Annotated in this window: 96 protein-coding genes, 1 tRNA gene, 1 pseudogene and 1 riboswitch (2 of these 99 only partly in view); of the genes and pseudogenes, 37 read left to right on the forward strand and 61 right to left on the reverse strand. The window is 73.8% G+C overall.

Annotation, left to right across the window (positions count from 1 at the left end; translation table 11 throughout):
- On the forward strand, positions 1 to 1939 hold the 3' portion of the coding sequence (locus V1J52_RS15895) for an ATP-binding protein (RefSeq protein WP_330140592.1). 590 nt of this gene lie to the left of the window's left edge; the window shows 1939 of its 2529 coding nt (coding positions 591–2529); the start codon falls outside the window, past its left edge; it ends in the stop codon at positions 1937 to 1939.
- 33 nt (positions 1940 to 1972) lie between these two features.
- On the opposite strand, the gene V1J52_RS15900 is transcribed toward V1J52_RS15895, so the two are convergent.
- On the reverse strand, positions 1973 to 2506 hold the full coding sequence (locus tag V1J52_RS15900) for an NUDIX domain-containing protein (protein WP_330140450.1): 534 nt from the start codon (positions 2504 to 2506) through the stop codon (positions 1973 to 1975).
- 285 nt (positions 2507 to 2791) lie between these two features.
- On the opposite strand from V1J52_RS15900, the gene V1J52_RS15905 reads away from it, so the two are divergent.
- Positions 2792 to 3208 carry an ATP-binding protein gene (locus tag V1J52_RS15905; RefSeq protein ID WP_330140451.1) on the forward strand — a complete coding sequence of 139 codons (417 nt, stop codon included), beginning with the start codon at positions 2792 to 2794 and terminating at the stop codon, positions 3206 to 3208.
- Positions 3209 to 3323: 115 nt separating this feature from the next.
- A complete protein-coding gene (locus tag V1J52_RS15910; protein WP_330140452.1) occupies positions 3324 to 3737 on the forward strand; it encodes an STAS domain-containing protein in 414 nt (137 codons plus the stop codon).
- Positions 3738 to 3799: 62 nt separating this feature from the next.
- On the opposite strand, the gene V1J52_RS15915 is transcribed toward V1J52_RS15910, so the two are convergent.
- Complete coding sequence (locus tag V1J52_RS15915) at positions 3800 to 5308, reverse strand: hypothetical protein (protein WP_330140453.1); 1509 nt, start codon at positions 5306 to 5308, stop codon at positions 3800 to 3802.
- Between the two features lie 167 nt (positions 5309 to 5475).
- Positions 5476 to 6633, reverse strand: a complete 1158-nt coding sequence (locus tag V1J52_RS15920) for an SDR family oxidoreductase (protein WP_330140454.1) — start codon at positions 6631 to 6633, stop codon at positions 5476 to 5478.
- Positions 6634 to 6987: 354 nt separating this feature from the next.
- Between V1J52_RS15920 and V1J52_RS15925 the strand changes: the two genes are divergently transcribed.
- Positions 6988 to 14673 carry an SDR family NAD(P)-dependent oxidoreductase gene (locus V1J52_RS15925; RefSeq protein WP_330140455.1) on the forward strand — a complete coding sequence of 2562 codons (7686 nt, stop codon included), beginning with the start codon at positions 6988 to 6990 and terminating at the stop codon, positions 14671 to 14673.
- Between the two features lie 86 nt (positions 14674 to 14759).
- Here V1J52_RS15925 and V1J52_RS15930 read toward each other — a convergent pair whose 3' ends face one another.
- The 5 genes from V1J52_RS15930 to thrC all read right to left on the reverse strand — a co-directional run bounded on the left by V1J52_RS15930 (position 14760) and on the right by thrC (position 20895).
- Positions 14760 to 16223, reverse strand: coding sequence for an alanine/glycine:cation symporter family protein (locus V1J52_RS15930; protein ID WP_330140456.1), 1464 nt, complete (start codon positions 16221 to 16223; stop codon positions 14760 to 14762).
- 305 nt (positions 16224 to 16528) lie between these two features.
- A complete protein-coding gene (groL, locus tag V1J52_RS15935) occupies positions 16529 to 18157 on the reverse strand; it encodes a chaperonin GroEL (RefSeq protein WP_330140457.1) in 1629 nt (542 codons plus the stop codon).
- Positions 18158 to 18599: 442 nt separating this feature from the next.
- Complete coding sequence (locus V1J52_RS15940; protein ID WP_004929928.1) at positions 18600 to 18803, reverse strand: cold-shock protein; 204 nt, start codon at positions 18801 to 18803, stop codon at positions 18600 to 18602.
- Between the two features lie 490 nt (positions 18804 to 19293).
- A complete protein-coding gene (locus V1J52_RS15945; RefSeq protein ID WP_330140459.1) occupies positions 19294 to 19572 on the reverse strand; it encodes a MoaD/ThiS family protein in 279 nt (92 codons plus the stop codon).
- Positions 19573 to 19605: 33 nt separating this feature from the next.
- Positions 19606 to 20895: a threonine synthase gene (gene thrC, locus V1J52_RS15950; protein ID WP_330140460.1), complete on the reverse strand. Its 1290-nt coding sequence runs from the start codon at positions 20893 to 20895 to the stop codon at positions 19606 to 19608.
- 17 nt (positions 20896 to 20912) lie between these two features.
- Positions 20913 to 21067, reverse strand: a riboswitch (SAM riboswitch).
- A gap of 159 nt (positions 21068 to 21226) precedes the next feature.
- Between thrC and V1J52_RS15955 the strand changes: the two genes are divergently transcribed.
- The gene (locus V1J52_RS15955; protein WP_330140461.1) at positions 21227 to 22186 is read left to right on the forward strand and encodes a glucosyl-3-phosphoglycerate synthase; all 960 of its coding nucleotides are present in this window, start codon (positions 21227 to 21229) and stop codon (positions 22184 to 22186) included.
- A 163-nt stretch (positions 22187 to 22349) separates the two neighbouring features.
- Positions 22350 to 23834: an alpha,alpha-trehalose-phosphate synthase (UDP-forming) gene (locus V1J52_RS15960; RefSeq protein WP_330140462.1), complete on the forward strand. Its 1485-nt coding sequence runs from the start codon at positions 22350 to 22352 to the stop codon at positions 23832 to 23834.
- 61 nt (positions 23835 to 23895) lie between these two features.
- Here the strand turns inward: V1J52_RS15960 and otsB are convergent, their stop codons facing one another.
- The 4 genes from otsB to V1J52_RS15980 all read right to left on the reverse strand — a co-directional run bounded on the left by otsB (position 23896) and on the right by V1J52_RS15980 (position 27265).
- The gene (gene otsB / locus V1J52_RS15965) at positions 23896 to 24804 is read right to left on the reverse strand and encodes a trehalose-phosphatase (protein WP_330140463.1); all 909 of its coding nucleotides are present in this window, start codon (positions 24802 to 24804) and stop codon (positions 23896 to 23898) included.
- Positions 24805 to 24814: 10 nt separating this feature from the next.
- Complete coding sequence (locus V1J52_RS15970) at positions 24815 to 25033, reverse strand: DUF3263 domain-containing protein (RefSeq protein ID WP_330140594.1); 219 nt, start codon at positions 25031 to 25033, stop codon at positions 24815 to 24817.
- 151 nt (positions 25034 to 25184) lie between these two features.
- Positions 25185 to 26435 (reverse strand): extracellular solute-binding protein, encoded by a 1251-nt coding sequence (locus V1J52_RS15975; RefSeq protein WP_330140464.1) that lies wholly within the window; start codon positions 26433 to 26435, stop codon positions 25185 to 25187.
- A 242-nt stretch (positions 26436 to 26677) separates the two neighbouring features.
- Complete coding sequence (locus V1J52_RS15980; RefSeq protein ID WP_330140465.1) at positions 26678 to 27265, reverse strand: flavin reductase family protein; 588 nt, start codon at positions 27263 to 27265, stop codon at positions 26678 to 26680.
- Between the two features lie 293 nt (positions 27266 to 27558).
- Between V1J52_RS15980 and cdgB the strand changes: the two genes are divergently transcribed.
- Positions 27559 to 29439: a diguanylate cyclase CdgB gene (cdgB, locus tag V1J52_RS15985; protein WP_330140595.1), complete on the forward strand. Its 1881-nt coding sequence runs from the start codon at positions 27559 to 27561 to the stop codon at positions 29437 to 29439.
- 91 nt (positions 29440 to 29530) lie between these two features.
- Entirely contained in the window at positions 29531 to 30508 is a 978-nt protein-coding gene (locus tag V1J52_RS15990) for a carbohydrate-binding protein (RefSeq protein WP_330140466.1), read from the forward strand.
- A gap of 81 nt (positions 30509 to 30589) precedes the next feature.
- Here V1J52_RS15990 and nagA read toward each other — a convergent pair whose 3' ends face one another.
- The 3 genes from nagA to arfB form a co-directional block, all read right to left on the reverse strand.
- Positions 30590 to 31846 carry an N-acetylglucosamine-6-phosphate deacetylase gene (nagA, locus tag V1J52_RS15995; RefSeq protein ID WP_330140467.1) on the reverse strand — a complete coding sequence of 419 codons (1257 nt, stop codon included), beginning with the start codon at positions 31844 to 31846 and terminating at the stop codon, positions 30590 to 30592.
- Positions 31843 to 32781, reverse strand: a complete 939-nt coding sequence (locus V1J52_RS16000) for an ROK family protein (RefSeq protein WP_330140468.1) — start codon at positions 32779 to 32781, stop codon at positions 31843 to 31845. Before V1J52_RS16000 ends, nagA begins: the two co-directional genes overlap by 4 nt.
- A 177-nt stretch (positions 32782 to 32958) precedes the next feature.
- Positions 32959 to 33387, reverse strand: coding sequence for an alternative ribosome rescue aminoacyl-tRNA hydrolase ArfB (arfB, locus tag V1J52_RS16005; protein WP_330140469.1), 429 nt, complete (start codon positions 33385 to 33387; stop codon positions 32959 to 32961).
- A gap of 169 nt (positions 33388 to 33556) precedes the next feature.
- Between arfB and V1J52_RS16010 the strand changes: the two genes are divergently transcribed.
- Positions 33557 to 34132: a TerD family protein gene (locus V1J52_RS16010; RefSeq protein WP_330140470.1), complete on the forward strand. Its 576-nt coding sequence runs from the start codon at positions 33557 to 33559 to the stop codon at positions 34130 to 34132.
- 186 nt (positions 34133 to 34318) lie between these two features.
- On the opposite strand, the gene V1J52_RS16015 is transcribed toward V1J52_RS16010, so the two are convergent.
- From V1J52_RS16015 to V1J52_RS16035, 5 genes are all read right to left on the reverse strand, one after another.
- On the reverse strand, positions 34319 to 36352 hold the full coding sequence (locus tag V1J52_RS16015; protein WP_330140471.1) for a sigma-70 family RNA polymerase sigma factor: 2034 nt from the start codon (positions 36350 to 36352) through the stop codon (positions 34319 to 34321).
- Between the two features lie 300 nt (positions 36353 to 36652).
- Positions 36653 to 36889: a hypothetical protein gene (locus tag V1J52_RS16020; protein ID WP_330140472.1), complete on the reverse strand. Its 237-nt coding sequence runs from the start codon at positions 36887 to 36889 to the stop codon at positions 36653 to 36655.
- 86 nt (positions 36890 to 36975) lie between these two features.
- Positions 36976 to 38277, reverse strand: coding sequence for a type III PLP-dependent enzyme domain-containing protein (locus tag V1J52_RS16025; RefSeq protein WP_330140473.1), 1302 nt, complete (start codon positions 38275 to 38277; stop codon positions 36976 to 36978).
- Positions 38278 to 38491: 214 nt separating this feature from the next.
- Positions 38492 to 40138 (reverse strand): helix-turn-helix domain-containing protein, encoded by a 1647-nt coding sequence (locus V1J52_RS16030; RefSeq protein ID WP_330140474.1) that lies wholly within the window; start codon positions 40136 to 40138, stop codon positions 38492 to 38494.
- A gap of 152 nt (positions 40139 to 40290) precedes the next feature.
- Positions 40291 to 42528 (reverse strand): molybdopterin oxidoreductase family protein, encoded by a 2238-nt coding sequence (locus V1J52_RS16035; RefSeq protein WP_330140475.1) that lies wholly within the window; start codon positions 42526 to 42528, stop codon positions 40291 to 40293.
- A 196-nt stretch (positions 42529 to 42724) separates the two neighbouring features.
- On the opposite strand from V1J52_RS16035, the gene V1J52_RS16040 reads away from it, so the two are divergent.
- Positions 42725 to 43108, forward strand: a complete 384-nt coding sequence (locus V1J52_RS16040) for an ArsR/SmtB family transcription factor (protein WP_330140476.1) — start codon at positions 42725 to 42727, stop codon at positions 43106 to 43108.
- Positions 43105 to 43581, forward strand: coding sequence for an SRPBCC family protein (locus V1J52_RS16045; RefSeq protein ID WP_330140477.1), 477 nt, complete (start codon positions 43105 to 43107; stop codon positions 43579 to 43581). The genes V1J52_RS16040 and V1J52_RS16045 overlap by 4 nt, the downstream gene beginning before the upstream one ends.
- Before the next feature lie 129 nt (positions 43582 to 43710).
- Here V1J52_RS16045 and V1J52_RS16050 read toward each other — a convergent pair whose 3' ends face one another.
- The 6 genes from V1J52_RS16050 to V1J52_RS16075 all read right to left on the reverse strand — a co-directional run bounded on the left by V1J52_RS16050 (position 43711) and on the right by V1J52_RS16075 (position 48505).
- Entirely contained in the window at positions 43711 to 44310 is a 600-nt protein-coding gene (locus V1J52_RS16050) for a hypothetical protein (RefSeq protein ID WP_330140478.1), read from the reverse strand.
- Positions 44307 to 45563 (reverse strand): DUF7224 domain-containing protein, encoded by a 1257-nt coding sequence (locus V1J52_RS16055; protein WP_330140479.1) that lies wholly within the window; start codon positions 45561 to 45563, stop codon positions 44307 to 44309. Before V1J52_RS16055 ends, V1J52_RS16050 begins: the two co-directional genes overlap by 4 nt.
- A gap of 6 nt (positions 45564 to 45569) precedes the next feature.
- Complete coding sequence (locus V1J52_RS16060) at positions 45570 to 46322, reverse strand: ATP-binding cassette domain-containing protein (protein ID WP_330140480.1); 753 nt, start codon at positions 46320 to 46322, stop codon at positions 45570 to 45572.
- Positions 46323 to 46454: 132 nt separating this feature from the next.
- Entirely contained in the window at positions 46455 to 47333 is an 879-nt protein-coding gene (locus tag V1J52_RS16065; RefSeq protein ID WP_330140481.1) for a DNA glycosylase family protein, read from the reverse strand.
- Positions 47334 to 47447: 114 nt separating this feature from the next.
- On the reverse strand, positions 47448 to 47894 hold the full coding sequence (locus tag V1J52_RS16070) for a hypothetical protein (protein WP_330140482.1): 447 nt from the start codon (positions 47892 to 47894) through the stop codon (positions 47448 to 47450).
- Complete coding sequence (locus V1J52_RS16075; protein WP_330140483.1) at positions 47891 to 48505, reverse strand: DUF7848 domain-containing protein; 615 nt, start codon at positions 48503 to 48505, stop codon at positions 47891 to 47893. The genes V1J52_RS16070 and V1J52_RS16075 overlap by 4 nt, the downstream gene beginning before the upstream one ends.
- 143 nt (positions 48506 to 48648) lie before the next feature.
- Here V1J52_RS16075 and V1J52_RS16080 point away from each other — a divergent pair, with 143 nt between their 5' ends.
- On the forward strand, positions 48649 to 49467 hold the full coding sequence (locus tag V1J52_RS16080; RefSeq protein WP_330140484.1) for a helix-turn-helix domain-containing protein: 819 nt from the start codon (positions 48649 to 48651) through the stop codon (positions 49465 to 49467).
- Positions 49464 to 49691: a DUF397 domain-containing protein gene (locus V1J52_RS16085; RefSeq protein WP_330140485.1), complete on the forward strand. Its 228-nt coding sequence runs from the start codon at positions 49464 to 49466 to the stop codon at positions 49689 to 49691. The genes V1J52_RS16080 and V1J52_RS16085 overlap by 4 nt, the downstream gene beginning before the upstream one ends.
- Before the next feature lie 9 nt (positions 49692 to 49700).
- Here the strand turns inward: V1J52_RS16085 and V1J52_RS16090 are convergent, their stop codons facing one another.
- Positions 49701 to 50597 (reverse strand): LysR family transcriptional regulator, encoded by an 897-nt coding sequence (locus V1J52_RS16090; protein ID WP_330140486.1) that lies wholly within the window; start codon positions 50595 to 50597, stop codon positions 49701 to 49703.
- A 154-nt stretch (positions 50598 to 50751) separates the two neighbouring features.
- On the opposite strand from V1J52_RS16090, the gene V1J52_RS16095 reads away from it, so the two are divergent.
- Complete coding sequence (locus V1J52_RS16095; protein ID WP_330140487.1) at positions 50752 to 51102, forward strand: DoxX family protein; 351 nt, start codon at positions 50752 to 50754, stop codon at positions 51100 to 51102.
- A 12-nt stretch (positions 51103 to 51114) separates the two neighbouring features.
- Here the strand turns inward: V1J52_RS16095 and V1J52_RS16100 are convergent, their stop codons facing one another.
- On the reverse strand, positions 51115 to 52800 hold the full coding sequence (locus tag V1J52_RS16100) for a flavin-containing monooxygenase (RefSeq protein WP_330140488.1): 1686 nt from the start codon (positions 52798 to 52800) through the stop codon (positions 51115 to 51117).
- Positions 52801 to 52898: 98 nt separating this feature from the next.
- Between V1J52_RS16100 and V1J52_RS16105 the strand changes: the two genes are divergently transcribed.
- Positions 52899 to 53393 (forward strand): hypothetical protein, encoded by a 495-nt coding sequence (locus V1J52_RS16105; protein WP_330140489.1) that lies wholly within the window; start codon positions 52899 to 52901, stop codon positions 53391 to 53393.
- A gap of 22 nt (positions 53394 to 53415) precedes the next feature.
- On the opposite strand, the gene V1J52_RS16110 is transcribed toward V1J52_RS16105, so the two are convergent.
- The 4 genes from V1J52_RS16110 to V1J52_RS16125 all read right to left on the reverse strand — a co-directional run bounded on the left by V1J52_RS16110 (position 53416) and on the right by V1J52_RS16125 (position 56756).
- On the reverse strand, positions 53416 to 54033 hold the full coding sequence (locus V1J52_RS16110) for a LysE family translocator (protein ID WP_330140490.1): 618 nt from the start codon (positions 54031 to 54033) through the stop codon (positions 53416 to 53418).
- Positions 54034 to 54431: 398 nt separating this feature from the next.
- Complete coding sequence (locus V1J52_RS16115) at positions 54432 to 55130, reverse strand: pentapeptide repeat-containing protein (RefSeq protein ID WP_330140491.1); 699 nt, start codon at positions 55128 to 55130, stop codon at positions 54432 to 54434.
- A 182-nt stretch (positions 55131 to 55312) separates the two neighbouring features.
- Positions 55313 to 56041 carry a peptidoglycan recognition protein family protein gene (locus V1J52_RS16120; RefSeq protein ID WP_330140492.1) on the reverse strand — a complete coding sequence of 243 codons (729 nt, stop codon included), beginning with the start codon at positions 56039 to 56041 and terminating at the stop codon, positions 55313 to 55315.
- A 115-nt stretch (positions 56042 to 56156) separates the two neighbouring features.
- A complete protein-coding gene (locus tag V1J52_RS16125) occupies positions 56157 to 56756 on the reverse strand; it encodes a dihydrofolate reductase family protein (RefSeq protein WP_330140493.1) in 600 nt (199 codons plus the stop codon).
- 150 nt (positions 56757 to 56906) lie between these two features.
- Here V1J52_RS16125 and V1J52_RS16130 point away from each other — a divergent pair, with 150 nt between their 5' ends.
- Positions 56907 to 58115 carry a glycoside hydrolase family 6 protein gene (locus tag V1J52_RS16130; RefSeq protein ID WP_330140494.1) on the forward strand — a complete coding sequence of 403 codons (1209 nt, stop codon included), beginning with the start codon at positions 56907 to 56909 and terminating at the stop codon, positions 58113 to 58115.
- A gap of 55 nt (positions 58116 to 58170) precedes the next feature.
- On the opposite strand, the gene V1J52_RS16135 is transcribed toward V1J52_RS16130, so the two are convergent.
- Positions 58171 to 58244, reverse strand: a tRNA-Thr gene (locus tag V1J52_RS16135).
- Between the two features lie 268 nt (positions 58245 to 58512).
- Between V1J52_RS16135 and V1J52_RS16140 the strand changes: the two genes are divergently transcribed.
- From V1J52_RS16140 to V1J52_RS16155, 4 genes are all read left to right on the forward strand, one after another.
- Complete coding sequence (locus V1J52_RS16140; RefSeq protein WP_330140495.1) at positions 58513 to 59631, forward strand: ABC transporter ATP-binding protein; 1119 nt, start codon at positions 58513 to 58515, stop codon at positions 59629 to 59631.
- A gap of 231 nt (positions 59632 to 59862) precedes the next feature.
- Entirely contained in the window at positions 59863 to 60282 is a 420-nt protein-coding gene (locus tag V1J52_RS16145) for a hypothetical protein (RefSeq protein WP_330140496.1), read from the forward strand.
- Positions 60283 to 60312: 30 nt separating this feature from the next.
- Positions 60313 to 61107: a nucleotidyltransferase family protein gene (locus V1J52_RS16150; protein WP_330140497.1), complete on the forward strand. Its 795-nt coding sequence runs from the start codon at positions 60313 to 60315 to the stop codon at positions 61105 to 61107.
- A gap of 23 nt (positions 61108 to 61130) precedes the next feature.
- A complete protein-coding gene (locus V1J52_RS16155) occupies positions 61131 to 61388 on the forward strand; it encodes a hypothetical protein (RefSeq protein ID WP_330140498.1) in 258 nt (85 codons plus the stop codon).
- A gap of 56 nt (positions 61389 to 61444) precedes the next feature.
- Here V1J52_RS16155 and V1J52_RS16160 read toward each other — a convergent pair whose 3' ends face one another.
- The 10 genes from V1J52_RS16160 to V1J52_RS16205 all read right to left on the reverse strand — a co-directional run bounded on the left by V1J52_RS16160 (position 61445) and on the right by V1J52_RS16205 (position 69981).
- Positions 61445 to 61771: a DUF1048 domain-containing protein gene (locus V1J52_RS16160; protein ID WP_330140499.1), complete on the reverse strand. Its 327-nt coding sequence runs from the start codon at positions 61769 to 61771 to the stop codon at positions 61445 to 61447.
- Position 61772: 1 nt separating this feature from the next.
- Positions 61773 to 62129 (reverse strand): DUF1048 domain-containing protein, encoded by a 357-nt coding sequence (locus tag V1J52_RS16165; protein ID WP_330140500.1) that lies wholly within the window; start codon positions 62127 to 62129, stop codon positions 61773 to 61775.
- Positions 62126 to 62452 carry a PadR family transcriptional regulator gene (locus V1J52_RS16170; protein ID WP_330140502.1) on the reverse strand — a complete coding sequence of 109 codons (327 nt, stop codon included), beginning with the start codon at positions 62450 to 62452 and terminating at the stop codon, positions 62126 to 62128. Before V1J52_RS16170 ends, V1J52_RS16165 begins: the two co-directional genes overlap by 4 nt.
- A gap of 379 nt (positions 62453 to 62831) precedes the next feature.
- Positions 62832 to 64532, reverse strand: a complete 1701-nt coding sequence (locus V1J52_RS16175; protein ID WP_330140503.1) for a DoxX family protein — start codon at positions 64530 to 64532, stop codon at positions 62832 to 62834.
- Between the two features lie 103 nt (positions 64533 to 64635).
- The gene (rlmB, locus tag V1J52_RS16180; RefSeq protein ID WP_330140504.1) at positions 64636 to 65589 is read right to left on the reverse strand and encodes a 23S rRNA (guanosine(2251)-2'-O)-methyltransferase RlmB; all 954 of its coding nucleotides are present in this window, start codon (positions 65587 to 65589) and stop codon (positions 64636 to 64638) included.
- Positions 65590 to 65702: 113 nt separating this feature from the next.
- Positions 65703 to 67103, reverse strand: a complete 1401-nt coding sequence (gene cysS, locus V1J52_RS16185; RefSeq protein WP_330140505.1) for a cysteine--tRNA ligase — start codon at positions 67101 to 67103, stop codon at positions 65703 to 65705.
- 69 nt (positions 67104 to 67172) lie between these two features.
- Positions 67173 to 67586, reverse strand: coding sequence for a PPOX class F420-dependent oxidoreductase (locus tag V1J52_RS16190; RefSeq protein ID WP_330140506.1), 414 nt, complete (start codon positions 67584 to 67586; stop codon positions 67173 to 67175).
- 188 nt (positions 67587 to 67774) lie between these two features.
- On the reverse strand, positions 67775 to 68311 hold the full coding sequence (gene ispF / locus V1J52_RS16195; RefSeq protein WP_330140507.1) for a 2-C-methyl-D-erythritol 2,4-cyclodiphosphate synthase: 537 nt from the start codon (positions 68309 to 68311) through the stop codon (positions 67775 to 67777).
- Complete coding sequence (ispD, locus tag V1J52_RS16200) at positions 68301 to 69104, reverse strand: 2-C-methyl-D-erythritol 4-phosphate cytidylyltransferase (RefSeq protein WP_330140508.1); 804 nt, start codon at positions 69102 to 69104, stop codon at positions 68301 to 68303. The genes ispF and ispD overlap by 11 nt, the downstream gene beginning before the upstream one ends.
- A gap of 394 nt (positions 69105 to 69498) precedes the next feature.
- Positions 69499 to 69981 (reverse strand): CarD family transcriptional regulator, encoded by a 483-nt coding sequence (locus tag V1J52_RS16205; protein WP_330140509.1) that lies wholly within the window; start codon positions 69979 to 69981, stop codon positions 69499 to 69501.
- 629 nt (positions 69982 to 70610) lie between these two features.
- Between V1J52_RS16205 and V1J52_RS16210 the strand changes: the two genes are divergently transcribed.
- Positions 70611 to 71327, forward strand: a complete 717-nt coding sequence (locus V1J52_RS16210; RefSeq protein ID WP_330140510.1) for a DUF461 domain-containing protein — start codon at positions 70611 to 70613, stop codon at positions 71325 to 71327.
- 254 nt (positions 71328 to 71581) lie between these two features.
- Here the strand turns inward: V1J52_RS16210 and phoP are convergent, their stop codons facing one another.
- A complete protein-coding gene (gene phoP / locus V1J52_RS16215; protein ID WP_330140511.1) occupies positions 71582 to 72262 on the reverse strand; it encodes a two-component system response regulator PhoP in 681 nt (226 codons plus the stop codon).
- A complete protein-coding gene (locus tag V1J52_RS16220; protein ID WP_330140512.1) occupies positions 72259 to 73719 on the reverse strand; it encodes a sensor histidine kinase in 1461 nt (486 codons plus the stop codon). Before V1J52_RS16220 ends, phoP begins: the two co-directional genes overlap by 4 nt.
- 358 nt (positions 73720 to 74077) lie before the next feature.
- Between V1J52_RS16220 and phoU the strand changes: the two genes are divergently transcribed.
- The 3 genes and pseudogenes from phoU to V1J52_RS16235 form a co-directional block, all read left to right on the forward strand.
- Positions 74078 to 74797: a phosphate signaling complex protein PhoU gene (phoU, locus tag V1J52_RS16225; protein ID WP_330140513.1), complete on the forward strand. Its 720-nt coding sequence runs from the start codon at positions 74078 to 74080 to the stop codon at positions 74795 to 74797.
- Positions 74798 to 75350: 553 nt separating this feature from the next.
- Positions 75351 to 76232 carry a bile acid:sodium symporter family protein gene (locus V1J52_RS16230; RefSeq protein ID WP_330140514.1) on the forward strand — a complete coding sequence of 294 codons (882 nt, stop codon included), beginning with the start codon at positions 75351 to 75353 and terminating at the stop codon, positions 76230 to 76232.
- Positions 76233 to 76397: 165 nt separating this feature from the next.
- Positions 76398 to 76550: pseudogene (locus tag V1J52_RS16235) on the forward strand (transcriptional regulator); the annotation flags it as partial.
- Positions 76551 to 76799: 249 nt separating this feature from the next.
- Here the strand turns inward: V1J52_RS16235 and V1J52_RS16240 are convergent.
- The 3 genes from V1J52_RS16240 to V1J52_RS16250 form a co-directional block, all read right to left on the reverse strand.
- Positions 76800 to 77033: a YozE family protein gene (locus V1J52_RS16240; RefSeq protein ID WP_330140515.1), complete on the reverse strand. Its 234-nt coding sequence runs from the start codon at positions 77031 to 77033 to the stop codon at positions 76800 to 76802.
- A 1150-nt stretch (positions 77034 to 78183) separates the two neighbouring features.
- Positions 78184 to 79434: an NsdA family TPR-like regulatory protein gene (locus V1J52_RS16245; protein ID WP_330140516.1), complete on the reverse strand. Its 1251-nt coding sequence runs from the start codon at positions 79432 to 79434 to the stop codon at positions 78184 to 78186.
- A gap of 159 nt (positions 79435 to 79593) precedes the next feature.
- The gene (locus V1J52_RS16250) at positions 79594 to 79929 is read right to left on the reverse strand and encodes a GntR family transcriptional regulator (protein ID WP_330140517.1); all 336 of its coding nucleotides are present in this window, start codon (positions 79927 to 79929) and stop codon (positions 79594 to 79596) included.
- A gap of 209 nt (positions 79930 to 80138) precedes the next feature.
- Here V1J52_RS16250 and V1J52_RS16255 point away from each other — a divergent pair, with 209 nt between their 5' ends.
- From V1J52_RS16255 to V1J52_RS16275, 5 genes are all read left to right on the forward strand, one after another.
- A complete protein-coding gene (locus V1J52_RS16255; RefSeq protein ID WP_330140519.1) occupies positions 80139 to 80984 on the forward strand; it encodes an RNA polymerase sigma factor in 846 nt (281 codons plus the stop codon).
- Positions 80981 to 81526 (forward strand): HNH endonuclease, encoded by a 546-nt coding sequence (locus V1J52_RS16260; RefSeq protein ID WP_330140520.1) that lies wholly within the window; start codon positions 80981 to 80983, stop codon positions 81524 to 81526. Before V1J52_RS16255 ends, V1J52_RS16260 begins: the two co-directional genes overlap by 4 nt.
- Before the next feature lie 80 nt (positions 81527 to 81606).
- Positions 81607 to 83202 (forward strand): AICE element replication initiation protein, encoded by a 1596-nt coding sequence (locus tag V1J52_RS16265; protein ID WP_330140521.1) that lies wholly within the window; start codon positions 81607 to 81609, stop codon positions 83200 to 83202.
- A 250-nt stretch (positions 83203 to 83452) separates the two neighbouring features.
- A complete protein-coding gene (locus V1J52_RS16270) occupies positions 83453 to 83692 on the forward strand; it encodes a helix-turn-helix transcriptional regulator (RefSeq protein WP_330140522.1) in 240 nt (79 codons plus the stop codon).
- A gap of 594 nt (positions 83693 to 84286) precedes the next feature.
- Positions 84287 to 85522, forward strand: a complete 1236-nt coding sequence (locus V1J52_RS16275; RefSeq protein WP_330140523.1) for a tyrosine-type recombinase/integrase — start codon at positions 84287 to 84289, stop codon at positions 85520 to 85522.
- Positions 85523 to 85600: 78 nt separating this feature from the next.
- On the opposite strand, the gene V1J52_RS16280 is transcribed toward V1J52_RS16275, so the two are convergent.
- Positions 85601 to 86362, reverse strand: coding sequence for a phosphoglyceromutase (locus V1J52_RS16280; RefSeq protein WP_330140524.1), 762 nt, complete (start codon positions 86360 to 86362; stop codon positions 85601 to 85603).
- A gap of 213 nt (positions 86363 to 86575) precedes the next feature.
- Between V1J52_RS16280 and V1J52_RS16285 the strand changes: the two genes are divergently transcribed.
- A complete protein-coding gene (locus V1J52_RS16285) occupies positions 86576 to 87973 on the forward strand; it encodes an MFS transporter (RefSeq protein WP_330140525.1) in 1398 nt (465 codons plus the stop codon).
- Here V1J52_RS16285 and V1J52_RS16290 read toward each other — a convergent pair.
- The 8 genes from V1J52_RS16290 to V1J52_RS16325 all read right to left on the reverse strand — a co-directional run bounded on the left by V1J52_RS16290 (position 87929) and on the right by V1J52_RS16325 (position 96988).
- Complete coding sequence (locus V1J52_RS16290; protein ID WP_330140526.1) at positions 87929 to 89842, reverse strand: helix-turn-helix domain-containing protein; 1914 nt, start codon at positions 89840 to 89842, stop codon at positions 87929 to 87931. The genes V1J52_RS16285 and V1J52_RS16290 overlap by 45 nt on opposite strands.
- A 5-nt stretch (positions 89843 to 89847) precedes the next feature.
- Positions 89848 to 90615 (reverse strand): 3-hydroxybutyrate dehydrogenase, encoded by a 768-nt coding sequence (locus V1J52_RS16295; RefSeq protein WP_330140528.1) that lies wholly within the window; start codon positions 90613 to 90615, stop codon positions 89848 to 89850.
- A gap of 636 nt (positions 90616 to 91251) precedes the next feature.
- On the reverse strand, positions 91252 to 92181 hold the full coding sequence (locus tag V1J52_RS16300) for an alpha/beta fold hydrolase (RefSeq protein WP_330140529.1): 930 nt from the start codon (positions 92179 to 92181) through the stop codon (positions 91252 to 91254).
- The gene (locus V1J52_RS16305; RefSeq protein ID WP_330140530.1) at positions 92178 to 93239 is read right to left on the reverse strand and encodes a branched-chain amino acid ABC transporter permease; all 1062 of its coding nucleotides are present in this window, start codon (positions 93237 to 93239) and stop codon (positions 92178 to 92180) included. The genes V1J52_RS16300 and V1J52_RS16305 overlap by 4 nt, the downstream gene beginning before the upstream one ends.
- Positions 93236 to 94183: a branched-chain amino acid ABC transporter permease gene (locus V1J52_RS16310; RefSeq protein WP_330140531.1), complete on the reverse strand. Its 948-nt coding sequence runs from the start codon at positions 94181 to 94183 to the stop codon at positions 93236 to 93238. The genes V1J52_RS16305 and V1J52_RS16310 overlap by 4 nt, the downstream gene beginning before the upstream one ends.
- A complete protein-coding gene (locus V1J52_RS16315; protein WP_330140596.1) occupies positions 94183 to 94983 on the reverse strand; it encodes an ABC transporter ATP-binding protein in 801 nt (266 codons plus the stop codon). Before V1J52_RS16315 ends, V1J52_RS16310 begins: the two co-directional genes overlap by 1 nt.
- A 71-nt stretch (positions 94984 to 95054) precedes the next feature.
- Positions 95055 to 95792 (reverse strand): ABC transporter ATP-binding protein, encoded by a 738-nt coding sequence (locus V1J52_RS16320; protein ID WP_330140532.1) that lies wholly within the window; start codon positions 95790 to 95792, stop codon positions 95055 to 95057.
- The gene (locus V1J52_RS16325; RefSeq protein ID WP_330140533.1) at positions 95789 to 96988 is read right to left on the reverse strand and encodes a substrate-binding domain-containing protein; all 1200 of its coding nucleotides are present in this window, start codon (positions 96986 to 96988) and stop codon (positions 95789 to 95791) included. The genes V1J52_RS16320 and V1J52_RS16325 overlap by 4 nt, the downstream gene beginning before the upstream one ends.
- 269 nt (positions 96989 to 97257) lie before the next feature.
- On the opposite strand from V1J52_RS16325, the gene V1J52_RS16330 reads away from it, so the two are divergent.
- Complete coding sequence (locus tag V1J52_RS16330; protein WP_330140535.1) at positions 97258 to 98508, forward strand: extracellular catalytic domain type 1 short-chain-length polyhydroxyalkanoate depolymerase; 1251 nt, start codon at positions 97258 to 97260, stop codon at positions 98506 to 98508.
- Between the two features lie 102 nt (positions 98509 to 98610).
- Here V1J52_RS16330 and V1J52_RS16335 read toward each other — a convergent pair whose 3' ends face one another.
- Entirely contained in the window at positions 98611 to 99144 is a 534-nt protein-coding gene (locus tag V1J52_RS16335; RefSeq protein WP_330140536.1) for a GNAT family N-acetyltransferase, read from the reverse strand.
- Between the two features lie 132 nt (positions 99145 to 99276).
- Positions 99277 to 99945 (reverse strand): lytic polysaccharide monooxygenase auxiliary activity family 9 protein, encoded by a 669-nt coding sequence (locus V1J52_RS16340; protein ID WP_330140537.1) that lies wholly within the window; start codon positions 99943 to 99945, stop codon positions 99277 to 99279.
- A gap of 254 nt (positions 99946 to 100199) precedes the next feature.
- Between V1J52_RS16340 and V1J52_RS16345 the strand changes: the two genes are divergently transcribed.
- The 5 genes from V1J52_RS16345 to V1J52_RS16365 all read left to right on the forward strand — a co-directional run bounded on the left by V1J52_RS16345 (position 100200) and on the right by V1J52_RS16365 (position 111643).
- Positions 100200 to 100655, forward strand: a complete 456-nt coding sequence (locus V1J52_RS16345) for a hypothetical protein (protein ID WP_330140538.1) — start codon at positions 100200 to 100202, stop codon at positions 100653 to 100655.
- 287 nt (positions 100656 to 100942) lie between these two features.
- Positions 100943 to 103786 (forward strand): PQQ-dependent sugar dehydrogenase, encoded by a 2844-nt coding sequence (locus V1J52_RS16350; protein ID WP_330140539.1) that lies wholly within the window; start codon positions 100943 to 100945, stop codon positions 103784 to 103786.
- A gap of 222 nt (positions 103787 to 104008) precedes the next feature.
- Entirely contained in the window at positions 104009 to 105823 is a 1815-nt protein-coding gene (locus V1J52_RS16355) for a ThuA domain-containing protein (protein ID WP_330140540.1), read from the forward strand.
- Positions 105824 to 106703: 880 nt separating this feature from the next.
- Positions 106704 to 111158, forward strand: coding sequence for a golvesin C-terminal-like domain-containing protein (locus V1J52_RS16360; protein ID WP_330140541.1), 4455 nt, complete (start codon positions 106704 to 106706; stop codon positions 111156 to 111158).
- Between the two features lie 92 nt (positions 111159 to 111250).
- Positions 111251 to 111643: a hypothetical protein gene (locus V1J52_RS16365; protein WP_330140542.1), complete on the forward strand. Its 393-nt coding sequence runs from the start codon at positions 111251 to 111253 to the stop codon at positions 111641 to 111643.
- A gap of 3 nt (positions 111644 to 111646) precedes the next feature.
- Here V1J52_RS16365 and V1J52_RS16370 read toward each other — a convergent pair whose 3' ends face one another.
- A complete protein-coding gene (locus V1J52_RS16370; RefSeq protein WP_330140543.1) occupies positions 111647 to 112165 on the reverse strand; it encodes a type III secretion system chaperone family protein in 519 nt (172 codons plus the stop codon).
- Complete coding sequence (gene mshA / locus V1J52_RS16375) at positions 112158 to 113477, reverse strand: D-inositol-3-phosphate glycosyltransferase (RefSeq protein ID WP_330140544.1); 1320 nt, start codon at positions 113475 to 113477, stop codon at positions 112158 to 112160. Before mshA ends, V1J52_RS16370 begins: the two co-directional genes overlap by 8 nt.
- A 124-nt stretch (positions 113478 to 113601) precedes the next feature.
- On the opposite strand from mshA, the gene V1J52_RS16380 reads away from it, so the two are divergent.
- Positions 113602 to 114164, forward strand: the 5' portion of a protein-coding gene (locus V1J52_RS16380; RefSeq protein WP_330140545.1) for a class I SAM-dependent methyltransferase. 253 nt of this gene lie beyond the right edge of the window; the window shows 563 of its 816 coding nt (coding positions 1–563); its start codon is at positions 113602 to 113604; the stop codon falls past the right edge of the window.

Below are 114164 nucleotides of genomic sequence, written 5' to 3' on the forward strand. Positions count from 1 at the left end.
GCTGTTCGGCGCGGCCTACCTGTGCGGAGTCCGCCCCGACGGCGTCCCCGAGCCCGCTGGCACGTTCGGCCTGGTCCCGGGCGCGGAGATACCCGCTGACGGGCCGCTGGCCGAGGCCGTCCGCGCGGTGGCGGCCTCCGGCGCGCCCCGGCACGTGCGCGGTCTGGCGGACCGGCTGGCCTCCCTCTACCGTGCCGAGGGCGCGCTCAGCGCGGAGGTGCCGGACGAGGTGATGGTGCTGCCCCTGGCCGTGACCGGGGCCTCCGCCCCGACGGGAGTGCTGGCCCTGGGCATCAGCCCGCACCGGGCGTTCGACGAGGACTACCAGTCGTTCACCACCCTGGTCGCCGCCCAGGCGGGCCTCGCCGTCGGTGACGCCCTCGCCTACCAGGCCGAACGGCAGCGGGCACAGGCGCTGGCCGAGCTGGACGCGGCCAAGACCCGCTTCTTCCAGAACGTCAGCCACGAGTTCCGCACCCCGCTCACGCTCCTCCTCGGTCCGCTCGGGGACCTGCTGCGCGACGCCGACGTGGAGCTGCCGGACCGGCACCGGGAGGGCGTGGCCGTCGCCCGCCGCGCGGCGCTGCGGCTGCAACGGCTGGTGGACAGCCTGGTGGAAGGGTCCCGGGCCGCCGCCGGGGAACTGCACGCCCGGCGCGAGCCGACGGACGTGGCGGCCCTCACCGCCGACACGGTCAGCATGTTCCGGTCCGCCGCCCAGCAGCACGGCGTGGAGCTGGTGACGGCCATCGAGCCGACGCCCCGGGTGGTGCCCGTGGACCGGGAGATGTGGCTGAAGACCGTGTCGAACCTGCTGTCCAACGCGGTGAAGTTCACCCTGCGGGGCCGGATCACCGTCGCTCTGCGCGGGGACGGCGAGCGGACGGTGCTGACCGTGGCCGACACCGGCGTGGGCATCGCGCCCGAACACCACCACCTGGTCTTCGAGCGCTTCCAGCGGGTGCCCGGCCCGGACGCCCGGAGCGCGGAGGGTTCGGGGATCGGGCTGTCCCTCGTCGCCGACCTGCTCCGGCTGCACGGCGGCACGATCGAGCTGGAGAGCACGCCGGGCGAGGGCAGCACGTTCACCGTCACCCTGCCGCACGGCCCGGCGGACACCACCGCCCGCGCCCCCGAGGACGCCGGGGCGGACCGCGCGGCCCGGCCGCAGGCCGCGGGCGGTCCCGCCGGGCCGCAGGACGCGGCCGGACCGGCGGACGCCGACGGACCGGGGGACGCCGACGGCGCGGGGGACGTCGCCCGCGTCACCGAGCCGTTCACCGCGGAGGCCGCGCTGTGGGGCCGCGAGGCCGCCGGGCCGTCCGCGGCGCGGGCGCCCGCGCCGCTGGGCAGCCTGCTCCTCGTCGAGGACAACGCCGACATGCGCCACTACCTCACCCGGCTGCTGGAGCCGGACGGGTGGTCCGTCACCGCCGTGGGCGACGCGGAGGCGGCGCTCGCCCGCCGGACCCCGCCCGACCTCGTCCTCAGCGACGTCATGCTGCCCGGCCGCGACGGGCTGGAACTGGTCCGGGCGCTGCGGGCACGCCCGGACACGGCCCGGCTGCCGATCCTGCTGCTGACGGCGCGGGCCGGCAGCCGCTCGGCCACCGAGGGCCTCGCGGCGGGCGCCGACGACTACATCGTCAAGCCCTTCGAACCGCGGGAGCTGCTGGCCCGCGTCCGGACGCACCACGAGCTGAACCGGCTGCGGGAGTACGCCGTCTCGCAGGCGCAGGACGAGGCCGCCAGCCTCCAGCGGGCGCTGGCCAGCAACCGCCAGATCGGCACCGCCATGGGTGTCCTCATGGCCCTGCGCCGCATCTCGGCGGAGGAGGCGTTCGCCCTGCTGCGCCGCACCAGCCAGGAGCAGAACCGCAAGCTGCGCGACGTGGCCGACGACGTCGTCACCTCCGGCACCCTCCTCGCCCCGCGCTGAGGCCCGCGCTGAGGAGGGTGCCGCCCGCGCCGGTCAGGCGCCCCTGGCCGGTTCCCCGACGAGCACGGACGCCCGGCCCGTGCGGCGGGCCTCCGCCATGGCCGCGATCCGCTGGTAGCCCTCGGGCTCCATGAGCCGCTCCCAGGTCTCCCAGCTCTCCACCGCCCACCGGTCGTGTTCCCGCGGGTCGAGCCGGATCGCGGCGATCTGCTCCTCGCGGAGCACGCCCCCGTCGAAGCAGAACCCGACCTTGGCGAGCGGCGCGTCCTCGTCCGAGCGGAGGTAGTGCACGAGGAGCAGCGGGCACGGCCAGGTCACGCGCAGCCCGGTCTCCTCCCACGTCTCCCGCACGGCGGTGCGCAGCGGGTCCTCCCCCGGGTCCATGTTGCCTCCGGGCAGCTGCCACACCCGGTCGGCGAAGACGGACCGCAGTTGCACCGGGCGGCCGCGCACGTCCGTGAAGTAGAGGCACGCGTACACCGTCGCCTTGGGGAGGGTCGCCAGGTACTGCGCCTGCTCCAGGGGGAACGGCAGCCCGGCGGCGGTTTCGTCACGCATCGTGGTCATGCTCCAGTCCTACAACGAACTCCCGTCCAACACACCGGCGTTTCCCGACCGGGCGATCCCGGCGCCCGAGCCCGCCCGGCGCCGCGGGGCCAAAGCAGCGGTCCGCACGCGGTCCGCGCGCGGTCCGCACGCGCTCCTCGGGCGGTGCGGGAGCGGTCCGGGAGCGGTCCCGGCCTGGCCGGTCCGTGGTTTGTGGGGGGCGGACCGGGGCATCCGCACAGGCAGCCGACTGCCACGGAGGAGCCGGGCGCGCGAACGCCGGACGAGTGGAAAGAGGGCACGGACATGACCGAATCCAGCACGCAGGGCATCACCTGGCGCGTACCGCGGGCACCGGCGGCCTTCGCGTGGGCGCGTGAGGTGACCAGGACGGTCCTCACCCGCTGGGGGTGTGACGCGGAGGGCATCGACAGCGTGGTGCTGCTGGTGTCGGAGCTGGTCACGAACGCGCACCGGCACGGCCGGACGGACGCCGACCTGCGGCTGCGGGCGTCCCGCGACGGTGTGCGGGTGGCCGTGGACGACGAGGACCCCGCGCCGCCGGTGCGGCGCAGCCCGGACCTCGTCTCGGGGACCGGCGGGCTCGGGCTGCACATCCTGGAGCGGCTCTCCAGCCGCTGGGGCGTGGAGCCGCACGGAGGCGGCAAGCGGGTGTGGGCGGACGTGCCCTGCCGCTTCGCGGTGACGGCCGGGAGCCCCTGATGTGTGCCACTGGGTAACGGTTTAACTTGGAGTGACGGGTCCGAGCAGCCGGACGCGCGTACCGCAGACCATGCGCTGTCCGTCGCCGCAGCAGCCGCCTAGCCAGGGAGCCGAATTGCTCAGCGACACAGACGACAGGCTGACGCTGACCGACATCGTGCTCAACGACGAGTGCGCCGTACTGCGGGTCGCCGGAAAGCTGGACGTGCACACCGAGCAGCAGCTGCTGCGCCGGGCGGGCGACCTGGTGGACGCGGGCCGCCACCAGCTCGTCCTGGACCTGACGGCCCTGGTCTTCTGCGATTCGCGCGGCCTGAACTGCCTGCTGTCCCTCAACTGGCTGTGCCGCCGGTTCGACGGGCAGCTCCGGCTCGCGGCCGTCGGCCACCGGGTCATGGAGGTGCTGTCGCTCACCGGCACCCGGCACCTCTTCCACTGCTTCTCGACGCCCGGGGAGGCCGTCGCGGCCGTACCCGCGGCGCAGCGCCCCGTCTGGCCGCCGCCGGACCGGCACTCCGCGTCCGCCTGAGCCGGGGGCCTGAGCCCGGGACCGGGGGCCTGAGCTTGGGGCCGGGCCCGGCGGCGCGAGGGCTACCGCACGGCGGCCGGGGCGAGGTAGGCGGCGTAGGAGGGGGAGCTGGACCAGGACGGCAGCGGGTGGCGCGCCCACCCGCGGGCGTAGGGCGGGGGCTCGCGGTCCCCGGCGACGAGGACGGCCACCGGCTGCCGCCGGGCCGTCGCGCGCAGGCCCGCCGCCGTGATGCTGCCGTCGTGGCCGCCCACCTGGCGTGAGGCGCAGCCCGCGCGGTGGGCGACGCGGATCGCGTCGTGACCGGAGACGGTGCAGGGCGGGCGCACGCCCAGGCGGTTAAGCTCGGCCGCGGCGCGGGAGACGGCCCGCCCGGCCGCGCCGCTGCGCTCCACCGCGCCGTGCAGGACGGCGTACTGGACCGCCAGGTGCCCCAGCAGGCCCACGGCCACGGCGGCCACGGCCGCGCGTCGCAGGTGCGGGCGGGTGTGCGTGGCCAGCCGCAGCAGGCACAGGGCGACGGGGAGCGCGAGCAGGGCGTAGGCGGGCAGCAGGAAGCGGGGCGCCGCGTAGTCGATGAGCAGCAGGTACGGGACGGCGAGCGACAGCCCGGCCGCGGTGGCGAGCAGGACGGGCGCCCGGTGGCGGGTCCGGGCCGCGGCCACCGCCCCGGCGGCGGCCGGCACCGGCAGCAGCAGCCACCACAGCGCCGTCCACGGGTGCGTCCAGCCCACCGTGCAGGGGCGGCAGAGCGAGCGCCCGTTCAGGGAGCGGAGCTGGTCGTCGAAGGCGAGGCTCCAGCCGAGGCCGCCCTGGATCTCCCCGGCGCGCTCCAGGCGCGTCAGGAGGCCGCCGTAGGAGAGGTGGGCCTCCACGATCCACGGGAGCGCGCCCAGCAGCGCGCCCGCCGCGAGGACGGCGAGCAGCAGCGGGCGGCGCCAGGCCCGCACGGCCAGGACAGCCGCCGCCAGGGGCAGCGCCAGCCACACGGCGTCGCCGGGGCGCAGCAGGGCGGCGCAGGCGAGCCCGAGTCCGGCGGCCACCAGCGCCCGCCGGTCCAGCGGGTCGCGGGCGGCTCGCAGGACGCAGCCGGTCGTGAGCAGCGCCGCGAGGGCCACCCACAGGTTGGGCATGACCTGGGGGCCGTAGAAGAGGGTGATCCACAAGGTGCCGAACAGGCCGCCCGCGAGGGCGAGCACGGGCACCGGGAGCAGCCTGCGCCACACCCACAGCGCGAGGAACAGGGCGAGGCCGGAGAGCACGGCGAGGTAGATCCGCAGGAGCGGTTCGGAGGACGACCAGGACACCACGGGGGCGACGAGGTAGCTGATGCCGCGGGCGCGGGGCGCGCTGAGGTAGGCGGCGGGGGCGTCGCGGCCGGACTGGCTGACGTAGACGGTCTCGTCCCAGCCGAGGCCGATGCCGGGGACGACGAGGAGGAGTTGCAGCAGCGTGAACCCGGCCGCGACGCCGCCGAGCCACCGGGCGGGGCGTGCGGTGCCGGGCCGCCGCAGGGTCGCGCGGAAGCTTCTGTACTGGTGGCCTGCCAGGGACGGATGCGATGACGGCATGCGGCGGACCTCGTCGGACGTCGGGTCGGGTGCGGTGCGGCAGCCGTCCGGGCCGGCTGGCGCGCATCCGCCTCTCCGCCACCCTGCGCCGGACGCCCGCCGCCCACCAGGCGGGAGGCGGCACTCGGCGCAACGCCCTGCCCCTCGGTGGCGGCCCCGCGCCCCCGTTACACCGGGGTCAGCGCCGCGGTGTCGGCGACGCCGAACGCCCGCGTCAGGTAGGCGTGGCCGACGGGGTCCGGGTCGGGCAGGTCCCCGACGGCCTGGAGCAGCCGGGTGCGGTCGTAGGTGCGGCGCTGGGTGCTGAACGCCAGCAGCCGGGTGCCGTGCCGGGCGACCAGGCGTTCGAGGGGCGTCGGGTCCGGGACGTGCGGCACGACCGTCAGCCGCAGGCCCCGGTAGCGCTGTTCGAGGGCGGCGACGGCCGCGTCGAACGTCGTGTTGTGCGGGTGGGTGACGTGCAGGGTCCGCAGTCCGGGGGCACCGGCCCGCGCGGCGGCGGCGCGCACCATGGCGCGGGCGGCGTACTCGGCCGGCACCACGTTCATCGAGCCCTCGGGGTCGGCCTCCACCCGGAAGTGCAGGGCCTCGCCCCCGCGGCTGCCGTGCCGCAGGAACGCGGCGACGGCCGCGTCCTGGGCGGCCCGTGCGCGCAGACCGTCGTCGATGATCCGCGTCAGGGTCCCGAAGGGCTGTCCGGGCAGGCCCTTCGGCACGCTCCGGTCGGTGGCCAGCAGGCTCGGCCGCAGGACCGTCGCCGTCCGCCCGGTGCGCGCGGACCAGGCGTGGACGAGGCGTTCGGCGGTGTACTTGCTCTCCTCGTAACAGGTCTGGAAGCCCTCGTCCTCGCGCAGGTCGTCCTCCAGGACGTGCCCGGTGCGCCGTCGCCCGGCGACGTAGGCGGTGCTGACGTACAGGAACTGGACGGTGTCCGGTGCCTCGTCCGCCAGTTCCAGCACGTGCCGCGTGCCCAGGACGTTGGACCGGTGCAGGGCCACGGGTTCGTCGTCCAGGTTCAGCAGGGCGGCGCTGTGCCACAGCTGGGTGAGCCCGTCGGTCACCCGGGCGCGTTCGTCCGCCGTCAGGCCGAGGCTCGGTTCGGTGACGTCGCCGCGGACGTAGCGCACGCGGCCGAGCGCGCCGGGCGGCAGCGCGGGTGCGTCCAGCCACGTCACGGCGGCCTCGACGCGGGTGCGCAGCTCGTCGGGCGTGCCGCGCCCCAGCACGGTGACGGGCTCGTCGCTCCCGCCCGGCCCGCCGGCGAGGAGTTCGCGCAGGACGCGGCAGCCGAGGAAACCGGTGGCTCCGGTGATCAGAACGGACACGGATGACTCCTTGTGCTGGGCCGCCGTGCGCGACGGCCGCGGACGGACGGGCGGCACGGACGCTACGCCGTGGCTGCCCGCCGTACCGCGCACGACGCCGACCGGGCCGCCGTCCACCCGAACGAGCCGGAAAACAAAGGGAGTTGACTCGGCCACCGGTTCGGGTGATTTGCAGAAAAAAGGCCCATTCCCGGGAGTGTGCGCACCACTCCGTGACGTTGCATGGCTACGTTACGTCGCGTCGCCCGCGTGCGGCCCCGCCCGCACCCCCACCCCCGCCACACTCCGCCGGGAAGCCCCGTTCCCCAGGGCACCCCACCCCCACCAGCCCCACCCCCAGGAAGGTCGACGCACATGAACCAGGACCGGGCAGGCGACGGCGAACGCGCCATCGCCGTCGTCGGAGCGTCCTGCCGCCTGCCCGGCGGCATCACCGGCCTCGACGAACTCTGGGACGCCCTGCGTGCGGGGCGCGACCTGGTCAGGGCGGTGCCCGACGACCGCTTCGACACCGACCGGTTCGTGGACACCGAGATGCCGCGCGCCGGGAAGAGCTACACCGGGGCCGGCGGATTCCTCGACGACATCGCGGGCTTCGACGCGGGCTACTTCGGCATCTCGCCGAAGGAGGCCGCCCACATGGACCCGCAGCACCGGCTCCTGCTCGAACTCACCGCCGAGGCCCTGGACGACGCGGCCATCGCCCCCGCCGCCCTGGCCGGTTCCGACACCGCCGTCTACGTCGGCATCTCCGACGCCTCCTACGGCGCGCTCCAGATGCTGGACCCGCGCACGATCAGCCCCTACACGATGTCGGGCGCCGCGTCCTCCATCGCCGCCAACCGGGTGTCGCACGCCTTCGACCTGCACGGCCCCAGCATGGCCGTGGACACGGCCTGCTCCTCCTCCCTCGTCGCGCTCGACCGCGCCTGCCACACCCTGTGGGAGGGCACCAGCCGCACCGTCCTGTGCGGCGGCGCCAACGTCCTGCTCAGCCCGTACCACTACGTCGGCTTCTCCCAGGCGTCCATGCTCTCCCAGCGCGGCAGGTGCGCGTCCTTCTCCGCCGACGCCGACGGCTTCGTGCGGGCCGAGGGCGGCGGCATGGTGCTCCTCAAGCGCCTGGCGGACGCGCTCGCCGACGGCGACCGCGTCCTCGGCGTCATCCTGGGCAGCGCCAGCAACAGCGACGGCAGGACGCTGGGCCTCTCCCTCCCCAACCCCGAGGCCCAGGAAGCCCTGCTGCGCCAGGTGTACGCGGCGTCCGGAGTGCACCCCGACGAACTCGTCTACTTCGAGGCGCACGGCACCGGGACCCCCGTGGGCGACCCGCTGGAGGCGCAGGCCATCGGGCGGGCCCTGGGCGTCCGCCGCATCACCGGCCCGCTGCCGATCGGTTCGGTGAAGACGAACGTCGGCCACCTGGAACCCGCCTCCGGCATGGCCGGGCTGTGCAAGGCGCTGCTGGTCCTGCGGCACCGCACGATCCCCGCCTCCCTGCACGCCCGGCGCCCGCACCCGGACATCGACTTCACCGGACTCGGCCTCGACCTGACCGCCGCACCCCGCGACCTCGCCCCCGGCCCCGCGCCCGGCGACCCTGCGGCACCCGGGCGCCGCCCGGTCGTCGGGGTGAACTCCTTCGGCTTCGGCGGCGCCAACGCGCACACCATCCTGACGGCCGCCCCGCCGCCGCCCGAGCGGGAGGAGTGCCCCCCGCCGCCCGAGGGGCTGCCCGTCCTCGTGAGCGCCCGCACCCCGCAAGCCCTGGCCCAGGCCGCGTCCCGCATGGCCGGCCGGCTCGCCGACGCGGCGCCCGGGGAGTTCTACGACCTCGCCTACACCTCCTGCCTGCGCCGGGGCAGGCACGAACACCGCACCGCCGTCCTGGCCCGCACCGCGCCGGAGGCCGCGGACCGGCTCGCCGCCTTCGCGGAACACGGCACCGGCCCGGCCGTCGAGGGGGTGAGCACGGGTCGGGTGGCCTTCGTCTTCTCCGGCAACGGCTCACAGTGGGCCGGGATGGGCGCCGACCTGTACGCCGGGCACCCGGTGTTCCGCGAGGCGGTCGCGGCCGTGGACGCCGAACTGGCGCCGCTGCTGGGCTGGTCGGTGGCCGAGGAGCTGGCGCTGCCCCCCAGGCGCTGGCGGCTGGCGGCCACCGAGGTGGCGCAGCCACTGCTGTTCGCCGTGCAGTGCGGCGTCGTCGCGGTGCTGCGGGCGCAGGGCGTGGAGCCCGCGATGGTGCTCGGGCACAGCGTCGGCGAGGTCGCCGCCGCCCACGCGTGCGGGGCGCTCACCCTCGCCCAGGCCGCGCGGGTCATCGCGGCGCGCAGCACGGTCCAGGCGGCCACCGCGGGCACCGGGCGGATGGCCGCGCTCGGCCTGGGCCCGGAGCAGGCGGCCGGGGAGCTGGCCCCGTACGCGGGGCGGCTGGAGATCGCGGGCGTCAACAGCGGCAGGGACGTGACCGTCGCCGGGGACGCCGACGCGCTCGCCGCCCTCGGCGAACGGCTGGGCGGACGCGGCGTGTTCTTCCGCGACCTGGGCCTGGACTACGCCTTCCACAGCCGCGCCATGGACGGCCAGCGCGAACCGCTGGCCGCCGCGCTGGGGGGCCTGGCGGGCGGCCCCGCCGCCGTCCCGCTGTACTCCACCGTCACCGGCGTGCGGACCGTGGGAGCCGACCTCGGCGCGGAGTACTGGTGGCGCAACGTCCGCGAACCCGTCCGCTTCGCCGACGCCGTCGAACGGGCCATGGGGGACGGCGCGGACGTGTTCCTGGAGATCGGCCCCCACCCCGTCCTGCGCACCTACCTGGGCCGGATCGTCGCGCAGCGCCCCGGTCAGCAGGTGGCCGTCCTCGCCACGCTGTCCCGGGACGCCGACGGGCCGCAGGCGCTGTCCACCGCCCGCGCCTCCCTCCTCGCCGCCGGGGCCCGCACCGACTGGGACCGGTACTTCCCCCGCCCCGGCCGGGTCGCCGCGCTGCCCGCCTACCCGTGGCAGCACGAGCGGCACTGGAGCGGCGGCAAGGAGCTGTGGAACGGCTCCGGCCCGCTGGAGCACCCGCTGCTGGGCGCCCGCGTCCCCGCGCCCACGCCTCTGTGGGCGGGCCCGGTCGAACCGGCCCTTCTCCCGTGGCTGGCCGACCACCGGGTGGCCGGCTCCGTCGTCCTGCCCGCCACCGGCTACGTGGAGATGGCGCTCGCCGCGGGCCGCGCCACCACCGGCGGCCCGGCGGAGGTGGAGCACCTGGACGTCCAGACCGCCCTGGTCGTGCCGTGGGCCGACGCGTCCTCCGTCCGCGTCCAGGTCGCGCTGAACCCGGACGACGGGGTGCTGCTCGTCTCCAGCACCGACGACCACGCCGCCGAGCCGCGCCCGCACGCCCGCGCCCGGGTGCGGGCGCTGGTGGAACCGCGGCCCGCGCCGCTGGGGCCCGGGGAGCTGGACGCCGCGCGCGAGCGGTGCCCCCGGCGGGTCAGCGCGGAGGAGCACTACGCCGGGTGCGACGCGGCCGGGCTCGGCTATGGTCCGGCCTTCCGGGTGCTCACCGGGCTGCGCGTCGGCGACGGCGAGGTGGTGGCCGAGTACGCGCACGAGACGCCCGGCGCCCCCTACACCGTCCACCCCGCGCTGCTGGACGGTGCCCTCCAGGCGGGCGCCCCGCTGCTGGCCGACAGCCTCGCGGACGGCCACGCCTACCTGCCGGCGGCCATCGGAGCCGTCCGGGTGTGGGGCACCCCGGCACCGTCCGGCACGGTACGGGTGCGGGAGCGGTCGCGCACCGGGCAGGAGGTGTGCTGGGACATCACCGTCGCCGACCCCGACGGCACCGTCACCGTCCGGATCGACGGCTGCCGCCTGCGGCGCTTCGCCACCCTGCGGCGCACCCCCGTCGACACCCTGCACACGGAGCTGCGCGCGGCCCCGCACGCCGACGAGCCGTGCGCGCCCTCGCCCCTGCCTCCGCCCCGCGCCGTCATGGCGGCGTGCGAGGAGCGCGTCACCGCGCTGCGCGCCGCCTGGCGGGACCTGCGCTACGGCCAGGCGATCCCGGTGTACGTCGAGGCGTTCACGCACGAGGTGGGCGAGGTGATCGAGGAGCTGCTGCCCGGCCCCGCCACCCCGTTCGCCCTCCCGGACCTGGTAGAGCTGGGCCTGGACCCCCGGCACCTGCGTCTGGTGGAACTGATGCTGCCCACTCTGCGCGAGCACGGCGTCCTCACCACCGGGGCGGACGGGCGGCACCGGAGGACGGGCCGCCCCCTGGACGCGGCGGGGCTGCTGCGGAAAGCGCTGGAGACCGGACCGGCCTACGTCAACGACCTGGCCGTCGCCGTCCTGCGGGGCGCGCACACGTCGGAAGCGCTGCGCAGCGGGGAGGACGCGCTGGAGGACCTGTTCGCCGACGGTCCGGTCAGGACGCTGGAGCACTTCTACGACATCGCGCCGTTCTGCCGCTTCCACAACCGGCTCGCCCAGGCGCTGCTGCGCGAGATCGTGCGCGGCTGGCCCGCCGGACGGCCGTTGCGGATCCTGGAGATCGGCGCGGGGACGGGCGGCACCACCGCCGCGCTGCTCCCCCTGCTGCCCCGCGACCGCACCCGCTACTGCTTCACCGACGCCTCGGCGTTCTTCTTCCCCCGCGCCCAGAGCCGCTTCAGCGACCACGACTTCGTCGAGTACCGCACCTTCGACCTGGACCGGGACCCGGCCGGGCAGGGCTTCGCCCCGGGCACGTTCGACCTCGTGGTCGCGGGCAACGCGCTGCACACGGCGGGGGATCTGGCCGCCGCCCTGCGCCGGGTCGCCGCTCTCCTCGCGCCCGGCGGCCACCTGCTCGCCATCGAAGTCCACGCCCCGGAGCTGCTCGCCCCCCTGTTCGGCACGCTGGACAGCTTCTACCCGCGCCAGGACCCGGCGCTGCGGCCCCATTCGCTGCTGCTCCCGCGCGAGGAGTGGCCGGGCCTGCTGGAGCGCTGCGGTTACGCGGAGATCGCACGGACCGGCGACGACCGGCCCCCGGCCGGCGAGCACGGCTCCGTCCTGCTCGCCTCCGTCCCCGCCGCACCGGACGTCCCCGCCCCCGCCGCGCGGGCCGCACTGCCCGCACCGGACCCCGCCGTTCCCGCCGGTCCCGCCGCACCGGACGCGCCGCGCACCGGCACGTCCTTCCTCATCGCCGTGGAGAGCCCGCAGGCACGGGACCTCGGCCGGGCCCTCGCGGACGCCGTGCGCGCGGACGGCGCCGCCGTCACCGGCCCGGTCCCGGCCGACCGTCCGCTCCAGGACTGGCGGGCGTCGCTCGCCGAGGCGTCGGACGCGGCCGGCGGCGGACCCGTCGCCGTGGTCCTGCTCCTCGGCGAGGCTGCCGAGGACGCTCCGGCGGACGTGGTCCGACGGGCCACCCGCCGGGCGGAGACGCTGCGGGTGTGCGCCACAGCCTGCGACGAGGTGACCGGCTCCAATCACCCGGAGCTGTGGCTGGTGACCGGCCCCAGCGGAGCCGTCCCGACCGGCACGGGAGAACCGGCCCGGCCCGCCGACGCGGCGGCCTGGGGCTTCGCGCGCGGCCTCGCCAACGAACTCCCGGACCTCACGTGCCGGCGGCTGTCGCTCCAGCGCACGGCGGACCCCGCCGGTGACGCACGGCGACTGGTACGGGAGCTGTTCGCGCCCACCGAGGAGGACGAGATCGTCCTCACCGCGGAAGGCCGCTTCCTGCCCCGCGAACGGCACCGCCCCACCGTCCGGCCCGCCGGGGACGACGTGCCGTTCACGCTGCGCGTCCGCGACCCCGGGCTGTCCTACCGGCTGGTGTGGGAGGAGACGGAGCGCCCGGCGCCGGGCCCCGGCGAGGTGCTGGTCAGGGTGCGCGCCACCGCGCTCAACTACCGCGACGTGATGCAGAGCGTCGGCCTGCTCCCGGCCGAGGCCATCGAGGGCACCGCCTCGGCCGCCGGGTGCGGCCTGGAGTGCGCGGGTGTCGTCGCCGCGTGCGGTCCCGGAGTGACCGGGTTCGCGCCCGGTGACCGCGTCGCCGGGTTCGCACCTGTCGCGCTGTCCTCCCACGTGGTGACCCCGGCGTGGTCGCTGTGGCCGCTGCCGGACGACATCACCGACGCGGAGGCCGCGACGATGCCGGTGGCCTTCGGCACCGTCCACTACAGCCTGGGCACCCTCGCCCGGCTCCGGAAGGGCGAAACGCTGCTCGTCCACGGCGCCGCGGGCGGCGTCGGCCTGGCCGCCGTGCAGTACGCCGCGGCGTGCGGCGCGCACGTCATCGCCACCGCGGGCAGTGAGCTGAAGCGGGAGTTCCTGCGCGGCCTCGGCGTCCCGCACGTCCTGGACTCGCGCTCCCTGGACTTCGCCGCGCGGGTCAGGGAGATCACGAAGGGCCAGGGCGTCGACGTCGTCCTCAACTCCCTCTCCGGTGAGGCGATGGCACGCAGCCTGGAACTGGTACGCCCCGGCGGCCGGTTCCTGGAGCTGGGCAAGCGCGACTTCTACGAGAACAAGCCGCTGCTGCTGCGGCCGTTCGCGGGCAACATCGCGTTCTTCGGTGTGGACCTCACCAAGGTGCTCGCCGACCGGCGGCAGACCGGCGCGCTCCTCGCAGACGTCCGTCAGGCGGCGGTGCGTGACGCGGTGCGCCCGCTGCCGCACAGCGTCTTCCCCGCCGCCCGCGTCGCGGAGGCGTTCGAGCTGATGCAGCACTCGCACCACACCGGCAAGGTGGTCGTGGCCTTCGACCCACTGGACGAGCCACCGCTGGTCGAGCCGCTGCGGCGCAGGCCGTGCCTGGACCCGGCCGGGACGTACCTCGTGACCGGCGGCACCGGCGGTTTCGGCGCGGCGACGGCCGGCTGGCTCGCCGGTCTCGGCGCCCGGCACCTGGCCCTGGTGAGCCGCCGCGGCGCCGAGGCACCCGAGGCCGGTGCCGTGCTGGAGGGGCTGCGCGCCCGCGGCGTGCGGGCCACCGCCCACGCGGCGGACGCGGCGGACCCGGAGGCGATGGCGGCGGTCGTGGCGGAGATCGACTCGAGCGGGCACCCGCTGCGCGGTGTCGTCCACGCCGCCATGCACCTGGACGACGAGCTGCTCCTGGACCTGGACGCCGAGCGGATGGCCGCCGTGCTCGCGCCCAAGATCGGCGGGGCCGTCGTCCTGGACGCCCTCACCCGGGAGCGGGACGTGGACCTGTTCCTGGTCTACTCCTCGGGCACCACCCTGACCGGCAATGTCAAGCAGGCCCCCTACTTGGCGGGGAACCTGTTCCTCGAAGCCCTGGTCCGCGAGCGCCGCGCGGCGGGTCGGCCGGGGCTGGCCGTCGCCTGGGGGGCGCTCAGCGAGACCGGCTACGTCGCCCGCAACGACCTGGGCGCCGCCATGGCGAGCTTCGGCCTGGAACCGGTCGCCCCCAAAGAGGCGTTCGCCGCCGCGGAGGCGCTGCTCGGGACGGGGGCGGACGTCGCCGCCGTCCTGCGCTTCGTCTGGGCCCGCACCCGCCGGCTGCTGCCGCTGGTGGACAGCCCGCGCCTGGCGGGCCTGGTGCCGGCCGGGGCCGGGGAGGACGACCTCAGCCGGGAGGAGCTGCTGAGCACCCTGGGCCGGATGTCCGACGACGAGGCGCTGGCCTACCTGACGGACAACGTCACCGGGGTGCTCGCCGGGGTGCTGCACATGGAACCCGGCCAGATCGACCCGCACCGCCGCGTGGACAGCTACGGGCTGGACTCGCTCATGGCCGCCGAACTCCTGGTCAGCCTCCAGCAGCGCTACGGCATCGAGATCCCGCCCATGGAGCTGCTGCGCAACACGGGAGGAACGCTCGACGACATCGCCCGGACCGTGTACCTGCGCCTCGGCCTCGCCCGTCCGGCACAGACCCCGGCCCTTCCGGCACCCCGCGCGGGAGAGCCCACCGCGCCGGAAGAGGCCGCCGCGCCGGGGAGCGCCGCGGCCCTCCCGCACCAGTTGTCCGCGGCGGACAGCGAGGAGGCGGGCAGCCGGGCGGCGGGCGCCACGCCCTGACCGGGCGCCGCCGTCCGGCGCCCGCTCAGGGCGCCGGACGGCGGCGGCACTCGCTCACGCCCCGGGCCGTCACCGGCCGCACGGCGTCACCGCCGGGCGGTGTCCCCGGCGGCGGTACGCTGCTGCGGCTCCCAGCACTCCACACCCGACAGCCCGGGAACGCGGTCGCGGGTGAAGACCGGGTCGAGGCCGGCGCGGCGCTGCGCGGTGTAGTCGTCGAGCAGCTTGAACGCGATCACCGACAGCGGCAGGATCGCCAGCAGGTTCACCAGGGCCATCGTGCCCATGAAGACGTCCGCCAGGTTCCACACCACGCTGAACGAGCCCAGCGAGCCCAGGAACACCATCGCCAGGACAAGCGAGCGGTAGGTGGGGAGCACCCAGGACCGGTCGGTGATGAACTCGATGTTGGACTCGCCGTAGTAGTAGTTCCCGATCATCGAGCTGAACGCCAGCATGAACACGACCAGCGCCAGCGCGTGCCCGGCCCAGCCGCCCAGGGTGTCGGTCAGCGCGTTCTGGGTGAGGTCGGCGCCCTGCCGCCCGGCCAGCTCGGGGTTGGTGGTGAGGATGATGAACGCCGTCATGGAGCAGATCAGCAGCGTGTCGAAGAAGACACCGAGCGACTGCACCAGGCCCTGCTTGACCGGGTGCGTCACCTCGGCGGCGGCGCCCGCGTTGGGTGCCGAGCCGAGGCCCGCCTCGTTGGAGAACATGCCGCGCCGCACACCCTGCTGGATGGCCGCGCCCACCGCGCCGCCGGCCACCTCGCGCAGGCCGAGCGCGCCGCCGACGATGTCGCCGAAGACCCGCGGCACGTCCCCGAGGTTCAGCACGACGACGACGGCACCCATCAGCAGGTAGAGCACCGCCATGACGGGCACCAGCCACGTCGTCACGCGGGCGATGCGCCGCACTCCGCCGAAGACGACCAGGGCGAGCGCCACGGCGCTGACCGCGCCGATCACGGCGGGGAACCAGTCGGAGTCGCCGCCGGGCAGCGAGCCGGAGGTGACGGACCTGATGGTGTTGGACTGCACCGCGTTGAAGACGAACCCGAAGGTCAGGGTGATGACGACGGCGAACAGCACGCCCGCCCAGCGCTTCTTGAGGCCGCGCTCCATGTAGTAGGCCGGGCCGCCCCGGTAGGTGCCGCCGGCCCGGTGGTCGCGCACCTTGTACAGCTGGGCGAGGGCCGACTCCACGAAGGCGGACGCCGCGCCGATGAGCGCCATGACCCACATCCAGAACACGGCGCCCGCGCCGCCGAGGGTGATGGCGCTCGCCACACCCGCGATGTTGCCGGTGCCCACGCGGGCGGCGGCGGAGATCGTGAAGGCGCCGAAGGAGGACACCGACTTCCCGCCGTCCTTCGTGGGGCCCTGCGGGGTCTTGTCCTTCAGGACGCGGAACATCTCCGGCAGCAGACGCAGCTGCACGCCGCGTGAGCGCAGGGTGAACCAGAGCCCTGCGCCGGCCACCAGGGGGATCAGCAGCCAGGTCCAGAAGACGTCGTTGACGTCGATGATGAAGGCGTCCAGCGTTTCCATGCGGTCCTCGGTGTGCTCGCGGTGGGGGCCCGGCGGCGGCGGGAGCACGCGAGCCGCGCCGGCCGGCGGAGACGAGGGCTCCGCAAACCTCGGACCCCCTACCCGCCGCGCAAAACGCCACACACATGCCCGTACGTGCCCCGGCTCACACTCCGGGGGTCCGGGAGATCATCCGCGACCGGACCCGGAACCGCCGCGGGCGGCCGGACGGGAGGGGGACGGAGACGGGCCCCGGACACGCCGCTGGGGCGGCGCCCGGTACGGGCGCCGCCCCAGCGGACGGGACGGTTGATCACCAGGGGCGATCAGAAGTCCATGCCACCGCCCATGCCACCGGTCGGGTCGGCGGCACCGGCCGCGGCCTTCTCCGGCTTGTCGGCGATGACGGCCTCGGTGGTGAGGAACAGCGCGGCGATCGACGCGGCGTTCTGCAGCGCGGAACGGGTCACCTTGGCGGGGTCGATGATGCCCTCGGCGATCATGTCGACGTACTCGCCGGTGGCCGCGTTGAGACCGTGGCCCGGGGTCAGGTTGCGCACCTTCTCCACGATGACGCCGCCCTCAAGACCGGCGTTGACCGCGATCTGCTTGAGCGGGGCCTCCAGGGCCAGCTTGACGGCGGCGGCACCGGTGGCCTCGTCGCCCTCCAGCTCCAGCTTCTCGAACACGGCGGTCGCCTGGAGCAGGGCCACGCCACCACCGGCGACGATGCCCTCCTCGACGGCGGCCTTCGCGTTGCGCACCGCGTCCTCGATGCGGTGCTTGCGCTCCTTCAGCTCCACCTCGGTGGCGGCACCGGCCTTGATGACGGCCACGCCGCCGGCCAGCTTCGCCAGGCGCTCCTGGAGCTTCTCGCGGTCGTAGTCCGAGTCGGAGCTGTCGATCTCGGCGCGGATCTGGTTGACCCGGCCCTGGACCTGCTCGCTCTCGCCGGCACCGTCGACGATGGTCGTCTCGTCCTTGGTGACGACGACCTTGCGGGCGCGGCCCAGCATCTCCAGACCGGCGTTCTCCAGCTTGAGGCCGACCTCCTCGGAGATGACCTGGCCGCCGGTGAGGATCGCGATGTCGCCCAGCATGGCCTTGCGGCGGTCGCCGAAGCCCGGGGCCTTGACGGCGACGGACTTGAACGTGCCGCGGATCTTGTTCACGACGAGCGTGGAGAGCGCCTCGCCCTCGACGTCCTCGGCGATGATCAGCAGCGGCTTGCCCGACTGCATGACCTTCTCCAGCAGCGGCAGCAGGTCCTTGACGTTGCTGACCTTGGAGTTCGCGATCAGGATGTACGGGTCGTCGTAGACGGTCTCCATACGCTCCATGTCGGTCGCGAAGTACGCCGAGATGTAGCCCTTGTCGAAGCGCATGCCCTCGGTGAGCTCCAGCTCAAGACCGAAGGTCTGCGACTCCTCGACGGTGATGACGCCTTCCTTGCCGACCTTGTCCATGGCCTCGGCGATCAGCTCGCCGATCTGGACGTCCGCGGCGGAGATGGAGGCGGTGGAGGCGATCTGCTCCTTGGTCTCCACGTCCTTGGCCTGCTCCAGCAGGGCGGCGGAGACGGCCTCGGTGGCCTTCTCGATGCCCCGCTTCAGCGCCATCGGGTTGGCGCCGGCGGCCACGTTGCGCAGACCCTCGCGGACCAGCGCCTGGGCGAGGACGGTCGCGGTCGTCGTGCCGTCACCGGCGACGTCGTCCGTCTTCTTGGCGACCTCCTTGACGAGCTCGGCGCCGATCTTCTCGTACGCGTCCTCGAGCTCGATCTCCTTGGCGATGGAGACACCGTCGTTGGTGATCGTGGGGGCGCCCCACTTCTTCTCCAGCACGACGTTGCGGCCCTTGGGGCCGAGCGTGACCTTGACGGCGTCGGCGAGCTGGTTCATGCCGCGTTCGAGGCCGCGCCGCGCCTCCTCGTCGAACGCGATGATCTTGGCCATGTGAAGTGGTCCTCCCAGGACTGGGGTGGATTGCTCCGGACCGCGGCGCCCGCGACGGACGGCCTGCGAGCCCCGGCGGCCTTTCCCGCCCGGCCTCACGGACCTCACCGAACCGGTCCTTCTTTGTCACTCTCATGCGCAGAGTGCTAAGCCCAATGATTAGCACTCGACCCCTCCGAGTGCAAGCGCGGGAGGTCCGGCGCTCGCGCCGGTCCGCTCGCACGGGCACCCCGGGGCGGGCACCCGGCGGGGTGCGGGGCCGGTGCGCGGCGCGCGCCCCGGCGGGCGCGGGCGGGGTACCGGAGAGGTGCGCGGCGGGGTGCCGGGCGGCTACGCGGCGGGCCCGCCCGGCCCGGACGGGCGGGTGCGGCGGGCGGGCACGCCACGGGGCCCGGACTTCCGTGGAAGCCCGGACCCCGGGGTGGTGTGTGGCGGTCGGCGCTCAGGCACTCAGGCGGACCATGTCCGCCTGCGGGCCCTTCTGTCCTTGCGAGATCTCGAACTCGACCCGCTGCCCTTCCTCAAGGGTGCGGTACCCGTCCATCTGGATCGCGCTGTAGTGGACGAACACGTCCGCACCACCGTCGACCGCGATGAAGCCGTAGCCCTTCTCCGCGTTGAACCACTTGACGGTGCCCTGAGCCATTCCTAACTCCCCTATTACTGGCCCTTGCACGAGACCGCACTCCGCGGACCCGGGTCAGAAGTCACCCCCTGGGTCGAGGGGGTGTGCGCCGGAACGCGTCGACCGCCGCTGAATGTATCTGCACGAACGCCCTCCGCAACAGGTCAATCCGACGAGAATTCCGCAGGCGCTCGAACGGCGATTCCAGGGCGGGGCCCGCAAACGGGGACAAGTCCGGCCGGACATAGCGGATCAACCCGACAAATGTTTCTGCATTTTCGGGCACAAGTTGTCGCGCGGGTCGGGCACCACCGAGGGGCCGCTGTGACACGTGAGGCGAGGGGTTCGGGCTCACCCTACCGCCCCCCGCACCTCCGGAATGACCACCTCCGGTTCGCCGTGTCCCGCGCGGGCGCCCGCGCCGGCGCCCCGGGCCGCCCCGCGCCGCACACACGCGGGCGGCCCCGCTCCGGCGAGGGAGCGGGGCCGCCCGAACGGTCCTGGGGAGCGCTTACGCGCCGCCTGCCACGGCGGGGATGATGGAGACGCCCGCGCCGTCCGGCACCGGCGTGGCGAGGCCCTCCGCGAACCGCACGTCGTCGTCGTTGACGTAGACGTTCACGAATCGGCGGAGCTTGCCCGTGTCGTCCAGGACGCGCGCCCCGATCCCGGTGTGGTTCTTCTCCAGGTCGGCCAGCACCTCGGCGAGGGTGGCGCCCTCGGCCGGAACCTCGGACTTGCCGCCGGTGTAGGTGCGCAGGATGGTCGGAATGCGGACGTTAACGCTCATGCGGTGTTCACCTTCGTACGAAAACGGAACGGGTCAGGCCAGGCCGGCGGCGCGGAAGGCGTCCAGCGAGGGGCGGATGACGGCCGAGGGGCCGGTCGTCGGGGCGACGGCGTCCAGGGTCTTGAGGCCGTCGCCGGTGTTGAGCACGACCGTGGTCAGCGCCGGGTCCAGCACGCCCGCCTCGATCAGCTTGCGGGTGACACCGACGGTCACCCCGCCGGCCGTCTCCGCGAAGACGCCCTCGGTGCGGGCGAGCAGCTTGATCGCCTCCACGACCTGCCCGTCGTTCACGTCCTCGACCGCGCCGCCGGTCCTGCGGGCGATGTCCAGCACGTACGGGCCGTCCGCCGGGTTGCCGATGGCCAGCGACTTGGCGATGGTGTCGGGCCGCACGGGCCGCACCACGTCGTGCCCGGCCTTGAACGCCCGCGAGACCGGCGAGCACCCCTCGGCCTGGGCGCCGAAGATCCGGTACGGCCGGTCCTCGACCAGGCCGAGCGCGATCAGCTCGCGCAGGCCCTTGTCGATCTTCGTGAGCTGCGAGCCGGAGGCGATCGGGATCACGAGCTGGTCCGGCAGCCGCCAGCCGAGCTGCTCGCAGATCTCGTACGCGAGCGTCTTGGAGCCCTCGGCATAGTACGGGCGCAGGTTCACGTTCACGAAGCCCCAGCCCTCGCCGGCCGGGTCCCCGATCAGCTCGCTGCAGAAGCGGTTCACGTCGTCGTAGGTGCCCTCGATGCCGACCAGCTCGCCCCCGTAGACGGCGGCCATCACGACCTTGCCCTGCTCCAGGTCGTGCGGGATGAACACGCACGAGCGCAGGCCCGCGCGGGCCGCGGCGGCGCCCACCGCGCCGGCCAGGTTCCCGGTGGAGGAGCAGGAGAGCGTGGTGAACCCGAAGGCGCGGGCGGCCTCGACGGCGATGGCGACGACACGGTCCTTGAAGGAGTGCGTCGGGTTGCCCGAGTCGTCCTTGACGTGCAGTTCTCCGGTGACGCCCAGTTCGCGGGCGAGGTTGTCGGCGCGCACCAGCTTGGTGAAGCCGGGGTTCAGGTTGGGCTTGGCGGCCACGTCGGCGGGGACGGGCAGCAGCGGGGCGTAGCGCCAGATGCTGTTCGGCCCGGCCTCGATCTGCTTCCGCAGCGCTTCGGCGTCCCCGGTGGGCAGGTCGTAGGCGATCTCCAGGGGCCCGAAACAGGCACCGCAGGCGAAGTGCGGTCCGAGCGGTGTGCGCTCACCGCACTCGCGGCAGGAGAGCGCCGCGGCGGGACCGAGGGAGATGTCCGAAGGTTCGGTGGTGTTGGCAACTGTCTGCACAGCCATGGAGGCGAGGCCCTTTCTCCTCATCTTCCCCACGACGGCTTTCGCCGAGGGACGGAATTGGCACCTTCCCCACGGCGGCTTCGCCCCGGACATGAACCGGAATGACGTAATGGCACGCGGGAGGGTTGCCGGGGCTTCAACGGGCCGTTCCCTCTGCCCCTCTGGATGAGCTCTATGGCGCCGGAGGGCGCGTTTGTCGGTGGCGACGCGCCCCGACATGCGGAGGTCACGTGCGCTGCTCAAGACTGTAACCGACGGCTGTGACGGTGGATGCGGTCGTCCGAACCGCGAGACGGTGACGTCCGCGGGTGATCCCTACGGAGGCGGATACGTGCTGGACGAGGTCGAGAGCTGGCTGCGGCGGCGTTCCTGGAGCGCCGATGACCGTCCGATGGCGCGGCTGCTGGCCGCCAAGCGGGCCGCGGGCACGCGCGGGAGCGTGAGCGTCGTGCTGCCCGCGCTCAACGAGGAGGAGACGGTCGGCGCCATCGTCTCGGTGATCCGCGGCGAGCTGATGACGCCGGACGTGCCCCTGGTGGACGAGCTGGTCGTGCTCGACTCCGGCTCCACCGACCGGACCGGGGACGTGGCCGCCGCCGCGGGCGCGAAGGTCGTCCACCGGGACGCGCTGCTGCCCCGGATACCCGCGGTGCCCGGCAAGGGGGAGGTGCTGTGGCGCTCGCTGCTGGCGACCAGCGGCGAGATCGTCTGCTTCATCGACGCCGACCTGCGGGACTTCCGCTCCCGCTTCGTCTCCGGCATCGTCGGCCCGCTGCTGACCGATCCGGGGGTGCGGCTGGTCAAGGCGATGTACGACCGGCCGCTGGGCGACAGCCCGGCGGGCGGCGGACGGGTGACGGAGCTGGTGGCCCGCCCGCTGCTGAACCTGCACTGGCCCCGGCTGGCCGGTTTCGTCCAGCCGCTGGGCGGGGAGTACGCGGCGCGGCGGTCGCTGCTGGAGCGGCTGCGCTTCCCCGTCGGGTACGGCGTCGAGCTGGCCCTGCTGGTGGACGCGCTGGACCTGGTGGGGCTGGACGCCCTGGCCCAGGTGGACGTGGGCGTGCGGCGGCACCGCAACCAGGACGGGCAGGCGCTCGGCCGCATGGCGGCGGCCATCTACCGCACCGCGCAGCTCCGGCTCACCGGCGCCCCGCTGACCCGCGCGGAGCTGACCCAGTTCGACCGCGTCCCCGAGGGCGGCTTCGCCCCGCGCACGCGTCCCGTGGACACCCTGGAGCGCCCGCCCATGGCCGGTGTGCCCGAGTACGCGGCGGCCCGGGACGCGGCCTGACCGCGGCGGCCTGACCGGGGCGGCCGGTTCCGGTGCCGTGGGCGGCCGGTGACCGGCCGGGACGGGCCCGCTGACCCGGGCGCCCGCACGGCCGTTCGCACGCGCCGGGGTTCCGGACCCGCACGGCCGTTTGAACGCGGCGGGTTCCGGATACGCTCGCCGCATGGTCGCTGCGTCCCACGAGCCCCAGGTGTCGTCGTCCCAGGTCCTGGTCGCCTCCAACCGGGGGCCCGTCTCGTACACCCTCGGCGACGACGGGTCGCTCACCGCGAAACGGGGCGGTGGCGGGCTCGTCTCGGGCCTGTCGGCCATCGGCTCCGACGCGGACGCGGTGTGGGTGTGCGCGGCCCTGGGCGAGGGCGACCGCGCCGCGGCCCGCCGCGCGGACGGGCTGCTGCCGCAGACGGACACCGCCGGGCAGCGGGTGCGGATGCTCGACATCCCCGCCGGGACGTTCGCCGACGCCTACAACGGCGTCGCCAACTCGGTGCTGTGGTTCGTCCACCACCTGCTGTACCAGACGCCCCTGGAGCCCGCCTTCGACACGGCGTTCGAGACCCAGTGGGCGGCCTACGAGGCGTACAACACGGCCTTCGCCGACGCGCTGGCCCACGACGCGGAGCCGGGGGCGGCCGTCCTCGTGCAGGACTACCACCTGACCCTGGTGCCCGCCCTGCTGCGCGAGCGCCGCCCCGACCTGCGCATCGGGCACTTCTCGCACACCCCGTGGGCACCGGCCGACTACTACCGGCTGCTGCCCGACGACACCGCCGCCGCCGTCCTGCGCGGCGTCCTCGGCGCCGACCGGGCCGCGTTCCTCACCCGGCGCTGGGCCGAGGCGTTCGCCGCGTGCTGCGCGGACGTGCTGGGCGCCTCGGTGGAGCGGGACGGCGAGGGGCTGCGCGTCACCCACGACGGCCGCACCACGCGGATCGGCGTGCACGGCCTGGGCGCGGACGCGGACTTCCTGCGCGAGCGGGCGCACCGGCCCGACGTCGCGGAGCGGATGGCCGCGCTGCGCGAGCAGATCGGCACCGGGGACGACGGCGCGCCGCGCCGGACGATCGTGCGGGTGGACCGCACGGAGCTGTCCAAGAACATCGTGCGCGGCCTGCACGCCTACCGGCGGCTGCTGACGGAGCAGCCGCAGTGGCGCGGGCGCGTGGTGCACGTGGCGTTCGCCTACCCCTCCCGGCAGGACCTCGCCGTCTACCGGGAGTACACCGCCGAGGTCTCCCGCGTCGCCGACGGGATCAACGCCGAGTTCGGCGCCGGGGACTGGACGCCGGTCGTGCTGCACGTCAAGGACGACTTCGCGCGTTCGCTGGCCGCCTACCGGCTGGCGGACGTGGCGCTGGTCAACCCGATCAGGGACGGCATGAACCTCGTGGCCAAGGAGGTGCCGGTCGTCTCGGACGACGGGTGCGCCCTGGTGCTGTCCCGCGAGGCGGGCGCGGCGGCCGAGCTGGGCGCGGACGCGCTCGTGGTGAACCCGTACGACGTCCGCGACACCGCGCGGGCGCTGCACGAGGCGCTGCTGATGGCGCCGGACGACCGGGCCGGGCGCACGAAGCGGCTGGCCGCCGCGGCGACCGCGCTCCCGCCGCAGCGGTGGTTCCTGGACCAGCTCGCCGCGCTGCGCGGCTGAGCGGCGCGGCGCGGCGGGCGGCCGGGCACGACGGTGACGCGGCAGCGGTGACCGCCCGGCGTCAGAGCGCGGCGAGCAGGGCGGCGACGCCCTCGGGGCCGGGGACGACGACGTCCGCGCGGTCGGCCAGCTCCGTCACCTCGGTACTGCCGCTGCACACGAGCACGCCGGGCACTCCCTGCGCCCGGCGCTGCTCGACGGCGGCGAAGGCGGCCAGGTCCCCGAGGTCGTCGCCCGCGTAGAGCACGGGCCCCGCGTCCTTCTCGGCCAGGTAGGCCGTCAGCGCCACGCCCTTGTCCACGCCGTGCGGCCGCAGCTCCAGCACGAAGCGGCCCGGCTCGACGCGCAGTCCGTGGCGGGCGGCCAGCTCGGACAGCGGCTCGCGCAGTGCCGCGAAGGCCCCGGACGGGTCGGGGGCCCGCCGCGTGTGGACGGCGACGGCCAGCCCCTTGTCCTCGGTGGACACCCCTTCCGGCACGCCCAGCGACGCCAGCAGGCGGGGCAGTCCGGCGCGGACTTCGGCGATGCCCGGGTCCGGCGGCGGCACGCTGACCTCGCCGGTCGCGGCGTCCCAGCGCTCGGCGCCGTACGCCCCGAGGACGGTGAGGTTCTCCAGGCCCGGCACGCCCGCGAAGCCTCCGTAGCGCACGGCCAGCTCCGCGGGGCGGCCGGTGACGATGGCGACACCGCGCAGCCGGGGTGCGAGGCGTGCGAGTGCGGGCACCACGGCCGGGTGGGCGCGGGCCTGGTCGGGGTCGGCGACGATCGGGGCGAGGGTGCCGTCGAAGTCGAGTGCGACGACGGAGCGTTCCGGCTCCTCCCGCAGCGCGGCGAGTCCGGCCCGGCCCCCCGGGGTGGCGGGCCCGGGGATTTCGGCCCCGGTTCCCAAGGCCCGGCCGGGGGTCGCGTGGGGGGCCGCGGCGGCGGGGACGTCGGTGGGTGCGTCGGCGTGTGCGTCAGGGCTGCCCATGGCGGCGACCCTACCGGCGCGCGCGCCGTCCGTCCCGGCGGCGCCGCAGCCGGTTGACGGTCACCGGGTCGTGGGCGAGCGCGCGGGGGTCGTCCAGCAGGGCGTTGAGGAGCTGGTAGTAGCGGGTCGGCGAGATGCCCAGCCGCTCCCGGATGGCCCGCTCCTTCGCGCCGGGGCCGGACCAGCCGCGCCGCTCGACGGCGAGCACGGCCTCGTCCCGCGCCGACAGCCCGGCCCCGGCGGTCCCGGCAGGCTCCCCGGCCCCGGCAGCCCCGCCGGGCTCACCGGGCCCGTCCGGCCCGGCGCCGCCGCCGTCCGCTTCGTCCGTGTCCTCCGCGCTCACCACTCCAACGTAACCGCGTCCGCCGACAGCCGTCGGCTCACCGGCCGCCCGGCGCGGCCGACTCCTCGGCCCACGCCTTGCGCTGGAGCGAGCCGAGCACGTTCTCCGGACTGCCGCCGGGTGCGACGGCCTCGCCGATCGCGTTCTTGATGTCCTGGCTGGTCTGCGCCCAGGACACCTTGTCCACCGGGTAGAACTCGGCGACCGGGAGCTGTTCGAGGAACGGCCGCAGGTCCCGGTGGACGTCGTCCTCGCTCATCCGGTCGGACGCGGAGGTGGTGACGGGCAGCAGGTCGTAGCGCTCGGTGAAGGCGTAGTGCTGCTCCACCGAGAAGACGAAGTCGAGGAAGGCGCCGATCTCCTCGCGGTGCCCGTTCTGCTTGAAGCCCATGATCCAGTCGGCGACGCCCATGGTGGCGCTGGCGGCGCCCAGCCGGCCCGGCAGCGGCGCGGTGCCGTAGTCCACGTCCCCTTCGGCGGCCTGGCTCATCAGCGTCGGGTGCCCGTTGAGCATGCCGACCTCGCCGGCGGCGAACGCGTCGAAGACCTCCTGGCGGTCGGTCTCGCCGGGGGCCTGGGGGCCGGTCAGGCCGGTGCGGACCAGTTCGTCCCGCAGCCAGGTGAAGGTGCGGACGTTCTCGGCGGAGTCGATGGTGTAGCTGCCGACGTTGTCGGTGTACCCGCCACCGCCGCTGAGCATCCACATCATGGTCTCGGCCGGGGCCTCCTCCGGCCCGAGCGGGAGCCCGTAGGGAATCCTGACGCCCGCCTCCTTCAGCGCCCGGGCCGCCGTCCTCAGCTCCGCCCAGGACACCGGCGGCGCCTCGGGGTCGAGACCGGCACGGGCGAAGAGGGTCTTGTTGTAGAAGAGGAGCCGGGTGCTGGAGACGAACGGCAGCCCGTACTGCGTCCTGCGCAGTTCGCCGGCGCGGGCGAGGCCGGGCAGGAAGTCGGCCTGCACGGGTATGGAGAGCAGTTCGGAGGCGCTGTAGAGGTCGCCGCCCGCCGCGTAGTCGGCGTAGGCGCCGATCTGCGCGATGTCGGGGGCGTCACCCGCCGCGACCATGTCGGCGACGGCCTTGTCCACCTCGTTCCAGCTCAGGACGGTGACGTCGACGCCGATGTCCGGGTGCTCCTCGTGGAAGGCTTCGACGAGCCTGTCCCAGTACACCTGCGAGCCGTTGCCCTCCTGCGGGGTGCCGTAGTCGGCGGCGACGAGCTTCAGGGTGACGTCGCCGCCTCCGGGGCCGCCGCACGCCGTGGCCGACAACCCCACCGCGCCCGCCATGCCCGATGCCGCCAGGGCCAAAAACCGACGCCGCCGCACTACCTGTCCCCTTTGTCTGTCGCGGGGCGCTCGTGGCGCCCCCGTACCGAACCCGCACGTCAGTGCGCCCCTCGTGGGGCCGTGCGCAAGGTACGAGTGTCCACACCGCCGCACCGCCGGCGGACACCGGCCCCCGTTTACCGGACGTCCGCACCCTCCCCCGCCGCCGTCCGGAAGCCCCGGGCAGCCGGGCGTCCGGGCGCCTAGCCGAGCGTGCGGTAGCGGCCCTGGTAGTAGGTGAGGGGGCCGGACGGCCCGGACGGGACGGCGGCGGTGACCACGCGGGCCACCAGCAGCGTGTGGTCTCCGGCCGTGTGCCGCTGCTCGGTGCGGCACTCCAGCGCGGCCAGCGCGCCGTCCACCAGCGGGGCGCCGCTCGCCTCGCCCCGCACGTGCGGCAGCTCGGAGAACAGCAGCCGGTCGCTCAGCCGCCCCTTCATGGAGAAGCGGCCCGCGACCGGGCGCTGGTCCTCCGCGAGCAGGTTGGCGGCCCACAGCGGCGCGCGCTCCAGCACCTCGTCCATGCGGGAGCCGGTGCGCACGCTGAGCAGGACCAGCGGCGGGTCCAGGGAGACGGACACGAACGCCGTCGCCGTCATACCGGCGTGCGCGCCGTGCGGACCGTCCTCGGGGTCGAACGCCGTCACCAGGACGACGCCTCCCGCGAGCCGGGCCATAGCGGCCCGGAACTGCTCCTCGTTCACCCCTCCAGCATGCGGGACGGGGCCGCCGGCGGTGCGGTCGGCGTGCGGGGACGGGGTTCCGGTGCGGTGCGCTGCTGTCGGGTACACACGGGGAACGCTAACCAGCGCGTACCGGGGCACACATCGGACCGGGGAACCAGCCGGGTCCTAGGACCGGGCGACGGGCCCGCCCGGGCCCCACGTGCCGACGTCATATGTGGGGCTCTATGGGAGCGCTCGCAGTCCGTCCAGCCGTTGACGTGATCTTTGTTGTGACTTGAGTCACAGATGGGATTATTCGTTGACCCTGTGTACCGAGTGAGGAGCAGCCTGTGATTCAGTGGCCGTGGCACTCGCAGGAGTGGCACTCGGAGCAGACGGGCGATCCGCGGGGGAGGGCGATGGAGAGCGACTCCGGACCGTACGTACGCCTCACGACCCTGCGCCGTCTGCACCAGTCCGTGGCGCAGCTCAGCACCGCCCGCAGCCTCGCCGACACCCTCCAGACGGTCGCCGACGGCGTGGTGAACGGACTGGGTTTCGAGATGGCCGCCGTCAACCTGGTGCGGCCCGACGGCGACCTCGTCGTCGCCGCCGTCGCGGGCAGCACCGGAGCCGAGGCGATGATGGCGGGCCGCGTCGGCTCCCGCGCCTCCTGGGAGCGCCGGCTCGCGATGGGCGAGGCGTGGGGCGAGCTGCGGTTCGTCCCCTACACCGACGGCTGGGTGCTGGACGACGACGACGTGCCGCAGTGGCACACCCCGGGCCCGGCCCCCCGCTTCGCGGACGAGTGGCACCCGATGGACCGCCTCTTCGCCCCCATGTACACCCCGGACGACGAGCTGCTGGGCGTCATATCCGTCGACCGGCCCCGCTCCGGGCGCCGCCCCGGCTCCTGGGGCCGCGAGGCGTTGCAGATGTACGCCTTCCAGGCGGCCATCGCCATCAGCAACGCGCGGCTGCGCGCCAACATGCAGCGCGCCCTCGTCAGGCTGGAGCGGGAGCAGCAGGCCCTGCGGGCGAGCGAGGAGAGCTTCCGCGCGGCCTTCGAGTTCGCCCCCAGCGGCATGGCCATCGCCGAGATGGGCGGTGACCAGCACGGACGGCTCATCAAGACCAACGACGCCCTGTGCCGCCTGCTGGGCCGCTCGGCGTCGGCGATGCGCCGCTACTCCTTCTCCGACCTCGTCCACCCCGAGGACCTCGGCACCCTGCAGCGCACCGCCGTCGAGAACGGACGCGTCGAGCTGCGCATGCACCGCAGAGACGGCACCTACGTGTGGGTCTCCCTGCGCCACTCGGTGGTGGCCGACACCACGGACGGGCCGCGCTTCCTGCTGACGCACGTCGAGGACATCGAGGAACGCAAGCGGCACGAGCTGCAGCTCGCGCACCGGGCCAGCCACGACGCGCTGACCGGCCTGCCCAACAGCGCGGAGCTGCGCGCCCGGCTCAGCGCCCGGCTGTGCGAGCGCCCCGGCCCCGTCCCGGCGCACTCCCCCGGGCCGCACGGCGTGCCCGCGCACGCCTTCGCGGACCGGGGCTACGAACCGGGGACGCTGGAGCCGGACGCCTTCGGCGGCGACGGCCACGGGGCGGGCGGCTACGGCCCCGGCGGCTACGGGGGCGTGGCCTACGACGGCGGCCTCGCGGCGGAGGCGTACGACGGCCGCCTCGCGGCGGAGGGGTACCCGACGGAGGCGTACCCGGCCGAGGGGTACACCGCCGGCGGGTATCCGGCCGAGGCGTACGGAGGGGACGCCTTCGCGCCGGAGGGGCCCGGGGACGGCGGCTTCCCGGCGGACGGCGGCGCCCTGGTGGCGGTCGGCCCCGGCTTCGACCACCACACGCACCTGGTCGCCCCGGAGAGCGACGACCCGGGCGAGAAGGGGCTCGCCGTCCTCTTCTGCGATCTGGACGGCTTCAAGTCGATCAACGACCGCTACGGCCACCACTGCGGTGACGCGGTGCTGGTCGAGGTGGCCCGGCGGCTGGCCGGCGCGGTGCGGGACAACGACACCGTCGCCCGTCTCGGCGGAGACGAGTTCGTCGTGCTCGCCGACGGCCTCGGGCGGGCCGACGCCGGCGACCTCGCCGTGCGGCTGCGCAACGCGATCATCCCGCCCATACGTGTCGAAGGACGCACGGTCCGGGTGGGGGCGAGTTTCGGAATCGGCTGGGCTTCCTGCGGCCAGTCGGTCGAGGAGATCCTGCAATCCGCTGACCAGCGGATGTACGTGGAGAAGCGGTCCAGGGCCAAGAGCCACCGCCGCGCCGGGTAGGGCCGGACGCCGCTTAGCACGTCCCTCTCCGCTCACCCGAACGGGGTAGGCTGCGCCAGGTCAGCCATTTGCCGTATGAGGAGAGCAGGGGATGACCGCCGGTAACAACGGTACGAACACGCCGGAGGGCGACGACCCGTTCGGCTACCTGTACCGCCAGGAGGACGGCGCGCCCGCCCAGGGGCCCCAACAGGGTACTCCCCGCACCTCGTACCACCAGGTCAGGCCCGTCGGTGAACGCCGGTACGGGAACCAGGCCCCGCAGCAGGCCGCTCCCCAGCAGCAGTACCCGCAGCAGCCCGGCGGCACGTACCCGGGCGTGCACTACGCCGCGCCCGAGACGCAGCCCGGAGGCCGCGAGGCCGCCCGCCGCGAGGGGACCCGTCGCGCGGCGGGCTCCGGTGCGCACGGCGGCGGCCACGGCGCCCCGCAGCGGCGCAACGGGCTGCTGATCGCCGCGCTCGCGGTCGTCGGCGCGGTGGTCATCGGTGTCGGCGCCGCCGTCGCCTTCAGCGGGGACGACGACGCGAAGAACGCCGGGGCGGACACCTCGGCGGCCGGTCAGGCGCAGGGCGGCGACGGGCAGCAGGACGGCGGGGACTCCGGGGACGGCGGGAAGAAGGACGAGGCCGAGGCGGCACCGCTGCCCTCCGAGGACGCCTCCAGCCTCCGCCTGGACGGCGGCCCGCAGGTGGCGGCCGACGTGCAGGGCTCCAAGGCCAGGGACGGCAAGTACGTCGCCCCGTTCAACCAGCCGGGCGCCGCGGCGACGTGGACGGCCGAGGTGCCCGAGGCGGGCCAGTACACCGTCTACGTCGGCTACACCGTGCCCGGCAAGGACATGAACGCGACCCTCACCCTCAACGGGGAGCCGCAGAACCGGCCGCTGAACATGAAGAACTTCGCCCGCGCGAAGGAGAACGACTGGGCCAAGGGCTGGACGCAGACCTACGCCTGGGTGGAGCTGAAGGAAGGCACGAACACCGTCCGGGTGTCGTGCGAGGAGGGCAACGCCTGCGACTTCGCGCTGGACCGCGTCTGGCTGGAGAAGGGCCACGTGGGCGGCTGACGGAAGTCCGCCGCCCGCGCCGTGCGGACGCGGGCGGCGCCGCCGGGGCCGCCCCGCCCGGCCGCGCCCGTCAGGCCCCGCTCACCGTGCGGACGGTGCGGGTTCCACGATCCACCCGCCCCGGCGCAGCACGCCGCGCACCGTCCAGTCCCCGTCCAGCACGACGAGGTCGGCGTCCAGGCCCGGTGCGATCGCGCCCACCCGGTCGGCCAGCCCCAGCAGCCGCGCGGGGGTGGCCGAGACCGCGCGCACGGCGTCCTCGACGGCCAGCCCGTCCACGGTGACCGCCCGGCGCAGCGCCGTGTCCAGCGTGAGCGTGGAACCGGCGATGGCGCCGTCCCGCGCGAGCCGGGCGACGCCGTCCACGACGTCCACCTCCATCGGGCCGAGCTGGTAGCGGCCGTCCCCGAACCCGGCGGCGTCCATGGCGTCGGTGATGAACGCGACGCGGTCGCCGCCCGCGCGGGCGAAGGCCAGTTGCAGCGCCGCCGGGTGCAGGTGGGTGCCGTCGTTGATCAGCTCGACGGTGACGCGCTCGTCCTCCAGCAGCGCGGCGATCGGCCCCGGCGCGCGGTGGCCCAGCCCCGGCATGGCGTTGAACAGGTGGGTGGCGACGGTGGCCCCGGCGTCGACGGCCTCGCGGGTCTGCTCGTAGGTGGCGTCGGTGTGCCCGACGGCCGCGATCACCCCGTGGTCGGCCAGCAGCCGGACGGAGTCGATGCCGCCGGGCCGCTCGGTGGCCAGCGTGCACATGACGGCGGTGCCGTGGGCGGCGTCCACCAGTTTGCGCACCTCAGCCGGGTCGGGGTCGCGCAGCAGTTCCTCACTGTGCGCGCCCTTGCGGCACGGCGAGATGAACGGCCCCTCGAAGTGGACGCCGGCCAGATCGCCCTGCTGCACCAGCTCGGCCAGCAGCGCGGCCTGGCGGGCCAGCACGTCGAGGTCGCCGGTCACGGTGGAGGCGACGAGCGTGGTGGTGCCGTGCGCGCGGTGGGTGCGCACACCGGTGAGCACGTCCTCGGCGGTGCCGGAGGTGAAGGAGGCGCCGCCGCCGCCGTGGTTGTGCAGGTCGACGAAGCCGGGGACGAGCCAGTGGCCGGTGAGGTCGAGCGCGCCGTCCGCCCCCGCCCCGCCGGACGCCGTTCCCCCGGACGCCGTCCCGCCGGGTTCCGGCGCCCCCGCCGCCCCGGCGGCCCCCGCCGCCGTCACGGCGGTGATCCGCCGCCCTTCGACGGTCACCCGGCCGCCGTCCAGGACGCCCGACGGCGTCACCACCCGGGCACCGCTCAGCACCGTGCGCCCCGGCCTTGCCTGCGCCGTCGTCATCGCCGTGGTCATCGGCTCGCAACCTCCGCGGAGAGTAGATCCCAGGCGAGAAGTCCCGCGCCCAGGCAGCCGGCGGCGTCCCCCAGGGCCGCCGGCACGATCGAGGGCAGCCGCTGGAACGTCACCCGGTCCCGCACGGCCCCGCGCAACGGGGTGAACAGCGTGTCGCCCGCCTCGGCCAGCCCGCCGCCGATGATCAGCATGCGGGGGTCGAGCAGTGTGAGGGCGGTGACGAGGCCGGTGGCCAGGGCGTCGATCGCGTCCTGCCACACGGCGACGGCCCGCGGGTCCCCCGCCACGACGGCGCGGGCGGCGTCGGCGGCGGTGGCCGCCGGGTCCCCGCTGGCAGCGGCCCACGCGCGGCCCACGGCGGAGGCCGAGGCCATCGTCTCCAGGCAGCCGCGCTGCCCGCAGCCGCACTCGGGCCCCGCGGGCCGCACGACGACGTGGCCGATCTCACCGGCGCCGCCGTGGGCACCGGCCTCCACTCGCCCGTCCAGACCAATGGCGCCGGCGATGCCGGTGCCCAGCGGCACGAACAGGAACCGGTCCACGCCCGCGCCTGCGCCGATGCGGCCTTCGGCGAGGCCGCCGGTGCGCACGTCGTGGCCCAGCGCGACGGGCAGGCTGGCACCCAGGCGCTCGGCGAGCAGGGCGCGCAGGGGCACGTCTTTCCAGCCCAGGTTGGCGGAGAAGCGCACGACACCTTCCGGCTCGTCCAGGATGCCGGGCACGACGACTCCGGCGGCGGCCGGTCCCGTCCCGTAGCGGTCGGCGCCGACGCGGCGCAGTTCGTCGGCGAAGTCCAGGACGGCGGCGGTGACGGCGTCGGGACCGCGCTTGCGGCCGGTGGGGCGGCGCGCCTCGTGCAGCAGGCGGCCGTCAGGGCCCACCAGGGCGGCCTTCATCCCGGTGCCGCCCACATCGAGGGCGATGACGTATCTCACGGGGGTCAGTGTCGCCCGAGAAGGCGTGAAAGGTCTAGTCCACTCTCGATGTGGAATGGGAGCGCACCCGCACGACGGCACCGGTTCCGGCTCCCGGACGTGCGGGCGGCGGGGCGCGGGAGGCGGCGCCCGGCAGGCGGCGCGCGGCAGGCGGCGCGCGGCAGGAACGTGCGCCGCTCAGTCCCAGCCGCGTCCCTGCCGGCCGCGCTTGACGTCGCTGCGGTGCCGCTTGCCCCGCAGCCGCCGCTCGTTGACGCCGCGCGGCACCCGCTTCGGCTTCCGCGCCCGCGGCGGCGGGGCCGTGGCCTCCGCCAGCAGCGACGCCATGCGGACGGCCGCGCTCTCCCGGTTCCGCCACTGCGAGCGGTGCTCGGCGGAGCGCACGACGAGGACGCCCCCGACCAGCCGCCCGGCCAGCCGCTCCAGCGCCCGTTCCTTCCACACCGGCGGCAGCGCGTCCGTCCCGGCCAGGTCGAAGCGCAGCTCGACCTGGCTGTCGGTGGTGTTGACGTGCTGCCCGCCCGGCCCGGACGAGCGGGAGAACCGCCAGGTCAGCTCGGCTTGGGGGAGGGCGACGGAGCCTCGGATGAGGTAGGGACCGGACATACGTCCATCGTTCCCGCCCGCAGCGCCCGCGCGCACACCGTTTTCGTCACGGATTCCGCGCGCGAATTTCCCACGGCTGGAACCCGCGCGTACCCACGCGACGTTGTGGGGAGTGACTGTACCGTCGTCGGCACCTGACGAGCGGAACCACGAGAGAGGGACATATCCCATGGCTGTGAGCCTGTCCAAGGGCGGCAACGTATCGCTCACCAAGGAGGCCCCGGGCCTCACCGCGGTTACGGTCGGCCTCGGCTGGGACGTCCGCACGACCACGGGCACCGACTTCGACCTGGACGCGAGCGCCATCGCGGTCAACGCCGCGGGGAAGGTGCACTCCGACCAGCACTTCATCTTCTTCAACAACACCGCGTCGCCCGAGCAGGCGATCGTGCACACCGGTGACAACCGCACCGGCGAGGGCTCCGGCGACGACGAGCAGATCAACGTCAACCTGGAGACGCTCCCGGCGGAGATCGACAAGATCGTCTTCCCGGTCTCCATCTACGACGCCGAGTCGCGGAGCCAGAGCTTCGGCCAGGTGCGCAACGCGTTCATCCGCATCATCAACCAGGCCAACCAGCAGGAGATCGCCCGCTACGACCTGAGCGAGGACGCCGCCACCGAGACGGCCATGGTCTTCGGCGAGATCTACCGCAACGGCGCCGAGTGGAAGTTCCGCGCGGTCGGCCAGGGCTACGCCTCCGGCCTCACCGGCATCGCCCAGGACTTCGGCGTCAACGTCTGACGTCGGCGTCTGACGTCGGACGCTGACGTCTGAGCACGTCCTGCTCCGCCGGGACGCCGCCCGCGCACCGCGGGACACCAGCGGCGTCCCGGCCGCACGAAGGCCCCCCGGCCACGCGCCGGGGGGCCTTCCGCGTCCCCGGCCGCGGCACGGGCCGGAACGGGAGCCCCGCGCGCTCGCCCGCGTTCACGGTGCCGAGCGGAAGGCCCTGCCCTGCGGGGTCACCGTGGAACCGTCGCGGAACAGCGTCGTGCCGGGGCCCGTCTCGTCGGTGCCGAGCCCGAACCAGGCGTACCGCTGGAGGTAGGGCAGCCCGGCGAGCATCTTCGTCGCCGAGGCCAGGAAGGCGGCCTGCTCCTCGTCCGTCGGGAAGCGGGTGCCCTGGGAGAAGTCGATGAGGGCGAACTCGGTCAGCCAGACCGGCTTCCCGTAGCGCTCGTGGACGGCGTCCAGGTAGCCGCGCAGCTGTTCCACGGCCGCCTCGGTGCGGAAGTCGGCGCCGTACCAGTGCAGCGCGATGAAGTCGACGCGCAGGCCCCGCTCCTCGGCCCCGGTCATGAAGCGGTCCAGCCAGCCGCCCGGCTGGTCTCCCCCGAAGGCGACGGCGGGGCTGCCGAGCACGCTGCCGGTCGACTCCAGCCGCGGCCACAGGTCGAGGGCCTGCTCGACGGACATGTCGGCCTGGGAGTCGAAGTCGGGCTCGTTGAAGCCCAGCAGGTAGGGGCCGGACGCCTCGGCCTCCGCCAGGGCCTGCGGCGTGACGCTGTCCGCCCCCCAGATCATCGGGATGAACTGGGCCCCGGCGGACGCGGGGACGCCGGGGTGGGCGGTGGACCAGGTGTAGTACCAGCCCGCGCCGGACTCGTCCAGCGCCTTCGCCGCCCCGGGGAAGGACCAGACGCCGACGCCCTTGCGGCTCGTGGTGACCACCGGCGCCGTCGCCCCCGGCCCCGTGGCCGCCCGGCGGCCGGACGGCGACGGGTCGGGGGCGGGCGTGGGGGCAGCGGCGGCCGAAGAGGACGGCGGCGCGCTCCGCGCGGGCCCGGCCGTCCCGGCGCCGCCGGACGCGGCGGGGGCCGCAGTGGGCGGGGTGGCCGGGGCAGCCGGGGCGGCCGGGGCGGAGGTCAGCGGCGCGGGCCCGGGAGCCGCGGCCGGTGCCGGGCCGCCGTCGGGCGACGGCAGCAGGGCCCAGGCGCCGAGCACGACCACGGCGGTCGCCACCGCCGCGGCGGCCGTACCGGCGTACCGCCGGGGCCCTTCCCGGCGCCGCCGGCGTCCGGAGCGCCCGGCCGCGTGGGAGCCGCCGCACCGCCCGGGCGCGGACGCCGACGCGTCCGGCGCCGCCGCGTGCGGGTCCGGCACCGGGTGCGCGTCCGGCGCCGCCCGGCCCGGGTCCGCCGCCTGCGCGTCCGGCCCGAGCGCCTCCGACACGGCCCGGTGCAGGACGGCCGGCGGCGCGAGCAGCGGAAGGCCCGTGAGCAGCCGCGCCACCGGCACCGCGCGGCCGTGCCCGTCCCCGCACCGGTGGCAGCCGCGCAGGTGCCGGGCGATCCGCTTGCGCCACAGCGGGCCCGGGCGGGCGTCCCAGGTGGCGGTCGTCTCGGCGAGGCCCGGACAGGGCGGCTGGACGGCCAGCGCCCGCACGACGCTCCTGCCCACGTCGAGCTGTTCCCTGAGCCGCTGTATCCGCACCGCCGTGTGCCGCCCCGACAGCCCGAGCGCCCCGCACACCTCGGCCCGGCTCAGCTGCCCGGACTCCTCCAGCCACCACAGGGACAGCAGTTCCCGCTGCTCGTCCTCCAGCCAGCGCGTGGCCTCCACGACCTCACGGCGGTCGTCGTCCAGCTGGAGCCGGAGGACCGTCAGCGACGCGAAGTCGGACGCCGGATCGGGCACCTGGGCGACCCGGTCCATCGGCTCGTGCCGCTGCCGGTCCCGCTGACGGTCCCTCATCCAGTCCCGGATCCGCCGCACGGTGATGGCCACCAGCCACGCCCGGTACGCCGAGGGGTCCTCCAGCCGGTCCAGTCCGCGCACCACGCGCAGCAGCGTCTCCTGCACGACGTCGTCCACGTCCTGATGCCCGTCCAGGGCGCGGCCGACGAGGTTGTAGACCAGCGGCAGGGACCGTGCCACCAGCCCGTCCACCGCTCGCGGATCACCGGCGCGGGCGGCGGACACCAGGGCGCCGTCGAGGTCGTGCCCGTGGTCTGCACCCATGGCCGTCTTCTCCCTCTTCTCATGCTCCGGGGCCTTCCTGCCCGCACGAGCCCGGCGAGGACCCGGCGATCGGCACCCGGCCCCGGTACAGGAGACGTCGGCGGACCGGCACGACAACGAAAAATCCGCGCCCGGCCTCCACCCCCTCCGGGCAGGCCGCCGGACACCCGGCGGTACGGCCCCGGGGCCACCGGGCGGACCGGTGCCGGGACCGTACCAGGGCCGTGCGCCCCCGGCCGGGCCACGTACGCTCCGCCTGCCCGCTGCGACGCCGCGCCGGCCGGCCCGGCTGCTCCGCAATCAGCGGGTCCGCGCCCACACCACCAGCAGACCCGTCACGGCCGTGCCCGCGCCGTAGCACGCGCCCCGGAGGAACTGGTCGGCCGCGACGCGCCGACGGCGGGAGACCCACCGGGCGGCGTCACGGGCCGTCCGGCCGCAGCGCACCCCCGCGGCCGTCAGCCGCCGCCTGGCGGCCGCCCACCGGCTCGGGGGCGCCGCGTCCCCCGCGGGGCGCCGGTCGCGCCGTGCCTTCATGGCGGTTGCACCTGCCTTCCTTGACGTCGTGGTCTTCCGCGGGCATCCGGATGTGCCCGGCCGGGGGTCGCGCGCGGGCGCGAGGATCACCGCGCGGTGGGGACCGGGCCCGGGTGGGCGGCCTGCGCGGGGCGGAGCAGCCGGAAGGCGACCTGGCCGTGGGCGTCGGTGCGGGCCCCGTGCACGGCGGGTTCGGGCAGGCTGTTGTAGTGGAAGGGCGTGGAGAAGTAGTAGGCGCCGGTGTCCGGGACGACGACGATGTCCTCGGGCTCGAGCAGGGGCAGGGTGCGGCCGCGTGCCAGCAGGTCGCCGGCGAAGCAGCACGGTCCCGCGACGTCCTGTGGCACGGGGCGGCTGCTCTTGGCGCGGCCGCGGCGGTCGTGGGCCTCGATCCGCACCGGCCACGCGTCGGGGGCGAACACGGTCCGGGTGGCGACCTGGGCCCCGGCGTGGGTGATCGCGACGGGACGCCCGCCGACGGTCTTGGTGTACTCCACGTACGCGGCGGTGAACCCGTTCTTGGCCATGACGGAGCGGCCGAACTCGGTGACGATCTCGTACGCGCCGGAGAACAGGGCGGGCACGTGCTCGCGCAGGGCGTCCACGTAGGTGCCGAAGCCGGGGGACGTCTCGTCGCTGCCGAAGTCGACCGGCAGTCCTCCCCCGATGTCGATGCCGGTGACCTGCCGGTGGCCGAGGCTGTCGTTGACCTTCTCGGCGAACGCCACCGCCTTCGCCACGCCCCGGGCCATCAGTTCCAGGGGGCAGCCCTGGGAGCCGACGTGCGTGTGCACCCAGGTCAGCCAGGGACGGTCCCGGTACGCCTGGAGCAGCAGCTCTCCGTTGCCCTCGTCCTCCAGGGGGACGCCGAACTTCGAGGTCGCCGTGGCCGTGCTCATGGCGGAGATCGCACCGCCGCCGACCTGCGGATTGACGCGCACGCCGATGCGGGATGCGGAAGAGCGGGACGCCAGGAGCCCGTCCAGCCGCGTGAGTTCCTGGAAGCTGTCCGCGTTCACCGCGATCCCCAGGTCCAGGGCAAGGGCCAGTTCCGCCCGGGACTTGGCCGGGGAGTCGAACACGATGTGTGCCGGATCGAAGCCCGCCTCCAGCGCCTGGCCGAGTTCCCCGGCGCTGGCCACCTCGCAGCCCATGCCGCTCCGGCGCAGTTCTGCCAGCACCGGGACCAGGCAGTTCGCCTTCGCCGCGAACGCGTGCAGGACCCGGAGGGAGGCGGGGAACGCGCTCCGCAGGGACGTGACGGTGTCGTTGACGGCGTCGAGGTCGATGAACCCGGCCAGGACGGCCTTCTCGGGTTCGAGGAGGCCCTGCTCCACGGCTGCCCGCAGTATCCGCTCACGCCGTCCGGCCTTGTCGCAACCACTCATGGTGCACCTTTCCTGGGTCCGGGGTCTCGACCGCCCACGGCCGCTGCCGGGCGGACCACCAGACTCCCGCCGGAGCGGTGCGGGCGTCTTCGTCGGGAGTACCGGTGTTCCGCCGCGCGGTTCTCACCGCGGGGCGAAGACCCGGGCGCGGGACGGACACCGTCGTGCCCGGGCACGACGGAACCGGCCCTTCCTCGTGGCGGGGCCCGACGGCTCACGCCTCCCGGCCGCCGCGGTCGAGGAGGCGCAGCTGCAGTTCGGCGAGGAGCCGGGCGTCCGGGTCGCGGAGGTCGATCCCGGACACCTCGGTGAGCCGGCTGACCCGGTGCCGCAGGCTGTTCGCGTGCACACCGAGCGCCCGTGCGGTGTCCGGCACGTGCCCGAAGTGGTCGAGGTACGCCCGCAGGGTCCGCACCATCGTGCCGCCGCCGTGCCCGGCGTCGTACGCCACCAGGCGTGCCACCGGTGTGTCCGGTGCCAGGGCCGGCCCCGCCAGCGCGTCCAGCATCCGGTGCAGGGCGATCGTCTCGGCCACCTCGCTCGCGAAGGCGACGGCGCGGCCTGTGCCCGGCGCAAGCAGTGCCCTCAGCGCCAGATCCGCCGAGCGGCGGGACTCGGGCAGCTCCGCCAGGTCCTCCACCACCGTGCCGAGGCCGATCCTCGCCTCCGGGCCGGAGGCGTCGGCCAGCTGCCGGACCAGTGACCTCCCCAGCCGCGCGACCTGTTCGACGGCCCGACGCTGGTCCTGGTGCAGCGCGCCCACCAGCACCCACGCCCCCTGCTCGGCGGGCACCGCCACCGGTGTGAGGCCGTGCGCGCCGCAGCACACCGCCAGCAGGGCGCACAGCTTCCCGGCCCCTTCCCCTTCCCGGGCGGCTCCGGAGCGCACCGCGAGGACGGCGCAGTGGCCCCGCGCCGGAATGCCGGTGCGTTCGGTCAGCGCCGCGGCCGTCCCCCGGCCGTCGAGCAGCGCACGGGCCGCGTCCTCGGCCAGCCGGGCGTGCGTGCGGTGCGACCGGTGGTGCACCAGGTGCGCGGCGGCCACCCGTGCCGCTGACCGCAACGTCTCGGAGGCATGCGGCGGGAGGTCGCCGCCGGCGGCCGCCACCCAGATCGATCCGAGGATCTCCCCGCCCGCCCGGACCGCCACCACCAGCCGTTCGGGGTCCGCGCCGCGCGCAGGCCGGTGGATGACGTCGCCCGTCCCCCACAGCGCCTGGAAGAACCCGGCCTCCCGCATGGCGGAGACCCGCCACTGCGGCACCCGGCGGCCGAGGATCGTCAGCCTGCGCAGCTCGTCCACGTCCTCCTGGGTGGAGGAGTACGCCAGGACCCGGGACTCCACGTCCTCGATCGTCACCGCGCCGCCGACGAGGACCGCCACCGCGTCGGCCAGCCCGTTCAGGTCGCCCAGCGCCACGGCTGCCACCGCCGGATCGGCGGGGGCCCCGGAGAGGACCAGACCGGCCCGCAGCGCGCCGACCAGCTCGGTCCAGCCGAACCACGCCGTCCGCAGGAGGACCGCCGTACCGGCGCCCTCGGCGGCGGCCAGCAGCGTCCTGGGGAGCCGCCCGGACCTTCCCTGTCCGAAGACCACCGCGGCCGCTCCCGACTCAGCGGCCTCCCGCACGGTGTCGACGGCGGCGGCCGACTGCGGGTCGACGCCCACGGCCAGCAGGACCTGGCCCCGCGGCAGCCCCGGCTCCAGCCGGTCGAGCACCGTGACCCCCTCGACCGGCATCTCCAGGCCGCGCGGAGCCACACACAGCTCCAGCGCACCGGCCCCCATGACCGACAGCAGCCGTGCCAGCGTCGGCCCCGACGCGGCGTCACCCCGCCCGGCTGATCCGTGCAACGCCATCCGGCCCCCCGCCCACGTCCGCGCACCGCGTGACCGTGAGTGTAGGAGCAGTCACATGGTCGACGCGACGCCTCCGCCGAAGTCAGCCCGGAGCTTTCCACGCCCCCGCGGGGCCGCCGGGGCGCTCCCGGTGGCGTGGAGCCCCGCCCAGCTCACGGGGTGGCCGCGGGGAGGAGTTCGACGGGCACGCCGTTGAGGACCGCGTTGCCCGACAGCGGGTCCAGCAGGCTGCCGTCGAGGAGCTGGTTGACGTTCACGCCGGGGTCGGTGGCGGCGTGGGCGAGCCGGGTGCCGGGGCGGTCGTGGCCCCAGCCGTGCGGGAGGCTCACCACGCCCGGCCGGACGCCGTCGGTGACCTCGGCGGGGGCGGTCACCTCTCCCCCGGCGCCCTTCACCCGGACGACCGCGCCGTTGCGTATGCCCAGCCGTTCGGCGTCCTCGGGGTTCAGGTGCAGGGTGCAGCGGTTGGAGCCGCCGGTGAGCGCGGGGATGTTGTGCATCCAGCTGTTGTTGGAGCGCAGGTGGCGACGGCCGACCAGGACCAGCCCGGCCGGGCGGTCGGCCAGTGCCTGCCGCAGGCGGGGCAGGTCGTCGGCGATCGGCCGCGGCAGCAGCTCCACCTTGCCGCTGCGGGTCTTCAGGGGCTGCGGCAGCCGCGGGCGGAGCGGGCCCAGGTCGATGCCGTGCGGGTGCGCGAGCAGCTTCTCCAGCGTCAGCCCGTCCGGCCGTGCGCCGAAACCGTCGCCGTACGGGCCGAGGCGCAGCATCATGTCGAGCCGCCGCTCGGGGCCGTTGGCGCCGGTCAGGACTCCGGCGAGTTCGCCGGGGTCGCGGCCGTGGACGGGCGAGTGCGGTTCCTCGACCGCCTTGCCGAGGGTCTGCTCGATGACCATCGCGTCGACGGAGGCGGGGTCGGCGCCGTTCATGCCGGTGGCGGCCAGGACCAGCCGGGCCAGGATCTCCGTCTCGGCCATGCGGCCGGACTCCACGGGCACGGCGGGGCGGGTGTAGCGGACCTGGTTGCGCACCGCGAGGCCGTTGAGGGCGAAGTCGTGGTGCGGGCTCTGGGCCGGCGGGGGCGGCGGCAGCACGACGTGGGCGTGGCGCGAGGTCTCGTTGAGGTAGGGGTCGACGCTGACCATGAAGTCGAGGGACCCGAGCGCCTTGTCGAGGCGGTCGCCGTCGGGGGCGGACAGGACGGGGTTGGCGGCGATCGCGACGAGGGCCCGGAGCGGCTCGCCGTCGTCGGTGGCGGTGTCGATCTCCTCAGCGAGCGCGGACAGCGGCAACTCGCCCTTGGCCTCCGGATGCCCGCTCACCCGGGAGTGCCAGCGGCCCAGCGCGAAGCCGCGGCCGGGACCGGCGGGGCGCGGGGTCCGGTCGGTGGCGGCCTGCGGGAAGAGGGCGCCCCCGGGACGGTCGAGGTTGCCGGTGAGAATGTTGAGGACGTCCACCAGCCAGCTGGCGAGGGTGCCGTGCGGGACCGTGCAACTGCCGATGCGGGCGTAGACGGCCGCGGTGGGGGCGGTGGCGAGGTCCCGGGCGAGGACGCGGATCACCCCGGCGTCCACGTCACAGGCGGCGGCCACCGCGTCCGGCGTGAAGTCCCGCAGCGCTTCGCGCACTTCGCCGACGCCCTGGACGTGCGCGGCGAGGTCGCCGAGGCCGGTCAGGTCCTCGGCGAACAGGACGTGGGCCATCGCCGCCAGCAGCAGGGCGTCGGTGCCGGGGCGGATCGGGACGTGCCGGTCGGCGAGCTTCGCGGTGCGGGTGCGGCGCGGGTCGATCACGGTGAGGGTGCCGCCGCGGGCCTTCAGCGCCTTGAGGCGGCCCGGGAAGTCGGGGGCGGTGCACAGGCTGCCGTTGGACTCCAGCGGATTGGCGCCGATCAGCAGCAGGTGGTCGGTGCGGTCGAGGTCGGGCACGGGGATGGCGTTCGCGTCGCCGAAGAGCAGCCCGCTGGAGACGTGCTTGGGCATCTGGTCGACCGTGGAGGCGGTGAACAGGCTGCGGGTGCCGAGCGCGCCGTGCAGGACGGACGGGTAGAGGGCCCCGGCCACGGTGTGCACGTTGGGGTTGCCGAGGACGACGCCGACGGCGTGCGGACCGTGCCGTTCGACGACGGGCCGGAGCCCGGCGGCCACCGCGTCGAACGCCTCGTCCCAGGTGGCCTCGCGCAGCTCGCCGTCCCGGCGGACCAGCGGGACGCGGAGCCGGTCGGGGTCGGCGTCCACGGCACCGAAGGAGGCGCCCTTGGGACAGATGAAACCGTGGCTGAAGACGTCCTCCCGGTCGCCGCGGGCGGCGGTGACGCGGCTGCCGTCGATGGTGAGGGTCAGGCCGCAAGTGGCCTCGCACAGGGGGCAGATACGCAGAGCGGTGCGGGACACGGGTCCTCCCGGAGGCAGTGACGCACGGACGGGAGCCACCATACCGACCGGTAGGGATGGAAGGGAGGGGGCGGGAGAGCGACTGGGAGAAGGCTGGCGGCTGGCGGCGGCCACGCCTGTTCCCTCCGGCCCCCCTTGACCCACGGTCCGCACCCGGCCTAGATTTAAGTAGTCACTTAATTAAGGTGGTGCCGAAGTGCAGGACGCGTCCAGGACTCTCGATCTCGTCTTCGGCGCCCTGGCCGAGCCGAACCGGCGCGCCATGCTGACGCGGCTGAGCCACGGGCCGGCCACGGCGGGCGAGCTGGCCCAGCCGCTGAAGATCAGCAAGCCGGCCGTCTCGCAGCACCTCAAGGTCCTGGAGGCGGCGGGGCTCGTGGTCCGTACCCGGCAGGCGCAGTGGCGCACCTGCACGCTGCGTACCGAACCGCTCGACGAGGTGTCCGCCTGGCTCGACCGGCAACGCGCCGCGTGGCAGGAGAGCTTCGACGCGCTGGAGAACCGGCTGCGCGAAATGAAGCGGGAGCGGGGCCCGCAAACGGCTCGGGAAGAACGAGACGAAGGGACGACGGACCGATGACCGAGAACACGAAACCGATCGACATGTCGCAGGGTTTCACCATCACCAGGATGCTGGACGCCCCGCGCGATCTCGTGTGGCGGGCGTGGACGGAGCCCGACGAGATGGCCCGGTGGTTCCACCCCCGGGGCGCCACCACGCCCCGTGAGGAGGTCCACGTCGATCTGCGGGTCGGCGGGCGCTACGGGTACGTGATGGTCGCGGACGGGACCGGCGAGCGGGTGTCGACCGGCGGCACCTATTTGGAGATCGACGAACCCGGGCGTCTGGTCTTCACCTGGGGTCACCCGGACGCGGCGGCCGACGCGTCACCCGTCATCACGCTGACCTTCGCCGACCTCGGCGCCAAGACGGAGATGACCTTCCGCCTTCAGGGCGCTCCGGGACAGGCGGGCGACGGGTTCATGCACGACGGCTGGACCTCCGCCCTCGACGTCCTCGCCGAGTACGCGGTCGACGCCGCACCCGCGTAGGCGCCGGGGCACCCAGCCGACGGCGATCCGGCGGACGGAGCACGTCGGCACGCATCACCGACGACCTCCGGCCGCAACGGCCTTCTCCGTCACGCTTGGGCCCGGACGACGCGTGACAGAGGGACGGGCTCAGGGGGAGGGCGCGGGGTGGGCCTTGGGAGTGTGGAAGGCGGCGAAGGCCCCGGTGGCGAGCAGGGCCACCGCGGTGCCCCAGGCCGGGGCGGAGCCACCGGGGAGGAGAGGCCACGCCCAGGGATAGGGCCGTCCTCCGGCGCCCGTCCCGAGAAGGGCGCAGCCCAGCGGGACGAGTGCCACCGCGACGGGGCCGTACTGGGCGCCGAGGAGACGCTGGACGAGCAGGCCGAATCCCAGGTACCCGACGGTGTTGCGGGCGACGGCTCCGGCGAGGGGGAAGTCCAGCCAGACCTGTTCGGCGGCGCCCAGCAGGAGCGCCGCCGAACAGGCCGCCGCCAGGAGCCCGGTGGACCACCAGCCGGTGCGCCGGACCGCGGTGGCCTCGCACGCGTGCGGGACGCGGTGGAGGCCGTAGAGCAGCGCGCCCGCGGGAAGCACAGGGAGAACAAGGGGGACGGGGATGCCTCCGGAGACTCCGCCGAAGAGCGAGGGGACGGGCAGGCGGGAGGAGCCCAGCAGCGGTGCGACGGCGAAACACAGCACCATCGCCGCGGCAGCGCCGGTCACAGCGTGCGCACGCAGCCACCAGCTCACGCCGCGTCGTCCTGCAGGTGGCGGAAGGACGCCGGGGACAGCTCCGGCCTGACGTCGCAGTCCCGCACGGAGCGCATGTTGCGCTCGTACCAGGCCGCTTGCGCCTCGGCCGGGAGCGCGCGGACCTTCCGCGCGAGCGACACCTCCTGTGGCGGCCACTGCGCGCTCAGCTCCTGCGCGGACATGCCCGCGGTCAGCGCGAGCCAGGCGTAGAGGACACCGGCCGCCTCCCAGCCGGGGTACTGCGCGCCGGGCCCCTGCGCGCAGGCGGGAGGCTCACCGGGAAGGACGCTGGTGGCCGTCGCGGTGCGGATTTCCGCGTCCCGGGGGTCGACCATGCTGTACTCGACGCGCGCGGGAAGCCGCACCCCGACCACCTCCAGTCGCTGACCGGCCTCGGTCGCCGCGGTGCGGAAGAGACGCCGCCGCTCCTGCTGCTCCGGCCACAGGCACACCTGCGGTGCGCCGCCCGCGCACTCCAGTGCCGAGCGGTCGCGGGGCCGGGTGCCGTCGAACCCGAGCGGCACGGCCAACGTGACGGACACCCCCACCCCGACCACGGCGAGGCCACCCGCCACAGCGGTGCGCAAGCGCCTCTCGTCCAGCCAGAGCGCCGCCGAGGCGGCGGCGGTCAGCGCGAGGCCGAAGAGGGCGGTGGCGGCGAGGCTCCGCGGGTCGGCTTCCTGGCCCAGAGTGCAGCACTCCGTGACGCCTTGGCCGTTCAGATGACGCAGCCAGGCCGGTGAGGCGAGGGCCGCGGGCCAGAAGCCCCAGAGGTAACCGGCGACCAGCATCACCGCCGCACCGAGCAGGCGGTTCAACATCCGGCCGACCAGGTAGCCGACGGCCACGTGCGCCAGGACGGCGAGGAACGCGGCCCCCAGGATCGCCGGGTCCGGGTAGCCCACCGGTGGCGCCGCGCCGGTGAAGGAGGACGTGGCGAGGGCGGCCAGCAGACCCGCGAGGCCCAGCAGGGCGACCGGAGCGAGGTGCTCCACCGCGATGCGCAGCGGGCCGCGCGCCGTGGCCCAGTCATCGACGCGAGCGGAGGTGAGGCGCGCCCCCTCCCATGCGGCGCAGGCACCGCAGACGGCGGTGATGAGTCCGAGCACGACGGTCGACTGGGCCGTCACCGATTCCCAGGAGGGAATGGCAGATTCGGTGTTCTGGGCGCCGTACCACACCAGAGCGGGGAGCAGCAGGAGAGCGGCCCGGCCGGTGGGGCCCGACTTGATCAGGGTGGCGAAGTTCAAGGCCGCTCACGCCTCCCCTCGGACGAGGCCGCGGTAGGCCGTCTCCGCCTTCCGCTCCGCCGGGACGTCGGCCCCGGCCAGCGAGAGGAAATCCTCCGTGGCTCCCCGGTAGGTGGCCTGCCCCCGGTCCAGGACGACGACCGTCTGGTAGACGTCCAGCAGGTCTTCCGTCTGGTGCGTCGAGACGACGAAGCTGACGTGGTCCGCGAGTTCTCCGAGCAGGTCCCTGAAGACGCCGCGCTGGACCGGGTCCAGACCGGCGGTGGGCTCGTCCAGCAGCACCACCTCGGCGTCATGCACGAGCGCCTGGGCGATGCCGAGCCGGCGCGTCTGCCCGCCGGACAACTCGTGACTGCGCCGGTCCGCGAGGTCACTCAGACGCACCCGCTCCAGCGCCTGCGCGGATCTCCGCCACGCCTCGGCCTTGGAGAGCCCCTTCAGCCAGCCCGCGTACGCCGCCTGCTCCCGCACCGTGATGCCCGGCACGGGCCTGATCTGCTGGGGCAGCCACCCCACACGCCTGCGGTATTCCCCGCGCGTCCTCCTCCGGGAGCTGTCGAGTTCGCCCAGCGCCACCCGTCCCCTCTTCGGGGCGAGAAGTGAGGCTCCGAGGGACAGCAGGGTGGACTTCCCCGCCCCGTTCGGGCCCAGCACCACCGTGCAGCCCTCGGGTAACTCCAGAAACAGCCGGTCCAGGACGCGCACGCCGGACCGGTAGCCGAACGTGCAGTCCGTATAGCGCAGAGGCAAGGCGAACATCCAGTTCCAGGCTCAGGTGTGAGAGGTCGGCCGTCCGGCCCTGCGGACAACGACGCCCCAGACCCGGCCCCCGGTTTCCGCGACCAGCAGCGGAGTTCCACCGACCGCATGCCCAGGCAGGACCGGGACGCGTCACACCGTCGCAGGTGGCATACCCGAAGGGGCCGCCAGCTGGACGGCCGCATTCGCCCGTTCTGTTCGGGCATGGCTCCCCCAGGTCAGGGCGAACAGGGTCAGGGCGTGGAGCTGCCTGCGGTCGTCGTCGGCAAGGCGGCGCCAGCGGTTGGCGAACGCCCGGTCGGAGTCGGGGAACGGGACGCCGGGCGCCGCGCGAGACGCCCACGTACGCACGGCGAGGTCGCCGTGCGGGTAGACGGAGAAGTCGCCGGTGTAGTCCGCGGCGGCCGCCGAAGCCGTCCACGGACCGATGCGCCGCACCTCGTCGAGGGCTTTCACGAGATCCTCGGGTGCGAGTTGTGCCCATTCCGGGCCGTCTTCGAGGTAGGCCGCGGCAGCGGCCCGCAGGGCGGTGCGGTGGAACGCGGTCCCCGTCTCCGCGAACGCCTCGTCGGGCAGGTCGAGCACGACCTCGGGGCCCGGCACGAGGGACAGCCGACCGGCCGGGGTGTCGAACGTCCGGCCGTGGGCGGCGCTGAATCGGCGGTGAACCTTGCGGGCCTGCTCGGCGCGCACGACCTGGCGGAGGATCGCCGTCGTGATCGCGTCCCACAGCGAGGGGTTCGTCAGCCGCTGGACCGTCCCGAGCGTGACGAGCCGCCGCACCAGGGGGGCGGCGTCGGAGCCGTCCGGAAGGTGCTGCGGCGTGGTGCGCGGTGCCGGGGGCGGCGCGGCGCCGTCGGCCTCGGCGAGGGCCAGGGGACGGAGGAGCAGACCCGCGGCCGGTTGCCATGCGGCAAGCCACGGTGCGTCGTCATGGACGACGAGGCGCACCGGTTCACCCATGGAACCGGCGATCCATCCGGGGTGGTCGGTGGTGAGAGTGGTGATCACGTGCGCGTCTCCTGACGGCTGGTGCGTGTTGATGCCCTCATCGTTCCCTCTCTGACGCGGACGGGCGGTGCGGTTGCGACCTTTCCCCTGAACGCGCGCCGTGGGGCCGAGCCCTCAGGACATCGGCGCGTACTGGGGTGCTGTGGGGGCCGGGGTGGTGGGGGATGTGCTCCAGAGGGGACGGCAGGACAGCGTGTAGTGGACGTGCACCTCGCGCCACCCGTAGACCCGGTCGGGGCCCTGGGCGTTGACGCTGATGTGCTCACCGGCGGCCAGGGCGGCTAACTGCGCTTCGTGGGCGTGGTGATCGTCCGCCCACTGCCGGAGGACGCGGCTCGGGTCAGAGCCGTGCGGCTCCGCCGGGTGCGGACTTCCGGGCACGGGCGGGCCGTACTCGCGCATGGGGTCCAGGACGTCGGCCAGGCGGCAGGCCCGGCCTCGCAGCCAGCGCAGCGCGAGACGCGGCGTCCTCGCCTGGTGACCACCCAGCATCCACCCCTCGCCCGTGTCGGGGCTGTGGGCCAGCACCTCGCACCAGTAACCGTCGTACGGCGGCGTCATCGCCACCTGCCGGGGACGAGCCGGTACGGGGACGCCTCCACCAACCGGTACGTGAAGTGCTCCCGGTTCTCGTCCCGATGCCTGCGCACCCATCCGGCTGCTGCCCGCCGTGCCGCGTTCCGGTCCACGTCCGGGGCTTCGGGCTCCATCTCGACGGCCGGGCCGGACTGACCGCACACGACGCAGCACATGGCCACCGTGGAGGGCTCCGCGTCCGGCTCGCGGTCCGGTTCCACCGTGAAGTTCCGGACGGCGTACACCTCGCGCATCACCGTTCCCCGCAAGGACTGGAAGTGCTCCGTGATGCGCGCGCTCAACACCGCCTGCCGCTGGTTCAGCTCCGCGAGGGTCGGACGCGCGTCGGCGCACGGCGCTGCGGTTGCCGTACCCGTGCGGAGGACGGCGGTCAGGGCGCGAGCGGTCGCCACGGTGCAGCGTCCGAGATCGACGGTGGGCGAGGCGGCGGGCAGGGGGACGCTGCCGGGCCCCAGGTCCACCCACACGGACAGCTTGATGCCCAGCGCCGTCAGGGCGTCCTCCAGCTCGTCGCAGACCACTTCAGCGGCCTCGATCTCGTCGTCCGGCGCCTGGTGCCCCGTTGCCGTCGTCATACCTGCCACTCCGTACTCCGTCTTGTCCGTCCCTCGCACGGGTCGGAAACTTACGTTGTGTACTCCCACCATCACCGACCGGCCGTAATCTCGACAGGGGTGTGAGGTTTCCAAAGCATCCGGAAAGCGCGGGAGTTGGACGTATGAGCGAAGTGTCACCGGAACCGGTGAACGGACTGGAGTGGTTCGGTCGTGAGCTGGCGGCCGCCTTGGAGCACAGGGGAGCCACCCAGCGGGAGCTGGCCGACTTCACCGGCTACAAGGAGCCGTACGTCTCCAAGGCGAAGACCGGCAAAGCCCTGCCGTCACCCCAGTCCGCCGCGGGCTGCGACCGCTTCTTCGACACCTCCGGGTACTTCGTCCGGCTGCACACGCGGATCAGCGAGCGCGGGCATCCCGACTGGTTCGTCCCGTACGTGAATCTGGAGAAGGACGCCGCCAGAATCGAGGACTACAGCAACGCCCTCATCATGGGCATGTTGCAGACCCCCGAGTACGCCGAGGGAACCTTCCGGGCCACCCATCCGCACGAGACCGATGACCAGATCAAGACACGGGTCGAGGCCCGCCTGCAACGACGAGACGTGATGAGGCGGGAGTCTCCCCCGCTCCTGTGGGTCTGCCTGCATGAGGCGACGCTGCGCACGGTGGTGGCCAGCCGTGCCGTCATGCGTGCAGAGCTTGAGCACTTGGCTGCCGAGGCGGCAACTCCGCACCTCACACTTCAAGTTCTGCCCTTCAAAGCAGGTGCCCCTTCCTCTTCACTTCCGTTTACCCTGCTTACGCAGGGGGACGGGTCAACCGTCCTGTACTCGGAGACTAGGGAGAAAGGGCACGTGTCCGACTCCGCGACAGTCGTAGCGAGCGCCCAGATGACGTACGAGCACCTGCGCGCGGCGGCTCTGTCTCCGGAGGAGTCACAGACCCTGATCCGACACATCGCGGAGGGCTACGCCACATGAGCAGCACACCGGACTCCGGCACCACCATCTCGTGGGTCAAGAGCACATACAGCGGTGGGGAAGGCGGGCAGTGCGTCGAGTGGGCGCCTGCGTACGCCGCCGACCACGGCATCGTCCCCGTGCGGGACAGCAAGCAGCCCTACGGACCGGTCCTCCACATCACCCCCCACGGCTGGACCGGCTTCGTCACCGCCCTCCAGCACGGCGACCTCGGCACCGCCTGAGCCACCCGGCTACGTGCCGGGGTGTGTGGCGCGGCAGCAGCGGACGAAGTCCTGGACGACGGGGTTGGCGTCGTCGGCGGCGGTCCAGGCGACGGCGACGCGGCTGGGGCTGACGCCGGTGACGGGGCGGTAGACGACGCCGGGGCGGGCGTAGAAGCGGGCGGCGGACTCGGGTGCGAGGGCGACGCCGTAGCCGTTGGCGATCGCGCTGAGCCAGTCGTCCGGCTGCTCGGTGACCGCGCCGACGCGGACGGGGTGTCCGTCGCGCTCGTCGGCGGCCAGCCAGTGGTCCCGCCAGCGGCCCGAGGCGAGCGGGGCCGCCACGAACGGCTCGTCCCACAGGTCCCGGAAGGGGATCACCGCGCGCGTGGCCAGCGCGTGCGCCTCGGGGAGCGCGACGCGGCGCGGTTCGGTGAACAGGACGGCCGTGCGCAGCGCCTCCTGCCCGGGGAACGGCAGGCGTACGAAGGCGATGTCGGCGTCCGCGTCGGCGAGTCCGGCGGCCGGGTTCGACCAGGGGGCCTGCCGCATCTCGACCCGCCAGCCCGGACGGCGCCGGGTGAACTCCGCGACGATTCGCTGCGTCGCCTCGTTGGCGGCGCTGGCCACGAAGCCGACGCGCAGGACGCGGGCCGCCCGGCCGGCCGCCGCCTTCGTCTCCCGTAGCGCCGCCTCCCACCCGGCCAGCAGCGCGGGGGCCCGTGCCGCCAGCGCCCGGCCCGGTTCGGTGAGGACCATGCCGCTGCGCGAGCGGGTGAACAGAGTGACGCCCAGCCGGGTTTCCAACTGCCTGATCTGTTTGGTCAGCGCGGGCTGGGAGACGAACAGCCGCTCGGCGGCGGCGGTCAGCTTCCCCTCCTCCGCCACGGCGACGAAGTACCGCAGCAGGCGGGTGTCCACATCCATGCCGTCAGGTTATGGAAGCAGGTATTGGACGCCACTCCGGGCCCCGGCGAGGCTTGCCCAAACAGCGGACAGCAGCCAGCGGACAGCAGCCAGTACGCAGCACACAGCAGCTCGCCGGGGCTCGACGCAGCGCCCGGTCCGGAAGGAGGGCCGCGTGTACACGGCCTACGTGATCATCACCGTCACCGCGATCGTGGCGAACGCCGGGATCGCGGGCGCGGACTTCGCCGGGGCCCGCTTCGTCTACGCCAACTCGGCCGAGGTGGGCGTCCCCCGGTCCTGGGTGCCGTGGCTCGGCGCGCTCAAGGCCGCCGGAGCCGCCGGGCTCCTGCTCGGCCTCCTGGGGTTCCGCCTCCTCGGCGTCGCCGCCGCCGTGGGGCTGGTCCTGTTCTTCACCGGCGCCGTCGTCGCGCACGTCCGCACGCGCGTGTTCCACAACCTCGCGTTCCCGGCCGGTTACCTGGGGCTGGGCCTGGCGGCGCTCCTCCTCGCCCTCGCCCGGTGAGGGCGAGGCCGCTCACCCGCCGGTGCGGGCGCGGGGCACGGCGGCGGGCGGCGGGGGCGGCAGCAGTTCGAGGTGTTCGCCCAGGTCGCCGCGCAGGGTGGTGGCCGCGTCGACGAGGTAGTTCTGCGGCACCGTCCACGGCCTGCGGCTGCCCTGCTTGGGGAACCGGGCGATGGACCGCTGGATGTAGCCGGAGCTGAGGTCCAGCAGGGGCCGCTGGACCATCCCCGCGTCGGGGCGCGGGACGGCCGCCGCGTAGCCGTTCCGGTCGAGGTGGTTGATGACCTTGCACACGAGCCGCGAGGACAGGTCGGCGCGCAGTGTCCACGACGCGTTGGAGTAGCCGACGCAGGCCGCGAAGTTGGGCAGGCCCGACAGCATGGCGCCCCGGTAGATCCACGACTGCGCGACGTCGAAGGGCTGCCCGTCCACGGCCAGTTCCATGCCGCCGAAGGCCAGCAGCGACAGGCCCGTCGCGGTGACGACGACGTCCGCCTCCAGCACCTTCCCGGACGCCAGCCGGATGCCCTCGGGTACGAAGGTGTCGACGCGGTCGGTGACGACGTCGGCCCGGCCGGAGCGCAGGACGCGGAACAGGTCGGCGTCCGGGATGGCGCACAGCCGCTGGTCCCACGGGTCGTAGGCGGGGGTGAAGTGGTCCTCGACGGTCTGCCGGTCCCCCAGCGTCCGCGCGGCCAGCCCGGTGAGGAGCTTGCGGGCGGCGCGCGGGCTGCGGCGGCAGAACTGGTAGAAGCCGAGGGTGAACAGGATGTTCTTGGTGCGCACCACCGAGTGCGCCGCGCCCGGCGGCAGGACGCGGCGGACGGCGGCGGCGACCCGGTCGCGGGACGGCAGCGGGCTGATCCACGTCGGGGAGCGCTGGAGCATGGTCACGTGTGACGCCCGCCGGGCCAGCGCGGGCACGAGGGTGACGGCCGTCGCGCCGCTGCCGACGACGACGACGCGCCGCCCGGTGTAGTCCAGGTCCCCGGGCCAGAACTGCGGGTGGACGAGGGTGCCCGCGAAGTCGTCCGTGCCGGGGAAGGCGGGCGCGTGGCCCGCGCGGTAGTCGTAGTAGCCCGCGCAGGTGTACAGGAACGAGCAGGTGAGGACGGACGTGCGGGTGGTGCCGTCCGGGTCGCGCACGTCGCAGGTGAGCGTCCAGCGGGCGTGCCGGGAGGACCAGTCGGCCGCGACGACCTTCGTGCGGTACCGGATGCGGCGGTCGATGCCGTACTCCCGTGCGGTGTCGCGGATGTAGCGCAGGATGACGTCGCCGTCGGCGAGGGACGTGTCGTCGCGCCAGGGGCGGAACGGGTAGCCGAGGGTGTACATGTCGGAGTCGGAGCGGACGCCGGGGTACCGGAAGAGGTCCCAGGTGCCGCCGATCGCGTCGCGGCTCTCCAGGATCGCGTACGACTTGCCCGGGCACTCGCTCTGCACCCGGTAGCCGGCGCCGACGCCGGAGAGCCCGGCCCCGACGATGACGACGTCCAGGTGCTCGGGGTCCGGCCGCCCGGCACCCGCGGGCCCGGCACCCGAGGACCCGGCGGCCGGGTCCTCGACGTCCGCGTGCCCGGCACCCGCGTGCCCGGGGCCGCCGTCCTCACCGGCGGGGAGCCCGGCGGGGAGTCCGGCCCCGCGCCCGCTCCCGGCGGTTCCGCCGGCCTGCTCGGATGGTTCGCCGCTGCGTGTCATGCCTCCCAGTGTGGGTCAGCGCGGGGCCGGGAGGCGGCCGGGTGCTCCCGTGCGCTCCGGGTGCTCCCGGGTGCTCCCGGGCGTGGGACGATCGGGGCATGATCGACCTCGGCTACTCGCTCTCGCGCCGGTTCCCCGATCCGCCGCAGACGCGGTACCGGGACGCCGACGTGCGCGCCCTGCGCCACGACCTGTTCTGCGGGGACGTCTACCTCGCGGACGTGGACGCCGACCGCGAGCTGGAGACGGCCTGGGGCTGGGTCCCGGTGCTGGACTTCGCGTGGGCCCTGTGCGACATCGTCGAGCAGCTCGACCGGGACCCGCTCGGCAGCCGCGCCGCCCGCCCGCAGCGCGCCGAGCTGGACTTCACCGAGTCCGCCGACCGGCTGCGCTTCGTGCGGCGCTTCGGCTGGGTGGACGTCCAGGCCGACTGGGCGCCGCGCGAGGCGCCGCTGAGCTTCCGGCACGCGGACCTGCGCCGGGAGGCCAGGGACTTCCTGCACGACCTCGTCGCCGACCTGGTGGACCTGCACGACGACCTCGCCCACAACCCCGTCGTCTGGGACCTCCAGGCCCGCTACCCCCGGGTGTGACGCCGCCCTCCCCGGGCGCCGTTCAGCGGTCGGCGAGGGCCAGTTGGGCGCCGAGCCCCACGAAGGCGGCGGCGAAGGTGCGGCGCATCCACGCGAGGACGTTCGGGCGGGAGACGACGTGGTCCCGCACGGCGGCGGCGAAGAAGCCGTAGGCGGCGAACACCACGAACGTCATCACCATGAAGACGGCGCTGAGTTCCAGCATGCGCGGCACCGGACCGGCCGCGTTCGCGGGCACGAACTGCGGCAGGAACGCCAGGAAGAAGATGGACAGCTTCGGGTTCAGGAAGTTCACCAGGACGGCGGTGCCGGTCACCCGCAGCGCCGACGGGTTCCTCCGCTCCCCCGCGTCCTCCACCGTCAGCGTGCCCCGCTCGCGCAGGGTGCTCCAGGCGAGGTAGAGCAGGTAGGCGACGCCGAGGTACTTGAACGTCTCGAAGGCGACGGCGCTGGTGTGCAGGACGGCGGCCAGTCCGGCGATGGCGGCCGCCATGTGCGGCACGATGCCGAGCGTGCAGCCGAACGCGGCCACGACGCTGGCGCGGAAGCCCTGGGAGAGGCCGGTGGCGATCGTGTAGAGCGCCCCCGTGCCGGGTGAGACGACGATGACGAGCGAGGTGAGGAGGAACTCGACACTCATGCCTGGGCGCTCCTTCGCGGTGATCACGGACGCCGGGTGACGGCGGTGCGCCCACCGGGACGGGCCGCACGCTACCGGGTCCGGGCGGCGGCGGGGAGGGGTGTCCGCGCACCGGTCCGCCGTGCCGCCCCGGCGGAGGGACGGCACGGCGGCGCGGATGCGGTTACTGGAGCTTGTAGTCGCCGTTGCCGCTGGCGACGTCACCGAAGCGGAAGGTGACGTGCGGGTGACGTTCTGCGTCCCGATGCGGGTGCGTCCGGTGTCGGTGACGTCCACCGCGGGACGTGCGGAACCGTTCACCGGGACGGTCACGCCCGGGGCCGACGTGACGGTGGCCCGCAGGTCCTCCGGCGGAGGCGCCTTCTCGGCCGCCGAGACACCGGTGACGTTCGCGCCGGTCAGCCCAGGACGCGCACGCCGAGCTGGGCGGCGAGGGCGGGGGCGAGGTCCATGAGCTGCGCGGGGCTCACGACGGCGCCGGACAGCCGGTCCAGGCCACGGGCGAGACCCAGTTCCGCGCAGCCCCGCAGGTCGACGTCGGCGAGGGTGGCCGACGTGAGGTCCGCGTCGCGCACGACGCAGCCGGAGAAGGTGACGCGGGTGAGCCGGGCCCCGCCGAAGTCGGGCTCGGTGAGGACGCAGTTCTCGAACGCCACGTCGGTGAGGCGGGCCGTGCGGAGGTTGAGGAAGTCCAGCTTGCCGCCCCGGAAGGCGACGCGGGTGAGCGCGGCGCCGTGGAGCTGGGCCCCGCCGAACCGGGCGTCGCGCAGCTCGACGTCGCGCAACTGCGCGTCGGCCAGGTCGGTGCCCACGCCGCGCACCGCGTGCAGGGCGCAGTCCGTGAACCGGGCGCCGCGCAGACCGGCCTCGTCCAGGGTGACGCCGTACAGCCCGCAGTCCAGGAAGCGGGCGCCCGGTCCGTGGCCGCCGGAGAGGTCCAGGCCGTGGAACCGGAGGCCGTCGTAGTCCCCCTCGGGCTCCAGCGGCCCGGTGTACGGGTGCAGGGCGGGCAGGACGAACTGCGGCGGACGGACGGGTTCGGGCGCGCCACGGCGCCGGGGCGCGGCGGCGTGTGCGGGCGGGGTGCGGCGGCTCATGGGCCCATGGTGACGGCGGGCACCGACACCCTCGCGGACCGCGTCGTTCCCGGAGTCCCCGGAGCCCCCGGCGTCTCCGGAGTCCCCGGCGTCCGGGCAGGCGGCCCGCGTCACCGGTCCCGGCCACACGGCCCGCCCGGCCGGGGCCGGAACCGGGCCTGGCCGGGTGCCGCCCGCGCCGGTCACCCCTCGTCCCGCAGCCGCGCCGTCAGCTCCCGCAGCCGGGGCAGCGCCTCGTACAGCGCGTCGCCGGGGCAGTCGGTGTGGTAGCCGTCCCGGTGCCCGGCTATCACGTCCAGCCGCACGGCCGTGCCCTTGGAGTACCGGCTGGCGTCGTTCGTGGACACCATCCGGGCCCGCCCCCGGGGGTCCACCCCAGGCCGCAGCTTCCACGCCGCCACCGCCGCGATGGCCTCCAGCATCGGCCGCGGCACCTCCTCGCCCGCCCCGAAGTGGCCGAGCGCCCCGATGCCGACGCTGCGGGCGTTGAACCCCTTGGTGTGGGCGCCCTCCACCGCCTTGTCCGCGCCGCCCGCGCGCCCCTCGTACACGTTGCCGCAGCGGTCCACGACGAAGTTGTAGCCGAGGTCGTCCCACCCCTTGCCCTCGATGTGGTCCTCCTGCATCGAGCGCAGCATCCCCGGCACGTCCTTCGCGCAGTCGTACTCGTTCGGATGGTTCGTGTGGTGGACGAAGACGGCCTCCACGCTCTCGGTGTAGTCGGCCGGCTCCCGGGCCTCCTCCGCCCGCCACGCCAGCCGTCCCACGATGGCGGGCCGGGGGGCGGCCGGACGCGTCGCGGACACGTCCGTTCCCCGCTCCGTCACGGTCTCCCGCTCCGGAGCGTCCCACGTCACCAGCAGTGCGAGCGGCAGCATCGCCGCCGCCAGCACGTACCTCCGAGACCACATGCGTCCACGATGCGCTCACCCGTCCGGCCCAGCCCACCCGGACACCGCCATCCGGGTGAGCGCACCCCCGGTGACCTGCGGCGCGTCCGTCCGGCGGCCCGGGGGTCCCAGCGGATCACCCCGCGGCCGCCGGACGGTAGACGCACACCTGCGCGCCCAGGGGGCCGACGGCCGTCGAGACCAGCTCCAGCGTCCGCAGCCCGCCGTCGGCGGGGAAGATGCCCTTGCCGCCGCCGAGGATCACCGGCATGACGACGAGCCGCAGCTCGTCGACCAGCCCCTCGGCCAGGAGGGTGCGCACGAGGGTGGGGCTGCCCATGACCACCAGGTCGCCGCCGTCCGGACCGTCGCGCAGCTCGCGGACGCGCGGGACGGCCTCCCCGCCGGGGATGCGGACGGTGTTCTCCCACGTCAGCTCGGCCTCGCCCAGGGACCGCGTCACGACGTACTTGCGGATGGCGTTCATCCGGTCGGCGAACGGGTCACCGGCCCGCTCGGGCCACGCGCCGGCCATCGTCTGCCACGTACGGCGTCCGAACAGCAGCCCTTCGGCGTTCTTCAACGCCTCGTCGAAGGCGCCGCCCACCACCTCCGGGTCGAAGAACGGGTGCGACCAGCCGCCGTGGGCGAAACCGCCGTCGGTGTCCTCCTCGGCACCGCCCGGCGCCTGCACGACACCGTCCAGGCTGATGAACTCGCTGACCACGATGCGCATGGGAACCGCTCCTCGTTCTCGCTCAGGTGTATGCCGGGACTGACGCCCCTCCCCCTCCAAAATCATCGCCTCCACCACACCCCCGCCTGTGATCCGCGTCACACCCCGGCCGCCGGGGCGCTCCTCCGCACCCCGAGAACAGGAGCCGCAGTGCGCACACCGTCATGGAGACACCTCACCGGAGCCGCCGCCGCCCTGGCGCTGCTCGCCGGCGCCGGAAGCACCGGCGGCCCGGGTGGCCCGGGAGGTCCGGGCGGCACCGCCGAGCCGCCGGAGGCCGCCGGGGAGAACCGGCTGTACGTCCCGCCCGCCAGCGCCGGGGCCCTGAAGCAGGCCGACGCGCTGCGCCGCGCCGGACGGGCCGGGGACGCCACCGCCATCGCCCGCATGGCGGGCACGCCGCAGGCCGTCTGGTTCAGCGGGACGGCCACCGGCCGCGTGGCGAACGACGTCCGCCGGGTCGTGCGGGACGCGGCGCGCGAGGGGGCCCTGCCCGTGCTCGTCCTGTACAACATCCCGGGCCGCGACTGCTCCCAGTACTCGGCCGGCGGCGCCGCGGACACCGCCGCCTACACGGCGTGGATCGACGAGGTCGCCAAGGGCATCGGCACGCGGCGGGCGGCCGTCGTCCTGGAACCCGACTCCCTGGCCCTGCTGCCGTCCGACTGCGGCCGGGACGACGCCGGGGGCACGCTGACGGCGGCCCGCTACACCGAGCTGAACCACGCCGTGGACGCCCTGTCCGGCAACCCCGGCACCACGGTCTACCTGGACGCGGGCCACAGCGGCTGGCACAGCGTCGGCACCATCGTCCCCCGGCTGCTCCGGGCCGGTGCCGCCCGGGCCAGGGGCTTCCACCTCAACGTGGCCAACCACCGCGGCGACGCGGAGCTGGCCCGGTACGGCAGGCTCGTCTCCGGCTGCCTGGGCTACGCGCGGGACGGCGGCGATCCGGCCGACTGCCCCGGTCAGCGGACGGACACGGCCGAGGCCGACAGGTGGCTGGCCGCGAACGTCACCACCGGGCCGGCCGGGCAGCCGCACTTCGTCACCGACACCAGCCGCAACGGCCGGGGGCCGTGGACGCCGCCGGCCGGGAAGTACACCGACGCCCAGGAGTGGTGCAACCCGCCGGGCCGCGGGCTGGGCAGGCGCCCGGCCACCGAGGGGACCGACGGGCCGCTGATCGACGCCCACCTGTGGATCAAGATCCCCGGCGAGTCGGACGGGCCGTGCCTGCGCGGCACCGAAGGGCCGCAGGACCCCGAGCGCGGCACGGTGGCGCCGGACGCGGGCGGCTGGTTCGCCGAACAGGCGCTCGAACTCGTGCGCCACGCGAACCCGCCCCTCGCGCAGTGACCCCGGCAGCACGAAGGCCGGACCGGACGGCGTCCGGCCCGGCCTTCGTCCGTCGAGCCGCCTGTCGGATTCGAACCGACGACCTGCTGTTTACAAGACAGCTGCTCTGACCAGCTGAGCTAAGGCGGCGGGCAGGGCGGTGACACGGCGCCCCGGCGCAGGGGCGGCACCACTCTACACAGGCCCCTCCCCCGGGCCCGGGCGATCCGGGGTCGCCGGGTCCCGCCCGTGGGGACGCCGGGAGCCGCCGGGTGTCCCGCCAGCGGCCGCCGGGAGCCGGGTACTGACAAACACGTGGTCGGCGGGTTAACGTCACCGGGCGTTCGCATGTTCGCAGCGCTCCCCCTTCCACTCGGATCGTCCGGCACGTTCCTGCCGGTGAAGGAGACACAACAGCATGGCCACGGTCACGTACGACAAGGCGACCCGGGTCTACCCGGGCAGCGAGAAGCCCGCCGTCGACCAGCTCGACATCGAGATCGAGGACGGCGAGTTCCTCGTCCTCGTCGGTCCCTCCGGTTGCGGCAAGTCGACCTCCCTGCGGATGCTCGCGGGTCTGGAGGACGTCAACGGCGGAGCGATCCGCATCGGTGACCGCGACGTCACCCACCTGCCGCCGAAGGACCGGGACATCGCCATGGTGTTCCAGAACTACGCGCTGTACCCGCACATGTCCGTCGCCCAGAACATGGGCTTCGCGCTGAAGATCGCGGGCGTGCCGAAGGCGGAGATCCGGCAGAAGGTCGAGGACGCCGCGAAGATCCTGGACCTCACCGAGTACCTGGAGCGCAAGCCCAAGGCGCTCTCCGGCGGCCAGCGGCAGCGCGTCGCCATGGGCCGCGCCATCGTCCGGGAGCCGCAGGTCTTCCTCATGGACGAGCCGCTGTCGAACCTCGACGCGAAGCTGCGCGTGCAGACGCGTACGCAGATCGCGAGCCTCCAGCGGCGGCTCGGCGTGACGACGGTGTACGTCACGCACGACCAGGTCGAGGCGCTCACCATGGGCGACCGCGTCGCGGTGCTCAAGGACGGGCTGCTCCAGCAGGTGGACTCGCCCCGGCAGATGTACGACAAGCCGGCGAACGTGTTCGTCGCGGGCTTCATCGGCTCCCCGGCCATGAACCTCGTCGAGGTGCCGATCACCGAGGGCGGCGTGATGTTCGGCAACAGCGTGGTGCCCGTGGAGCGCGAGGCCGTGGCCGGCGCCGCGGACATGGGCGACAAGACGGTGACGGTCGGCGTCCGGCCCGAGCACTTCGACCTGGTGGACGGCAGTGGCCAGGGCCTGGCCAAGGACCAGCCCGCGGGCCTCGCGGTCACGGTCAACGTGGTCGAGGAGCTGGGCGCGGACGCCTTCGTCTACGGCACCGCCCGCCTCGGCGGCGAGGACAAGGAGCTGGTCGTGCGCGTCAACGGGCGCGGGGTGCCGGAGAAGGGCTCCGAGATCCACGTCCTGCCGCGCAGCGGCGAGTCGCACGTGTTCGCCACCTCCTCGGGCGAGCGGCTCAGCGACTGACACAGCGCAGACGCCCGGAGGGGCCGGATGCCGAGCGCATCCGGCCCCTCCGGGCGTTTTGCCGCAATGGCGTCAACACGCAGGGCGGCGAAACCACGAATCATTCCCTCATCAGAGTGACCGATTGTCTCCGTGCCACTACTCCTCGCTACCATCTGGTGCGGCCCCTTCTGCGGGGTGCCCGACCACCCCCGGCAGTGCCGGGGGACTCCCTTCGCGAGGAAGACACCAGTGAATCAGGCAGTGCGCCGTATCGGCAGAAGTCTCGCCCTTGTCCTTCCGGTCGTCCTGGTCCTCTCCGGGACGCTCGCGGTGGCCAGTGTCCCGTGGGCCGGCCCGCCCACCGACAGCCAGGTGCTCACGGCGTCCGCGGAACGGGCGTCCAGCCCGGCGACGGCGGAGCGCGCCCCGCACGAGCTGCTGCGGGACCGGCTGGTCGCCCAGCTCCGGGAGAAGGACCCGGGCGAGGCGCTCACCAGCCTCCAGCGGGCCGTGGAGCAGCGACCCTCCCTCGCGCGGCACTGCGTGGACATCGCGCGGGCGCTGGGCCGGGCCGCCGTCCAGAAGTACGGGGCGGCGCACCGGGCGCAGCGGTTCTCCCGCCCGGTGTGCGACACGTCGTTCGCGGCGGGCGTGGCGGACGCCCGCTGACCCGGGCCGTGCCCCGCTACCGTGCGGGCCATGGCAGACGATCCGCGCCTCCACCCGCCGACGCAGGCGGTGATCCTGGCCGGCGGCCAGGGCACCCGCCTGCGGCCCCACACGGACGACCGGCCGAAGCCGATGATCGAGATCCCCGGCACGGGGACGCCGATCATCGGCTTCCAGCTTTCCTGGCTCGCACACGAAGGCGTCACCGACGTCGTCGTGTCCTGCGGGCACCTCGCAGCGGTGCTGGAGGAGTGGCTGGCCGCGACGGACCCGCCGCACGGCGCCGCCGGGCCGCTGCGGGTGACGACCGCCGTCGAGCCGGAGCCGCTGGGCCGCGGCGGCGGACTGCGCCACGCGGCCCGCGCCCTGCCGCGCCCGGAGGAACCCTGGTACGCCGCCAACGGTGACGTCTGGACCCGGTTCCCGCTGCGCGACATGGCCGGCTTCCACGCGGAGCGGGCCGCGACGGTGACGCTCGCGCTGGCCCGGCCCCGCCTGCCCTGGGGCGCCGTGCGCACGGACGGCTTCGGCCGGGTCACCGACTTCGTCGAGGCCCCGCCGACGACGTACGAGGTCAACGCGGGCGTCTACGTGTGCGCCCCGGAGTTCACCCGGCTCCTCCCGGAGCGCGGCGACCACGAGCGCACCACGTTCCCGCAGCTGGCCAGGGACGGCCGCCTCGCGGGCTTCCCCCTCCCCCAGGGCACCTGCTGGCGCGCGATCGACACGCCCAAGGACCTCGCAGCCGCCGCCGAGGACCTCCGCGCGGCGCGCGCCCCCGGCCGGGCGGACCGCGGCCCCGGGACTGGTAGGCCCGCATGTTGAGGTGCGGTTAGGTTCACCGTGGTGTGTTCGAGCCACTTCTGGAGGGGTCACTGGTGGACATTGCCGCGATCATGGAGGCGCTCGCCGAACAGGGCATAACCGTGTTGTTCAAGGCTGATGCTGAGCGGATGGCAGAGAGGCGGAGGCCCTGGACGTTCGTGGCCAGTGGCGCCCCGTCGCGTGACGACATCCTCGTGCGTATCGATGCCGCGTCCGTGGAGCAGTGCCTCGAAGCCTGCCTGCCCCGCCTCCGCGAGCTGGGCTTCACATTTCCCGAGTGACGAGGCATGCCAACTGGAGCGACGCGACAACTCACCGTGTGTGATCGCCGGGGGCGTCACTTCTCGCCCGCGCCGGGTTCCGCGCTGACGGATGCCTGGTAGACGTCCGCGTAGGTGGGGGAGCCCTTGACCAGGTCGTCGCAGAACGCGGCGACGTCGGTCCCGATGAGTTCCACAACCCCCTTGCCCGTGGCGACGCCCTCCTCGAAGAAGTCGACGATCCCGGGGAGCAGGGGCCCGTCAGGCAGGCTGACCGGTCCGACCTTGAACAGGTACTTCTGCATCTCCTGGTAGACGATTTGGTAGTCCGGCGGGAGAGCCTTGACCCGAGCCACGTGCGCCCGCCACTGTTTCTTGCCTTCGATGATGTCCTGGATACTCACGTCAGCCTCCCAGCCGGCTCAGTTTCCTCGCGACGTTCCTGTTCAACTGCTCGCGCCACTGGTCGCGATAAGTCCGGGCCCCCGCCCCGCCGGCCAGCGCGGTGCAGAAGCCTCGGATGTCCGCGCCGAGCACCTCGTGGACGCTCTGGCCGTCCGCCGCCGCTACTTCCAGCAGCCCCATGGCGGAGTCGAGAATCGGTGTCAGATTGCGACCGGTGAAGTCCCCGTGGGGGAGAAGGTGGGCGATGATCTGCCCCCACGCTGCCCGGTAGTCGTCCGGCAGGACTTCGGCCCGGGCCTCGAACGCTTTCCATTCCCTGGTGAGATCGCTGCCTGTGACCTTCTCCCAGAAGTTCATCTCCCGCCCTCCTTGAGTCTGTCGATGCGTGATGAGAGGTACTGCCATTTCGCCCAGAACTTCGCGAGTTCCTCGCGTCCGGCGTCGTTGAGCGCGTAGAACTTGCGCGGCGGACCAACCCCGGAGGGTCGTTTCTTCACCTGAACGAGCCCGTTTCTCTCCAGCCGCAGCAAGATGGTGTACACCGTCCCCTCGATGACCTCGGCGAAGCCGAGCTCGTTCAGGCGGCGGGTGATGGCGTACCCGTAGGTTTCCTCGCTGCCGATGATTTCGAGCACGCACCCTTCGAGCGTGCCTTTCAGCATCTCCGTCAGGTCGTCCATCGCGGATGCTCCTCAACCCGGGTCGGTACTGCGTGGTGCCGAGTACCGCTATACGGTATCACCGAGTAGTGGAAAGGCGTCAACTCCTCCGGCAGGGCCTCCCAACGGTCCCGGCACGACGCAAGGACCGCCGCGAGTACGAGAACCGGGTCAGCGCCCTCACACCCTGACCATGACCGTTCTCACCGATGACCGCCGTACCGATGTTCCCCGAGGCCGGACCGCGGCCCGTCCGCCCGCTGAGGCCGCCTGTCCGGCCGTCCCGGCGAGCGGCCCCGGCCCAGGGGGCACGCGGATGGTCCGCGGACGGCCGGAGCCGCCCGTACCGGGCCCGAGGGGGCGGTCCGGTACGGGCGGCTCCGGCCGCCCCCCGCGCGCGTCAGCCCAGGAGGCCGCCCAGGGGGTTCCGGCCGGTGTCCGTGTCACCGGTGGCCCCGGACTCGGGTTCGGTACCGGTGTCACCGGTACCGCCCGTGGAGCCGTCCTGCTCGCCCCCGGTGGAACCGCCCGTCGTGCCGCCGACGCTCGGCTGCGGCGCCGGGGGCGGCGGGGCGGGCGGCTCGGGCACGGCCGGCGGCTCCGGCGCCTGCACCGTCTGCTCCCCGCCCGGGGCGCCGGTCGCGGGGCCGCCACCGGTGCCGGTGCTCTGGCCGCTCGTGGCGCTCGCGGAGGGGCTCGGCGTGGGGCCCGCCGTGGCGCCGGTGCCCGCGGTGGCCCCCGCCGTCGGCCCGGCGGTGGCGCGCTGGCTGGGACGGGCCGGGTCCTGCGGCAGCGGCGAGCCCGGCAGGTGGTTGCGCAGCGGCTCGCCCGGCTCGGGGACGGTGGCGATCTGCGCGGAGCGCACGGCGCTGCCGAGCAGCGAGCCGACGAGCAGCGTGAGCCCGGCCACGAGGGCGGCCATGACGGCGCCCCGGCGCAGGACGCGGCGGCGCAGCTCCCCCAGCGGGGCGCGCGGCCCGAGCCGCCGCCACGCCTCCCCGGCGAGGCGGGCGTCCAGCGAGTAGACGGGCGCCCCGGCGATGAGGAGCGGCGACCACGCGGCGAGGTAGATGATGTCGGGGGTGTCGTAGGCGGCGACCGTGTGCCAGCTCACGGTCACGAGCAGCGCCGCCGACAGGAGCGCGCCGAGCGACGCGGCGGCGCGCTGCCACAGGCCGCAGACGGTGAGGACGCCGACGGTCACCTGGAGGAACGCGACGGTCAGCCCGGCGGCGACGGGGTGCGCGAGGGCGAAGCCGTGCAGCGGGGCGGCGATGGCCCACGGTTCGAGCGAACCGAGCCAGGCGACCATCGAGCCGCGCTCGCCGCCGTCGAAGTAGACCGGGTCCGTGAGCTTGCCCATGCCCGCGTAGACGGAGATGAAGCCGAGGAAGACCCGCAGCGGCAGCAGGACGACCCCGAGGTTCATGCGGCGGCCCGGGTAGTACGCGTGCCGGGCGCGTTCGGCCGCCTCGTCCCGCTCCGGGTGCCCGTGGCCGCGCGGGCCGTCGCCGTACGGCTCGAACGGCTCGTCGCGGGCGTCGTCCGGACGCCCGGCGGGGCGGACCGGCGCCCCGGGGCCGTGACCGTCGGGCTCGGGCGCGCGCGGTCCGACGACGGTGGGCGGCCCGGCGCGGCCGGGGATGACGCGGGGCAGCACCTGCGTGGTCGCCGCCGCGGACTCCGCCGACCGCGCGGGGACGGTGAGACCGCGGGGACGGACGGCGTCCAGCAGCGAGGTGGCCGCGACGTCGCCGGGGGCGCTGCGCCCGCTCCACACCACGGGCGTCCGCCGCCTGGCGGCCACGCCCGACGCGCCCGCCACGCCTGCGCCCGCCGCGCCACCGCGCCGGGCGAGCGGGACGGCGCCGGCGAGCGGCACAAGGCTGCGGGCGGGGACGACCGGTACGCGGGCGGTGTCGGCCAGCGCGCGGCTGTGCGGCGTCGGCGTGGCGAGCTTCACCCGGAAGCTCGCGTTGTTGACGATGACCTGCGCCGGGTCGCTCGGCACCTTCACCGAGCTGAGGATCGGCTCATCGTCGAAGAAACCGCCCGGGGCTCCCCCGGTGGGCGTGCGGGGTGTTCTCGTGTCCACACTCATCTAACCGAGTGACGGACGCTTAAGACACTGCCTTGACCGGGCCGATGTGTCCGCGACCCGTCAAGCCCGCGAGGCCCGGCCCGCGCGCCGCCTCGGCCGGGCGTCAGCCGCGCCGGCGCGCCGCCTCGTACAGCGCGACACCGGCCGCCACACCGGCGTTCAGCGACTCGGCGCCGCCCGGCATCGGGATGCGCACCCGCAGGTCGCACGCCTCGCTGACGAGCCGGGACAGTCCCTTGCCCTCGCTGCCGATGACGATGACGACCGGGCCGTCCAGCAGCTCCAGATCGCTGATCTCGGCCTCCCCGTCCGCCGCGAGCCCGACGACCATGAGCCCGGCCTTCTGGTACGCCTGGAGGGCCCGCGTCAGGTTCGTGGCACGGGCGACCGGCGTACGGGCGGCGGTACCGGCGGACGTCTTCCACGCGCCCGCCGTCATCCCGGCGGCGCGGCGCTCGGGCACGACCACGCCGTGCCCCCCGAAGGCCGCGACGGACCGCACGACGGCGCCGAGGTTGCGCGGGTCGGTGACGCCGTCGAGCGCGACGATCAGCGGGTCCTCGGCGTCGTCGAAGGCGGCGGCGGCCAGGTCCTCGGGGTGCGCGTAGTCGTACGGCGGCACCTGGAGGACGAGGCCCTGGTGGTTCAGCCCGTTCGTCATGCGGTCCAGCTCGGGCTTGGGGGCCTCCATGAGGTGGATGCCGCCCCGGTCGCCCGCGAGCTGGAGCGCGTCGCGCACCCGCTCGTCGTTGTCGAGGTACTGCTGGACGTAGAGCATGGTGGCGGGCACGCCGTCGCGCAGCGCCTCGTAGACGGAGTTGCGCCCGACGACGAGTTCGGCCGTTCCCTTGGCGCCGCCGCGGCGCGGCGCGGGCCGGCCGGTCGCCCGGCGGGCGCGGGCCTGCGCGGCGCGCTGCTTCGGGTGGCCCTTGCGCATCTCGGCGGGCGGCGTGGGCCCCCTGCCTTCCAGGCCGCGGCGCCGCTGGCCGCCACTGCCGACCTGCGCGCCCTTCTTGTTGGACGTGCGGCGGTTGCGCCGCTGGCTGTTGCCGGCCATGGGAGGGTCCCTCTTTCTGCGTACTGCGGTGCGATGGGGTCTGGTGGGGTGCGCCGCGCCACCGGAGGTGCCGTGCCGGGCTCCGTCCGGCGGGCGGCGCGGGGGGGGCGCGGTCAGGGCGTGCCGAGCTCCCAGCGGGGGCCTTCCGCGGTGTCCTCGATGACGAGCCCGGCGCGCTTGAGTTCGTCGCGGATGGCGTCGGCCGTCGCGTAGTCCTTGCGGGCGCGGGCGGCCTGGCGCTGGTCCAGGACGAGGCGGACGAGGGAGTCGACGGCGCCGTGGAGCTGCCCGCCGTCGTCACCGCCGGCCGCGGCCCACTGCGCGTCGAGCGGGTCGAGGCCGAGGACGCCGAGCATGGCGCGCAGGTCGGCCAGCGCGGTGGCGGTGGCGTCCTTGTCCCCGGCGGTCAGGGCGGCGTTGCCGTGCCGGACGGTGGTGTGGACGACGGCGAGCGCCTGCGGCACGCCGAAGTCCTCGTCCATGGCGGCGGCGAACTCCGCCGGGACGCCGGCGGCGGGCTCCACGGACCCGGTGCGCTCGGCGGCCCGGTGCATGAAGCCCTCGATGCGGGCGAAGGCCGTCTCGGCCTCGCGCAGCGCGTCCTCGCTGTACTCGATCATCGACCGGTAGTGCGGGGTGCCCAGGTAGTAGCGCAGGACGATCGGCCGCCACCGCTTGACCATCTCCGAGACGAGCACGGAGTTGCCCAGCGACTTGGACATCTTCTCGCCGCTCATCGTCACCCAGGCGTTGTGCAGCCAGTAGGCGGCGAAGTCGTCCCCGTAGGCGACGGACTGCGCGATCTCGTTCTCGTGGTGCGGGAAGACGAGGTCCACGCCGCCGCCGTGGATGTCGAAGGCGGGGCCGAGGTACTTGTGGGCCATGGCCGAGCACTCCAGGTGCCAGCCGGGCCGGCCCCGCCCCCAGGGGGTGTCCCAGGAGGGTTCGCCGGGCTTGACGGCCTTCCACAGGGCGAAGTCGCGGGGGTCGCGCTTGCCGGTCTCGCCCTCGCCCGCGGGCTGGAGCAGGTGGTCGAGGTCCTGGTTGGACAGGGCCAGGTAGCGGTCGTAGGAGCGGACGTCGAAGTAGACGTTCCCGTCGGCCGCGTAGGCGTGACCGCGCTCGATGAGGCCGCGCATCATCTCGGTCATCTCGGGCACGTGGCCCGTCGCGCGCGGCTCGTACGTCGGCGGCAGGCAGCCGAGCGCCCGGTAGCCGTCGTTGAAGGCCCGCTCGTTCTCGTAACCGATGGCCCACCACGGGCGGCCCTGGTCGGCGGCCTTGGTGATGATCTTGTCGTCGATGTCGGTGACGTTCCGGACGAAGGTGACGTCGTAGCCGCGGTAGGTGAACCAGCGGCGCATGATGTCGAAGTTCAGCCCGGAGCGGATGTGCCCGATGTGCGGGGCGGCCTGCACGGTGGCACCGCACAGGTAGATCGAGACGCAGCCCTCGGTGATGGGCGTGAAGTCACGGATCTGCCGGGCGCTGGTGTCGTACAGGCGAAGAGTCACCCGTCAAGGGTAGTGGAAACGGCCCGCCGGACGGCCCGCGCGCACGCACGGGCCGTGCCCCGGACGGCGTCAGACGAGGTCGCCCATGCCGACGACCTTCTCCGGCGTGACGCGGACCACCACCCGGTCGGGCTCCTGGGCCGAGCCCGGGTTGAACTCGGCGTAGGGCTTCCCGACGTACTTCATGGACAGTTCGTCGATCAGCTCCTGGCCGCCCTCGGTCGTCATGGCGACCGTGCCGCGGATCTCGGCGTAGGTGTAGGGGGCGTCGGCGGGCTGCACGACGACGCTGACCCGGGCGTCGCGCCGCATGTTCTTCTCCTTGCGGCGGCCCACCGTGGTCGAGAACAGCAGGTCGTCGCCGTCCCGCTTCACCCACACCGGGGAGACCTGCGGCCTGCCGTCGGGCTGGATGGTGGCGACGGTGATGAACACCGTGCCGTCGAGGAGCTGCTTGAGGTTGTCGGACAGAGCGGCTGCCACGGTGTGCTCCTTCTCTCGGCGGTTCTTCGAGCGGTTCCCCCGCCGGTTTTGGTGCTTCGTCCGGCGATCGCGTACCCGGAACCGAAACTACCGGAGAAGCCGCCCGTGCGCGGCGTCCGGCGGTACCGCCGCGCCGCGTGCCTCCCGGCGGGGGGGGCACCCGTGCGCGGCGGTGCGGTGCGGGCGTCTCAGGCCCGGAACAGCAGGGCGGTGGCGAGGGCGGCGAGGCCCTCGCCGCGCCCGGTGAGGCCGAGGCCGTCCGTCGTCGTGCCGGAGACCGAGACGGGCGCGCCGACCGCGTCCGACAGGGCACGCTGCGCCTCCGCCCGCCGCCTGCCGATCTTCGGCCGGACGCCGACGACCTGGATCGCCACGTTGCCGACGGCGAAGCCCTCGGCGCGGACGATGCGGGCGGCCTCCGCCAGCAGGGTGACCCCGGAGGCACCGGACCACTCGGGGCGCGCGGTGCCGAAGTGGGCGCCGAGGTCACCGAGTCCGGCGGCGGAGAACAGGGCGTCGCAGGCGGCGTGCGCCGCCACGTCGCCGTCGGAGTGCCCGGCCAGCCCGTGGCCGCCGGACTCCGCCGCGTCCCACAGCAGCCCCGCGCACCACAGCTCGCGGCCGGGCTCGAAGGCGTGCACGTCCGTGCCGATGCCGACGCGCGGCAGCACGGGCGGCGTGGGCGGCACGGTCGATGCGGGCGGCACGGGCGCGTCAGTAGCCATCCTTGGCCCTCCGGCGGAGCACGGCCTCGGCCAGGACGAGGTCCAGGGGCCGGGTGATCTTGAACGCCTCCTCGTGTCCCGGCACGACCACGACGGGCTTGCCCAGCCGCTCCACCAGACCGGCGTCGTCGGTGGCGCCCTCGCCCTCGCAGGCGATGCGCTCGTGGGCCTCGGCCAGCACGGCGCGGTCGAAGCCCTGCGGCGTCTGCACGGCGCGCAGCCGCGAGCGGTCCGGGGTGCCGGTCACGGGCTCCGGCTCGCCGCCGCCGCGCGGCTCCACCTGCTTGACGGTGTCCGGCACGGGCAGCGCCGGGACGACGGCGGGCGCCCCGGCGCGCACGGCGGCGATGACGGCGTCCACCGTGTCGGCGGGCACCAGCGGCCGGGCGGCGTCGTGGACCAGGACGACGCCGACGTCCTCGGGCAGCGCCGCGAGGCCGAGCCGGACGGAGTCCTGGCGGGTCGGGCCGCCGGGGACGACGACGACGTCCGCCGCGCCCACGGGGGCGGACGCGGGCAGCGGGTGGGCGTCCAGCAGGTGCCGGACCCCGGCGGCGTCGTCCGGCGGGGCGACGACCACGACGAGCGTGACGTCGCGCGCGCGGGCCATGGCGCGGACGGCGTGGACGAGCATCGGCGTGCCGCCCAGGGCGCGCAGCGCCTTGGGCGCGCCGGGCCCGAGCCGTACGCCGCGCCCGGCGGCGGGAATGACGGCGGCGGTCCGGGTACGGGTGGTTCCGGCCACGGCGGGGCCCGGGGCCGTGCCCGGGCGCGCGGCCTGATCGTCGGACATAGGTTGCACGTTCAGGTTTGTGTCCTCGGCTGAGGTGGGTATGGCACACAGCGTGCCGGGCGCGAGACCTCGGTCGGTCCCTTCCGTGACAACCGATCGAACCGGCTGCCCGAGCCCGGCATGCCTCCATACGACCACGGCTGTACGCGGACGCCCACGGCGCCGGCGGGCGGCGGTGGACAGCGCAGATGCCGCAGCACCCGGAGGGCGGCCCGTGAGGGCCACCGCTCGGGCACCGCGGCATTTCACGCGTCGGTGTCGACGGCGTCCGGGATCATGGGGCGGCGCTCCGCTTCTCCCCGGCCGGGCTCCCTCCAGCCGGGTCTCCCCGGCCGGGCGGCTCCGGTACTCCGGGCGGCCGGCATCTCTGCGGGGCTCAGGACGCCGGGTTCACTCAGGACGCCAGGACCTCGTCGAGCAGGGCCTCCGCCTTGTCCTCGTTGGTCTTCTCCGCGAGAGCCAGCTCGCTCACCAGGATCTGCCGCGCCTTGGCGAGCATCCGCTTCTCACCGGCGGAAAGACCGCGCTCACGCTCACGGCGCCACAGGTCGCGGACGACCTCCGCCACCTTGATGACGTCGCCGGAGGCGAGCTTTTCCAGGTTTGCCTTGTAGCGGCGCGACCAGTTGGTGGGCTCCTCGGCATACGGCGCGCGCAGCACCTCGAAGACCCGGTCCAACCCGTCCTGGCCGACCACGTCACGCACGCCGACCAGCTCGGCGTTTTCCGCCGGCACACGAACTTCGAGGTCGCCCTGGGCGACCTTCAGAACCAAGTAGGTCTTGTCCACGCCTTTGATCTGACGAGTTTCGATGGCCTCGATCAGCGCGGCCCCGTGATGGGGATAGACCACGGTGTCGCCAACCTTGAACGTCATGTGACAGGTACCCCTTCCGTGGCTATCCAGGATAGCACGAGAGCGGGTCGTCCCGAATGGCGTTTTCGCAGGTCAGGGCACATCTCGGGGCTTGACAACACTGCCCATATCGTGCTGCGCACCGTCTGCGCAAGCGGGTATTCGCAGGTGGGGGCCGGTCCCACCGCGCCCGGAAACCAGGCACCCGCACACCGGAAGACCTGCATCGATGTCCGTTTTGCCGGAATTATTGGTGTCGCCCGTTCGGCCGTGACTAATTGATCAGCACGGTGCTCCGGCGCCCCGTGCAACGCACCCGCGAACACTCCTGGAGATCAATTCCCACGCCACGCGCATTCGCTGCGGGGAATCCCCGCCGGGGCCCGGCGCGATAATCCGGCCAGCCCACAACCGGGTGCGGCCGGACCAGACCGTCCGGGCGTGGGCGGACCGCGCGGGCGGGGAGCGGGCGGCGGCGGCCCGCGGGCGTCCACGCGGGCGTCCGCACGGGCGGGCACCCGGACGGGGCCGCGGGCGGGGCCACACGGGGCGGGTCGGGTGCGGGGGCGGTGGGCGGTGTCGGTACGCTGAGCCGCTGACAGACCGATCACGCACCGCACCGATCACTCACCGCTAGGAGATGCGCCGCCGTGAGCAGCAGCCGCAGCAGCCTTCGACGCGGCGTCACCGCCGCCGCCATCGCGCTCTCGACCCTCTCGCTGGCCGCGTGCGGGGCGGGGCTGAACGCGCAGACGAACCAGATCCGGCCGGACAACGCGTCGGAGGCCGTCGGCGACATCAAGCTGCAGAACGTCTCCGTCATCACCACCGAGGACGGCGAGGGCCCCGCCGCCATCTCGGCACTCATCTTCAACGGCGGCGACGAGGACGAGACGCTCCAGGCGGTCACGTTCACCACCGGGGACGGGTCCGGGCGGGCGGAGCTGTCCCCCGCCGAGGGCGGAACGCTGACCGTCCCGGCCGGTGGCCACTTGATGCTGGGCGGCGAGGGCAACGCGTCGGCCGTCGTCGAGAACGCCGGGCAGCAGGGCATCTCGGACGGCGCGGCCCTGCCGGTCACCTTCCAGCTCAGCTCCACCGGCTCCATCGAGCTGCGGCCGCTGGTCTACCCGGAGACGATGCTGACGTACGGCGAGTTCGGCCCCACCCCCGCCGCCTCCCCCGAACCGACCGGCGAGGACGCCACCGGGCAGCCGGAGGACGGTACCGAGGGCGAGCCGGGCAGCGAGGACACGGCCGGGCCGGACGCCGAGGAGCCCGGGACCGCCGAGTCGGGCACCCCCGAGGGCACGGAGGCCGGGGACGGCACCGAGGGCGGGCAGGACGAGGTGCCGCCCGCCGCCTGACACCGCCCTCCCCGACGGGCCGCGGGCCCCGCGGCCCGCGCGCCCGCAGCGGCGGCGGTGAGCCGGAGCCGGGGCGGCGTGCCGGACGGCACGGCAGCGTCCGGGACCGGGCCCGGCAGCGGAAGCACGCACGACGACGGAGGACCCCCGGCCCTGCCCGGCCGGGGGTCCTCCGTCGTCACGGGTGGCGCGGCTGCGGCGCGCGTCCCGCCCAGCCCGGACCGTCACGGCCCGGACCGCCGCAGCCCGGTCCGTCAGGGCTCGAACTTGTAGCCCAGGCCGCGCACCGTCACCAGGTAGCGCGGCGCGCCCGGGTCCGGCTCGATCTTGGCGCGCAGCCGCTTGACGTGCACGTCGAGCGTCTTGGTGTCGCCGACGTAGTCCGCGCCCCACACCCGGTCGATGAGCTGCATGCGGGTGAGGACGCGGCCCGCGTTGCGCAGCAGCATCTCCAGCAGGTCGAACTCCTTGAGCGGCAGGTCCACCTTGCCGCCGGAGACGGTGACCACGTGCCGGTCCACGTCCATGCGGACGGGCCCGGCCTCCAGGGCGGCGGGCGCGGCCTCCTCCGGCTCGCCCCGGCGGCGCAGCACGGCGCGGATGCGGGCGACCAGCTCGCGGGAGGAGAACGGCTTGGTGACGTAGTCGTCGGCCCCTATCTCCAGCCCGACGACCTTGTCGATCTCGCTGTCCTTCGCCGTGACCATGATGACGGGGACGTTGCTCTGGCTGCGCAGCTGCCGGCAGACCTCGGTGCCGGGCAGGCCCGGCAGCATGAGGTCGAGCAGGACCAGATCGGCGCCGTTGCGCTCGAACTCGTCCAGGCCGTCGGGCCCGGTCGCCGCGATGGCGACCTCGAAGCCCTCCTTGCGGAGCATGTAGGACAGCGCGTCGCTGAACGATTCCTCGTCCTCGACGACGAGCACTCGGGTCACGGTCGGACCTCCGGGGCTGAGAGCGGTTCACGGGTGAAGGTCTCGTAAGGCCGCCCCCTGACGGTGCCTTCGGGGCCGTCAGAGGAGTGGGGGGGTGCGGGGCGGCCCGTGCCGTGGGGGGCGGTGCGGCCGGAGGCGGCCGTGGTGCCGTAGTCGTCGGACGCCAGGGGCGTGACCGGGCCGACCGGCTCGACGGCCTCCACCGCGTCCGCCTCGTCGTCGGCACCCCCGTCGTCGGCGTAGCGGGAAGGCTCCTGGAGGGCGCCGCTGAGCCGGGTGCGGTTGCGGCGGCTCTCCTCGGCCCGCTCGCGGGCGCTGCCCGCCTCGGGGAGGCGGAGGGTGAAGGTGGAGCCCTGGCCCTCGGCGCTCCACACGGTCACCTCGCCGCCGTGCGAGGCGGCGACGTGCTTGACGATGGCGAGGCCGAGACCGGTGCCGCCGGTGGCCCGGGAGCGGGCGGGGTCGACGCGGTAGAACCGCTCGAAGATCCGGTCCTTGTCCTTGTCGGCGATGCCCATGCCCTGGTCGGTGACCGCGATCTCGATCATGTCGCCGCCGGGTGCGGCCACCCGGCGGGCGGCGACCCCGACGCGGGTGCGCGGCGGGGAGTAGTTGACGGCGTTCTCGACCAGGTTGCCCAGCGCCGCCGCGAGCTGGCCGCGGTGGCCGAAGATGTACAGCCCCTCGCCGCCGCCCGAGGCCATGGTGATCTGCTTGGCCCCGGCGCCCTGCCGGCACCGGTCGATGGCCTCGCCCACGAGCTGCTCGACGGCGACCGGCTCGGAGTCCTCCAGCGGGTTGTCGTTCTGCACCCGGGAGAGGTCGATCAGCTCCTGGACGAGGTTGGTGAGCCGGGTGGCCTCCATCTGCATGCGTCCCGCGAAGCGCTCCACGGCCTCCGGGTCGTCGCTGGCGTCCATGACGGCCTCGGAGAGCAGGGACAGCGCGCCGACCGGCGTCTTCAGCTCGTGGCTGACGTTGGCCACGAAGTCGCGGCGGATGGCCTCGATGCGGCGGGCCTCGGTGAGGTCCTCCACCAGCAGCAGCACCAGCCGGGAGCCCAGCGGCGCCACACGGGCGGACACCGCGAGGGCGTCCCCTCTGCCGCGCCGGGCGAGGTCCAGCTCGACCTGCCGTATCTCGCCGTCCCGCCGCGTCTCGCGCGCCATCTGGAGCATGGGCTCCACCGCCAGCCGCCCGCCGCGCACCAGTCCGAGCGCGTACGCCGCCGAGCTGGCCTTCACCACGGCGTCCTGCTCGTCCAGGACGACGGCCGAGGAGCGCAGCACCGACAGCACGGTGTCCACCCCCGGGGGCAGGACGGGCTCGGTGTGCAGGGAGGACCGGCTGGGGCGGGCCTGTTCGCGTTCGCTGAAGCGGAACGCGAGGACGGCGATGGCGCCGGTGCACACACCGGCGACCGCTGCCACTGCGGCGACCGCCGCGTTCACGTCCATGCCCCCAGGTTAAGCGGGCCCGGGAGGCCGCTCACAGGCCAGCCGCCCCCACTCGAACAGTCGTCCCCCAGAGTTCACCGTGAGGTCGGCACCGGTTCACTGCCCGCGCGCCGGAAGCCGCGTTCGGGGAGGATACGGTCAAAGGACTCCGGTGCTCTCCGCGCATCCTCCACGGGCTCCGCGCACCGTCGGAGGTCTCACCGGCGCCCCGCCGGGCAGACTCCCAGAGTTCACTTGAAGGACGATACCGGTTCACGCGCCGGGGCCGCTTCCGACGTTTTCCCGCCAGAGCGTGGGAACAAGCGTGGGAACACTTGCGCGCTGCACCACCAGGCCGAAGAGCGAGGGAAGGACTGCCATGCGGGACGCGTACCACGAGGAGCTGGATGCGATCGGCGACAGCCTGGTCGATATGGCCCGGCTCGTCGGTTCCGCGATCGGCCGGGCCACGACGGCCATGCTCGACGCGGACCTCCAGCTCGCCGAGAGTGTCATCGCCGGTGACGACAAGGTGGACGACCTCCAGCGCGGCCTGGAGACCCGGGCCATCCAGCTGCTGGCCCGCCAGCAGCCCGTCGCCACGGACCTGCGGATCGTCGTCACCTCACTGCGGATGAGCGCCGACCTGGAGCGGTCGGGCGACCTGGCGAAGCACGTCGCCAAGGTGGCTCGGCTGCGCTTCCCCGAGTCCGCCGTCCCGCGTGAGCTCCAGGCGACGCTCCTGGAGATGGGCCAGCTCGCGCAGCGGCTGATGGCCAAGGCGGCGGAGATCATCGTCACCAAGGACGTCGACCTGGCGCTCCAGCTCGAACAGGACGACGACCAGATCGACGACCTGCACCGCAAGCTGTTCCAGCACCTGATCGACGACCGCTGGCGGCACGGCATCGAGACGGCCGTGGACGTGACGCTGCTCGGGCGCTACTACGAGCGCTTCGCCGATCACGCCGTCTCCGTCGCCCGCCGCGTGGTGTACCTGGTCACCGGCGACTACGCCGACGAGCTGGACCCGGCGGCGGCCGTCGCGGCCATCGACACGCCCGCCGACGCACCCGCCGACAAGCCGTCCGCGGGCTGAGGCGCGCACGGCGGGCACCGGCGCGCACGGCGCTCCGGGCGCGCCGCCCCGGGGCCGTCACGTGCCCCTGCGCGCCGTTGACGCGCCCGGCGGGCCGGGGCTTCCCTGGGCGTACCGGTCCGAGGAGGAATGCCGTGTTGCGCAAGGCGCGAAAGATCCTGGACGTGACGAATCTCCACAGCTCCCACCGCCCCGGGGCTCCGCTGCGGTCGTGCGGCTGCGGTCCCGGGTGCAGTTGCGGGTGCCAGTCCGGCGGCTCCTGCCAGTGCGGGGGCGGCTGCGGCTGACCCCGGGAATCCGCGCAGAACCCGGTGCCCCGGTCCGCGATGCGGGCCGGGGCACCGTGCTGCGCCCGCCTGGGCCCGGACGGGCTTCCCGGGACGGCCGGGACTGTCGGCCGCGGAAGTGACGGCAGTGTCAACAGGGACGGCAGTGACGGCAGTGACGTGACAGCGGTGAAGTGACGGCGGCGCCCTTCCCGCCGCCGCCGCGGTGACCCATGCTGGCTGCCTGTTTCCGCCCGGCGTGGCGCTCCCGTCCCCTTGGAAGGACCATGGATTCTGCCGTCTTCACCATCGGCCTGCCCGCGGCCCTCGCGGTCATCATGTTCGGGCTCGGCCTCTCCCTCACCGTGCAGGACTTCGTACGCGTGGCCACCGTCCCCCGTGCGGCCGTCATCTCACTGGCCTGCCAGACGGTCGTCCTGCCGCTGCTGTGCCTCGGCCTCGTGCACGCGCTCGGCCTCGCCCCGGAACTGGCCGTGGGCATGATGCTGCTCGCCGCCTCGCCCGGCGGCACCACGGCGAACCTCTACAGCCACGTCGCCGGGGGTGACGTGGCGTTGAACATCAGCCTCACCGCCGTCAACTCGGTCCTGGCCATCGTCACGCTGCCGGTCGTCGTCAACCTGTCCGTCGCGCACTTCATGGGCGACGACGCGGGCCTGGGCCTCCAGCCGGGGAAGATGCTCCAGGTCTGCGCCCTGGTCCTGCTGCCCGTCGCGCTGGGCATGCTGCTCCGGCGCCGCCGCCCGGTCGCCACCGAGAAGCTGCGCCGTCCGGTCAAGCGCGCCTCGATCGCCGTGCTCGCCGGTGTCGTCGCCGCCGCCATGGTGCAGGGCTGGGACAGCGCGCGGGACCACCTGCTCCTCATCGGCTCCGCGACGCTGCTGCTGTGCGTGATGAGCCTGGCCGTCGGCTACGGGGTGCCGAAACTGCTGGGCATCAGCCGCGCCCAGTCGATCGCGTCCGCCATGGAGATCGGCATCCACAACAGCGCCCTGGCCATCACCGTCGCCGTCACGCTGCTGGACAACGCCACGATCGCGGTACCGCCGGCGCTGTACGGGGTCCTGATGAACGTCCCCGCCGCCTGCGCCGCCTACCTGTTCGCCCGCCGGGCCACCCGCCGCGACCCCCACCCGGCCACCACCTGACCCACCACCCGCCGCGGCGATGTGCCGGTGTTGCCCCGACAGACCGGAGGCGCCCCCGGGACGGCGGCTTCCTGACGGCGGCGGAGGAAGCGGGGAGAATCTGCCAGTCGATCACAGACAGGCCGGTCGCCCCGAGATCGGGGCAAGAGGAGTTGATGCATCACGATGACGCAGCCTCAGGTGTCCCGGATGGAGGGCGGCGACACCGTGCCCTCTCTCCCGCTGCTGCGCCGCCTGGCCTTGGCCCTGGACGGCACCTCGAACCTGGCCATCGACGAGGGTGACTCCCACGTCACCTTCACCCCGCACGCCGCCTGAACCCGAGCTTGGCCCGGCCTGCCGAGCGCCCTGCCCCGCACGCCAGGAAAGCCCCCTGCCGGCGCGGGCAGGGGGCTTCCTCGTGGGCGGTTACTTCTTCTTGCCCTGGGTTTCGACCGCCCGGTTTTTGGGGCTGGTCAGCGGGGCGCTCACCTCAACTGACCTGTGGTCGGTCGGTTGTTGGTGGTCGTTGTCTGTCGTTGCTTGTTGACCTCGGAGGTTCCAGACAGGTTCCGGCTTCCCGACTGCTCAGGTATCTGTCTGAGCGGCCTGGTATGCCTCGTATTGAGTCCAGGCACGTTCGAGCGTCTCGATAGCCGCGTCGATGGCGCCGCGCTCTTCGAGGTAGTCAAGCTGGCCCTGCCTTCCCTTGCGTGAGGGCCAGTCGGGGTCAGCGGAGACGTCCCGCGCGAGATCCCCAATGGCATTGCGCTGATCGGTGTGGGTCTTCAACCATGCGGTGAAGCTCTTCGGCTTGGGCATATCAGCATCCTTCCGCCGCCGTGTCTGGGCTAACCCACGGGCCTGGTCCGCTTGTCGCTTGTCTTGTCGCTTGTCGGCTCGCAGGTCAAAGCCCGTTCCGGGCCATCCCGCAGTGCGGCCCTCTCTCTTCACGACAAGCGACAAGGGCATCAGCGGTGCCGGCGCGCCCGGCGGAGGAAGGGCAAGAACGAACGGCCTACGGCCGCGCGTCCCTTGGCAGCTCGCTGCGCTCGCGCGACGACCGCCGCCAGGGCAAAGGCCGTGGCGCCCCTCAGGGCGCCTAGACCCCCTTACGTGGGGCTGGAACCCTCGGGGGCGTGAACGGCCGCCCATGACCCCACAGAGACGCTGTGCGACGGCAGTTTCCGCCCCTCCTACGCGCGCGTGCGCGTAGGGTCCCCTCCCCGGAAACCGCAGCAACTTGGAAACCCGCAGGTCAGAGGGCAGTTGCAGGGGTCAACCGGTGCTGTCGCCACAACCGGCGGCATCAACCGCCGCAAATCGGGCGGGATGGCGACCCGGCGTAACGACCGCGCGCACAAGCAAGAGAAGCACGCCTCGCCCGGTGGTGCTCCTCTTGCTTGTGGACGCGAGGACGGCAATCCAGGGGCCGACTCGCCCCCGCCTGGAATGCCGTCCTGGGGACCTTCCAAGCGGCGGACGGCAGGCTTGGGTGAGCGTCGTCGGGCCTGTTCCGTTCTGCGCGGCTCACCTCGGCTCTTCAGTAGGGGGGCGGTCGTTCGTGCCGCGCCCCCTGAAGAGCCGTCCTTCACTCTCTTACTAGAGAGTTGAGGGAAGATAGCGTCCGCAGCGTCCGCCGGGCATCGCTCGCCCCGTCTGACCTGCACTGTTCCTGTGGACGCTAAACAAAATGTTTAGCGTCCGCTAGTGTCTGCAGCGTCCGGTCACCCTCTGCCACTAAGAGCGTGTTTCTGCAGGTCAGGGCCGCTCTTAGAAGAGGGAGGGTGCGGACGCTGCGGACACTGAGCCCTCCGGAATGCGGAAGAGACCACCCCTGGCGGCGGGGGTGGTCTCTTCGTCTGTCGCAACGAACTCGCCGGGAGCGCGCGACGGTGCTCGGGAGCTCCGACGGCCGTCGCGCGCGAGCGCAGCGAGCTGCCAAGGGTCGTGCGGCCGTAGGCCGTTCCTTCTATTGCTGGGGCAGAAAGCCGGGCGCCGCCTGTCCCAGCTCGTGCAGGTGAGCGAGGTAGCCCTGAGCGGCGGGCTCGGATGCGTACCGGCGCCGCACCTCGGCCGCCAACTCTCGACTCGTCATGATCAGCGATGGGACCGACCGGCGGTCCCCTTCGAGGGCGCGCTCCCCCATGATCAGTGCCTGCTCAAGGTCGCCTTCCCGCGCGGCTGTCACACCGAGCGTGACGCGTGCTTCCGCGTTGCGCATGGGTGAGCGCTCCATGCCGTCGAAGTCCGTCCCCGCCCGCAAAACTTCCTCGGCTAGCGTCCGGGCCAGCTTGTCCTCTCCGACCAGGCGGTAGCAGTCCATCGAGTAGAAGTCGAACTTCGCCGGGTCCACTACGAAGTGGTTGTCCAAGTTCTCTGGGTGCGGCATGCCTTCAAGCAGGTTGCGTCCCCTGTCGAGCGCCACCTCAACTCGCCGCCGGTCCCCGAGTCGGGCCCACGCCTTGGCCTCCTGCGCGGCAAGCTGCACGGCTACACCCTGATGCCCAGCCAGCTCGGTTCCGGCCTGCGCCGCCGCGATGACCCCGCGATAGTCCCCCGTGGTGAGCGCGAACCAGGCTCGCATCTCGTGCGCCCATCCGGCGATTTCCGCATGGTCCGCCTCGGTTGCCAGCGATAGCGCCGCCTGCCGCGTCGACTCGGCAGCGTGCCGGGCGCCCGTGTCGTACTCCACGCACCCGACAAGGAGCGCGAGCCAGCCGGACAGGGCTAGCACCTCGCGGTGCTGCGAGAGCGTGAGGCTCTTCGAGTGCAGCTCTACAACGCGACGCAACCACTGTCGCCCCTCGATGAGGAGTTGTTCGCTCGGCATGAACGGGTACTCCGAGCAGAGCCGGTCCGTAGTGATTCGCAGCGCATCAAGCGTGGCCGCGTCAACGTCGGACCGGTTGAGGCGGCTCACGATCTCCAGCGTCTCCATACCGCTCGCGGCCAGGATTTCCTTGTCCCCATCCCGACGCGCCGGCGCGGGAAAAAGAGCGTGCGTCACGGTGCCGAACACCGCCGCGATGAGCGGCCGATAGAACTCGTTGGGGATCTGTCCGGACTCCCACCGCTTCCACTGCCGGATCAGGCTGTCATCTGCGGGGAGCTCTTCCTTCGCGTGGGCCCGGAGAGCTTTCACCGCGTCTCGCTGGGACCATTCGCGAGCCGCCCGCTCGGCCGCGATGCGTCGCGCCCACGCGGGCCTGTCGTCGCTCATACGTCCTCCTCCGAGTGCCTACCCGCTGAGTCTTGCGCCTCGCCCCCGGGGACAGGGAAGGGGACACCGAGGTGACACCGGACATGTCCCCTGCTCACGCATCCGCCCCCTCAGTGTCACTTACGCCACACGCTCCGTTCCTCGCATGCTGGTTGCAGATCACGCACCACCCACGGTGGAGCGCTCTTCGAGTGCTTCCACCCGTTCAGCCAACGCCTGAATTAGGGAGCGGATTTCATTGATCTCGTCGCGCACGTCGTTTTGCGGAGCGGTCCCGTCACCGACGAAGTTACCGAGGTTCCCGGCCGACACGACTAGGCCCTCGGACCGGAGCACGGCCAGCCCGTTTTGGATGGTCTGGCTCGCGTACCCGAAGCGGTCGATCAGCTCTCGCTGTGACGGGAGCTTGTCACCGGGCTTCATCCGCTTGATGTCCTCGCGCAACGCGTCCGCGACCTGCACCGCTTTGGGCTTGGGCCCTCCTGTGACAGTCATGCCCTGAGCGTACCCACTACAGCGAACTAGTGCACACCACTCCACGGGGGTTGTGCACCACAGCATACTAGTGCAAGCTAGTCAGTGAGCGGGCGCTCCCAGCAGGGAGCGATTTCCGCGAAAAGTCCTGGTCACGCCAGGAAAAGCAAGGAGCGGCCTCCACCGCCAAGCAGATAGCCGCTCCCTGACCCTCAAGGGGTACATCCATCATGCCTGGAACTGTCACGGAACGCGGCGCAGCGCAGGTCGCAGCTCTCTCTGAGGCTGACAAGGAGCGGTGGGGGAGGCTGTTTGAGCAGTACCACCCCTGGGTGGTCCGGCGGCTGAGCGCTCGCCTGTCGGATCACGCGCTGGCGGAGGACATCGCCAGCGAGGTGTTCATTCGACTGGGCAAGTGCCTCCCCACCTTGGACCCGGCCCGCGACGACCGCCTGTACGCGTGGCTGGCCACCATCTCCCGGGGCCTGGTCGTCGACCATTGGAGGTACGCCCGGGTTCGGTGCGAGGAGCTGAGCCGACCGGCCGACGACACCGACGGGGCGCCTTCCATGCCCGAGGCGGTTGCCACGGACGCGCTGTCGTGCCCGGAGGAGACGGTCGTGCAGTACGCGGAGGTTCGCCGCCTGCTTCACCTGCTGCCGGCGAGTGAGCGTCAGGCGCTCACTCTGCACGCGCTTGACGGGCTCTCGACCGTGGAAGCGGCGGCGGTGATGGGCGTGAGCCGGAGGACCGTGCTCAACCGGCTGCACGCGGCCATGGCTGTCTTGCGGCCTGTGATGCAGGAAGGCCCTGCGGAGCTGTGGGAGGACGTCGCGCGTCGCGCCGCTCTGTGCGAGGCGTCCACGGGCCGCGCATTCACCTCCGCCGACCTGGTTGCGCGGCACAAGGTCGCCGTTCCTCAGAGCCCAGCCAAGTGGCGGACGCTCTTCTCCGAGCTGCGCAAGGAAGGCGTCATCCGCCAGGCTGGGCCCGGGAAGAACCGGATGACCGCCTGGGTCGGCGTGACCGTTTCCGGGCAGACCGTGGCCAGCGACCGCATGGCGGTTGCGGCATGAGGCACGGCCACCCGCTCAACTCGACGCGGCGGCGCGTGCGCAAGGAACAGCTCGCGCGCCGACACGGGCAGCGCTGCGCCTACTGCCGCCACCCGTTCACCGACCTGAGTGAGGCCACCCTCGACCACATCGCGCCGCAATCGCTGTGGCGTTCATGGTCGGTCACGTCGCTCATGCTGGCCTGCGCCGACTGCAACCAGGCCAAGGCCGACCGACTCCCGCTCTCGCTCGCCCTGGCCCTACTGGCGTGGGCCGACCCGACTCGCCCGGTGGTCGACCCGACCGTGTGGCCGCTACTGGCCCGACTTGCCGCCGCCCACCAGACGGCTCTGACCAGCGTGACGGCCTGCGTCACACCCGGCGTCACATCCCGACTGACGGCCGTAGGAGCGGCCGAGTCGACCGGCGCACGGTCGACCCCCCATCTGCACGAATCGACCCCGCACCGCCCCGTCCAGCGGGCCGTACGGCCCGTCTGCCTGCACGCGCCCCGACCGGTGCGGGCGTGTGCGGGCCCGACTGGAGAGGCGGTGTCCGCGTGAACGAGGTGAACACTCAGATGAACGGATCGCCCCGACCCGTGAACGGCCGGGCGAGGCCCGTGAACGAGTCGACCGGACCCGTGAACAGGACCACCGACGGCGTGAACACGAGCGGCGGGACCGTGAACACCCGTCGGCCGGTCGCCCCCGGCGGGGGCGGTGAGGGCGGCAAGCAGCCGCCGGCCGCCGCGCGGATCGTGGCCATGGCACGCGAGGCGTACCGGTTCGTGATGTCCACCGACGGCCGCCCGTACGCGGTCGCCCTGGACGGCCCGAACGTCGCCGTGCCGCTGCGGGGCAAGGCAGGGCTCAGGCAGCGTCTGGCCCGACGGTTCGCGGACGCCTACCCGGGAGAGGTGGCCTCACAGTCCGCGCTCGCGGACGCCATGACCGTGCTCGAAGGCATTGCGGAGGACCACGACCCCGTGCCGGTGAACCTGCGTGTAGGGCGGGCACCGGACGGCGCGATCGTGGTCGACCTCGGCAGCGCCGACGGCCGCGCGGTCGTGGTCTCCGGTGTCGGCTGGCAGGTCGTGGACCGCTCGCCGGTGCTCTTCCGCCGCTCCGGCGCCATGGCCCCGATGCCCGTGCCGGTACTGGACGGGGACGGGCTGACCAAGCTGCACGCGCTGCTGAACATGGACGAGTCCGCGTTCCATCAGCTCGTGGCGTGGCTGGTCGCCGCGTGGATTCCCGACATCCCGCACCCGGCCATCGTGTGCAAGGGCGAGCAGGGCACGGGCAAGTCAAAGGCCGCGCAGATGTTCATCAACCTGGTGGACCCGTCCCCGGCCGCCAAGCGCAGCCAGCCGCGGGACGAGAAGGCGTGGTCCCGGCAGGCGTTCAGCTCATGGGCGCTGTGCCTGGACAACGTGAGCACGATCCCGCCGTGGCTGTCGGACACCCTGTGCAAGGCGGTGACCGGTGACGGCGTGGTCGACCGCGCCCTGTACACCGACGATGACGTGGTGGTCCTCACCTTCAAGCGGGTGCTGGCCATGACCACGATCGACGCGGGAGCTCTCGCCGGGGACCTGGCCGAACGCGTGCTGCTGCTCGACTTGCAGCTCATCGACTCCCATCACCGCCGTTCCGAGGAGGAGTTGGACGCCACCTTTGAGGCGGTCCGTCCGGCCGTGCTCGGGGCCCTGTTCGATGTGCTGGCCTGCGCGCTCGCCGTGCTCCCGTCGGTGCGGCTGGAGTCCATGCCGCGCATGGCCGACTTCGCTCGCGTGCTCGCGGCCGTCGACCAGACGCAGGGCTGGCGCACCCTGGACGACTACCTCGCCACGTCGGCGAACGTCGCCACGGACGCGCTGGAAGGCGACCCGTTCGCCATGGCCATCGCCGCCCTGGTCGACCAGGCAGGCACCTGGCAGGGCACTGCCGCGCAGCTGCTCGAAGCGCTGCCCGTGCCGGGCCTGGTCCGGCCGCCGACCTGGCCCAAGGACGCCACCCGCGCCGGCGGGCGCGTCAAGCGGCTCGCTCCGCTGCTGCGGTCCATCGGCATCACGGTCGATGACACGCAACGTAGCCGAGACCGGCACCGGCACAAGCTGCTGATCCTCTCCCGCGCACCCGACGACGACCCGTCAGCGTCCGCACCCGACCAAGGCTCTCTCTGGCCGGAGGTGGCCCCCACGGGGCAGGGCAGAACCCTGTCTGACCAGACCTGACGTAGCCGGAACACCGCCGGGCCGGGCCGCATACCAGCGGCCCGGACACGTCCAAGACTGCGGACGCTACAGCCGTCCAGCGTCCGCAGCGTCCGCACTAGCGTCCACACCCCGCACCCGCTCTGAACAGCCCAAATACGGCCGTGCGGACGCTAGGACGCTGCGGACGCTGAAATACACGAACTCTCTAGGACGGCAACCGGCACCACTCCCACGCACCGCCCGACGGACACGAGGAGTCACCACCGCCATGGCCACCACCGAGCCGAACGACCCCCGCGCCACCCTGCGCGGCGGCCTCCCGGACCGCTACCTCACCCCTGAAGACCTGGTCACCATGTTCAGCCTCCCGAGCGTTGAAACCGTCTACCAGTGGCGCCGCAAGCGCATCGGACCGGCAGGCTTCCGCGTCGGCAAGCACCTGCGCTACGACCCGGCCGCCGTCCAAGCGTGGGTGACCGAACGGGCCGCCCTCGAAGACGCTGCCTGACCCCCTCGCCCGGCGGGGAGGCACCGCCCATCCGGCCGGGGAGGCGGGGAGAACTCCCCGACCACCTCCCCGGCCCGAACTCCCCCCACTGAACAGTGCAACCACCGCTTCGGGGAGGCGGGGAGGCACTGCCGGAACACCACGGGAAACGGCCCCTGGAAGCCTCCCGGAGCCCGTGCCGCTGCCTCCCCAACGGGCGCCGCCGACCGCCGGGAACCGCAGGGAGGCACCGCCCGCCGGTCGAGGGAGGCAGGGAGAACTCCCTCACCGCCTCCCTGCCCCGCCTCCCTCTACCTGACCAGCACAGACACCCCCTCAGGGAGGCAGGGAGGCACGCCCCCGGCACCCCTGAAAGCCCCCTCAGGAAGCCAGCCGACCCCCTCTGCCTCCGCCTCCCTGAACGGTCCGACCGCACCTCAGCGACCAGCTAGACCTAGCACCTTTCCCCGCTAGGTCTAGCAGGACCACTAGCACTCCTGACACGCCCTGACCAGGCGGCTAGCACCTAGCAGCCGTCCCCGAGCACACCCGAAAAACGGGCCGGACGAGCCCCGCCGGACAACGGACCGACCGCTAGAGAAGGGAACAGCCCTCATGGCTGGCCACATCTTCGACCGCTGGATCAAGACCACCACCGACGCCGACGGCAAGACTGTCCGCGTCAAGACCGACCGTTACGGCACGGGGATGCGCTACCAGGCCCGCTACCTCACGCCCGACGGCAAGCGAAAGAACAAATCCTTCCCCGACGGACAGAAGCGCCTCGCCGAGCAGTGGCTGAGCGCCATGCAAGCGGACGTGGCCCGCGGCGACTACATCGACCCGAACGCGTCTCGTACGACGTTCCAGGAGTTCGCGGAGAAGTGGCTCGCGAGTCAGAGTGGCGACCCCAACACCCGGGCGTCGATGGAGTCTCAGCTCAAGCTGCACGCCTTCCCGCGCATCGGGGCGCGTCAGCTCGGGTCGTTCCAGCCGAGCCACATCCGCGAGTTCGTGACACAACTCGAAGAGACCGGCATGTCCGGCTCGTACGCCCGCGTCATCTTCTCCAACGTCCGCGCCGTGCTCTCCGCCGCCGTGGAGGACGGATGCCTACGCCGGAACCCCTGCCACTCTCGCACGGTGACCCCGCCGGCCATGGGCGCGCGCCGCGTCGTTCCCTGGGAGCCTGAGCGCGTCGTCGCCGTACGAGCTGCCATGGTCGAGCGCTTCCGACCCATGGTCGACCTGGGCGCAGGATGTGGCCTGCGGCAAGGCGAAATCCTCGGCCTGTGCGTCGAGGACATCGACTTCGACAGCGGCACCCTGCACGTGGTGCAGCAACTCAAGCTGAGCCTGAGCAAGGCCGTGTTCGCGCCGCCGAAGGGCGGCAAGCTCCGTGACGTGCCTCTGCCCGACCCCGTGGCAGAGGCGCTACAGGAGCACATCAAGCGGTTCCCGCCCGTGGAGATCAAGCTCCCGTGGATGCGGGCGAACGGCCAGCCGGTGACCCGGCGGCTCATCTTCACGGGCCCCAACGGTGGGCACGTCTGGCGTACGTCACTGAACGAAGACCACTGGAAGCCCGCGCTCGCCAAGGCCGGGGTCATCCCCAAGGCCAAGAGCCGCGAGCACGCTGCCGCCCGCGAGCACGGCATGCACGCCCTCCGGCACTTCTACGCGTCCGTGCTTCTGGACGCAGGGGAGAGCATCAAGGCCCTCGCGGAATACCTCGGGCACTCCGATCCGGGGCTGACACTGAAGGTGTACGCGCACCTCATGCCGAGCAGCCGGGACCGGGCTCGGAAAGCTCTCGGTAGGGCACTCAGGCCACAAGATCCCAGGGGCTGAGGTTCCAGGGAGGTTCCAGGGCACGAAAATGCCCCCCATCCGCGCTGTTTGCGCAGGTGGGGGGCATGATCGCTCAACCTACTTCTTCTTGCCCTGGTTCTTGACGGCTTCGATGGCGGCCTTGGCGGCTTCCGGGTCGAGGTAGGTGCCGCCGGGGTTGACCGGGTGGAAGGAGTCGTCCAGCTCGTAGGCGAGCGGGATGCCGGTGGGGATGTTGAGGCCCGCGATGTCCTCGTCGGAGACGCCGTCCAGGTGCTTGACCAGGGCGCGCAGGCTGTTGCCGTGGGCGGCGACGAGGACGGTGCGGCCGGTGACGAGGTCCGGGACGATGCTGTCGTACCAGTAGGGCAGCATCCGCTGGACGACGTCCTTGAGGCACTCGGTGCGCGGGCGCAGCTCCGAGGGGATCATGGAGTAGCGGGGGTCGCCGCTCTGGGACCACTCGGCGCCGTCGGCCAGCTCCGGCGGCGGGGTGTCGAAGGAGCGGCGCCACAGCATGAACTGCTCCTCGCCGAACTCGGCGAGGGTCTGGGCCTTGTCCTTGCCCTGGAGGGCGCCGTAGTGGCGCTCGTTGAGCCGCCAGGAGCGGTGGACGGGAATCCAGTGCCGGTCGCACGCCTCCAGGGCGAGGTTCGCGGTGCGGATGGCGCGCTTCTGCACCGAGGTGTGCACGACGTCGGGGAGCAGCCCGGCGTCCGCGAGCAGCCCGCCGCCGCGTACCGCCTCCGTCTCGCCCTTGTCGGTGAGGTTGACGTCCACCCAGCCGGTGAACAGGTTCTTCGCGTTCCACTCGCTCTCGCCGTGGCGGAGCAGGATCAGCTTGTACGTCGCGTCGGCCATGGTTCTCAGCCTAATGCGTGCCGCCCGGCCGTCCCGCTGCGGTTCTTCGGGGCGGCGCCGGGCGGCCGGTGCGCTGCCGGGGCGGGGCGGGGAAGTGGGGCGCGGGGGCGGGGTGCGGGGCGGAAGTGTGGGGCCCCGCCACATGGGCCGGTGGCGCGGCCCTCCCTACGGTGTGCCGACACCGTTGCCGTCCCTCGTCCGGAAGTGGTGCCCATGGCCCCCGCAGCAGCCGCTCCCCCGACGTCCGCGAGCCTCAGGCGCGTCGTCGCGGCGAGCCTGATCGGCACGACCATCGAGTGGTACGACTTCTTCCTCTACGGCGCCGCGGCGGCGCTGGTGTTCAACCAGTTGTTCTTCCCCGACTCCGATCCGCTGGTGGGCACGCTGCTGGCGTTCCTGACGTACGCGGTCGGGTTCGCCGCCCGGCCGGTCGGCGCGCTGGTCTTCGGCCACTACGGGGACCGGCTCGGGCGCAAGAAGCTGCTGGTGGTCAGCCTCCTGCTGATGGGCGGGGCCACGTTCGCCATCGGGCTGCTGCCCACGCACGCCGCGATCGGCTCGGTGGCTCCGCTGCTGCTGACCGCGCTGCGGCTGGTGCAGGGCTTCGCGCTGGGCGGCGAGTGGGGCGGCGCGGTGCTGCTCGTCTCGGAGCACGGTGACGCGCGGCGGCGCGGCTTCTGGGCGTCGTGGCCGCAGACCGGCGCACCGGCCGGGCAGCTCCTGGCGACCGGTGTGCTGGCGGCGCTCACGGCGCTGCTGAGCGACGACGCGTTCCTGTCCTGGGGCTGGCGGGTGCCGTTCCTGCTGTCCGGTGCGCTGGTCGTGGTGGGGCTGTGGGTGCGGGTCTCGGTGGACGAGTCGCCGGTGTTCCGTGCCGCCGTGGCGCGCGCCGAGTCCCGCCGGGGCGGTGGCGGGGAGCCGGAGCGGGCGCCGCTGGTGGGCGTGGTGCGGCACCACTGGCGGGACGTGCTCGTGGCGATGGGCTGCCGCATGGCGGAGAACATCAGCTACTACGTCATCACCGCGTTCATCCTGGTCTACGTCACCAACGAGCTGGACCTGTCGCGGCAGACGGCGCTGAACGCCGTCCTGGTCGCCTCGGCCGTGCACTTCGCCGTGATCCCGCTGTGGGGCGCCCTGTCCGACCGGCTGGGACGCCGCCCGGTGTACCTGGTGGGCGCGGCCGGGGTGGGCCTGTGGATGTTCCCGTTCTTCGCGCTCCTGGACACCGGGCACTTCGGGGCGGTGCTGCTCGCGGTGACGGTCGGCCTCGTCCTGCACGGTGCCATGTACGCGCCGCAGGCCGCGTTCTTCGCCGAGCTGTTCGCCACCCGGATGCGGTATTCGGGTGCCTCGATCGGCGCGCAGTTCTCCTCGGTGGCCGCCGGGGCGCCCGCGCCGATGATCGCCACGGCGCTGCTGGCCGGCCACGGCAGCTCCACGCCGATCGCCCTGTACGTCATCGCCGCCGCCGTGCTGACGGTGGTGGCGCTGGCGTGTGCCCGGGAGACCCGGATGCGGGACCTGGGCGACGTCGGCGCGGAGGCCGGGCGTGCGGTGGACGGGTCAGCCGTCGAAGGCCCCGGCGAGCCGGTGCAGCCGCAGCGCTAGCTGCACCTCCAGCACGCGCTCCGGGGACTGCCAGTCGTCGCCCAGCAGCCGGGCCACCCGGTCCAGCCGCTGGGCGACGGTGTTGACGTGGACGTGCAGGGCGTCCTTGGCCCGCACCGGGCTCATGCCGCTGTCGAAGTAGGCGTCCAGCGTGGTGACGAGGCCGGTGCCCCGGCGCCGGTCGTACTCCAGCACCGGGCCGAGGGTGCGTTCCACGAACCCGGCGACGTCGCGGGAGTCGGCGAGCAGCATGCCGAGGAAGCCGAAGTCCTCGGCGGCGGCGCCCTGTCCGCGACGGCCCAGCAGCCGCAGCGCGTCCGCGCAGCGCAGCGCCTCCGCGTATCCGGCGGCGACGCCTCCGGGGGCCCGCACGGTGGCGGAGGCGCCGACGGTGACCGGCGCGTGCACCGCCGAGCCGAGCTGGGCGGCGGTTCTTCGGGCGAGCGCGCCCGCGTCCTGGCCTTCGGCCAGCGGCAGCAGGAGAACCGTTCCGCCATCCCGGGCGGCGGCCAGGCCGTGCGCGGTGGCGGCCAGGTGGGAGGCGGCCGACCACAGCCGCTGGCGTCCGCTGGCCGCTTCGGCGCACTCGCTCCGGGCGGCGAGCACGACGTGCGGGGTGTCCAGGTCGGCGCCGAGCCGGGCGGCGCGCTGCCGCAGCAGGGCGGGGCTGCGCTCGGGCGCGTCCAGCAGGTCGTCCAGCAGTTCGCCGCGCACCCGCTGCTCGGCCTCGGCCGCCGAGCGGCGGGCGAGCTGGAGCAGGGAGGTGACCGTGGCGGCGCGTTCCAGGGTGCGCTGGTCCACCGGGTCGAGGTCCGGCTGTCCGCGCAGGAGGAGCGCGCCCAGCAGTTCGCCGCCGGCCGCGACGGCCGCGACCCAGGTGTCCCCCTCGCGCACCGCGTAGCCGTCGCGGGCGGAGCGCTCCACCGCCCCGGGGGCCTCCTGCGGTTCGGTGAACTCCACGGTGCCGCCGAGGACCTGGGCGAGGGCGGCGGCCACGTCGTGCACGCCGCCGCCGCGCAGGACGAGCGCGGTGAGCCGGTCGTGCACCTCGCCGGCCCGTTCGATCGTCTCGTGCGTGGCGCTCAGCTCCGCGAGCGCGCTGCGGGTCTCGGCGATGAGCCGTGCCGTGTCGATGGCGACGGCGGCGTGCGCGGCGAAGGACGCGAGCAGGGCGATCTGCTCCCGTTCGAAGACCCGTGCGCGGCGGTCGGCGGCGTAGATGACGCCGATGACCTCGCCGCCCAGGGCGAGCGGCACGCCGAGGATGGCCACGAGCCCTTCCTCGCGCACGCCGTCGTCGATGGGGCCGGTGTGCTCGAAACGGGTGTCGCGGAAGTAGTCGTCGGTGACGTAGGGGCGGGCGGTCTGCGCGACGAGGCCGCCGAGGCCCTCGCCCATGCCGAGCCTGAGCTGCTGGAACCGTGCGGAGACGGAGCCCTCGGTGACCCGCATGTAGGTGTCGCCGCGCTCGGGGTCGGTGAGCGTCAGGTAGGCGACCTCCGTGCCCAGGAGGGAGCGGGCGCGCTGGACGATGGCGCGCAGGACGGCGTCGAGGTCGCGCAGTCCCGCCAGGTCGTGCGCGGTTTCGATGAGGGCGGTCAGTTCGGCCTCGCGGCGCCGCCGGTCCGCCAGTTCGTCGCGGAGCCGCAGGGCGAGCAGCCGTTCGGGGGTGGCGGGGCCGTCGAACGCCTCGGCGGGCGCGCCGTTCACGAGGAGCTGGAGGTAGGCGTGGGCGCTGTGCGGCGGGGCGGGCGCCTGCACCGGGTCGTGCCGGGCGCCGTCGTCGGGTGCCGTGGGGGGGCGGGACGCGTCAGGCGGGACGGGGGTGGCCTGATCTGACTGGTGTGGCTGGACTGACTCGTCTGGCATGGGCGTCAGTGTGCCGTCCAGCCACCGTCCAACGGGAGGGAGCTGCCCGTGATCGCCGACGCCTGGGGGGCGCACAGGTACGCCACGGCCTCCGCGACCTCCTCCGGTTCGATCAGCCGCTTCAGCGCGGAGTCGGCCAGCATGACGTCCGTGACGACCCGTTCCTCCGGAATGCCGTGGGCCGCGGCCTGGTCGGCGATCTGCTTCTCGACCAGGGGGGTGCGGACGTAGGCGGGGCACACGCAGTTCGAGGTCACGCCGTGCGGCGCGCCCTCCAGCGCCGCCACCTTGGACAGCCCCTCCAGGCCGTGCTTGGCGCAGACGTACGCCGACTTGTAGGCGGAGGCCCGCAGCCCGTGCACGGAGGAGACGTTCACGATGCGTCCCCAGCCCCGCGCGTACATGTGCGGCAGCGCGCCCCGGATGAGCCGGAACGGCGCCTCCAGCATGACGGTGAGCAGCGCGTGGAACGCGTCCGGCGGGAACTCCTCCAGCGGGCGCACCACCTGGAACCCGGCGTTGTTGACGAGGACGTCCGCCCCGGCGGCGGCCCGCTCGGCGGCGTCGAGGTCGGTGAGGTCCAGCGGGACGGGTTCCACGGCCGGGTGCGCCCCGGCGAGCGCGTCCAGCCCGGCCCGGTCGCGGTCCACGGCGCGCACCGCGGCCCCGGCGGCCGCCAGCCGCAGGGCGCAGGCCCGCCCGATCCCGCTGGCGGCACCGGTGACGAGCGCCGTGCGCCCGCCGAGATCGAGGGTGACGGAGTGTGGCGTCATGCCCGCAGGCTAGGCACGGTGCGGGCCGCGCCCGATGTGGCGGCTGCCCATACTTGCCGGTCGCGCTGTGGCGGCCTGCCACGGCGCGCTCACCGGTGACGGGCCGCCACGGCCTGCCGACCGCGCACGCGTCCGCCGGGAAGGCCATGCCCGCCGGAAAGCCCACGCCCGCCGGGGAGCTTGCGCCGCCGGGACGCGGGCGCCCGCCCCGGGCCGGGACGGGGGTGGCCCTTGCCCGGACGCTCCACCCCGCACCACTTCGCCAACCAGTCGAAAACAGGCATACGTCGCGCCGGAATCGGCATGCTCCCCCTGACGGCACACGGCCGTCACGCCCGGCCGTCGGACCGGGCAGCCCATGAGACCGAAGGGACCCCCGGCCATGGCCCTTCCCACCCCTGCCGGAACTGGCCGTCGGCGGGCTACCACGTCATCCGCTCGGCGCGGAACGCCTCCGGTGTGCATGGAGCGCGCCCACCCACGGCGGTCGGCCCGAAGGTAACCCCAATATCGGCCCCGGCACGACCGGGGGCCTGTGGACGGAGGTCGAGACGGACCACTCGCTGGCGCCCGGCGACACCGCCTACGTCACCTTCACCATCGGCGAACCCGACTCCGCCGAGGCACCGTTCCTCCTCACGAAGTGACGGCCCGGGTCCGCAGCGCCGCCCGGACGGCGTCCGCGACGGCGGACACGGCGGCCGGGGCGAACAGGACCGAGTAGTGGTTGGTGCCGGGCACACGCCGGGTGGTGACGCGGCCCGGGTCGAGCGCGGCGGCGGCGACGCGGGACGCGTCGTAGAGGCCCTGCGGCTCGTCCATGAGGCCGCGTTCGGCCCACAGGAGGGTGGCCCGGACCTCCGGGCGGTGCAGGGCGGCCAGCGTCTCCGGGTCGCCCAGCACGTCCGCCCCGTCGGCCCGGACCGCCTCCAGCACGCAACTGCTGCGCAGCTTTGGCGGCGTGCCGGTGAGGTCCCGGTCCACGTACGCCCGCACCGCGCCGCCCCAGTGGGCGGCGAGCGCGGGGTGGGCGCGGAAGAACGCCCGGTAGGCGTCCCGGTCGGGGAACGTCATCCGCAGGCGGCGCATGGCCGGACCGATGACGGCCTCCAGCAGCGCGTCGACGCCGGTGCCCGGCGGCGGCGGGAAGCCGAGGCCGCCGTCGACGAGCACGACGTGCGGGAACCGGTCCGGGTGGCGGGCGGCGGCCAGCGCCGCGACGAAGGCGCCCATGGAGTGCCCGAGCAGCACCGCCCGCTCCCGGCCGAGGTGCGTCAGCAGGTCGAGCACGTCCGCCACGTGGGCGGCCAGCCCGTAGGGGCCGGGCAGGTGGGCGCTGCCCGCCCGGCCGCGCAGGTCGGGCGCGTACAGCGGTGCCTCCCGCCCGAGCGCGTCCGCGACGGCGGCGAACGTCAGCCCGTTCGCGGTGATGCCGTGCAGGGCGATGACGGGCGTGCCGGGGACGGGCGCCCCCGGGACGGCGGGCGCCTGCGGCGCGGCGGGCCAGTGCGTGACGGCCAGACCCCCGCCCCGCACGGGCACGACGCCCTCCACGGTGCCGCTCACGCGGTCCTCCTCACGCGGCGCAGCCGCAGCGACGCCAGCCCGCCCGGGGCGGCGTAGACGGCCAGCACGAACAGGGTGCCCAGGATGAGCAGCGGCTCCGCGACGTCGGCGAAGGCGGCGAGCCGCTGGTCGAGGTAGGCGAAGAGCGCGCCGCCGACGACCGGCCCCCAGCGGGTGCCGCTGCCGCCGAGCACCACCATCACCAGCAGCGTGAGGGTGAACTGCGGCGTACTGGTGTGCGGGGTGGCGCCCGCGGTGACGACCAGGTGCACGGAGCCGCCCAGCACGGCGAGCGCGGAGGCCAGCACGAAGGCGCCCAGCTTGTAGCGGAACGGGTCGCGGCCCAGCACCGCGACCCGCTGCTCGTTGTCCCGGACGGCCTGCCACACCCGGCCGACCGGGCGGGACGTCGTCCACCACACCACCGCCGCGACGACCGCCAGGTAGCCGAGGGCCAGCCAGTAGACGTTGACGGTGTGGGCGACGCCGACGAACGCCTCCGGCACGCCCGCGGTGTGCAGGGGCAGCCCCTCCTCCCCGCCGGTCAGCCCGCCGGGGTTGCGGCCGACGAGGATGGAACCGGCCTGCGCGAAGGCGAGGGTCACCATGGCGAAGCCGATGCCGCCGAGCGCGAGGGTGCGCAGCGAGATGGCGCCCAGCACGACGGCGGCCACGGTGCCCAGCACGAGGATGAGCAGGGCGGCGGGGACGAGGGTCAGCCCCAGTTCCGTCATGGCGAGCTGCGTGCCGTAGGCGCCGCCCGCGATGTAGAGGGCGTGCCCGAAGGAGAGCAGCCCGGTGCGTCCGAACATGAGGTCGTAGCCGAGGGCGAACCCGGCGAAGACCAGGCACAGCGCGAACAGCTGGAGCGAGCCGGGCGCGTTGACGGGGCCGTCCAGCAGGAACGGCACCTCCACCGCCGAGTAGGGCAGCAGGGCGAGTACCAGGAGCACCGCCGCGGGCACGGCGGCGGCCCGGGGCCGCCACCGCCGGGGCGCGGTCCCGCGCGGTTCCCCGGTGCGGGGCGGCACGTGGCCGGGAGCGGACGTGACCGTCATGCGGGACCTCCCTCGGTCCGTGCGGCTCCGGCCGGGGTGAGCGGCCGGGCGGGGGTCAGCAGGCGGCGCAGCCGCTGCGCCGCCGAGGGCGCGCCGGGCACCGGGCGGGCCAGCACCACGGCGGCGAGCAGCACCACGACGGCCAGGTCGCCGTAGCCGCCCGCGTAGTAGTTGGCGTACTGCTGGGTGAGCCCGACGGCGAGCGCGGAGAGCGCGACGCCGGTGATGGAGCCGAGCCCGCCGATGATGACGACGACGAAGGCGAACACCAGCAGACTGGTGCCCTGGTGCGGCGAGAGCGAGCCGAAGTACAGCCCGCCGAGCACGCCCGCGAGCCCGGCGAGCGCCCCGCCGAGGGCGAAGACGACGGTGAAGGCCCGCGTCACGTCGATGCCGAGCGCGGTGACCATGGCCCGGTCCTCCACCCCGGCCCGCACGATGAGCCCGTAGCGGGTGCGGGAGAGGAACAGCCGGACGCCGACGAGGACGGCCAGCGCCACGCCGATCAGCGCGAACCGGTTCACCGGGACCTGCGCGCCGAGCACTCCGACGGTGCCGGACAGCGACTCGGGCACGGGGAAGACGCGGGCGTCGGCCCCGGCGAGGGTCTGCACCGCCGCCGGGACGGCCAGGGACAGGCCGACGGTGACGAGGATCTGCTCCTTGGGCCGCCCGTACAGCCGCCGGATGAGCACGAACTCGACGACGACGGCCAGCAGCAGGCCGGTCGCGGTGCCGACGAGGGCGGCCAGCAGCAGGCCGCCGACGCCCGGCACCGCGTCGGCGGTGTGCCAGGCGGTGTACGCGGCGACGGTGAGGAAGGCGCCGTGGGCGAAGTTGAGCACGTCCATGAGCCCGAAGATCAGGGCGAGCCCGGAGGCGATGAGGAAGTACAGGGCGCCGAGCCCGAGCCCGGTGAGGGTCAGCAGGACGAAGGTGTCCATCAGGCGGCTCCTCCGTTCTCGGTGGTGGTGGCCGGACCCGTATCCGCGCCCGTTCCCGCGCCGGCGTCCACACCCGTACCCGCGACCGTCCCCGGGGCCGCGGGGCGGGCGCCGACGCCGAGCAGCGCGGTGGTCAGTTCCCGGTCGGCGAGCAGTTCTGCCGCACCGCCGGTGTGCACGGTGCGCCCGGCGTCCAGCACGACCGCGTCCGTGGCCAGGCGGCGCACGACGGCGAGGTTCTGCTCGACGAGCAGCAGCGGCACCCGTTCGGCCGCCCGCTCCAGCACCTCGGCCACCTCGGTGACCACGCGCGGGGCGAGCCCCTTGGTGGGTTCGTCCACGATGACGAGCCGGTTGTCGTTGAGCAGGGTGCGGGCGATGGCGACCATCTGCTGCTGCCCGCCCGACAGCGAACCGGCCCGCTGGGCGCGGCGCGCGCGCAGCTCGGGGAAGAGGTCGTGCACGACGTCGTAGTGGTGCGGGCCGCCCGCGCGTTCGGCGAGGGTCAGGTTCTCGGCGACGGTCAGGTGCGCGAAGACGCCCCGGTCCTCCGGCGCGTAGCCGACGCCGCGCCGCACGGTGGTGTGCGTGGGCCCGGCCGTCACGTCGTGGCCGTCCAGCGTGACGGTGCCGCCGGTGATCCGCCCGCCGTCGGGCAGCAGGCCGAGCACGGCCCGCACCGTCGTCGTCTTCCCGACGCCGTTGCGGCCGAGCAGCGCGGTGACGCCGGTGGGTGCGACGGTGAACGTGACGCCCTGGAGGATGCGCGATCCGCCGATGTCCGCGTGCAGGTCCCGCACGTCCAGCAGCGCGTCCGCCGCGGCGGGCACGGGGCGGGCGGCGGCCGGGCGGGCGGGCCGGGGGCGGGCGTTCACAGGGCCTCCCCGACGTAGGCGTCCTGGACGGCCGCGTCGGCCATGACGGCGGCCGGGGTGCCCGCGGCCAGCAGCCTGCCGTGGTGCATGACGGCGACCCGGTCGGCCAGGCCCAGCACGATGTCCATGTGGTGTTCGACCATGAGCACGGTCCTGCCCTCGTCCTGGTGCAGCCCGCGCAGCACGGCGGTCAGTTCGCCCGTCTCCTCGGCGGCGACCCCGGCCATCGGCTCGTCCAGCAGCAGCAGCCGCGGCCCCTGCCCGGCGAGGGTGGGCGCGAGCAGCATGGCCAGTTCCAGCTTCCGCTTGTCGCCGTGGCTGAGCCCGGCCGCCAGGTCGCCGGAGCGGTGGCCGAGACGGACGCGGTCCAGCAGCCCGGCGACGTCCCGCGCCGTGACGTGGCGGGCCCCGGCCGCGCGGGCGGCCAGCTCGGCGTGCTCGGCGACCGTCATCGTCGGGAAGACGGAGGACGACTGGAAGGTGCGGGCGATGCCCAGGCGGGCGCGGCGGTGCGGCGGCAGCCGGGTCACGTCCCGGCCGTCCAGCAGCACCGCGCCGCCGGTGGCGCGGGTGACGCCGGAGACGAGGTTGAACAGCGACGTCTTGCCCGCGCCGTTGGGGCCGATGAGGGCCCAGAAGGCGCCCTGCTCCACGGCCAGGTCCACCCCGTCGACGATCGGGACGGCGCCCACCCGCCAGGTGAGCGCGTCCAGGGCCAGCACCGGGGGCGTCACGGCGCGACCTCGGCCGGGTCCAGGGTGCGGGTCACGGTGGGTGTCCGGCCGTCGAACTCGGCCTGGAACATCGGCTGGAGCAGCGCGTGGTCCTCGGCGCGCACCGTGTTCGGTCCCTTGACCCCGGAGAACTCGAAGCCCTCCAGCGCCTTGATCATGGCCTTCGTGTCGCCGTCGGCGCCGCCCGCCTCGACGGCCTCCACGACCATCTGGGCGGCGTTGAAGCCGTCCGGGCTGAACAGGTCCTCCTGCCAGCCCTTCTCCGCGAAGTAGGCGCGCATCGCCTCGGCCTCGGGGGTCCGCGTCGCGCCGGGGACGTAGTGGGCGAGCAGCGTCACCCGGTCGCGGGCCTTGCCGAAGACGGAGTAGCTGGCGCGGATGTCCAGACCGGTGACGACGGTCGCCTGCTCCAGCACGCCCTGCTGCTCCAGCGTGGCCCACATGGACTGCGCGGTGTCCCCGGCCCAGGCCACGAACACCATGTCCGGGTCCTCGGCCAGCACCTTGCGGGCGGTCGGCGTCAGGTCGGTGGCGCTGGGCGCGGCCAGCACGGGGGCGACGGTGGTGCCGTCCGTGCCGAGCACCTCCCGCACGGCGGCGACGTTGGCCTGGCCGAAGGCGTTGTCCTGGGCGAGGACGACCACCCGCCCGCCGCCCGCGCCGCCGCTCCCGGCGGCCAGGATCGCCTTCGCGGTGACGACGTCCTGGTAGGTCTGGCGGCCCGAGCGGAAGGTGTGGTCACCCGCGCCGGTGACCTCGTCGGTGGCGGCGGGGCCGGATATGTACAGGGTCTCGTTCTGCTCGGCGACGGGCGCGATCTGGGTGGCGACGCCGGAGGCGACCGTGCCCGCGACGATCGGCACGCCCTGTCCGATGCGCTTCTTGACCAGGGACACGCCCTTGGCCGGGTCGCCCGCGTCGTCGTCCTCCAGGACGGTGATCTTCACGCCGTCCACCTCGCCGGTGCCGTCCGTGGCGTGGTGCAGCCCCGCCTCGAAGCCCTGGAGGTACTGCTCCCCGTAGGAGGCGAGCGGGCCGCTCACGGAGGTGACGAGTGCGACCTTCACCTCGTCGGCGTCGCCGCCCCTCGCGCTCGTCTGCGGGCTGGCGCAGGAGGCCACGAGGGCGGCTCCGGCCACCAGGGCGGCGGCCACCGGCCCGGAGCGCCGGGTACGGACGGGGGTGGTTTCGGACATGCGGCGGGCTCCTCGCGGTGGTGCGGACGTGTCGCGGCGGCGACGGCGGACGTCCCCGGCCGGGCCGGTGCGCCGAGGGCGGCCGGCGTGGGGGAAGGCGTCACGGCAGGTTCCGCCCGGCGGGGGGCGCACAGCAATGTGGGGTCCCGCCACGAGCGGCGCGTCCGGCATGTGGGTCCGCTCCGTACGGGTGACCTGCGTCACGACCCTACGGTGCGAGACACCCCACTGTCAGGTCCCCGTCAGGCAAGGACCCCTTAAGGAAACCCATGAGAACCACGACCCTCCTCCGCCGCGCCGGTGTGCTGCTGGGCGCGCTCGCGCTGGCGCTCGCCGGCACGTCCGCCACCCCGGCCGCCGCGTCCCCGGCCGCCGTCTCTTTGGCCGCCGCCGCTTCCCCGGCCGCCGCCTCCCTCGAACGCGTCACGGGCTTCGGCCCCAACCCCGGCTCCCTGACCATGTACCGGTACGTGCCCGACGGGCTGCCCGCGGGAGCGCCCGTCGTGCTCGTCCTGCACGGCTGCACCCAGGACGCACCCGGCTTCGTCTCCGGCGGCGGCTGGCGCGCCTACGCCGACGCCCGCGGCTTCGCCCTCGTCGCCGCCCAGCAGGAGACGGCCAACAACGCCTCGCGCTGCTTCAACTGGTTCCAGGGCGCGGACACCGCGCGCGGCCGGGGCGAGGCGGCCTCACTGCGCCAGATGGTCGCGCACACCGTGGACGCGGTCGGCGCCGACGCCTCCCGCGTGTACGTCGCCGGGTTCTCCGGCGGCGGCGCGATGGCCGCGAGCGTGCTGGCCGCCTACCCCGACGTGTTCGCGGGCGGCGCGGTCCTCGCGGGCATCCCGCACGGCTGCGCGACCAGCATGGTGCAGGCGTTCAGCTGCATGAACCCGGGCACGACGAAGACGGCCGCGCAGTGGGGCGGCCTCGTGCGCGCCCAGAACCCCGGCTACGACGGCCCCTGGCCGACCGTCTCCGTGTGGCACGGCAGCGCGGACACGACCGTCGCACCCGTGAACGCGCGCGAACTGGTCAAGCAGTGGACGAACGCCCGCGGCACGGACGCCTCGGCGGACGGCTCGGCCACGCTGCCGGGCGGCGTGACGCGGACGGTGTACGAGGACGGCGGCAGGACGGCCGTCACCGACTACCGCGTCACGGGCATGGGCCACGCGGTACCGGTCCGGACGGGCACCGGCTGCGGAACGGGCGGCGCCTACTTCGCGGACGTGATCTGCTCGACGGACCACATCACCGCCGACTGGGGCCTGGGCGGCACCGGCCCGGACGAGCCAGGTGAGCCGGGCGAGCCAGGCGACCCGGACGAGCCGAGCGAGCCCTTGTGCGTGACGGCGAGCAACTACGCCCACGTCGCCGCGGGACGGGCCACCGTCCGGTACGGCTCCGCCTACGCCGCCGGTTCCGGCGACCCGCTCGGCCTGTGGAACGTCTTCGTCACGACGTCCCTCACCGAGACCGGGCCCGGCCACTGGGAGCGCGCGGCCCTCTGCGGCTGACCGGTCCGCCCCGGCCGCCCCCTCGCGCACCGCCCGGCCCGGGACCGTCCGCGAGGGGGCGGGCGGGCCCGGACGGCGCCGGACCGTCCCCGCCCGGTGCCGTCACCACACGTCGCCGTCCCGCCAGTCGCAGGTCAGCGGGGCGTCCAGGTCCAGCGGCACGTCACCGGGCAGGACGAACACGCCGCCGTCGTCCTCCGGCGTGCGCACCACGCCCTCCGGCGTCAGCGCGTACGTCGGCCCGCGCCACACCCGCCAGCCCCGCGACGTGTAGAACGGCACGCCCGCGTCCGTCGAACCGAGCGCGCCCAGGTCGTACGCCGCCCGCACCACCCGCTCCACCTCGGCCAGCACGACACCCCCGTACCCGCGCCGCCGCCGGTCCGCCCGGACCGCGACGCCCTCCACGTACCCGGTCCGCAGCGCCCGCCCGCCGTGCAGCAGCCGCCGCTGGACGACGGCCCCGTGCGCGACGAGCGCTCCCTCCTCCCGCACGCACACGTGCACGCCGCCCAGGGAGTGCTCCATGTCCGTCTCCGCGAAGTCCTCCGCGAACGCCTCCTCCAGCAGCTCGCGGATCGCCCGCACGCCGCCCCGGCCCAGCTCCGCCGTATGCCCGACCCACACCTCATGCATGGAGCCACGGTAGACACCCCACCGCGGGCGCGCTCGACGACGCCTGCGGGCTCGCGTGCGGGAGCCCCGCCGGACGGGTTCCGGCGGGGCTCCGTGACGCGGGGTCGGCTCAGCTCTCAGGCGTTCAGCCGGTCAGCGGAAGTTGACGTCGCTGCACAGGTAGTACGCCTGGTCCATGTGGGACGCCTGCCAGATCGTGAAGACGACGTGGTGGCCGCTGCGGCCGGGCGCGTTCACGTCGACCGTGATGTTCTGGCTGGGCGCGTACCGGCCCGTGGTCTTGACCAGCTCCAGGTTCTGCCAGGTCAGGGGCTGCGTGGCGGGGTTGAAGCCCTGCCGCGTGACGTAGACGCGGAAGTAGTCGGCGCCGTGGCTGGCCTGGTCGTACAGCTTGACGCTGAAGTTGCTGCCGACATCCGTGGTCTTCCACGGGCCGACGGCGTCGAGGGAGTTGTAGCGTCCGCCCTCGGCCTGGCCGCCGCTGCAGAGCTGGCCGTTGGGAACGGCAGCCTGGTGGTTACCGCCGACACCGTTGCGGTACAGACCGTTCCAGTTCCACATGGCGTTGGGGTTGTCCTGCCACGCCTGCCAGCACATGGGGTCCTGCTGCGCCATGTTCGGGTTCTGGAAGTCGCTGCCCCAGCGCTGCCAGCAACCGTAGTTGCGGGAGGCGGGGTCGACGATGGACCCGTGGGCGGCGGCCGTCTCCGCCCACGGGACCATGCAGATGAGGGCGGCGGCCATCATCGCCATGGCGCGCATGATCCAGCGGGGGGTTAAGGCGCGTGCCTGAGGTTGCATAGTGCGGTCTCCATTCCCGGCTGTGGGGTTCCGGTCAGTGGGAGCGCTCCCACGTTACGTCAGCATTACCGCACGGCACTTCGCCAAAACACAACCCCCCCGTCACCGGGGAATTACGGACGCCGCCCGGTGCCGGGCCCGGACCGCGCGACTGCCCGTCCCCGGCACCGCGTCGGGCGGCGGCGCGCGGGGTACGCGGGGAGGGAGACGCGTCCGGGGCGGGCGCGGCACCCGGCGGTCGGAGGAGGTGGCCCGTGCGGCGGCATCGCGGCGGGCGGGGACGGTACGTGGCGGTGGCCGGGCTCCCGGGGGTGGCCGGTGCGCTGGTGTTCACCGGCGTGTACCTCGCCGTGCGGGAACGCTTGCCGCAGCCGCTGGCCAGCCACGTCGGACCGGGCGGGCGGCCGGACGACTTCATGTCCCAGGGCGGCTTCGTGGCGACGGCCGTGGCGGTGCAGCTCGGCATGGCGCTGCTGTTCGCCGTCCTGGCCCGCCACGTGCCCGACCGCGACAGCGGGCCGCGGACGCTCGCGGTGACGGGAGCGGGCACGGGACCGTTCCTGTGTGTCCTGATGGCTCAGGTCCTGCTCGCGCAGGCCGACGTGTCCGACGCCCGCGACATGGTCTTCCCCGGCTGGTACCTGGCGACGGCCGCCGTCCCCGCCGCCGTCGGCGCTGCCACCGGCTGGGCCCTGACCCGCCACCGCTGACCCGCACACCCGGCGCCCGCGGCGGCCTCCGGGATGAGCCGGGGGCGGCGGGCTGGACGGAAGCGGGGGTGGGGGGTGGACAGGGTGCGTGACTTTGTCTGCTCCGTGGAAAAAGTCGGGGGTCACGCTGTCAAAGGTCTTTACTGTGCGGCAGAAGTCGTTACCGTGCTGTCACGTACCGCTCTTCCCCCTCACCGTGTTCCCGCCACTCGCGGGGGCGTTGGTCATGGCACGACGGCGCGCGCCTGGGCCTGCTCCCACCCCACCCGTTCCGCTACGGAGGAAGCGTGCACAGGAGATTCAGGCAGTTTCTCGCGGCAACGGCGGGCGCCCTGCTCGTCGCCGCGGGAACGTACAGCACGTCGGCGGCGGCGCCCACCGCCGTCGCGCACCACCCCACACCGACAGCCGCGGACTTCCAGCAGGTCACGCTCGCCAAGGGCGAGCCGGAGACGGGCGAGCCGATGACGCTCGCCGTGCTGCCCGACCGTTCCGTCCTGCACACCTCGCGCGACGGCACCGTGCGCATCACCGACGCGGCCGGGAACACCAAGGTCTCCGGGCGGCTCCCGGTCTACCGGCACGACGAGGAGGGGTTGCAGGGCGTCGGGGTGGACCCGGGGTTCGCGGACAACCGCTTCGTCTACCTGTACTACGCGCCCCAGCTCGACACGCCGGACGGCGACGCCCCGAGCAGCGGTTCGGCGGCCGACTTCGCGCCGTTCGAGGGCGTCAACCGGCTCTCCCGCTTCCACCTGCGCACGGACGGCACCCTCGACCTCGCCAGCGAGCGGAAGGTCCTCGACGTCCCCGCGACGCGCGGCATCTGCTGCCACGTGGGCGGGGACATCGCCTTCGACGCCGAGGGCAACCTCTACCTGTCCACCGGCGACGACTCCAACCCGTTCGCGTCGGACGGCTACACGCCCATCGACGAGCGCGCCGACCGCAACCCGTCCTACGACGCCCAGCGCAGCTCGGGCAACACCGACGACCTGCGCGGCAAGGTGCTGCGGATCAAGGTCGGCGCGGACGGCGGCTACTCGATCCCGGAGGGCAACCTCTTCGCGCCCGGCACCGCGAACACGCGCCCCGAGATCTACGCGATGGGCTTCCGCAACCCGTTCCGCATGAGCGTGGACCAGGCCACCGGTGTCGTCTACCTGGGCGACTACGGCCCGGACGCCGGTACGGCGAACCCGGGGCGCGGGCCGTCGGGCAAGGTCGAGTTCAACCGGATCACCGGGCCCGGCAACTTCGGCTGGCCCTACTGCCACGGCGACAACGACGCCTACACCGACTACGACTTCGCCACGCAGTCCTCCGGCCAGCGCTTCGACTGCGCGGCGCCCCGCAACACCTCGCCGCGCAACACCGGGCTCACCGAGCTGCCGCCCGCCCAGGCGGCGTGGATCACCTACGACGGCGGCTCGGTCCCGGAGTTCGGCACCGGCTCCGAGTCCCCGATGGGCGGCCCGGTCTACCGCTACGACGCCGCGCTGGACTCGGACGTGAAGTTCCCCGCCGCCTACGACGGCGTGTTCTTCGCCGGTGAGTTCGGCCGCCAGTGGATCAGGACGATCGAGTTCGACGGCGCGAACGGCGACGTGCACGCCATCCAGGAGTTCCCCTGGTCCGGCACGCAGGTGATGGACATGGAGTTCGGTCCGGACGGCGCCCTGTACGTCCTGGACTACGGCAAGGGCTACTTCGCCGGTGACGAGAACTCGGCGCTGTACCGCATCGAGGCGACGAGCGACGGCCAGTCGCCGGTGGCGGAGGCCACCGCGACGCCGACCTCGGGCGCGGCCCCGCTGGCCGTCCGGTTCTCCTCCGCCGGGACGAGCGACCCGGAGGGTGACGCGCTCAGCTACGCGTGGGACTTCGGTGACGGCGGAACGTCCACCGCCGCGAACCCGTCCCACACCTACACCCGTGACGGCCAGTACACGGCTACGCTGACGGTCACCGACGCGACCGGGCGCACCGGCACGGCGTCCGTCCGCATCACCGTCGGCAACACCGCGCCGACGGTCGAGCTGAAGCTGCCGCACGACGGGCAGATCGTCGACTTCGGCTCCGCCGTGCCGTTCGAGGTGGAGGTCAGCGACCCGGAGGACGGGCAGATCGACTGCTCGAAGGTGAAGGTCACCTTCATCATCGGCCACGACAACCACGGCCACCCGCAGACGTCCGGCACCGGCTGCTCGGGCACCATCCAGACCCGCGCGGACGGCGAGCACGACCCGAACGCCAACATCTTCGGCGTCTGGGACGCCGAGTACACCGACGCGGGCGGAATGACCACGCACGACCAGCGCATCACGCAGACCGCGCACCGGCAGGCCGAGCACTACGGCGACTCCTCGGGTGTGCAGGTCGTGGACCACGCGCCCGCGCACGGCGGGAAGACCGTCGGGCACATCGAGAACGGTGACTGGATCGCCTTCACGCCGTACCACCTGGCCGACGCGACCGAGTTCACCGCCCGGGTGTCCTCCGGCGGGTCGGGCGGCACGCTGGAGGTGCGGGCCGGATCGCCGACGGGCGCCCTGCTCGGCTCCGTCGACGTGCCGGTGACCGGCGGCTGGGAGACGTTCGAGGAGGTCTCGACGCCGCTGTCCGGCCAGCCGTCGTCCACCACGGAGCTGCACCTGGTGTTCAAGGGCGGCAGCGGCTCGCTGTTCGACGTGGACGAGTTCGCGTTCACCACGGGCGGCGGCGGTCCTGGTCCTGGTCCGGAGCCGGGTACGGGGGCGATCACCGGGATCGGCGGGAAGTGCGTCGACGTACGCGACGGCAGCAGCGGCAACGGAACACAGATCCAGCTGTGGGACTGCAACAACAGCGCCGCACAGACCTGGACCGTTCCCGGTGACGGCACCCTGCGCGCCCTGGGCAAGTGCCTGGACATCTCGGGCGGCGGCACCGCCAACGGCACCAAGATCCAGCTCTGGGACTGCAACGGCACCGGCGCCCAGACCTGGACCCACCAGGACGACAACACCCTCCGCAACCCCCAGTCCGCCAAATGCCTCGACGCCGAAGGCATCTCCTCCGCCAACGGCACCCGACTCCACCTGTGGACCTGCCACGGCAACACCAACCAGCAGTGGAACCTCCCCAGCTGACGCCCTGAGCTTCCGGCGCAGCCGTCCGGTGCGTCCGGTGGCCCAGGCCCCGGCTCCCAGGCCCCGGGTCCCCGGGGCGTGACTGCGCACCGTGGCCCCGGGGCCGTGGCCTCCGGGTCCACGGCCCCGGGAGCCACGGTCCCCCGGGGGCCGGTTCCGGCCACGACCGCACCGGACTTCCCCGCCGACGGCACCTCCCTCCGCACGAGGAAGAGACCTCCCATGCCCGTGACCCAGTCCAGAATCACCGGGGTGGCGGCCGGCGTGCTGCTGTGCGCCGCCGCCCTCCCGGCACCCGCGCTGGCGGACGCCGTGCGGCACACCGACGCCGCACAGCCCGGCGCCGTCTCCGCCCAGGCCGCCGACACCCAGCCCGGCGCCGTCTCCGCCCAGGCCGACCCCGCCTACGACGTGCTGGTCTTCTCCAAGACGGCCGGATTCCGCCACTCGTCCATCGACGAGGGCGTCACCGCGCTCCGGCAGCTCGGGGCCGGGAACAACTTCACCGTCACCGCCACCGAGGACGCGTCCGCCTTCACGCCCGGCAACCTCGCGCAGTACGAGGCGGTCGTGTTCCTCTCCACGACCGGTGACGTCCTGAACGCCTCGCAGCAGACGGCGTTCGAGGGGTACGTGAACGACGGCGGCGGCTACGTCGGCATCCACGCCGCCGCCGACACGGAGTACGACTGGGAGTGGTACGGCGGCCTCGCCGGTGCCCTGTTCCGCTCCCACCCGCACATCCAGCAGGCCACCGTGGACGTCGAGGACCGGGCGCACGACGCGACGGCCCACCTCGGCGAGACGTGGCAGCGCACCGACGAGTGGTACGACTACCGGACCAACCCCCGCGACACCGCCCGGGTGCTCGCCTCCCTCGACGAGTCCAGCTACACCGGCGGCGCCATGGGCGACCACCCGATCGCCTGGTGCAAGGAGTACGACGGCGGCCGCGCCTTCTACACCGGCGGCGGGCACACCGAGGGCTCGTACGCGGAGGCGGACTTCCGCCGTCACCTCCTCGGCGGCATCCGCTGGGCGGCGGGCATGACGAACGCCGACTGCCGTCCGGAGTCGGGCTACACCGCCCTGTTCGACGGCTCGGGCACCGGGGGCTGGCAGCAGGCGGGACCGGGTTCCTTCGGCCTCGCGGACGGGACGCTCACCTCGCGGGGCGGGCTCGGCATGTTCTGGTACGCGGCGGACTCCTTCGCGTCGTACTCCCTCAAGCTCGACTGGCGCATGGCCGGTGACGACAACTCCGGTGTCTTCGTCGGCTTCCCCGCGTCCGACGACCCCTGGTCGGCGGTGGACCACGGCTACGAGATCCAGATCGACGCCACGGACGTGCCCGAGCGCACGACGGGCTCGGTGTACGGCTTCCAGTCGGCCGACCTGGCCGCCCGGGACGCGGCGCTGAACCCGCCGGGCGAGTGGAACACGTACGAGATCCGGGTGGAGGGTGAGCGCCTCCAGGTGTTCCTGAACGGCGTGCGGATCAACGACTTCACCAACACCGACCCGGCCCGCAGCCTCACCGACGGCCACATCGGCCTCCAGAACCACGGGGACGGCGACGAGGTGTCCTTCCGGAACGTCCGGATCGACGAGCTGGGCGACACGGACCCCGGTCCTGGTCCTGGTCCGGAGCCGGATACGGGGGCGATCACCGGGATCGGTGGGAAGTGCGTCGACGTACGCGACGGCAGCAGCGGCAACGGAACACAGATCCAGCTGTGGGACTGCAACAACAGCGCCGCACAGACCTGGACCGTCCCCGGTGACGGCACCCTGCGCGCCCTGGGCAAGTGCCTGGACATCTCGGGCGGCGGCACCGCCAACGGCACCAAGATCCAGCTCTGGGACTGCAACGGCACCGGCGCCCAGACCTGGACCCACCAGGACGACAACACCCTCCGCAACCCCCAGTCCGCCAAATGCCTCGACGCCGAGGGCATCTCCTCCGCCAACGGCACCCGACTCCACCTGTGGACCTGCCACGGCAACACCAACCAGCAGTGGAACCTCCCCAGCTGACGCCCTGAATCCCTGATCCCGTGTGCCGGGGGCCCTCTGACGCTCCCCGGCACACCCACACGACGGCGCCCCCGTCCTGGTCCCGGCCCCGGCCGGGAACCGGGCGGGGGCTCCGCGCGTTCCGCACACGGAGCGTGCCGGGACGCCGCCGTCAAGGCCGTGGCGCATTGCCGCCGTCGTTCCCGCTACGCGAGCGCGAACGCGCGACGCGGGCCGCGCCACTTTGCCCGATCGTTATGGCCCGCACGCGCGCAACCGGGACCGAAGTCCCGCTATGTCCTGGTAAACCGCCAGGTTTTCACCCTGGATGCCGATGTAAGCGCCAGGTAAGGTCCCCACCGGTCGAGACCACTTCCGACGGTCCGTCACCGTTCCGTGCTTGCTCTTCGCAACCGGTGCGGCGCGCGGACCGGCACGAGAAGGTGACGCGTCGTGCAGCGGGCGGCTGACCACCGTTTCCGCTGCCGAGGAGCGCGTCTCGGCGCACGCACGCACGCAGGACACGGGGGAAGCGGTGCGAGACAGCGATTCCGCGCGCCATACGCGCGCGCCCGGCCGGAGGCGGCCGGCGGACGAGGGCCCGGCCCGGTGCCGCACGGCCCGGTGCCGCACGGCCCGGCGTCGGTGCCGCCCGCGCTCCGCGCGCCCCGGCCGTGTCCGGCGCGCCCGCGTCTTGCTCCCGCCGCCGGTCCCGCGTCGCGGGGCCGCGGTGCGCGCGCCGCTCCGGCCGTGCGGCCGAACCGCCGCCGGAGCGCATCACTTCCCGCCCGTCGCGCCCGGCGAGGGCCGGGTCTGACGGGCGGGGCCAGTCGTCCCGGCCGCGACCGGCGGGCGGGACTGGAAGGGAGTATCGGTGAGATACCGAAGAGGAGCCCCGGTGGTGGCGGCGATAGCCGCGGGCGCCATGTTCACGGGGCTGTTCCAGGGCAGCGCCTGGGCGCGGGAGAAGCCCGCGCCGCCCCAGCAGCACCAGTGGGCGGAGACGCCGGGCGAGGGCCGTCCGGGTGACGCCCCGGACGAGGTGCCCGCCTCCCGGCGTTCGGACGTGCTGGGCAAGGACTGGCGGAAGTCCGGTGACCTGGCGTGGACGACGACCGGCGACGCCCGGGGCTTCCACCTCCTGTCGGCCCGGCAGAGCGACGGCTACGCCTGGCAGACGACCGCCAGCCTGTCGGAGCCCGGCTTCGACGCCGACATGTGGATCGGCAACGCCTGCGTGACCGGCTCGGGCGAGCGGGCCGTGGTCGTCTACGCGCCGCGCACCTTCACCAACGACGCCCGGCTGATGGCGCGCGGCGGCTTCACCGCCGTGGTGGAGCTGGACAGCGGCACGGTGACGAAGCTGGACCTCCAGGCGTCGCTGTCGCACTACAACCCCGGCTGCGGCGTGGACGAGAGCGCCGTCCTGACCCAGTCCGGCGGCGAGGACAAGGCCGCCACCCGGCTGGTCCGCCTCGACGCGGCCAGCGGTGAGCTGTCGGAGCCGGTCGAGACCAAGGGGCAGGTGACCTCCGCCGTCCCGGCGGCGGACGGCAGTATCGTCGCCGCGGCCGGGGCCCAGGTCGTCAAGGTCGCCGAGAGCGGTGAGCGCACCGCGCTGGCCGACACCGACGGCGTGCCGTACTACCTGACTCCTGACGCCGAGGGCGGCGTCGTCTTCCTGGACAAGACGCCCGCCGCCCGGCAGACGATCCGGCCCCGCTCGGGACCGGTCCGCGAGGACGCGGCTCCGCGCACCCGCGCCAAGCGGCTGACGCCCGCGCAGGTGCGCGACCCCCAGCCGGGGAAGGCCGCACGCACCGCGCTGGCCGAGGGACTGGTGACCGGCACCGGACTGACCCGCAGCGCCGCCGGCACCGTCTACGTCACCGGTGAGAAGACCGCGGTGCCCGGCAAGCTCCCGAAGGCGGTGCGGTCCCTGGCCGGTACGCCGCAGGACGCCACCGTCACCACCGGCGGCGAGGCCGTCGTCACCCGTACGGCGTGGGCCGACGGCAAGGACTCCCGCGTCATGCCCGAGGACGCGGCCCAGGCCCGCCCGGTCGACGTCACCCTCAAGGTGCTCGGCACCGGCAAGGACGCCGAGTTCACCGTGGACCCGGCCACCGCGCCGGCCCCGCACGCCGCCCAGGGCGGCAAGGCGTCGCCGAAGAACCCGGCCGGCCGGGTACCAGTACCGGGCGCGGGCGTCGACGGCGCCAAGCCGAAGCCGGAGAAGGCCGCACGGGACGAGGTGGGCGGGCCCCGGCCGCAGCTCGGCCTGCGCGCCCCGCTGGCCGCCGTCCCCGCAGCGGACCGCACCGAGATCGTCGAGTCCGAGCGGTACTGCTCGGTGCCGCGCAACGACCCGCGTAACCAGGCCGTGCAGCCCAAGCCGCGCCAGGTGGAGTGGGCGGTGAACCGGGCCGTGCGGGGCGAGCTGAACAGCTACGTCTCGCGCCCGGCGAACTGGAAGAACCTCGGCATGCCCGCCTACTCGCCGCAGTCCCTCTTCCCGCGCGTGCCGCTGGACGGCGGCGGATACGTGCCGCACCAGGTGATGCTGGGCATCACCGCGGCCGAGTCCAACATGCAGCAGGCGTCCCGCGTCGCCGTGCCCGGCGTGTCGGCCAACCCGACCATCGGCAACTACTACGGCATCGACTACTACGACGGCCAGCCGCTCAACGACTGGGACATCGACTGGCCCGAGGCCGACTGCGGCTACGGCGTCACCCAGGTCACCGACCACATGCGCCGGGCCGGCAAGGAGGACGGCGGCCTGCCCGCCTGGGACTACGCCAAGCAGCGCGCCGTGGCCCTGGACTACACGGTCAACATCGCTGCCGGGCTCCAGATCCTGTCCAAGAAGTGGAACCAGACCCGCCAGGCCGGTCTGATCGCCAACAACGGCAACGTCGAGAAGATCGAGAACTGGTACTTCGCCCTGTGGGCCTACAACTCCGGCTTCTACCCCGACAAGGGTGACGGCTCCCCCTGGGGCGTCGGCTGGGCCAACAACCCCGCCAACCCCGAATGGGACGCCGGGCGCACCCCGTTCATGGAGGACTGGTTCGGCAACGAGGAGCCGCACGACGCGGCCCACCCGCAGGACTGGCCCTACCAGGAGAAGGTGATCGGCTTCGCCGCCCACCCCCCGGCCTACCTGGAGGCGCCCGGCACCATGGTGCCCGCCTTCCGCGCCTCGTGGTGGAACGGCACCGGCGGTGACGCCACCATCCCGGGCAGCGCCAAGAACAACCGCGCCGGGGCGAAGGCCCCCGAGGACCTGTTCTGCTCCACGGCCAACGACTGCGACCCGGACCGGATCAGCGACGGCGCCTCCAACGACGCCGGCGCCGGACCGTGCACCCGCAGCGACTTCAAGTGCTGGTGGAACCAGCCCGTCGAGTGGAAGGACGACTGCGACTACTCCTGCGGCAACCACTACCGCCGCTTCCCCGACGGCTGGGCCGAGGAGCCCGACGGCAACGCCTACCCGCCGCTGTGCGACCGCGGCAACCTGCCCGCCGCGGCCCGCATCATCGACGACGTGCCCGACGGGACGCCGTCCATCCGGCCCGGCTGCGCCCGCTTCTGGCACAACGCGGGGACGTTCACCCTCGACTTCGGTGCCGGGGAGAGCGGCGGCCATCCGTCCAACAGCTACCTGCGCTGGCCCGGCAAGGTGGACACCCATCAGCTCGGGGCCGGGTTCGGTTCGCACTTCTACTTCACCCACACCCGGGGCAAGGACGACCCGGCCAAGGCCGAACGGCTGAAGGTCACGGCGTCCTGGAAGTTCAGCGGTGACGTCGACGGGCCCGCCCGCGTCTGGGTCCACATGCCCGACCACGGCGCCCAGACCAGTCACGCCACCTACCGCGTGAAGACGGCCAAGGGCACCAAGACCCGCACCGTCCAGCAGGACGGCGAGACCAACCGCTGGGTCAACATCGGCGCCTTCCTCTTCGACGGCAAGCCCGAGGTGTCCCTGAACAGCGTCACCAAGGACGGCACCGGCGACGACAACATCGCCTTCGACGCCGTCGCCGTCGAACCGTTCGCGGGGTCCTACAAGGAGCACACGGTCGACGCCGTGGCGCTCTTCGACGAGGACCAGAACATCGACGGCGACCAGGCCAGCGGCTGGCTGGTGGACTCGCCGTTCGAGAGCCGCCAGAAGCTGTACGACTGGGCGCACGGCCTGGCCAGCTCGGTCACCGGCATCCGCACCTGCGCGTCCGGCGAGAACACCCCGGCCTGTGTGCGTTCCGGCACCAAGCAGGCCATGTCGGCCTGGAAGCAGCAGATCGAAGCGGCGGGGACCCATCCGACGAACCACCCGGACGGCAACAGCCTCGCCCGCTGGATCGGTTTCGCCAACAGCTACCAGGACCGTCCGACCAGCGACGCCCTGCCGTCCCACTTCCTCACCGACGACGAGCGCTACAAGATCCGCTCCCGGGCGAAGGTCTCCTTCATCGCGGGCCCGGACGGCAAGGTCATCGAGGGCAGTGAGGAGGTCAGCTACAGCCACCGCACCGGTGACACGCACCTGCCGGAGTTCCTCTTCGACGTCTTCGACGCCCTGGAGGACGACTACGGCATCGCGCCGCCGGACCTGACCTACGCCACGGAGGACCTCAACGTCCACGACGGCCGGACCCGGACGGTGTACCCGAACACCTCGCACATCATCCCCGGGCGCGCCTACGCCTACGCGGGCAAGGCGCCGACCATCACCGAGGACGGGGAGTGCGTGGCCGCCATGTACACCTCCGGCGGTTCCATCGGCTACCGGCCGATGATCGGCGAGGGGTCCGCGGCCAGGGCCGTGGACGCCTGGGCGCGGCGAGTCCAGAGCACCCAGGACGTGCCCGCCCCGGTCTTCACCTTCGCCCTGGAGGTGCTGACGGAGATGTTCAGCAGCGGCGGCCTCGGCGGTCCCTTCACCGGCAGCCTCTTCGGACAGGCGGCACCGATCTGGCAGGAGCTGAACTTCCGCGCCTGCTCCGACGGCTCGCTGGAGACCAACAACCGGCCGATCCTGCGGTACAGCCACATGCCCGACCAGTACCTCTACCACAACGGGCGCGCGGTGGATCAGGACGGCGACCGGACCTTCTCCAAGGAGCCCGTCAACAAGGGGAACTTCGTTCCGTTCAGCCGCCTGCCGGACCCGAACGTCGAGTTCCCGCTCTGGGAGAACCCCTTCGGTCCGTGTGGTCCGGCCACGGGCAAGAGCGGAAACCCCTGGGACATGACGTCTCCGCAGAGTCCCTCGGCGAATCCTGCGAACGCGCACTTCTGCGTCGACCGGGACCTTCCGAGCGACCCTGAGTACAGCAGCTGAGCACCCGGAAAACCGGCCGTCTGTCGCCCGTGCGTAGTATGGCGGGCGACAGACGGCCCTTCGGCCCGTAGGGGCGGAAGGGAAGGAGTGTCATGGCGCAGGTAGTCGTCCTCACCGGCGTCGCCGGGCTGCTGATGGCTCTGGTGGACGGGCCGGCGCGCCGCCTCGGACTGTGGCTCGCCGCGGTGACGTTCCCCGCGTTCCCGCTCATCTTCCTCATCGGCCCCGCCGCCCAGTTCCTCGCCGTCGCCGGTGTCGGTGTGGTGACCGCCGCGTGCGCGCCGTTCACCGCGCGGCGGAACCGGCTGCGCTGGCACGGCGCGGTGGCCCTCGTCCAGACGGCACTGGCGGCGTGGCTGGTGGTGTGGGACCCGGCCCTGACCGCCTTGTACGTCCTGCTTCTCGCCCCCGGCGCCGTCACGGCGGTCGTCCGCTTCCTCGGCGTGCGCCGCCGGGACGAGGACCGCCGGGACGCGGGACGCTGAGCGTTACTCCGGGGCGGGCTTCTGCCCCTCCGGCTCGTCCGGCCCGGCGGTCAGGTGGGAGAAGGCGTCCAGGTTGCGGGTGGACTCGCCGCGGGAGGTGCGCCACGCGTACTCGCGGCGGATCGCCGTGGCGAATCCCATCTCCAGCAGCGTGTTGAACGAGCCGTCCGCGTTCTCCAGGACCGAGCCGAGGATGCGGTCGATCTCCTCGGGCGTGACGGCGGGAAGCGGCAGCCGTCCGACGAGGTAGATGTCGCCGAGCTGGTCGATCGCGTAGCTCACCCCGTACAGGCGGGTGTTGCGCTCCAGCAGCCAGCGGTGCACGCCCTCCGCGTTCTCGTCCGGGTGCCGGATGACGAAGGCGTTGACGGACAGGGAGTGCGTCCCGACGATGAGCTGGCACGTCGTGGACAGCTTCCGGGTGCCGGGCAGGGTGGCCACGTAGGTGCCCGCCTTCGGGCACTCCCACTCCACACCGGCCTCGGTCAGTGCCCGTTCGATCACTGCGGCGGTGTCAGACATGCAGCGATCGTAGGCGACCCCGCCGTGCGGCGAGCGCGGCGGCGTAGACGTCGGCCGTGTCGCGGGCGACGGCCGCCCAGCCGAAGCCCTGCGCGTGCCGGGTGGCGGCGGCGCCCATGCGGGTGACCAGGTCCGGGTCCGCGACGAAGCGGCGCAGGGCGCGGGCGTAGTCGGCCGGGTCGTGCCCGGCGACGAGGAAGCCGCTGTGCCCGTCCCGCACCGCGACGGGCAGGCCGCCCACGGCGGCGGCCACCACGGGCGTGCCGCACGCCTGCGCCTCGACGGCCACCAGGCCGAAGGACTCGCTGTAGGAGGGCATGACGAGCACGCTGGCCGCCCGGTACCAGTCGGCCAGCGCCGCCTGGTCCAGCGGCGGCCGGAACCGCACGACGTCGGCGATGCCGAGCCGGGCGGCGAGCTTGTGCAGCTTCTCCGGCTTGGCGAGTCCGGAGCCGGACGGGCCGCCCACGACGGGCACGACCAGCCGGGAGCGCAGCGCCGGGTCCTCGTCCAGCAGCAGCCGCACGGCGTGCAGCAGGATGTCGGGTGCCTTGAGCGGCTGGATGCGCCCGGCGAACAGCGGGACGAAGGCGTCCTGCGGCAGTCCGAGCCGGGCGCGGGCGGCGGCGCGCCCCTCGGCCGGGGCGAAGCGCTCCAGGTTCACGCCGGGGTGGACGACCGCGATGCGGGCGGGGTCGGCGTCGTAGTGGCGCGTCAGCTCACCGGCCTCCTCGGTGGTGTTGGCCACCAGCCGGTCGGCGGCGCGCACGATCTGCGTCTCGCCGATGACCCGGGCCGCGGGCTCGGGGGTGTCCCCCTCGGCCAGCGCCGCGTTCTTGACCTTGGCCATCGTGTGCATGGCGTGCACCAGCGGCACGCCCCAGCGCTGCGCGGCGAGCCAGCCGACGTGCCCGGAGAGCCAGTAGTGGGAGTGGACGAGGTCGTAGTGGCCGGGGCGGTGCCGGGCCCACTGCTGCATGACGCCGTGGGTGAAGCAGCACAGCTGTGCGGGGAGGTCCTCCTTGGCCAGCCCCTCGTAGGGGCCCGCGTCGACGTGCCGCACGAGCACGCCGGGGGCGAGCTCCACGTACGGCGGCAGCCCGCCGGTGGAGGCGCGGGTGAAGACCTCGACCTCGACGCCGAGGCGCGCCAGCTCGCGGGCCAGCTCCACGATGTACACGTTCATGCCGCCCGCGTCCCCCGTGCCCGGCTGGTGCAGCGGCGAGGTGTGGACGCTCAGCATGGCGACGCGGCGCGGCACGCGGGGCGGGAGGCCGAGACGCCGTCCGAGCCTCGTGACGTACGAGCTCACCGTGTGCTCCCTCTGCCGGGTCCAGTCCCGGCTGGGGGAACGCTCACCGGGCGCTCACTCTTCCCGCTTTGCCCAATCGTGACCTGGCGCGGGCGGGACCCGCGTCCGCCCGTACCCTGCTGCCATGCCCCGCTCCGCCTCGTCCCCGCCGCCGCGTCCGGTCGGGACGGTCACGCGCGGCACGACCAGTCCGAACCGGCTGCGCCGCATGGACCGCTGGATCACCGCCGTGCACGCGCCCGCGCTGCGCCGTGCCGCACGCCCGCCGCAGGCCGTGGACCTGGGCTTCGGCGCGGCGCCCTGGACGGCGGTGGAGCTGCTGGAGCGGCTGCGCCGGGTACGGCCCGACGCGCGCGTCACCGGCGTGGAGATCGACGCGGAGCGGGTCGAGGCGGCCCGGCCCCACGTCCGCGAGGGGCTGGTGTTCGTGCGCGGCGGCTTCGAGGTCCCCGTGCCGGAGCGTCCGCTGCTGATCCGCGCGGCGAACGTGCTGCGGCAGTACGCCGAGGAGGAGGTGCCCGCGGTGTGGGCCCGGCTGTGCGGGCGGCTCGCGCCCGGCGGCCTGCTGGTCGAGGGCACGTGCGACGAGATCGGGCGGCGGCACGTCTGGGTGGCGCTGGGCCCCGAGGGGCCGCGCACGGTGACGTTCGCCGCCCGGCTGGCCGGGCTGGAGCGGCCTTCGGACCT

This window comes from Streptomyces solitudinis (genome assembly GCF_036323765.1).
Classification (GTDB): Bacteria; Actinomycetota; Actinomycetes; order Streptomycetales; family Streptomycetaceae; genus Streptomyces.

Bases quoted from the DNA above. Each gene is read 5' to 3' on its own strand.
- V1J52_RS16290 (WP_330140526.1), bottom strand. From the start codon at position 89,842: ATGCCAGACGAGTCAGTCCAGCCACACCAGTCAGATCAGGCCACCCCC.
- V1J52_RS16080 (WP_330140484.1), top strand. From the start codon at position 48,649: ATGAGCGAAGTGTCACCGGAACCGGTGAACGGACTGGAGTGGTTCGGT.
- V1J52_RS15925 (WP_330140455.1), top strand. From the start codon at position 6,988: ATGAACCAGGACCGGGCAGGCGACGGCGAACGCGCCATCGCCGTCGTC.
- V1J52_RS16110 (WP_330140490.1), bottom strand. From the start codon at position 54,033: ATGAGTGTCGAGTTCCTCCTCACCTCGCTCGTCATCGTCGTCTCACCC.
- V1J52_RS16105 (WP_330140489.1), top strand. From the start codon at position 52,899: ATGATCGACCTCGGCTACTCGCTCTCGCGCCGGTTCCCCGATCCGCCG.
- V1J52_RS16115 (WP_330140491.1), bottom strand. From the start codon at position 55,130: ATGAGCCGCCGCACCCCGCCCGCACACGCCGCCGCGCCCCGGCGCCGT.
- otsB (WP_330140463.1), bottom strand. From the start codon at position 24,804: ATGGGCAGCCCTGACGCACACGCCGACGCACCCACCGACGTCCCCGCC.
- V1J52_RS16245 (WP_330140516.1), bottom strand. From the start codon at position 79,434: ATGAGCGACGACAGGCCCGCGTGGGCGCGACGCATCGCGGCCGAGCGG.
- thrC (WP_330140460.1), bottom strand. From the start codon at position 20,895: ATGGCTGTGCAGACAGTTGCCAACACCACCGAACCTTCGGACATCTCC.
- V1J52_RS16100 (WP_330140488.1), bottom strand. From the start codon at position 52,800: ATGACACGCAGCGGCGAACCATCCGAGCAGGCCGGCGGAACCGCCGGG.
- V1J52_RS16170 (WP_330140502.1), bottom strand. From the start codon at position 62,452: ATGGACGACCTGACGGAGATGCTGAAAGGCACGCTCGAAGGGTGCGTG.
- V1J52_RS16270 (WP_330140522.1), top strand. From the start codon at position 83,453: ATGGCCACCACCGAGCCGAACGACCCCCGCGCCACCCTGCGCGGCGGC.
- V1J52_RS16015 (WP_330140471.1), bottom strand. From the start codon at position 36,352: ATGGGTGCAGACCACGGGCACGACCTCGACGGCGCCCTGGTGTCCGCC.
- V1J52_RS16255 (WP_330140519.1), top strand. From the start codon at position 80,139: ATGCCTGGAACTGTCACGGAACGCGGCGCAGCGCAGGTCGCAGCTCTC.
- V1J52_RS15915 (WP_330140453.1), bottom strand. From the start codon at position 5,308: ATGCCGTCATCGCATCCGTCCCTGGCAGGCCACCAGTACAGAAGCTTC.
- V1J52_RS16305 (WP_330140530.1), bottom strand. From the start codon at position 93,239: ATGACGGTCACGTCCGCTCCCGGCCACGTGCCGCCCCGCACCGGGGAA.
- V1J52_RS16120 (WP_330140492.1), bottom strand. From the start codon at position 56,041: ATGTGGTCTCGGAGGTACGTGCTGGCGGCGGCGATGCTGCCGCTCGCA.
- V1J52_RS16090 (WP_330140486.1), bottom strand. From the start codon at position 50,597: ATGGATGTGGACACCCGCCTGCTGCGGTACTTCGTCGCCGTGGCGGAG.
- V1J52_RS16070 (WP_330140482.1), bottom strand. From the start codon at position 47,894: ATGACGCCGCCGTACGACGGTTACTGGTGCGAGGTGCTGGCCCACAGC.
- V1J52_RS16355 (WP_330140540.1), top strand. From the start codon at position 104,009: ATGCCCGTGACCCAGTCCAGAATCACCGGGGTGGCGGCCGGCGTGCTG.
- V1J52_RS16365 (WP_330140542.1), top strand. From the start codon at position 111,251: ATGGCGCAGGTAGTCGTCCTCACCGGCGTCGCCGGGCTGCTGATGGCT.
- groL (WP_330140457.1), bottom strand. From the start codon at position 18,157: ATGGCCAAGATCATCGCGTTCGACGAGGAGGCGCGGCGCGGCCTCGAA.
- V1J52_RS15905 (WP_330140451.1), top strand. From the start codon at position 2,792: ATGACCGAATCCAGCACGCAGGGCATCACCTGGCGCGTACCGCGGGCA.
- V1J52_RS16075 (WP_330140483.1), bottom strand. From the start codon at position 48,505: ATGACGACGGCAACGGGGCACCAGGCGCCGGACGACGAGATCGAGGCC.
- V1J52_RS16045 (WP_330140477.1), top strand. From the start codon at position 43,105: ATGACCGAGAACACGAAACCGATCGACATGTCGCAGGGTTTCACCATC.
- V1J52_RS16335 (WP_330140536.1), bottom strand. From the start codon at position 99,144: ATGCATGAGGTGTGGGTCGGGCATACGGCGGAGCTGGGCCGGGGCGGC.
- V1J52_RS16030 (WP_330140474.1), bottom strand. From the start codon at position 40,138: ATGGCGTTGCACGGATCAGCCGGGCGGGGTGACGCCGCGTCGGGGCCG.
- V1J52_RS16020 (WP_330140472.1), bottom strand. From the start codon at position 36,889: ATGAAGGCACGGCGCGACCGGCGCCCCGCGGGGGACGCGGCGCCCCCG.
- V1J52_RS16240 (WP_330140515.1), bottom strand. From the start codon at position 77,033: ATGCCCAAGCCGAAGAGCTTCACCGCATGGTTGAAGACCCACACCGAT.
- V1J52_RS16220 (WP_330140512.1), bottom strand. From the start codon at position 73,719: ATGGACGTGAACGCGGCGGTCGCCGCAGTGGCAGCGGTCGCCGGTGTG.
- V1J52_RS16010 (WP_330140470.1), top strand. From the start codon at position 33,557: ATGGCTGTGAGCCTGTCCAAGGGCGGCAACGTATCGCTCACCAAGGAG.
- V1J52_RS16325 (WP_330140533.1), bottom strand. From the start codon at position 96,988: ATGTCCGAAACCACCCCCGTCCGTACCCGGCGCTCCGGGCCGGTGGCC.
- phoU (WP_330140513.1), top strand. From the start codon at position 74,078: ATGCGGGACGCGTACCACGAGGAGCTGGATGCGATCGGCGACAGCCTG.
- V1J52_RS16310 (WP_330140531.1), bottom strand. From the start codon at position 94,183: ATGGACACCTTCGTCCTGCTGACCCTCACCGGGCTCGGGCTCGGCGCC.
- V1J52_RS16280 (WP_330140524.1), bottom strand. From the start codon at position 86,362: ATGGCCGACGCGACGTACAAGCTGATCCTGCTCCGCCACGGCGAGAGC.
- V1J52_RS16165 (WP_330140500.1), bottom strand. From the start codon at position 62,129: ATGAACTTCTGGGAGAAGGTCACAGGCAGCGATCTCACCAGGGAATGG.
- V1J52_RS16175 (WP_330140503.1), bottom strand. From the start codon at position 64,532: ATGAGTGTGGACACGAGAACACCCCGCACGCCCACCGGGGGAGCCCCG.
- arfB (WP_330140469.1), bottom strand. From the start codon at position 33,387: ATGTCCGGTCCCTACCTCATCCGAGGCTCCGTCGCCCTCCCCCAAGCC.
- V1J52_RS16330 (WP_330140535.1), top strand. From the start codon at position 97,258: ATGAGAACCACGACCCTCCTCCGCCGCGCCGGTGTGCTGCTGGGCGCG.
- V1J52_RS16060 (WP_330140480.1), bottom strand. From the start codon at position 46,322: ATGTTCGCCTTGCCTCTGCGCTATACGGACTGCACGTTCGGCTACCGG.
- V1J52_RS16025 (WP_330140473.1), bottom strand. From the start codon at position 38,277: ATGAGTGGTTGCGACAAGGCCGGACGGCGTGAGCGGATACTGCGGGCA.
- V1J52_RS16085 (WP_330140485.1), top strand. From the start codon at position 49,464: ATGAGCAGCACACCGGACTCCGGCACCACCATCTCGTGGGTCAAGAGC.
- V1J52_RS15900 (WP_330140450.1), bottom strand. From the start codon at position 2,506: ATGACCACGATGCGTGACGAAACCGCCGCCGGGCTGCCGTTCCCCCTG.
- V1J52_RS16250 (WP_330140517.1), bottom strand. From the start codon at position 79,929: ATGACTGTCACAGGAGGGCCCAAGCCCAAAGCGGTGCAGGTCGCGGAC.
- V1J52_RS16340 (WP_330140537.1), bottom strand. From the start codon at position 99,945: ATGCAACCTCAGGCACGCGCCTTAACCCCCCGCTGGATCATGCGCGCC.
- V1J52_RS16205 (WP_330140509.1), bottom strand. From the start codon at position 69,981: ATGACGTTCAAGGTTGGCGACACCGTGGTCTATCCCCATCACGGGGCC.
- V1J52_RS15990 (WP_330140466.1), top strand. From the start codon at position 29,531: ATGACCGCCGGTAACAACGGTACGAACACGCCGGAGGGCGACGACCCG.
- V1J52_RS15930 (WP_330140456.1), bottom strand. From the start codon at position 16,223: ATGGAAACGCTGGACGCCTTCATCATCGACGTCAACGACGTCTTCTGG.
- V1J52_RS16370 (WP_330140543.1), bottom strand. From the start codon at position 112,165: ATGTCTGACACCGCCGCAGTGATCGAACGGGCACTGACCGAGGCCGGT.
- V1J52_RS15960 (WP_330140462.1), top strand. From the start codon at position 22,350: ATGGTCGCTGCGTCCCACGAGCCCCAGGTGTCGTCGTCCCAGGTCCTG.
- V1J52_RS16260 (WP_330140520.1), top strand. From the start codon at position 80,981: ATGAGGCACGGCCACCCGCTCAACTCGACGCGGCGGCGCGTGCGCAAG.
- rlmB (WP_330140504.1), bottom strand. From the start codon at position 65,589: ATGGCCGGCAACAGCCAGCGGCGCAACCGCCGCACGTCCAACAAGAAG.
- ispD (WP_330140508.1), bottom strand. From the start codon at position 69,104: ATGTCCGACGATCAGGCCGCGCGCCCGGGCACGGCCCCGGGCCCCGCC.
- V1J52_RS16275 (WP_330140523.1), top strand. From the start codon at position 84,287: ATGGCTGGCCACATCTTCGACCGCTGGATCAAGACCACCACCGACGCC.
- cdgB (WP_330140595.1), top strand. From the start codon at position 27,559: ATGGAGAGCGACTCCGGACCGTACGTACGCCTCACGACCCTGCGCCGT.
- V1J52_RS15945 (WP_330140459.1), bottom strand. From the start codon at position 19,572: ATGAGCGTTAACGTCCGCATTCCGACCATCCTGCGCACCTACACCGGC.
- V1J52_RS16230 (WP_330140514.1), top strand. From the start codon at position 75,351: ATGGATTCTGCCGTCTTCACCATCGGCCTGCCCGCGGCCCTCGCGGTC.
- nagA (WP_330140467.1), bottom strand. From the start codon at position 31,846: ATGACCACGGCGATGACGACGGCGCAGGCAAGGCCGGGGCGCACGGTG.
- V1J52_RS16140 (WP_330140495.1), top strand. From the start codon at position 58,513: ATGGCCACGGTCACGTACGACAAGGCGACCCGGGTCTACCCGGGCAGC.
- V1J52_RS16150 (WP_330140497.1), top strand. From the start codon at position 60,313: ATGGCAGACGATCCGCGCCTCCACCCGCCGACGCAGGCGGTGATCCTG.
- V1J52_RS16285 (WP_330140525.1), top strand. From the start codon at position 86,576: ATGGCCCCCGCAGCAGCCGCTCCCCCGACGTCCGCGAGCCTCAGGCGC.
- ispF (WP_330140507.1), bottom strand. From the start codon at position 68,311: ATGGCTACTGACGCGCCCGTGCCGCCCGCATCGACCGTGCCGCCCACG.
- V1J52_RS15940 (WP_004929928.1), bottom strand. From the start codon at position 18,803: ATGGCTCAGGGCACCGTCAAGTGGTTCAACGCGGAGAAGGGCTACGGC.
- V1J52_RS15975 (WP_330140464.1), bottom strand. From the start codon at position 26,435: ATGGCGGGCGCGGTGGGGTTGTCGGCCACGGCGTGCGGCGGCCCCGGA.
- V1J52_RS16295 (WP_330140528.1), bottom strand. From the start codon at position 90,615: ATGACGCCACACTCCGTCACCCTCGATCTCGGCGGGCGCACGGCGCTC.
- V1J52_RS16125 (WP_330140493.1), bottom strand. From the start codon at position 56,756: ATGCGCATCGTGGTCAGCGAGTTCATCAGCCTGGACGGTGTCGTGCAG.